The following is a 115,343-nucleotide window of genomic DNA, read 5'->3' as shown; positions in this document are numbered from 1 at the left end:
CGGCGGGCGGGCGAAGGTCCGTCGGCTGCTGGCCGACCCGGCCGTGACCACGGTGGTCGTCGAGCACAAGGACTGCCTCGGGCGGATGAACAGTGAGCTCGTCGAGGCGGCACTGGCCGCGCATGGTCGTCGCCTCGTCATCCTTGACGACGGCGAGGCCGAAGACGATCTGGTCCGCGACATGACCGAGGTCCTGACCTGGTTCTGCGCCCGCTTGTACGGACGCCGCTCCGCAGGGAACCGCGCGCGGAAGGCGCTTGAGGCGGCCGCGAAGTGAGCGAGCGCAAGAAGCCGTTGCGTGCGGTCCGAGCCCGTTCGTGGTCCAGGACCATACGGGCGTCGCGATCCGCGACCGCCTCAAAGACCTCACCTCGCAGGACGACAGGGTCCTGCGTCTCATCGGTGCCCACCTGGGCGGCCTCGCCACCGCCGACCTCGCCCTGTACTCGCGGACCGGCTTCGAGCGCACCAGCCGGACTTGGGCCACCCGCAAGCAGGAGCTGACCGCCAAGTCGTCGTCCCGCTGGGCCGGTGCCGTCACCAAGGGCACCCACGACCAGTACGCCCTGGCCCGACGTGGCCAGTTCGCGTACCGGGACAAGCTCGCCGACGGCATCCGCATGCTCATGCACCGTCTGTCCCTCCCGGTCGGGGAGAAGGGTGCCAAGGGCAGGCCGGGCGGCTACCGGTCCAAGGCGGAGTGGTTCCACAAGTCCCGCCGACTCCACATCCTCAAGGCCCGTCTCACGAAGGTGGAGGAGGACATCGCGACCGGGCGGGTGCACGTCGTGCGCGGCGGGAAGAACCTCGCGAACAACCGGCACAACCTGGCCGCCGCCGGTCTTACCGAGACCCGATGGCGGGAACGCTGGGAGGCCGCCCGCTGGTTCTTGAGCGCGGACGGCGAGTCGGGCAAGCGGTTCGGGAACGAAACGATCCGCGTCACCCCGGACGGCGAGGTCTCTGTCAAGCTGCCCAAGCCGCTGGAGTACCTGGCCAACAGCCCGCATGGCCGGTACGTCCTGACCGGCCGCGTCGCCTTCCGGTACCGGGGCGCGGAGTGGGCCGACCGTGTCGCCGGGAACCGGGCGATCGCGTACGAGATCCACTACGACGTGGCCAAGGGCCGCTGGTATCTGACCGCCTCGTGGAAGCGCCCCGCCGTGCAGGCCATCGCCTTGGAAGCGGCCCGGGCAGGCGGGCTGATCGGCGTGGACACCAACGCCGACCACTTCGCCGCATACCGCCTCGACCGGCACGGCAACCCCGTCGGCGACCCCCACCGGTTCGCCTATGACCTCACCGGCAGCGCGGACCACCGCGACGCGCAGCTGCGGCACGCGCTCAGCCAGTTGCTGCGCTGGGCCACCCGGACCGGCGTCACCGCGATCGCTGTCGAAGACCTCGACTTCTCCGACGGCAAGACCCGCGAGAGGTTCGGCCACCGCAAGCGGTTCCGGCAACTCATCCACGGCATCCCCACCGGCAAGGTCAAGGCCCGGCTGGTGAACATGGCCGCCGAGCACGGCCTCTTTCTGGTCGCCGTCGACCCGGCGTACACCTCCAAGTGGGGCGCCGAGCACTGGAAGACCCCCCTGACCAGCAACAAACGTGCGATGACCCGCCACGACGCAGCGGGCATCGCGATCGGAAGGCGCGCCCTCGGGCACCCGATCCGGCGACGGACGAAACCGCCCCGCACCCACCAGAGCGATGGTGGCGGGCATCGGAACGTCCAGGCCGAACCGGGCACCTTGGAGCGTGAGGGACCCCGCCGGACACGGAACGGAACCAGCCCCCAGAGAGCGGCGACCGGCCGTGCGGTCAAAGCGGGGAACCAGCGTGTCCAACACCGTTCGGGACACGCGGCTGAGCACGGGTTCTGGCAACAGGACCCACTCCCGCTCAGTCCTTAGGAACGGTAGTTCTTCGCCTTGTCGGACAGGTCGACGCGTTTGAGCAGTTCCATCGTGCGGTCCCGGGCATCCGACTTCTTGGTGCCCTTCACTTCGATCGGCGCTTCTACGCGTTCTCGACGGCCGTCATGTGCGGGAACAAGTTGAAGCGCTGGAAGACCATGCCGATGTCCCGGCGCTTCAGAGCGACTTCGCTGTCCTTGAGCTCGTAGAGATTGTCGCCTTCTGGGGGTAGCCGACCAGATCGCCGTCGACGTACAGCCAGCCGACGTTGATCTTCTCCAGGCGGCTGATGCACCTCAGGAAGGTCGACTTGCCAGAGCCGGACGGGCTGATGACACAGAACACCTCACCGGTGTTCACCTCCAGGTCGATGCCCTTGAGGACCTCCAGGGGACTCGTCGGGCACATCGGCCGCCGGGCACGCCGCGACAAGCCCGATGCCGCGATCCCCGTGGAGACGTACTTGTCCGGGGAGCCGAGGCCGCTGTTTTGAGCGAGCCGGGGAGGCGCCTGCGCACTCGTGTATGGCGGCATGTATGGCGGGCCACGCAATCGTCGGTCAAGGCGGCGACCCCCGTCGCCTTGACCTCTGGGAGAATTCCGAGTGGCAGACAAGAAGAGGGTACTGACCGTCGCACTGCTGGCACTGATGATGGTTGTCGGTGCGACCACCCAGGCGCAGGCGGTGACCAAGACCTGGTCGAGCAAGCCGTACGGGGTGACATTCACGAGTTACTCCGGCGACCTGGAAAAGTGTCTCGTGGTCTCTCTGACCGGGAAGACGGAGTATCTCTGGTGGTACAAGAGGTCCGGTTCCAGGGAAAAGTGGGTCGAGAAGGTTCGCCTCAGTGCTCCGAAGATGACGATGGTCATCAAGGGGCAGTGCGGTCGTAACGGGGCACCGAAGAAGCTGTCTGACGCGGACTTGTCGCAGCGTTTCTACGACTCCGGGTGCAAGACCTCCACGGCTGTCACGGTCAGTTTCCCCTTCGCGGTCGGTGTGACGCCCACCCAGGCGTGCGGCCGTCTCAACACTGCCAAGCGCTCCACCAAGTACAGCAGCAATAGTTCGTCCTATGTCCAGTCCAACACCGGCAGGCCGGCTACGTTCAAGAGGACTGTCGGTGTCGCCCCCGTGAGCGGTCGCGACAAAGTCTGCGTGCGGGCCGACGCCGTCTACACCGCTTACGTCGGAAGCCGTTCGGACTCCTTCGCCAAGACCGCGAATGTCTGTGTGAAGGCCTACTGATACCGGTCGAAGTGCATCCCTCGTGTTCAGTAGAGTCTGGATACTGAACACGGGGGATGTTTATGGTGAAATTCTTTATTCTGGGACCACTCCGAATACAGGCGCACACAGGGGAATCCATAGATCTTGTTCGCCGGAAACCGCGCCTTCTGCTGGCGGTCCTCCTGTTGCGTCACGGACGCGCCGTCCCCACCGACGAGCTGATCGACGTTCTTTGGGGAGATGCGCCGCCCGCGTCGGCCCGCGCCAATCTCCACTCGTACGTCTCAACGCTTCGCCGTCTCCTGGAGGGCCGGTCCTCCTCCTCCTCCTCCTTCGTCGCCACCATCCGAGACGGCTATGGTCTTCGAACCGAGCCCGGTGACCTCGACCTGGCCGCCTTCGAGTGCCGTGTCGCCGATGCGCGGAAGGCTGCTCGCTCCGACCGGCCCCACCAGGCGGCGCGGCTCTTTGCGACGGCACTCGACCTGTGGCGGGGAGACGTCCTGGAGTCGCTCGAACTCACGGAACCACTGCGAGCGCGGGTCACCCAGCTGGAGGAAATGCGGCTGGATGTTCAGGAAGAGAAGATGGACGCCCGGTTGTCGGCGGGTGATCACGTCGACGCTGTCGCGGAGTTCAGGGAATTGGTGCGGGCTCAGCCCTTTCGGGAACACCGCTGGGCGCGGCTGATGCTGGCCCTGCACCGCAGCGGCCGCACGAAGGAAGCGCTGGAGGCGTACGGGGAGTTATGCACTCTGCTGGACCAGGAGCTGGGCGTCGGACCAAGCTCTGAGCTCCGGGCCATCCAACGAGTGATTCTCGCCAACGACGCCTGCACGCCGGTACGCTCCCGCCTCTCTTCGGACACGGTCATCGGTGAGTTCCTCCAGAGCGAGGAACGGCCGCACGTCACTCTCATCGGTCGGGACCGTGAGCGGGCCGAACTTGCTGAACTCGCCGAACGTGAGCGGTTGGTGACCGTCACGGGACCTGGTGGATGCGGAAAGTCTGTGCTCGCCCTGGATACTGCGCACGCCATGGCCGGCCGTTTCCTCAAGGGTGTGGTGGTTGCCACCCCCGGCCGCGCGGCGTTGTCGCGGCTTGAGTCTGTGTTGGACTTCACGCGGGCAGGCGGCGTCGGGGACGTTCTCACAGCCGACCCGGGCAGGCGTTCGCTCGTCCTTCTGGACAACACCGACCGGTGCGAGACCAGTGCCACCGCCGTGGTTCGTCGGCTTCTCGCTCACCCTGATGTGACCGTGCTCGCCACGTCACGGTCTCCGCTGCGCATCAGTGGCGAAGTGGTCTGGCCTCTGGACCCGCTGCCGACCCCCGTCGCCGATGAGCAGACGGCAGCCACCCGGCTCTTCCTGGAGAGGGCCGTGCCGTTGATGCCTGGCCACAGAGTGGGGCACGTCGATCATGTACTGGCCGCTCGTATCAGCCGCCGCCTGGACGGACTGCCGCTGGCCCTCGAAATGGCCGCCACCCGGCTCCGCGTTCTGCCGATGAAGGTACTCGCGGATCGTCTCGACAGGAACCTCGACTGTCTTCTGGAGCCGGCTGCACCCGGTGGTGCCGCCAGATTGCTTCCCGTGAGGGAGGTGAATGCGACGCTCACATCCGTCTTCGACTGGTCGTACGCACGCCTTACCGAAGCGGAGCAGCTGTTCCTGCAGCGCCTGGCTGCGCTTCGGGGTCCATTCGGCCTGACGGATGTGGAGAACCCCGCCGGAGACGCGGCCCGGCCGCCGCTGTCACCTGCTTGGGTCCTGCCCTTGCTGGTGTCGCTAGTGGAGCAATCGATGGTGCAGTGCCGCAGCACACCGCGCGGCCAACGGTTCCAGGTGCTTGGCCCCATTCGTGCCTTCGTCGTGAGCAAGGCATCAGCGTGTGCGGAGCCGGGCGAAGCGGTGTGACACCTGACGACGGCACCCCGCCACGCGTGGATGCGTGGCGGGGTGCGTAAGCCGCTGTGAAGCGGAGGCGGGCCGGCCGAAACCGGCGAACCCTCACAACACCTTGGACAGGAACGCCTGTGTCCGCTCGTGCTGCGGGTTCGTCAGGACGTCGCGCGGGTTGCCGGCCTCGACGACCACACCGCCGTCCATGAAGACCAGGCTGTCGCCGACCTCACGGGCGAACCCCATCTCGTGGGTGACGACGATCATGGTCATGCCGTCCTCCGCGAGGTCCCGCATGACGTCGAGGACCTCACCGACGAGCTCCGGGTCGAGAGCCGAGGTCGGCTCGTCGAAGAGCATCAGCTTCGGCTGCATCGCCAGCGCACGGGCGATGGCAACGCGCTGCTGCTGGCCGCCGGAGAGCTGGGCGGGGTAGTGACTCTTGCGGTCACCCAGCCCCACCCGGTCGAGGAGCCGCTCCGCACGCTCTCGGGCGACGGCCTTGGTCTCGCCCTTGACCTGTACGGGCGCCTCCATGACGTTCTCCACCGCCGTCATGTGCGGGAAGAGGTTGAAGCGCTGGAACACCATGCCGATGTCCCGCCGCTGGGCGGCTACCTCGCGCTCCTTCAGCTCGTAGAGCCTGTCGCCCTTCTGGCGGTATCCCACCAGGTCACCGTCGACGTACAGGCGCCCGGCGCTGATCTTCTCCAGGTGGTTGATGCACCGCAGGAAGGTCGACTTGCCGGAACCCGACGGACCGATCAGGCAGAACACCTCGCGGGGGTTCACCTCCAGGTCGATGCCCTTGAGGATGTGCGCGAGCCCGAAGGACTTGTGCACCCCCTCGGACTTGACCATCGGACGGCCGCTCGTGCTCGGGGTGATGTCCTTGCTGAGACTGCTCATCGGGCCACCTCCGGGCGGCGGAAGGAACCGAACAGACGGAGGTTCTTCCTCAGGCGCTGCAACGGCGTCGGCGGCAGGGTACGCGACGATCCTCGGGCGTAACGGCGCTCCAGGTAGTACTGGAAGACGCTGAAGATGCTGGTCAGGATCAGGTACCAGATCGATGCGACGAAGTACAGCTCCACGACTGCCAGCGAGGTGCTGGAGATGTCGGTGGCCGCCTTGATCGTCTCGTTGAACTGGACCGCGTAGGCCAGTGACGAGGTCTTGAGCATGTTGATGAACTCGTTGCCCGTGGGCGGCACGATCACGCGCATCGCCTGCGGGAGGATCACCCGGCGCAGCGTCTTGCCCTGGGTCATGCCGAGCGCGTGCGACGCCTCGGTCTGCCCCAGGTCGACGGACTGGATACCCGCCCGGACGATCTCGGACATGTACGCGGCCTCGTTGAGGCCGAGTCCGAGCAGAGCCGCCAGGAACGGCGTCATCACCTGGTTCATCTCGTCCTTGTAGAACCCCAGGTTGAGGACGGGGAACACAAGCGCGATGTTGTACCAGAGGAGCAGCTGCACCAGCACCGGAGTGCCGCGGAAGAACCAGATGTACAGCCACGACACGGTGCTGGTCACCGGGTTCGAGGACATCCGCATGACCGCGAGGATCACGCCCAGCACAAGTCCCAGCACCATCGCGAGTACGGAGATGTACAGCGTGTGCCAGACGCCGGACAGGATGGTCGAGTCCGTGAGGTAGTCCGGGATGATGTCGTAGTTGATGTTCGCGTTGGAGAACGCGAGAACGATCAGCGCCATCACCGCGATGACCAGGACGCCGGCCACCCAGCGGCCGTAGTGGCGCACCGGGATGGCCTTGATCTGCTCCGGTGGCACGGATGACGCCGGAGTCTTGTCGACAGTGTCAGTCACAGTGACTGCCCTTCAGTGTTGCGCCAGGCAGGGTCAGGAGCCGCCGTTGATCTTGGCCTCGGTCACCGCGCCGTCCTTGACGTTCCACTTCTCCAGGATCTTCGCGTAGTCACCGTTCTCGATGATCGCGTTCATGGCGGCCTGGATCGCGTCACGGAGCTGGGTGCTCTCCTTGCTGACGCCGATGCCGTACGGGCCGGCCTCGATCTGGTCCCCGACGACCTCGAAGTCCTTGCCGCCGCCCGAGGTCTTGGCGTTGTAGGCCGCGACCGGGAAGTCGTTCAGGTCGGCGACGGACGCGCCCTGCTTCAGGCGGAGCAGCGCCTCGGGGTCGGTGTCGAAGGTCTGCAGCGTGATGGCCTTCTTGCCGTCCTTCGTGCACTTCGTGCTCTGGGCCTTGGCGATGCCCTCGGACGTGGTGCCCTTCTGCAGCGCGACGACCTTGCCACACAGGTCGTCCAGGGACTGGACGCCCTTCGGGTTGCCCTTCTGGACGAGGATCGACGTACCCGCGGTGAAGTAGTCGACGAAGTCGATGCCGTTGCCGGCCTTCTTGCCGGTGTCCGAGTCGACGCCGTTCTGCCGGTCCTTCGTGTCGCTCATGGCCGACATGATCGCGTTGAAACGCTTGGACTGCAGACCCACGATGAGCTGGTCGAACTTGCCGTTCTGGAACTCGAACTTTACGCCGAGCTGCTTGCCGAGCGCGTCCGCGATGTCCGGGTCGATACCGACGGCCTTGCCGCTCTGGATGTACTCGACCGGCGGGTAGGCGATGTCGGAGCCCACCTTGACGACGCCTGCCTTCTTGATGTCGGCAGGAAGCTTGCCGGCGAGCGGCGCGGAGGACGAGGACGTGTCCGAGCTGCCGGTGTCGCTGCTCTTGTCCGTCTGGTCACCGCATCCGGTGAGGATCAGGGCGCCGGCGACCGCGATCGCACCGACCGCTGCTATCCGGGACCGGGCGGTGGTACGACGGGTGGTGCGTGCGGTCATGAGGGTTCCTCCGGCGGATCAGGGAGTAGCCGATAGGTCGACGGAAACACACACCTTCGAGTGTCGCGACCTCGTGTAATGACGGCATCTTGCCATTCGGACGGCGAGATTCACGGTGCCCGCCATGTCAAAATCGGATAACGGGTGACACCCGAACCATCACCGGGCGGTCAGGTGCGGCCGGATCATGTGCGGGAATCTTCCCTTCCGGCCGGAAGATCTTCGGTTCCGCGCAAGAAGCGGAAGACCGCTAGGCGGCACTCACGTCCGAACGAGGACATGTCCGGAAGTGTCAATGGATCCGGGGATGAGTCATCTCACCGCCGTGTGATCTTGGCTCTATGGACTCGTCCTCGGCACCGTCCGTCCGGTAAGAAGGTTCTTTACACCCCTCATCCGGGGCTCAGGGCGCGTGTGCGGCGCGCCCGTCGCGCAGCGGCCCGTACGCAACCACGGCGGCAGGGCCTGCGCGGTGCCCGCCCACCCCTCAACCAGGAGTGGTCACCCTCAAACAATAAAGACTTAAGGGGTAAAACAAAGTGGCAGCGGAGATCGTCAATCCTCGCAGCGACAGCAGTACGGATCACGAAGGCGGGGTCGAGCCCCTCGATGCCTTCGACCCGGCTTTCGCGCTGCACCGCGGCGGCAAGATGGCTGTGCAAGCCACTGTGCCCATCCGCAACAAGGACGACCTGTCCCTGGCTTACACGCCCGGCGTCGCGAAGGTGTGCAGCGCGATCGCCGAGCAGCCGGAACTCGTCCACGACTACACGTGGAAGTCGTCCGTGGTCGCTGTGGTGACCGACGGGACGGCAGTGCTCGGGCTCGGTGACATCGGCCCGGAGGCCTCGCTCCCCGTCATGGAGGGCAAGGCCATCCTGTTCAAGCAGTTCGGTGGTGTGGACGCGGTGCCGATCGCGCTCGCCTGCACCGGCGTCGACGAGATCGTCGAGACGGTGGTCCGGCTCGCTCCCTCGTTCGGCGGCGTCAATCTGGAGGACATCTCGGCACCGCGGTGCTTCGAGATCGAGCGCAAGCTCCAGGAACGACTGGACATTCCCGTCTTCCACGACGACCAGCACGGGACCGCGGTCGTCACCCTCGCGGCCCTGCGGAACGCCGCCCGGCTGACCGGGCGCTCGCTCGGCGACCTGCGCGCGGTGATCTCCGGAGCGGGCGCGGCCGGTATCGCCATCGCCAAGTTCCTGCTGGAGGCGGGTCTCGGCGATGTCGCGGTCGCCGACCGCAAGGGCGTCGTGTCCCGTGACCGGGACGACCTGACGGACGTCAAGCGCGAGCTCGCGGAGATCACCAACAAGGCGGGGATCTCCGGTTCGCTGGAGGAGGCGCTCGCGGGCGCCGACGTCTTCATCGGTGTCTCCGGCGGTACGGTGCCGGAGCCGGCGGTCGCCTCCATGGCGAAGGGGGCCTTCGTCTTCGCCATGGCCAACCCGAACCCCGAGGTGCACCCCGACATCGCCCACAAGTACGCGGCCGTCGTCGCGACCGGGCGGTCGGACTTCCCGAACCAGATCAACAACGTGCTGGCCTTCCCGGGAATCTTCGCCGGTGCGCTCCAGGTCCGGGCCTCCCGGATCACCGAGGGCATGAAGATCGCCGCCGCCGACGCGCTGGCCGCGGTGGTCGGGGACGACCTCGCCGCGGACTACGTCATCCCCTCGCCGTTCGACGAGCGGGTGGCTCCGGCGGTGACGGCCGCGGTGGCCGCCGCCGCCCGTGCGGAGGGCGTCGCCCGTCGCTGACGTGGTGTCCTGCTTGGCCCCGCCGGGATGGTTTCCTCCCGGCGGGGCCATCTTTTTTTGTCCGAGGGGAGGCGGAGGCGAGGAGAGGCTGTTGCCCGGTGGGGCTTGCGCCGGGAGTGCTGCGGGACGCGTGTCACACGGGGAGGCGGTTCCCCAGGCCGGGGGCGGAGCCTATCGTCGAGGTCATGTTCGCTGCCTACGCCGCCCGAATCGACCGTGACCAGCCGCTGAACGGCCTGGAGTTGGGGGAGCGCCCGGCCCCCGGACAGAGGCCGGGCTGGACGACCGTGAACGTACGGGCCGCCTCCCTCAATCACCATGATCTGTGGTCGCTGCGCGGCGTCGGCCTCGCCGAGGACAAGCTGCCGATGATCCTCGGCTGCGACGCCGCCGGAATCGACGAGGACGGCAACGAGGTCGTCCTGCACTCCGTCATCGGCCAGAGCGGGCACGGGGTCGGCCCCGACGAGCCCAGGTCCATCCTCACCGAGCGTTACCAGGGCACCTTCGCCGAGCAGGTCTCCGTACCGACGTGGAACGTGCTGCCCAAGCCCAAGGAACTGTCCTTCGCGGAGGCCGCCTGCCTGCCGACGGCCTGGCTGACGGCGTACCGCATGCTGTTCACCAACGCCGGGGTCCGGCCCGGCGATTCCGTGCTCGTCCAGGGTGCCGGCGGGGGCGTGGCCACCGCCGCGATCGTGCTCGGCAAGGCCGCCGGACTGCGGGTCTTCGCCACCAGCCGCGACGAGGCCAAGCGGAAGCGGGCGCTCGAACTCGGCGCCGTCGAGGCGCTGGAGTCCGGGGCGCGGCTGCCACAGCGGGTCGACGCGGTCATCGAGACGGTCGGCGCCGCCACCTGGTCGCACTCGGTCAAGTCGCTGCGTCCCGGCGGAACCGTCGTCATCTCGGGCGCCACCAGCGGTGACCGGCCCTCGCACGCCGAGCTGACGCGGATCTTCTTCCTCGAACTCAAGGTGGTCGGCTCCACCATGGGAACGAAGGACGAGCTGGAGGACCTGCTGGCCTTCTGCGCGGCCACCGGTGTGCGGCCCGTCGTCGACGAGGTGCTGCCGCTCGACCGGGCCCGCGAAGGGTTCGAGCGGCTGGAGTCCGGCGATCTGTTCGGCAAGATCGTGCTGACGGCGAGCTGACAGAGGCTGTTCCAGAGGGTTGTTCCAGAGGGTTGTCGCGGCGGGTCCGGGTTTCCGGGCCCGCCGTTTCGCGTGTCCGGTGGGTGCGGGTGCGGGTGCGGGTGCGGGTGCGTCGGGGCGGTGTCAATTTTGGTTGACAAGGGCGAAGTGTCAACGTAGGTTGACATCATGACCGAAGCAACGGATCTTGCCGAGCGCGCGGGTGATCGCGATCCGCGGATCGGGCTGCGGGCGGTCTCCGCGCTGCGGAGGCTGCTGGAGCAGTTGGAGGCGGTACAGGTGCGCAGTGCGCGCCATCAGGGCTGGTCGTGGCAGGAGATCGCCGCGGAACTCGGCGTGAGCAGGCAGGCAGTGCACAAGAAGCACGGGAGGCAGTGATGTTCGAACGCTTCACGAAGGATGCGCGTGCCGTCGTCGAGGGCGCGGTGTCGCACTCCGGGCGGGTGGGCGCCGAGACGGTCGAGGAGGAGCACATGCTGCTGTCCCTCCTGGACCGGGAGGGCAGCCGGGGTTCCTTCGCGCTGACCTCGCTCGGGGAGTCCGGGTTCCGGGAGTCCCTGGAGCGGGACCTTGCCGAGGCGCGGCGCAGGGGCGGACTCTCGCGCGCCGACGCGGACGCCCTCTCGGGGCTCGGCATCGATCTGTCCGAGATCGTCTCCCGGATCGAGGAGGCCCACGGAGAAGGCGCCCTGGAGGCGGGCGGGCGGGGCGGGAACGGCAGGCGGGCCCGCCGTCGGCCCTTCGGGCAGGGGGCGAAGGACGTGCTGGTGCGGGCTCTGCGGATCGCTGCCGCGCGACGGGACCGGCACATCGGGGACGAGCACCTGCTGCTGGCGATCACCCTGCGGGGCGGGGTCGCCGCCGAGGTGCTGGCCGATCACGGCGTCACCTACGAGTCGGTGACACGAGTGCTGTACGGCGGCGCCGGGGTGGCCGACGAGGGCGGTGTGGCGGAAGCGGGGTGAGCCCCGCGAGCAGACCGGCCTGACCGGTGCGACCGGTCGGTGCCGTGTGCCGGCCGGTCGGCGCGCGCGGAGGCCGGCCGGGGTGCGGGCCGGGTCCCGTGCGGTCGGGTGTGTCTCGTGCGGACCGGGCCCCGTGCGGTCGGGTGTGTCTCGTGCGGTCCGGTGCAATCCGCGGTCCGGTGCGACGTGTGGCCCGGTGTACCCGGGCCGGCGAAGGCCGCTGGGCCGTGCTCGACGCCGGCCGGTGGCAACCGGGGTGACCACCGGGCCGGCGGGGCCGTGTGTGTGGTCCCGCCCGGCCGGTCGCCCCGGTGCCGGTGGGAAGGGCCGGGGGGTCGAGGGTCGCCGGGGAGTTACGGCCGCCTGCCTCGCAGCGTCGAGCCGATGTGGGCCGCCGCTGTCGACAAGTGGCTCCGGATGTCGCTGAGTTGGTCCTCCGTGACACCGTGGTCGCGGGACGCGTCGCGGATGTCGTCACGGAAGCGGTCCAGCAGACGGTCGAGGTCCCGGGCGGGGTTGCCCGTGGAGTCCTCGTGGGCCCAGGCCGGTTCGTACTCGGCGGGGAAGTCCTCCGGCGTGGTCGAGTACTCCGGATCCACGGGCGCTCCGGACGGCGTGCGGCCGAAGCCGAACTCCTTGCCGAAGTCCTTCCCCAGGTCCTTGCCGAAGTTCTTCCCGAAGTCGCCGAACTCCTTGGCCAGTTCGGTCAGCCCCTCGCGCACGCCCGTCGGCCAGTCCCCGCGCGCGAAATGGTCCTGGACCTGGTCCTGGACGTGCTTGGCCATGCGCTGCATCTCCTCCTGGGCCTGCGCGCGGGCCTTCTCCTGGGCCTCCTTGGCCTGGCGGCGGGCGCGCTGCGCCTCGTCGCGGGCGCGACGGCTCTCGTCCTTCGCGCGGCGGGCCTGTTCCTTCCACTCCTGACGGACGCGCCGCATCTCCTCCTTCGCCGCCCGCCACGACTCCCTGTCCTGGAAGTCGTCGGGGCCGCCGGACCCGCCCGCCGGATCGTCCTGCTGCCCCGGCCGGGCGCCGGCCCTGGAGCCGTGGCGTGCCTCCGTGGCCGCCGCCCGCATCTCGCGGCGCAGGTCACCGGCAGCGCCCCGGACGTCCGCGCGGATCTCCGCCGCGAGCTCCGCGACCGACTCGCGGATCTCCAGCTCCAGATCGGCCAGCTCGCCGCTGCGGTCGGCCAGTTCGGCGCGGCCCGCGTCGGTGATCGCGTACACCTTGCGGCCGCCCTCGGAGGTGTGCGTGACGAGTCCCTCGGCCTCCAGCTTCGCCAGCCGGGGGTAGACGGTGCCCGCCGAGGGCGCGTACAGGCCCTGGAAGCGCTCCTCCAGGAGGCGGATCACCTCGTAGCCGTGGCGCGGGGCCTCGTCCAGCAGCTTGAGGAGGTACAGGCGCAGTCGGCCGTGGGCGAAGACGGGGGCCATGTCAGAGCACCTTCTTGTCGGTCGAGGAGTCGGCCGGCCGGCCCTCGGTGGCATCGTCGCCCGGTGCGTCGCCCGGTGTGCCGTCAGCGGTGTCCGTCGCGGAGTGGTCGGCGGCGGCGGTCGCGGAGTGGCCAGCGGTGTCCGTCGCCGTGTCGTCAGTGGTGGCGGTCGGGGAGTCGCCCGCGGTGTCGTCCGCCGAGCCGTCCGTCCCGTTGTCCGTCGTGCCGCCCGCAGTGGCGTACGGGGTGGGGTCCGCGGTCGTTTCCGGGCCGGCGGAAGGCGCCGCGTCCCGGGGTGCGGGGACCTCCTCGTACGGCTCGTCCTCCGTCGGGGGCCTGCGCAGCAGGGCGATCGAGCCCGAGACGGTCATCGCCCTCAGTCTGCCGTTGCCCGCGCCGAGGCGGCCGGTGATCTTCTTGGCGCCCCACTGGCCGTTGACCCGCAGGTCCTCGAACGCGCTGGAGACGCTGCCGCTCGCGGTGTTCGCCTCCACCTCGGCGTCCGCGGGATGGGGGAGCCGGATGGCGATCTCGCCCGAGACGTTCGACAGCCGGACGTCGGTCGGCGTGCCCGTGGCGTCGAGGTCCACGATCATCGAGCCGCTCACCGACTCGGCCCGCACGGAGGTGCCGGAACCCTCGACGACGGTCAGGTCCCCGGAGACCGAGTTGAAGTGGAGGTCGCCGGTGACGGCCTGGGCCTCCAGGTTCCCCGAGACGGTCTCCACGCGCACGGGGCCGGAGACGCGGACGAGCGTGGTGTCGCCGGTGACGCCCTTCACCTGGACCCGTCCGTCCGTCCCCGAGACCACGGCGGCGGCGCCGACCACGCCCACCTCGACGTGCGTGCGCGTCGGGACGGCGAGCGAGACGACGGCCGCGCGGCGCCAGCCCTTGCGGTCGAGCCACTTCAGGAAGCCCTTCCAGGGAAGGTCCTCGTAGGCCACCGTGAGCGTGCCGCCCTCCTGGGTCACCTGGAGCGGGGGGCCGTCGAGTTCCGACACCTCCAGCCGGGCGGAACTCTCGTCGGTTCCCACGACGTTCACTGTTCCGTTGACGATGCGCACGTGCAGCGTCTGCACTGGGCCGTCGAAGGAGAGCTTCTTCGGCTCTGTCACGGACCACTCGGACATGGTGCAGACCTCCTCGAACGGACCGGACCCTCGTACGAGTCCGAGCTCGACACGCCATATCGCGTCTCTCGTATTCACGATATATCGCGGATATCGAAAGTCAAGACACCCGTTCTGGGGATCATTGGTGCATCAAAGTGGGCAATTCGCCCTAAAGTGGGGCTATGTCGACTCCCTCCGGCGCGTCCAGGGACGGCCGTCCGGCCCCCGGCGCCCTGCTGCTGTGCCGGGCCCGTCCGGAGTCGGTCGGTCCCGCCGTCCACCTGCTGCGCGAGCGGATGCTGCTCGCCGGGGCGGGCCCCGAATGGAGCGTGCTGGTCCCCGAGGGCAAGCCCTGGCAGGAGGGCGTGGAACCCGTCGACCGCGTGCTCACCGGCTGGGCCGCGGCGCTCGCCGTCGGCGCGCCCTGGCCCGTCCTCGCGCTGTGGTGGGACACCGACCGCAGCGGGTTCACCCTGGCCTCGGGCTTCCGCCGCACCGTGGGCTACGAATGGCTGGCGAACGGCACCCCGGTCGGCGAGGACGAGGCGATGCGCACCTTCGCCGCCCGTCTGGGGCTCGACCCGGTGCTCGACATGCAGGTGCTGGAGCCGCTGACGCAGCCCGACCCGGTGGCCAATGCCCACACGCGCGTGAGCGGGCTGCTCGCCGTCCTCACGCGCGCGGGGGTGCTCCTCCCGGCCGGGATCGACCCCGGGGAACCCGTGGAACGGCTCCGTGACGCCGTACGGATCCGGCCGGACGCCGAGCAGATCGAGTGGACCGGCTGGCGGGCCGCCGTGGGCGCCGAACTCGACGTCGTGGAGAGCGGCGGTCTCGGGCCCTGGCTGCGCGGCCCGAGGGCCCGCACCCTCGCCGCGGCCCAGCTCGCCGTCGGCCTCCCGCTCACGGCCTGGGGGATCCGGCGCCACAGCGGCGGCTGGATCGTCGCCGGTGCGGTCCTGATGCTCCGCGGTGCCCTCGGCCTGGCGTACGACCACCTGCGCGCCTACGACTGACCGTCCTCGCGCGGGAGCGGTGCCCCGGGCTCGCGCTCCTACTCGTCGTCCTCGTCCTCGTCGTCCAGTCGGGCCAGCCAGGTCGCCAGCCGCTCCACCGGTACCTCGAAGTCCGGGTTGAGGTCGACGAACGTACGCAGCTGCTCGGCGAGCCACTCGAAGGTGACCTCTTCCTCGCCGCGCCGCTTCTCTAGTTCCTCGATGCCGCGGTCGGTGAAGTACATGGATGGTGCTCCGTCGGTGAAAGGGAAGTGGAACGCTGGGAAAAGGATAGGCGGGGTCGGGGGCCGGTGGAGGGCCTCTGTCGTGCGCGGGCCCCGGCCGCTAGCCTGCAAGGTCGGCTCGAACCACGGGGGCGTGGGGGAACGGGGGATGCCATGAGTGACGCGGTGACGCGCATCGCACGGATCGAGATGCCCGACGGAACACCGGTGTGGGCCCGGATCTCGGGGGCCGACGAACTGGAGGATCCCGGCGGCGAGCTGTCGCTGACGGACGTCGGCTTCGCGGAGCGCGTCGAGGCACAGGTCGAGAGCCTGCACGCGGTGATCACCGGCGTCGCGCGCTCACTCGCCGCCCCGCTGCGCGCGGTGCGGCCCGACGAGGTCAGCGTCGAGTTCGGCATCGAGCTGACGGCGAAGGCCGGCAAGGTGGTCGGACTGCTCGCGGACGGCGAGGCCAAGGCGGGCATCACCGTGACGCTCACCTGGAACGGCGCTCCGCCGGACCTGGAGACGGACGGGGCCGCCCCGCACGCGGGCGCGTCTCCCGGCGCCCCGGCGCACGGTGGAGCCACCGACCCCTCCGACAGGGGCGGAGCATGACGGACGGGCACGCCCCGGGCGCACCGGGCGGCCCCGGAAACGCTCACCGTGCGCTGCGTGATCTCGTCATGGCCGCCACCGTGCGCATCCATCGCGCGGGCCCCGGGTATGCCCTCGACGAACCCGGCACGTTCCTCGGGAGCGGCTTCTTCATCGCTCCGAACTGGGTTCTGACCTGCGCGCATGTGGTCCGGAGCGGGGAGGGGAACGAGGTGCGGGTGGTGTACGAGAGGGGGCCGGGCCGCGGTACGTCCGCCGTCACCGGCGAGGTCGCGACGGTCCTCCCCGACCGTGCGGGGCTTCCGGCGCGCGGCACCTGGCCGTCCCCCGACCTCGCCCTGGTACGGCTGCGCGAGCCGGTGGACCACGACTGCGCGTACGTCACCGAACGCCCGGCCGCCTACTACGAGGAGGGCGTCGTCCTGTACTCGGGCTGGTCCGTGGTCGGCGGGGAGCTGCGCCGGCTGAGCGGCACCTGCACGGTCCAGGGCACGCTCGGCGGCTGGTCCGACGACGAGCAGATCCGCCTCGGCGGCGACGTGCTGCCGCCCGGCGTCTCTGGCGGGCCGGTCGTCGACCCCGTACGCGGTGAGGTCGTCGGAGTCCTGAAGTCGCGCACGGACCGGGGGCTCGGCGGCACCTGCACGGGAGTGGAGCAGTTACGGTCCCTGCCGGTGCCGGCCGAGGAGACGGCCGCCGAGCACGACGATCCGTACCACGCCGTCTTCCACGCCCACGACCGCTACCACCGGGACCGGCAGCGCCACCCGGACACCGACCGCAGCACCTGGGCCGACGTCCAGAACCAGCTCGGCGCCCGGCCCGGCCGCGCCCTCAGTCCCGAGGAGCGGACCCAGCTGCTCGGCAGGCTCGCCGATCTGCCGCCGCCGGCCAGCACCCGCGCCCTGCTCGGCCTGCTCGAATCCCTCCTGGGCGACCAGGCGGCGATCCCGCATCCGGCTCCGCGCGGCTGGCGCGACGGACTCGGGGCGCTGTACGAGAGCTCCCGCCAGGACGCCGCCCTCGACCTCGTCCTCGACTACGCCATGCGGGCGATGTCCGCCGAACGCCCCTTCGTCACACCGGGCACCCGGGCCGCCGAACGGGCGCTGTGGGAGTGGGTGCGGCAGACCGCCGAGGGCCGTCCGGGCCCCGCGTACCGGCGCCGCCTCGGTCAACAGTGGATCGAACGGCTCCAGTTGGCGCCCCGTGGCCCCTCGGCGGCGGAGGCAGAGGCGGCGCACGGCACCACGCACGGCGCCGGCCGTGCGCCCCGTCTCTTCGTCCTGCTCGAACTGGAGCAGCTGGGCTGGGAGCCGGGCCGCTGCGACTGGCACGTCTCGGTGGGCCGGCCGACCGGAGAGGTGGTGCGGCTGCGTGACGGCGAACGCACCCCGCTGGAGGAACTGCTGGCTGTCCTCGCACCGGCCCTGACGGAAGCCTTCCGCCAGTGCGACGAACCCGGACGGCCCGCCGACCTCCAGGTGGCGCTGCCCCATCTGCTGCTCGGACTCGACGTCGACACCTGGCAGTTCGGGCCGGACGAAGTGCCGCTCGGCGCCCACCGGCCCGTCGTCGTGCGCTGCGCCGACCGGGAACAGCTTCCCGAGCCCGCCGACGCGGCCGCCCGGGCCGGAAAGGCGCTCCCCGCCGACGAGGAGCGGCACGAGCGGGAGGCCCGCTGGCGGTGGATCCACGAGCACGGCGCACAGGCCGAAGTCCTCGACTGCGAGGACGGGTTGCGGGTACCCGTACCGGTGGCGGAGTCGTTGCGCGGCCTGCCGCACAAGACCGTTCCCGTGCTCTGCCGCTACGGCGACCACCGGTTCGAGGACGACCCGGTCGCGCTCGTGCGGATCGTGCACGGCGGATACGGCGTCGCCCTGTGGCGGCGCTGGCGCGGGCAGTCCGAAGCGGTCTGCGGCGAGTTCCACCGAAGAGCCGGCGACACGGTGGCGGGCGCGGGCGGCGCGGACCGCCTTCCCGAACTGGTGCACGCCCTGCGGGCCGGGCTGCGCGAGGGCCGGCCGGAGACCTACTGGGCCCATGGGATCGCCCTGTTCTACGACGACCCGCGCCGGCCCCTGCCCGGGACCGGGGACCTGCTGGAGGCGCCATGACCGCATCGGTCGACCCGCTGTCGCGCGACGCTCGAACCAGGCCGAAGTGGGCTGCTGCGAGCCCCTCTTGGGGCCTTACGGGGCCCTCCGCGGGTCGATACGGTGAGGCGACGATCGACGGCTGCCGGGGTGGACGAGTGACGACGAGGACTGGGCAATGACCGATTCCAGCGAGTGGCTCATCTACCGAGGCGCAGGCGAACCCCACGACGGCCTGAACCGGCTTCCGGCCCCACCGCCGTGGCGCGACTTCGCGAGCCGGGACGCCGCCGGGAGCGACGGTGACGGCTCCGAGGACCGCAGGCTGGGCGCGTACCGGCACCTGGCCGAACTGCACCGGCCCGGCGCCGAGGAACTCGAAATGATCAACGCGGCGCTCTATCTGCGCCGGCCCCTGCTGGTCACCGGCAGCCCCGGCGCGGGCAAGAGCACGCTCGCGCACTCGGTGGCGTACGAACTCGGCCTCGGCAACGTCCTGCGCTGGCCGATCGTCAGCCGGTCCACGCTGCGGGACGGCCTCTACCACTACGACGCGATCGCCCGGCTCCAGGACGTGCAGCTCGCCGCGCCGCACGGTGGCGACCCGGCCGCGACCGGCGCCCCCGGTTCCGTCGAGGGCATCGGCAGCTACATCCGGCTCGGCCCGCTCGGCACCGCGCTGCTGCCCTCCGAGACCCCGCGCGTGCTGCTCATCGACGAGCTGGACAAGAGTGACATCGACCTGCCCAACGACCTCCTGAACGTCCTGGAGGAGGGCGAGTTCGCGATTCCCGAGCTGGAACGCGTCGCCGACCGGCTGCCCGGCGGCGAGGCCGCGGTGCTCACCTCCGACGGCACCAAGGCGCGGGTGCGCGACGGCCGGGTGCGCTGCCGCGCCTTCCCCTTCGTGGTGCTCACCAGCAACGGCGAGCGCGACTTCCCCGCCCCGCTGATGCGCCGCTGCATCCACCTCGAACTGGGCCGCCCGGACCACAAGCGGCTCGCCACCTTCGTGCGCGCCCACCTGGGCGACGAGGCCGCGCGGGCCGGGGACGATCTGATCACCCACTTCCTGGAGCGCTCACGCAGCGAACTCGTCGCGGCCGACCAGCTGTTGAACGCCATCTACCTCACCGACGCCGCGGCCCCGCCCAGCCGGGACCGGCTCGCGGACCTGCTCATCCAGCGACTCGACCGCCCGAGGTGACGCGCTGATGACCGGCGGCGACCCGATCGCCGAACTCATCGCCCGGATACGGCAGGCCGGGCTGGATCCCGATGCCCGCCAACTGGCCGACGCCCTGTGGCTGGCGCGCTGGTCACGCCCCACGGACCGGACCGGGAACGAGTGGGGGAGCGAGCCGGCGTCCGGTCACAAGGGGACGGCCGAGGACCCCGCCGCCGGGCGCCAGGACACGCGGCGAGAGGAACGGCCACCGCCCGGCGACCGGCCCGCACCGGCCCGGCGGGACACGGAGACGGACCGGCGCGTCGCGCTGTACCCGATGCCGCGCGACGGCGCGCCGCGCGGCTACGGGCAGGGCCGGTCGGCGGTGCTGCCGGTCGGCGTCCCCGCCGCGCCCGCGTTCCCCTCCCCCCTCGAACTCCAGCGCGCATTGCGCCCGTTGCAGGGCTACCGCACCGCGGCACCGCCCCTGCGTGAGGTCCTCGACGAGACCGAGACCGCCGAACGCACCGCCCGGGCCGGCGGATTGGTCCTGCCGGTGTTCCGCGGCGTGACCCGGGCCGACGCCACCCTCCAGCTCGTCATGGACGCCTCCTCGTCCATGCGCGTGTGGGACCGGATGTTCGCCGAACTGGAACAGGTCTTCAGCGGGCTCGGCGCCTTCCGGGACATCCAGGTCAGCCATCTCCACCAGGGCCCGGACGGAGAACCCGCCGTCAGCCGCAGCCCCGAGCCCGGCGCGGCCCCCCTGCACTCCGCCGACCGGCTGAGCGACCCGACAGGCCGCCGTGTCACCCTCCTCGTCAGCGACTGCGCCGGCCCCCTGTGGCACAGCGGCCACGCCCACCGGCTCCTGCACCACCTGTCCCGGCTCGGCCCCGCCGCCGTGCTCCAGCCGCTGCCGCAGCGCATGTGGAACCGCACCCGGCTTCCGGTGTCGTACGGCGAACTGGCCCGCGGCGAAGCCCTCGCGGGCGCCGCCACGCTCAAGGTCCGGCTGCCAGCCGGCACCCCGCCGGAAGCACGCGACGGCGCGCTCCCCGTGCCCGTCCTGCCGCCCGAGCCCGCCGCGCTCGGCGCCTGGGCACGCCTGCTGTCCGGAGCCGGCGCGGGACCCGTGGCCGGCGCCGTCGGCTGGGTGCGCAGGCACCACGAGCCCGCCCGGAGCACCCGGCCCGGACGCCGGATGTCCGGGCTCGAACTGGTCAGCCGGTTCCGCTCGAACGCCTCCAAGGCCGCCGGACGACTGGCCGGCTATCTGGCGGCGGCCCCGCTCAGCCTCCCCGTGATGCAACTCGTCCAGCGCACCATGCTCCCCGACTCCGGGCCCGCCGAACTGGCCGAAGTCCTGCTCAGCGGCCTGGTCTCACGCACCAGGACCGAGGAGTACGGCGCGGACGGCACCCAGTGGTACGAGTTCGCGCCCGGCGCCCAGGAAGCCCTGCTGTCCCCGCTGGGCCTCGACGAGGCCATGCTGGTGCTCAAGCACTGCTCCGAATACATCGAGCACCGCTTCGGCAAGGGAGGCCCCAACTTCCCCGCCCTGGCGCTCGCACAGCTCGGCGAGGGCGGCTCCGGACCGCCGTTCTCGCCCGGCGCCGGATATCCGGGCGAGAACGGCGACAACGGCGGCGCCACCCTCGTACCCCAGCCCTTCGCCGAGGTCGCCGCACGGGTACTGGAGCGATTCATGCCGCTGCCGGAACACTTCGCCACCTACGCGCCGACCCGCGACCCCGACGGCCCGCCCGGCCGGCGGCCCACCCACCCCGCCGTGCCCAGGGCCCGCTCACTGGCCGGCCAGTTCGGCAGCGACGGCATGGTGCAGGACCTCATCGACGCCGTCCAGCTCCTGCGCGGCGCGACCGAACACGAACCGGTCCCCGGCGCCGACCCGGAACTGTGGGCCGAGTACGCCAACTGCGTACTGCTGCTGTGGGAGGTACAGGGCGGCGCGGACCTGCTGCGCGAGGCGGAGGCCGCCGCCGAACGCGCCGTCGCGCACCCCCGCGCCCTGCGCGAGAGGGCCAGCCTGGCCAGGGTGCTGCACGCCGCCGCCACCGACCGCAGGCGGCGCGGCGACCGGCGCGGCGCGCTCGACCTGCTGCAACGCGCCGACCGCGAGTACGCGGTGGCCTGCGCCGCGCCCGAACTGGACGCCACCGAGGCCCTGCGGCTCACCCTGGAGCGGGTCCGGGCGCTGGAGGCGCAGTGGCGCCTCGGCGGCGACAGCGCGCTCCTCCAGGGCGCGGTCGGCATGCTGGAGGCGTTCGCCGACGCCTGGCCCGACCGGCGCAGCCGCCCCACGGGACTCCCGCTCGCCCACGGCCGTGTCCTGCTGCGCCTGTCGGGCGCCACGGCCGACCACGAACAGGCCAGGCTGTACGCGGAACAGGGCGCGCGCTCCCTGCGCGCCGCTCTGGAAACGGGCCCCGAGGACACGCCCGCCGCCGGTGAGTCCTCCCGCGTCCGCATCCTCCTCGATCTCGTCGACGCGCTCCTGAGGTCCGGCGGCGCGCTGGACGACGCCCGCGACCATGTCGAGGAGGCGCTCGCCCTGACCCGCGAACAGGGGCTGCGCTCCGCCCTGCTGGTACGCGCCGGACGCATCCACGTCGCCCGGTACGCCGACACGGGCGACCCGCGCGAACTGCAGGACGCCGCCGCACGGTTCGAGCAGGCCTCCCGCGGAGTGCCCCGGGACGCCCCCGCGCACGCGGACGTCCTCGCCGAATGGGGCGAGGCCCTGCTGCGGCACGCCGTGCCGGACCACGGACGCGCACCGAGCGAATCGCTGTACCGGGCCATCCGCGTGCTGCGGGACTGCCGCACCGAGACACCGGCGGGCAGCACCGAACTCGCACACCGCCTGCTGCTGCTCGGCCGCGCGCTGATGCTGCGCTACCGCGCCCGCGGAGACCGGGTCGACCTGCGGGAGGCCGAGCACCTTTTCGGCCTCGCGGCCCTTGAGGACGGCCCACCGCTCACCACCGCCCGCTGCTGGCTGGAACTCGGACAGGCCCAGATCGAGGCGTACCAGAGCCTCGGCCGCAAGGCGCGGCTCGACGAGGCCGTCGACGCCTTCCGGGCCGCGGCCGAGTCGGCCCGCGAGGCCGAGGAGGAGGCCGAGACGGAGCGCACGCGCCAGGAAGCCGTGGAACTGGCCGCTCGGGCACAGCACTGGCGGGGTATGTCCTACGAAGCGGCGGCGCGCCCGCGTGCCGCCCGCGAGGCCTACCGGGCAGCCCGGACCGAGTGGTCCCGGCTGCCGGACGGTGTCGCGAGCACGGGCGAGCCGACGGCCCGGCAGACGGCACAGCGGCTGGCCGAGCTGGAGTGAGGAGCGCCTGCCGGCGGCCGCCGGGGCGGAGTCAGGGAAGGCGAGGGAGAAGACATGGGCGCACGCGACGAAGTACGGGACGACGCACGGGACCGCGAAGCGACGGGGGACCGGCCGCCGTGGTCACCGCTCCCGTTTCCGACACCGGGTCCGGCACGGCCGACGGACCCTGAAGCCGCCTGGGACGACCTGGCCGGGACACCGGACACGGCAGACCCGGCCGGGACACCGGATCCGGCGGACCTCCCCGTCCCCGACCTGCTGGACCTCGACCTCGCGGAGCTGCGGACGCTCGAACACCCGGTACTGACCGAGGTGCTGGCCGATCTGCGAGCCCGCTCCGGGGAGCCGAGCGAGATCCTGTGGGGGTTCAACAACGCTTTCTGACGCCTGACCTGACCTGGATGGGTCCTGACCCGACCCGATCGGTCCCGGGAACGCTCCGCACCCCACGGCGGGGACCGGAGCCGGCCGAGGGCGCCGCGTCCTCGGGCGCCCGGCCGCAGGAATTCTTCCACCATGGGTCGAACACGTCGTGAGGCCGCCTCGCGCGAGCGAGTTTCCTCGGTCGGGCCGCGGTGTCCGGTCAATCGAAGTCGCCGCCCGAGAAGTCCGACGGGCACCCGCAGTTGGGGCTACTCTGCCGCTCGGTGCGGGCCGCGGCGTACACGAGGGCGGCACGCACCGGGTGGACGCGGCAGCACCATTCCGTCCGCCATGACGTAAGTCGCATATCGGTGGATATCCAGACGCTTCCGGAGTTTTACGCGAACATCGTCCTCGCGGAAGTGGCGGATCAGCCGCACCCACTCGGTGTTCCTGTCCGCGGACGTCGTGGCACGGCGCCACGGCCGGAGGCCGGCGGACACGGTTCGCCCGCCTCCGACCGTGACAACCACGCGGCGTACAACCATCAACAGCCTCTTTGTCCCAGGCAGGAGCTCAGCCCGAATGTTCTGCCAGCCTCCCCACCGGTCCGCGGTCGACAGTGAGTCCTCGTCGGACAGGGTGCGGACCACTTCGGCGGAGAAGGCCCGCGGCCGGTCGCGTGGGGCCCTCACCGGCTCGAGGAGGGACGGCGGACCCCTGAGGGTGGTCCGGTCCGTCGCGGTCGTACTGGCCGTCACCAGCGCGTTGGCGCTTCCGCAGCACCAGACCGGGGACACGGAATCCTATGAGCGGCCCATGTCCGTCGGCGTCGCCGAAGTGATGGCCGATCCCTTGGAGCCGACACCCGCGGACGCGGCCCAGGACACACAGGCGCAGGGCTACGACTACGGGCCCGCGCTGCTTTCCCTGGCCGGGGTGCTGGTGATGGGGATCGTGAGCATCGTCATCGCCGGACGGAGGCGCAAGGGCGACCTGCGCAACCAGGAACTCGACCGCACTGTCGAGACCTTGAGGGTCACAAGCCTCGAGGTGCGAAGGCTGGCGGGCTTGAACGGCATGGCGAGCGTGGCCGAACTCGCCGTCCTGACCGATCTGATCCTGCACGTCGATCAGGCGGCCGAGCAATGGCCGGGCAGCCTGGCGGAACGTCTCCGTCGCGTAGCGGAGTTGATGCGCGCATGCGTGGCGAACCCCGTCGAACCGGTCGCCCTGCCCGACGTTCCCGAGCCGGAGAGGCTGGCCTCTTTCGCCGACCAGGTCAGCAATCAGACCCGCACGCTGGGTGAACTGGTGACGGCCGTCACCGACGCCATCGCGGCAGCCAAGCGCGCGTACTCCTGAGCCGTCGGCGCCCGGTACGCGACCGCTACGACCATCCACAGGGCCGAGCGACACCCGGCGTGCCGCGGACCTCACTTCCGGCCCGCCGTGCGGTTGAACCGGACAAGTTCGGGCGTCCGGTGTTTGTGACCGGTGCGTGGCCGGGAATGTCGCCCGGTACGGGCAGGGGGCCGTGGCGCGGTTCGCGGCGTGGGATCGAGCGGCCGTACTCCATGGGGGTGCCGGGCCGTACACCATGGGGGTGCCGGAGTGTCTGCAGAGGCGACCTCCCCGGCACCGGCACCGATTCCGATCACCGTGACCGCGGCGCCGCACCCCGAACGGCCCTTGCGTGCCGGTCCCGTCGCCGAACCGCCTTTCCCCTTCCGGCAGTTCATCGTCAAGATGCACGGCCGCTGCAACCTCGCCTGCCGCTACTGCTACCTCTACGAAGGCCCCGACCGTACCTGGCGCAGCCGTCCCGCCGCCGCCCCGCCCGGCGTCCTGGAGCGGACCGCGCTGAGGATCGGCGAACACGCCGCCGCCCACGGCGTGACGGCCCTCTCCCTGGTCCTGCACGGCGGCGAACCACTGCTGGCCGGCGTGGACACCCTCGCCCGGTTCACCGGCCTCGTACGCGACCGGACCCCGGACGACTGCACCGTGCACGCCACCGTCCAGACCAACGCCACCCTGCTCACCGAGCGGCGGCTCGCCGTCCTGGCCGGGCACTCCATCCGCGTCGGCATCAGCCTGGACGGCGGCCTGCCCGAGCACAACACGCTGCGCACCGACCACGCCGGCCGCCCGTCCTGGCCCGCCGCCGCGCGGGGCGCCCGCCTGATCGCCGAACGCCATCCGGAGGCGTACGCCGGGATCCTCACCGTCGTGGACCCCACCACGGACCCGGTCGAGATGTACGAGTCCCTGCTCGCGCTGCGGCCACCGGCCCTCGACCTGCTGCTCCCGCACGGCAACTGGTCCGCGCCCCCACCGCACCGGGAGGGGCCGGGAACCCCCTACGGCGACTGGCTGTGCGCCGTCTTCGACCGCTGGTGGCAGGCCGGGCGACGTGAGACACGGGTACGGCTCTTCGAGGAGTGCGTCGCGCTGCTCCTCGGGCTGCCCGCCGTCACCGAGTCCCTCGGCCTCGCGCCCTTCGACGCCGTCGTCGTGGAGACGGACGGCTCCATCGAGCAGGTCGACTCCCTCAAGTCCTGTTACGAGGGGGCGGCCAGGACCGGCCTCGACGTCTTCCGGAACAGTTTCGACCAGGCCCTGCGCCACCCCGGCGTCGCGGCCCGGCAGGCGGGCGCCGCCTCGCTGGCCGCGGCCTGCCGGGCCTGCCCCCTGCTCACCGTGTGCGGCGGCGGACACTACGCGCATCGATACCGGGCCGGACACGGCTTCACCAACCCGTCGGTGTACTGCGCCGACCTCCAGCGCTTCATCCGCCACGTCGCGCGGAGGCTGAGGCTGGCGGGGGCCTCCGCCGTCCGCGCCGCCCCTGCCGGATCTGCTGATTCCCCCGTGCCCGCCGCGTCGGCCGTTTCCCCCGTCCCTGCCGCGCCGGCTGCTTCGCCCGTGCCGCCCGTCTTACCCGCGCCCGTCGTGCCCGCCGCCCTCGAAGGAGACGTCCTGTGATCCTGCCCGCGGTCCCGGAACGGGCCGTGGACGAACTCGGCCGCACCGAAGGCGGCCCCGAGACCCTCGGGCTCCTCGTCCGCGACCAGCACACCCGACGGCTGCTCCTGCTCCGTGCGGTCCTCGACGCGGCCGGGTCGGCCGCTCCGGACGTCTGTCCCCCCGCCGCGCTGACCCGACTGCGCGAGGACTGGTCCCTGCTGGAGGAGGCCGAACGACTGGAGCCGTACGGGCCCGTCCGCCCCTTTCCGGTGTCGGGGGGAGACGCGGCCTCCGGGAACCGGCCACCGCCGTCCCCCGTACGAGCCCTCCTTCTCCACCCGTTCATCGGCCCCTGGGCCAGGGACACCCTGCGCACTCTGGGTGCCGGAACGGGCCCGCTCCCCACCCGGGACGCCCGTGAACAGGTCCGCGCGCTCTCCCACTTCGGGGCACTCGCCGCCGTCGCCGCCGCGCGGGCCGGGGTGTCCTACGCGGTACGGCTGAGGGCCCACGACGGTGTGCTGGCGCTGCCCTCGCTCGGCGCGCTGCGCACGGGCGGCTCCGGTTCCGGGGACACGGAGGTGGCCGTCGTGCACCGGCGCGGTCGGCTGACGTTCCGGGTGCGCGGCGAGGCGGACGTGGTCGTCCGCCTGCAGAGCGGTGCCGGCGCCTGGTCGGAGGCCGCCGTCTGGACGTCGGCGTACACGCTGCCCGGTCTGGTGCCGGGCTCCGCCGCCGTACCGCTGGACGACCTCGACCCGTATCGCACCGCCCGCGGCGGACCCCGCCCGGACACCCTGAGCGGTCCGGTCGCCCTCGACGAAGCCGACCGCAAGCACTGGCTGCACACATGGTCGGGCACCGCCGCGGCCCTCGGGACGGGCGGCGAACGCCGGCTCGCGGAATCGGTGACCCTGTTGCGCTGTCTGGTCCCGCTGACCGTCCCGCCCGGTTCGGTACCGGGCGGCGCCGGCGGAAGCTGCAGCGGCACCCGGCGCGAGGCCTTCGGCGCGGTCCTCAGCAGCGCACCGGCGACGGCGACCGCCTTCGCGGCCACCCTTGTCCACGAGATCCAGCACGCGAAACTCGCCGCGCTCAGCGACATGATGACGCTCCATCACGCCGGCTCGGCGGCACGCCACTTCGCACCCTGGCGCCCCGATCCACGCCCGTACGACGGCCTGTTGCAGGGCGCCTACTCCCACCTCGCGCTGGCGGACTTCTTCCAGCGCAGCGCGCTCGCCGCCACGGTCCCCACCCTCCGGGACGCCGCCTGGGCGCAGCACGCGCGCTATCAGGCACAGGTCGGGGCCGTCCTGCCGGCGCTCGTCGGATCGGGTGATCTCACCGTGCGGGGACGCAAGTTCGTCGACCGCATGGTCGAGGTGTACGAACGGCTCGCCGAGCAGCCGCCGCCCCGCGGACACGCGGCGCGCGCGACGGCGTACGTGCAGGCCGCCCGGGCGCTGTGGAACCGGCGCCACGCACCGGGCGAATGAACCGCGCATCCCGAGGCGGGCGCGCCGCACGCCGGCCGAGTCGTACGAGGCCCGCCGCACGCGCCCCGCGCGCCCGTCGAACGCGCCATGCTCCGCTTCGATTGAGCCATCCTCGCCGAAAGCCGTGGGTTCCCGGACGCGGGGCGGACCGTACGCCAAGATCGTCGCTGAACACCTTTGAGAAGGAACCGTGGAGCAAGCGACTGGCGTGCGTCGGCGCCCTATCGCCGACCCTCGCGGCGGTTCTAAAATCACGTGCGGGGAGGCCGCTGCATGTCTGGAGCTCGTACGCCGGTCGGGCCATCCGAAAGGGGGTCCGCGAAGCAGACCGTCACCATCAGCTTCGCCGGTTTCAACCGGGCCTGGGCGGCCTGGATCGGGGACCGTCTGGAGCGGCGTGGACAACGAGTGGTGTACCAGCGCTGGGACGCCCCGGCCGAGGTGCCCCTCGTCGACCTGCTGCGCGACCTCACACTGGCCCAGGGCCGGATCCTGATCGTCGTCAGTGAGTGGTACTTCCAGCTGGGCCCGCGCACCTACGAGGAGTGGAACGCCGCGCTGCGCGAGGTCGTGGCGCCCGACCCGTCCCGCTTCGCGGCTGTCTCCGTCACCAACAGCACGCTGCCGACGGCCACCACCGTGCTGGGCGCGGTCGACCTGAACAACATGGGCGCCGACGAGGCCGAGCGCCGCGTCCTGGAGCGCCTCGACCTGCCCTCCGAACCTCTCCCCGAGTCCGTCGAGGGCACCCGGCGCGGCCCCCGCTTCCCGGCCGCCATGCCAGAGGTCTGGGGCGGAGTGCCGCGTCGCAACACCCGCTTCACCGGCCGCGAGCCGCTCCTGAACGACGCCTACCACCTGCTCCAGGGCGCCGAGGCGGGCGCGGGCGTGGTGACGCTGCACGGCATGTCCGGCGTCGGCAAGACCCAGCTCGCCGCCGAGTACGTCTACCGATTCGGCTCCGAGTACGACGTGGTGTGGTGGGTCAACGCCGAGAAGCGGGTCACCTACCGGCGCCGACTGGCCGAATTGGCACCGCAGTTGGGCCTTTCGACCGGTGCCGAGTACGGCGAGCGGCTGCGCGCCGTACGCGACTCGCTGCGCCGGGGCGACCCGTACTCCCGCTGGCTGCTGATCCTGGACGGCGCGGACGAGCCCGACCAGATCTACGACCTCGTCCCCACCGGGCCCGGCCACGTCCTGATCACTTCGCGCAACCCCGAGTGGAGCGAGCACAACAGCAAACTGCTGGAGGTGCCCGTCTACGGCCGCGACGAGTCCGTCGCCTTCATCCGCCGCCGCGCACCCCGCCTGACCGAACCCGAGGCCGACCAACTCGCCGAAGCGCTGGAGGACTTGCCCCTCCTGCTGGACCAGACGGCCGGCTGGCTCAACGACTCGGACCTGTCCGTCCAGGAGTACATCGCCCTGCTGGACGGGGGCATCGACCAGGACGTCGTCAAGATCTCCGCCGACTTCCCGGTCGCCTTCCAGACGGCCTGGTCGATACTGCTGAACAAACTCCGCGACACCGTCCCGGAGTCCGTCGACCTGCTCCGCCTGTGCACCTTCTTCGCGCCGGGCTTCATCCCCGTACGCCTGCTGAAGGAGATGCCGCACGACCAACTGCCGGAACAGATCGCGGGTCTGCTCAACGATCCGCTGCTGTGGAACAAGGCCATCAACCAGCTCCGCCAGTACTCCGTCGTCCGGCTGGAGTCCCACGAGGCGGCCGGCGACGAGGCGGCCTCCTCCGGCGAGTCCCTGTATCTGCACCGCATGGTCCACCAGATCGTCCACAAGGACATGCCCGACGAGGACCGCCGCGAGTTCATCGACGTGGTCCGCCGCGCCCTGGCCGCAGCGGACCCGAGGCGCCCGACGGACACCCGGCTGTGGCCCGGCTACGCGGAGATCGTCCCGCACCTGAAGTACGCGGACGTGCTGCAGAGCAAGGACTCGGCGGTACAGACACTGGTCTTCAACTGCCTTCGCTACATGTACATTTCGGGCGAGTACCAGTCGGGCATCACGCTCGGCGCACGCGCCATGGAAGCCTGGCGGACCCTGCTGGGCGAGAACCACCCGCGCGTCTGGGAGCTGACGCACCACTACGCCAACCTGCTGCGCGCCGTAGGCGACTACCAGCACACCGAGGCGATCGAGCGTGCCGCCGTCGAGCACCTGCGCGAGGAACGCGGCCCCCAGGACCTGGAACACCTTCGCGCCGCCACCGGCCTCGCCGCCGACCTGCGCGGCCTCGCCCGCTACGACGAGTCCCTGGAACTGTCCCAGTGGATCTTCACCGCCTACCGCGACCTCCTCGGCGACGCAGACTCCCGCACGCTGGGCGCGCAGAACAACCTGGCGGTGTCGCTGCGGCTGCTCGGGCGTTTCGAAGAGGCTCTGGACATCGACCGGGGAACCATGGAGTCACGCAGGCAGCTCCTGCGCGGCCGGCATCCGTGGACGCTCTCCTCGCAGATTCACTACGCGACCGATCTGCGCTACCTCGGGCGGTACACCGAGGCGGAGTCCATCCAGACGGAGAGCGTGCGCGAGCACCGCATCGTCATGGGGGCCGAACACCCGCAGACCCTGGACGCCGAACACAGCCTGGCCCTGTGCCAGTACCGCAGTGGAGACCGCCGGGCCGCGGGAGCGCTGTTCGCCCGCGTACTGGAGCGCTGTGAACGCGTGCTGGGTGAGACCCATCCGCAGACCCTGCGGTTCGCCGCCAATACGAGCTGTTTCACCCGTGAGCACGGTGACATCGACCAGGCGCGGGAGATCGGTGAGGCTGTCGTCGCCCGGTACGAGGTGATGCTTGCCGAGGGGCACCCCTACATCGCCGGGGTCCGTGCCAACCACGCCCTGGTCCTGCGCAACGTCGGCGAACGGGATCAGGCTCATGTCGCCATCGAGCACGCACTCGCCGACATGACCGCGGCCGTGGGGGAGTCCCATCCCTGGACGCTGGGCTGCGCGATCAACGCCTCCGCGCTGCGCAACCTCATCGGCGACCCCGAGTCGGCCGCCTCGCTCATCCAGGACACGGTCACCCGGGCCACCGAGAGTCTCGGCCGCACCCACCCGCTGACCCTCTCCGCCCGCATCGCGCTGGCGGCCGATCTGCGGGGCCTGCGGGACCGCCAACAGGCGGAGAAGGTCGAACAGGCGGCCCTCGACGACCTGGCCGCCACCTTGGGTGCCCAGCACGTCCACACCATCTCCGCCCGCTCCCGTAACCGCCCTTTCTGGGACTTCGAACCACAGGAGACGTGACCGTCGATGTCGAGCCCCGGCACGCATAACCACCGGTGTGCCGGGGAATGACCCAGTTCTCGCTCAACAGCCATGCACAGCAGGTGAGTTCGACCAGGGGGTCGCGTGGTGATTTTAGTGGGACCTGTCCCGGTGGGCGCGGATGGACCCATCCCTGTCGAGGTCGAGAGCGATCCGGGCTCCGGAGGTCTCGACCTCGTATACGGAGACGAGGACACGAGAGGAGGCGCCGCCCGCCGAGTCGTCGAGGTCGCCCGTGACGCCTACAGCGACGGACTGGACCTCGCGCGCCGGTGTGCCGCGCAAGCCGTCAGGAGATTCGAGGAGCTCGACGCGAGCCTGAGGCCCGACGAGATCGAGATGCAGATCTCCATCAAGGTCGACGCGGGAGTGGCGGCCCTCGTCAAGAGCGGGGCCGAGGCGCAGCTGCAGATCACCTTCCGATGGCAGACTTCCGGAGTTCCGGACACGGCGGGGGGCGCGGCCGGGGTCACCTCGTGAGTGGCGCGGCACCGGAGACGAGCCGATGGCGTGGGTCGATCCTTCCGTACAGCCGTGTCGTGGAACAGGAAGAACTGAAACTGGCCCTGGAGCTCAACCATGTGGCGCCGCGCATCGGGGGCGTGCTCATGGCCGGGCCTCGCGGCACGGCCAAGTCGACCCTCGTACGCGGCTTCGCCCTCATGGCCCATGGGGAGCTGCCGGTCACCCTGCCCATCAACGCGACCGACGACCGGGTCGTCGGAGGCTGGCGGCTCGACGCTCTGATCCGCGGTGAGCCCCTTGAACAGCCCGGGCTCCTCGAAGAGGCACACGACAAGGGAATCCTCTATGTGGACGAGGTGAACCTCCTCGACGACCACGTCGTCAACATCATCCTCGATGTCGTGTCCACCGGAGTGCTGACCGTGCAGCGCGAAGGGCTGGCCACCGAGAAGCCACTCGCCTTCGGGCTCGTCGGCACCATGAACCCCGAAGAAGGCGGACTGCGCCCGCAGTTGCTGGACCGGTTCGGGCTCATGGTGACTGCCACGGAGCTGGACGCGGACGCCCGGCACCGCATGATCCGCACGGTCCTGGCCTTCGAGGAGGCGCGGTCACGGGACGACTCCGAGTGGATCGCGCAGGCCGAGCGGGACAATGCCGCCGTGCGGGACCGACTCGAAGCCGCCCGGTCACGGCTCCCGAACGTCGACGTGCCCGACCGGGTCCTGAGGCAGTGTGCCGAGGCGGCCGGGCGCCTCGACGCCGTCGGACAGCGTGGTGAGATCGTCGCGACCCAGGCCGCTCGCGCGCTGGCCGCTCTGGACGGTTCCGATCGCGTCGCGCCGGACCATCTGCTCCGGGTCCTGCCACTTGCCCTGCGCCATCGCCGCCCCGAGGCGGCGCACGGCGGCACCTTCGACTGGGGGCCTGACGACGATGCAAGGATCAAGGACCTCTTCGACGCGGACTGAGCCCGTCACATGACCACCGAAACCCGTGATCCCGAGACGTCCGACGACGTGTGGCGCCTGGAGCGCGCCTTCCGGTGCGCCGCGCTCGACCCGGCCCTGTCCGGCGTACTGATCTTCGACCTCGAACCCCGCCTCGTGCGCCCGGTCGCCGGGCTCTTCGCCGCGATCCTCGGCGAACCGGGCCCGCCCGCGGCCCGCGTCCCGCTCGGCGCCGCCACCCGCGACGAGGATCTGTGGAGCACCTCACGGCTCGACCGTCACCCGGACGGCATCGCGTTCACCGTCGTGCCCGGTCCGCTCGTCTCCGCTGAGGGCCCGCCACCCCTGGCGGTCGTGCCCGACCTGGCACATCTCAGCATTGCCGGGACTCGGGCCGCGGTGCAGCTCCTCGGTTCCGATGTCGTCTGCGTCGAACAGCCGGGTCTGCGGCTCGTGGACAGGCCGCGGGCCCGCTGGCTCGCCGTGTGCCGCTCCGAGGACGTGGGGCGGGTGACCCCGCACCTCCTGGACCGCTTCGCGCTGCGGCTCGCCGTTCCCGGACTACGTAAGGTTCCTGACGGCAGGCCACTCCAGACATCGCCGGCCCCGGCCCCGTTGGCTGTCAGCGGAGACGCGACCATCACCCGCGTACACGAGATCCTCGGACCCGGCGCGGGCCCGCGCCGAAGCCTCGCCCTGGCGCGGCTCGCGAGAGCGCTCGCCACCCTGGGCGGCCAACGCGAGGTGACGGCGGCGCACTGCGAGGACGCGGCACGGCTCATCGGGCTCCGGGTCGCCGAGGCCCCGCCGTCCGCCGGGCGGCTGGAGAGCGGCGAGTCCCGTGTGCAGCCCCCACCGCTGCCGCGCTCCGGCGATTTCACACGCCGAGGGGCACGAAGCGAGAACCGGACCCGCCCGCCGGACGAGGCACCCATGCTGGCGTCCGGCCCCGCTCAGGGAGTCGGTCCCGGGCCGGGTGCCCCGGCCGGAGTGCCGTACCCGGAGGACGAGGCGACGGCCTTCCGCGAGTTCACGCCCCTGCGTAACCCCTGGCAGCGGCGCTCAGGGCCCGCCACAGCGCGCGGAGCCGTCGTGGGCACCCGACGGGCGCGAGACCTGCGGGACCTCGCGCTGGTACGGACCGTACGGGAAGCCGCCGTGCACCAACGGATACGAGGACACGCGGAATTCACCGTCACCGCTGTCGACCTGCACAGCAACGTCCGGGCTCCCGCACCCGAACATCTGCTCACCCTCCTGCTCGACCATACGTGCCGGGGCGACTGGGACTGGCAGGACGCGCTCACCCCGTTTCTCCAGTGGGCCTACACCACGCGGGCCGCCCTCCAGGTCATCGAGGTCGGCGGCGCCGACGCGCCGAACGAGCTGCGGGCCGAGTCGTTCGCCGCGCGCGGCGTGCTCGACCCACGGGTGCTGGCCGCCCTGTACCGGGCCAAGGGGCGGGCGACGCCCCTCGCCCATGGCATCGAGCAGGCCGGTCGGGTGCTGCGCCAGGCGTTTCGTCTGCAGGGCAGCAGCCTGGCGGAAGCATGGTTGGTCGTGGTGACCGACGGCCGCGGCAACGTGCCGTTGCAGGCCAGCCATACCGGACGTATGTACGGACCGGTGGCGGCGCAAGGTGTCGAAGACAGTCTTGCCGCGGCGGCTCCCCTCGCCGCGCTGGACCGCGGAAGACTGCGTGTGGCGGTCGTCGACGCGGCACGAACTCCTTACGGGGAACTGCCGTTCGCCTTGGCGGAGAAGCTTGGCGCCACCGTCGTCGAGGGACGGGAGGGCCATGGGGGTTGACCCACAGCACGGCGCCCGGTGGCTCTCCGGCACGGGATCCATGGTGCGCCGGGCATCCCTGCCCGGCTTGAAGGAAGCGGCCCGCCGCGCCCCCGCCTCCCTGCGCAACCTCCGGCAGCCCCGCGAGGCCGCGTTAGGTGTCGGCGGTGCCGCCGCCAACCCGTATCGGCGTCTTCAGGAGGGAGAGGCCGTGCTCTACGTCGTCCGCGCCCACGACAGCGCGGGCCGTGACGCCTACCGGGTGGCCGGCTGGTGCGGCGACCTCGCGGTCCGTGGCGCGGCCCAGTCTCCTCGTCTGAGCGCTCCCGGAACGGGCCTGGGCAACGTTCGCCGTGACGGCGAGTACCCGGCGGACGTCCTCCACGCCATCCATCTGTGGTCGCGCAACCAGCCGGAGCTGGGCGACTGGCTGAACCGCATCCGTGCCCGGCACGACACCGCCCTGCGGCTCCTCGTCTGGGACGACACCGGGTACGAACTCCCTTGGGAACTGTTCCTGTTGCCCGAAGACCGTCGACAGGGACTCCAGGAGGCCTGGCTGGGGGCGGAGGTGGTGATGTCCCGATGGACCACGGTGCACGACAGCGGCCACGACCTGCCGCACGAGACAACGGCGGCCCGCGGCCGCGTGCTCGGTTACCTCCACCACGAAATGGCCGACGACGGCCAGGTCTTTCTCCCGTACGCCCATCAGCTCCACGCCAGGATGGGCGCGTTCCTGCAGGCCCTCGACACCCCGGACGAACCCACTGGACTCATCTACATGGGCTGCCACGGCACCTACGGCGAGACCCTCCCGCGTCTCACGCTCGGCAACCGCACCTGGGCCGAGCTGAACGGCCAGGCGATGGGAGCGCTGCGAGCCGACCGCTCGTTGGTGTGCCTCAACGCGTGCCATTCGGGGCGCGCCGTCGTCAACAGCGCCCAAGGGGAACAGGCGTTGCGCGGATTCGCCGAACTCTTCCTGCGCAAGGGCGCCGGCGGCTGCATCGTCACGGCGGGTCAGGTCGGTGACAAAGAAGCACGCGCCCTCATACGCAGACTTGTTGAACAGGTGGCACAGCACCCGCAGCGGCCGGTCACCCACACGCTGCTGTCCTTCAGGGCTCGTGCGGCGGAGGATTTCGGCCCGCCGACCGCGGTTCCACCGATCCGTGACGACGACGGCAGGGTCGACGAGTCGGGCCAGAAGCGGATCCTGAGGCTGCTGTACGCGTTCATGTTCCACTACTACGGCCATCCCCTCACCACACTGCGGCTGACAGCCCGAGAGGCCGGGAAGGGCGGAGCTCCATGAGCGATCCGTCCCGTCCCGACGAGCGCCCGCTGCTCATCGAACCGGTCGTCGCCTGGCCGCACAGCGCCGATACCAACTGCGACTACCTCGTCACGGTCGATCTGCGGGGACCGCTCACGGAGGACGACAGCGACGCCGAATGGCCTTACCCCGACGAGGAGTTCGCTTTCACCGTCGCTCTCGACGGTTCCCCGCACTTCGTCTGCACGGCACTCGACGAGCCGAGTGTCGTCCTTCACCGCTTCGGCGGAACCTACGGACCGGCCAACTTCCGCGTGACCGCAGGCACTGTTCCCGGGCCCACCGCGCTGTGGCTGACAGTGACCAACCAGTGGGGCGTGCCAATCCGAAAGGCCGAACTGCGTTCCGAGATCAAGGAACGCGACGTGGAACGGAACCCGCAGGCCCAACTCGCACAGGTCTTGCCTGCTCGTGTGTCCGGCCCCTTGCCGTCCCGTCACGAGTCGCCGCCGCGCAGCGGGGAGCGGCGACCCGCGGTCACAGTCCCGCTCGAATCCGACCGGCAGAGCGTGACGATCAGTTATGCCGGTTTCAACCGGGACTGGGCGGTGTGGATCGCGGACCGGCTCGAGCGGCGCGGTCACGAGGCCGCGCTGCGTCTCTGGGATCCACCGGACAGCATGTCCACAGCGGATGCACTGCACGACTGTCTGCTGACCTCCGGCCGGGTGCTCCTTGTCCTTCACGACTACTACTTCCAGACAGGGATGCGCAGTCACGACGAATGGGACGCGGCCGTGCGCGAGGTCGTCGTTCCGAACGCCGACCGATTCGCGGCCGTCAGCGTCACCTCGTCGTCCCTGCCTTCAGCGGCGGCGGCCCTGGAACCGGTCGCGCTGTACGGCCTCGGCGCCCAAGAGGCGGAGCGGTGTCTGCTGATCCGCTTGGGCTTCCCGGCGTCGCCCTTGCCGGACGACGAGGGCCACGAAGGTCCCCGCTTCCCCGAAGACGCTCCTGAGGTGTGGGGCGGTGTACCGCTCCGCAACCCGAGTTTCACCGGCCGCGATGCGTTGCTCGACGAACTGGGGAGGCGACTTCGCGCCGCGGATTCCGGTGCGGTGGCGCTGTGCGGCATGTCAGGGGTCGGCAAGACCCAGTTGGCCACCGAGTACATCTACCGCTTCGGATCCGAGTACGACGTGGTGTGGTGGGCGGCCGCTGATCAACTCGGCACACTCCGTGAACGCCTGGCCCAACTCGCCCCGGCACTGGGTCTGGAGACGGGCCGGGAGTACGGCGAACGCATTCGCGCCGTACGCCAGGCACTGACCCGCGGTGAGCCGCACCGGCGCTGGCTGCTCGTCCTGGACAGCGCCGACGAAGCCGACGGCATCGCGGATCTGGTACCGACCGGGACCGGTCACGTCCTGATCACCACCCGCAACTCGGGCTGGGCACTCCATGGAGCTGACCTGCTGGAGGTTCCGCTCTACGAGCGGAGTGAATCCGTCGACCTCATTCGGCGTCGCGCGCCCCGGCTCACCCAGAGCGAGGCTCACCGACTCGCCGAGGCTCTGGAGGACCTGCCTCTACTGATCGATCAGACCGCGAGCTGGCTGAACGACTCGAACCTGCCGGTCCAGGGGTACATCGATCTGCTGGAACGACGCACCGACGGCAACACACTTGCTCCCCCCGGCGACTTTCCGGTCAGTTTCCAGACCGCCTGGGCGATCCTGCTGAACAGGCTTCACGAGACCGCCCCCGAGTCCGTCGGCCTGCTACGCCTGTGCGCGTTCTTCTCACCGGGCTCCATACCCGTGCGCCTCCTTCAGAGCGTGCCCACGGAAGCACGTCCCGAGGGGCTGGCCGGGCTGGACGATCCGGAACGGTGGGACAGGACGATCCGGAAGCTGTCGCAGTACTCCGTAGCCCGGCTGGAGTCCCATGCGACGGTCCTGTGCCTGCACCGAATGGTGCATCGGATAGCCCATCAGGGCATGTCACGGGAGGACGCCGAAGGATACGCCGCCGCGGCCCGGGCCTCGCTCGCTGCGGCAGTCCCGGGCCGGCCGACCGACCCGGATACGTGGCCCGACTACGCCGAGATCGTTCCTCATCTGGAGTACGCCGATGCCCTGGGCGACACCGACCAGGCCTCGCAGAACATGGTCCTCGACTGTTTGCGCTACCTCTACATCTCCGGGGAGTCCGCCGCCGGGCTCCGCCTCGCCGAACAGACCTTCACCACTTGGCAGTCGCGCCTCGGAGACACCCATCCCCGCATCTGGGAGCTGACCCACCACTACGCCAATCTCCTGCGCGCGGTGGGCGACTACAAGCGGACGGAAGCCTTGGAGAGGACAGCCGTGAACCACCTGCGCGGGGAGCGGGGCGAACACGACCTCGACCACCTGCGCGCGGTCAGCGGCCTCGCTGCCGACCTGCGTGGCCTCGCCCGCTACGACGAGGCCCTGGAACTGTCCCAGTGGATCTTCACGGCCTACCGGGACCTCCTGGGTGGCACGGACTCCCGCACGCTGGGCGCGCAGAACAACCTGGCGGTGTCCCTGCGTCTGCTCGGGCACTACGGAGCGGCACTGGACATCGACCGCGATACGCTGGAAGCGCGCAGACTGCTGTTGCCGGCCCGGCACCCTTGGGCGCTCAGCTCAGAGATTTCGTACGCCACCGATCTGAGGCTGCTAGGCCGCTATTCCGAGGCGGAGTCGATCCAGGCCGGGAATGTGCGTGAGTACCGTCTCGTGATGGGGGCCGATGCTCCGCAGACCCTCGAAGCCGAGCACAACCTCGCCCTGTGCCTGTATCGCACCGGGGACCGTGCGACGGCGGGCACTCTTCTCACCCGGGTGCTGGAGCACTGCGAGCGTGCCCTCGGTGAGACGGATCCGCAGACGTTGAGGTTCGCCGCGTCCACCAGCTGTTTCACCCGTGAGCACGGTGACATCGACCAGGCGCGGGAGATCGGTGAGGCTGTCGTCGCCCGGTACGAGGTGATGCTTGCCGAGGGGCACCCCTACATCGCCGGGGTCCGTGCCAACCACGCCCTGGTCCTGCGCAACGTCGGCGAACGGGATCAGGCTCATGTCGCCATCGAGCACGCACTCGCCGACATGACCGCGGCCGTGGGGGAGTCCCATCCCTGGACGCTGGGCTGCGCGATCAACGCCTCCGCGCTGCGCAACCTCATCGGCGACCCCGAGTCGGCCGCCTCGCTCATCCAGGACACGGTCACCCGGGCCACCGAGAGTCTCGGCCGCACCCACCCGCTGACCCTCTCCGCCCGCATCGCGCTGGCGGCCGATCTGCGGGGCCTGCGGGACCGCCAACAGGCGGAGAAGGTCGAGCAAGAGGCGATCTCCGACCTGGACGCGACACTGGGCCCCCGGCACGTCCACACCATCTCCGCCCGTGCACGCAACCGCCCCTACTGGGACTTCGAACCGCTGTCCACGTGAACCGCCCCCGGTCTTCGGCGTCGCCGAGAACACCAAAAGACCCGCCCCCGAGTCCACCAGGACTCGGGGGCGGGCCCCTTCACTCTGTCGTGCCGGAGGCCTACGCCTCGAACACCTCACGCACCAGCTGCTCCTGCTCCGCCTGGTGCCGCTTCGCGGAACCGACGGCGGGGGAGGAGGAGTGCGGACGCGAGATGCGGCGCAGGCGCTCGCCGTGCGGGACGTCCGCGCCGACCGCCAGGTCCAGGTGGTCGATCAGGTTGAGCGCGATGAACGGCCAGGCACCCTGGTTCGCCGGCTCCTCCTGGGCCCACAGGTACTTCTCGGCGTTCGGGTACTTGGCGATCTCCGCCTGGAGCTCGGCACCAGGGAGCGGGTACAGGCGCTCGATACGGATGATCGCCGTGTCCGTGGAGCCGCGCTTCTTCCGCTCGGCCTCCAGGTCGTAGTACAGCTTGCCGGCGCAGAACACGACCTTGCGCACGGCGGACGCCTCGACCGAGTCGTCGCCGATGACCGGGCGGAACTGGCCCGTCGTGAACTCCTCCGCCTTCGACGCGGCGGCCTTCAGGCGCAGCATCGACTTCGGGGTGAAGACCACCAGCGGCTTGTGGTGCGGGTTGTGCACCTGCCACCGCAGGAGGTGGAAGTAGTTCGACGGGGACGTCGGCTGCGCGACCGTCATGTTGTTCTGCGCGCACAGCTGGAGGAAGCGCTCGATCCGGGCCGAGGAGTGGTCCGGGCCCTGGCCCTCGTAGCCGTGCGGGAGCAGCAGGGTGACGCCGGACGTCTGGTTCCACTTCTGCTCGGCGGCCGAGATGTACTCGTCGACGATCGTCTGGGCGCCGTTGACGAAGTCGCCGAACTGCGCCTCCCACATGACCAGCGCGTCCGGACGGGCCAGCGAGTAGCCGTACTCGAAGCCCATGACCGCGTACTCGGAGAGCAGCGAGTCGTAGACGTTCAGGCGGGCCTGGTCCTCCGAGAGGTACTGGAGCGGGGTGTAGTCCTCGCCGTTGACCCGGTCGATCAGCACCGCGTGGCGCTGGCCGAAGGTGCCGCGGCGCGAGTCCTGGCCGGACAGCCGGACCGGCGTGCCCTCCAGGAGCAGCGAACCGATGGCGAGGGTCTCGCCCATGCCCCAGTCGATCGTGCCGTCCTCGATCATCGCCGCACGGCGCTGGAGCTGCGGGAGCAGCCGCGGGTGCACGGTGACGTTGTCCGGGATGTTGACCTGGGACTCGGCGATCCGCTTCACGATCTCCTGGGAGACCGCGGTGGACACGGCGACCGGGAACTCGGCCTGGACGTCCGGGACATGAGCCTCGGGCGCCTGCGCGACGGCCTCGCGGACCTCGGTGAAGACCTTCTCGAGCTGGCCCTGGAAGTCCTGGAGCGCCTGCTCGGCCTCTTCGAGGGTGATGTCGCCGCGACCGATGAGGGACTCGGTGTAGAGCTTGCGCACCGAGCGCTTCTTGTCGATCAGGTCGTACATCAGCGGCTGCGTGAACGCCGGGTTGTCGGACTCGTTGTGTCCGCGGCGGCGGTAGCAGATGAGGTCGATCACGACGTCCTTGTTGAACGCCTGGCGGAACTCGAACGCCAGGCGCGCGACGCGGACGACGGCCTCGGGGTCGTCGCCGTTCACGTGGAAGATCGGCGCCTCGATCATGCGGGCCACGTCGGTGGCGTACATGGAGGAGCGCGACGACTCCGGGGCGGCGGTGAAGCCGACCTGGTTGTTGATGACGATGTGGACCGTGCCGCCCGTGCGGTAGCCGCGCAGCTGCGACATGTTGAGCGTCTCGGCGACCACACCCTGGCCGGCGAAGGCCGCGTCACCGTGCAGGGCGACGGGCAGGACGGTGAAGTCCGTGCCGCCCTTGTTGATGATGTCCTGCTTGGCGCGGACGATGCCCTCGATGATCGGGTCGACCGTCTCCAGGTGGGACGGGTTGGCGGCCAGCGAGACCTTGATCTGCTCGCCGTCCAGACCGGTGAAGGTGCCCCGGGCGCCCAGGTGGTACTTCACGTCGCCGGAGCCGTGCATCGACTTCGGGTCGAGGTTGCCCTCGAACTCGCGGAAGATCTGCGCGTACGACTTGCCGACGATGTTCGCGAGGACGTTCAGCCGGCCGCGGTGGGCCATGCCGATGACGACCTCGTCCAGACGGGACTCCGCGGCGCTGTCGATGACGGCGTCGAGGAGCGGGATGACGGACTCGCCGCCCTCCAGGGAGAAGCGCTTCTGGCCGACGTACTTCGTCTGCAGGAAGGTCTCGAAGGCCTCAGCCGCGTTCAGGCGGCGCAGGATGCGCAGCTGCTCCTCGCGCTCCGGCTTGGTGTGCGGGCGCTCGATGCGGTCCTGGATCCACTTGCGCTGCTTCGGGTCCTGGATGTGCATGAACTCGATACCGGTGGTGCGGCAGTACGAGTCGCGCAGCACACCGAGGATGTCGCGCAGCCTCATCAGGGACTTGCCGGAGAAGCCGCCGACGGCGAACTCGCGCTCCAGGTCCCACAGCGTGAGCCCGTGCTCGGTGATGTCGAGGTCGGGGTGCTTGCGCTGCTTGTACTCCAGCGGGTCGGTGTCGGCCATGACGTGGCCGCGGACCCGGTAGGAGTGGATCAGCTCGAAGACGCGGGCGGCCTTGGTGACGTCGTCGTCGTGGCTGGCGTCGATGTCCTTGAGCCAGCGGACCGGCTCGTAGGGAATCCGCAGCGACTCGAAGATCTCGTCGTAGAAGCCGGTCTCGCCGAGCAGGAAGTTCGCGACGATGCGCAGGAACTCGCCGGAGGCGGCGCCCTGGATGACCCGGTGGTCGTAGGTCGACGTGAGCGTCATGACCTTCGCGATGCCGAGCTTGTTCAGGGTGTCCTGGGAGGTGCCCTGGAACTCCGCCGGGTAGTCCATGGAGCCGACGCCCATGATGACCGACTGTCCGGGCATCAGGCGCGGGACCGAGTGGACGGTGCCGAGGCCGCCGGGGTTGGTCAGCGAGACCGTGACACCGGTGAAGTCGTCCATCGTCAGCTTGCCGTCACGGGCGCGGCGGACGATGTCCTCGTAGGCCTGCCAGAACTCGAAGAAGTTCAGCGTCTCGGCCTTCTTGATGCCCGCGACGACCAGCTGGCGGTCACCGTTGGGCTTCACCAGGTCGATGGCGAGGCCGAAGTTGACGTGCGGAGGCTTGACGAGGGTGGGCTTCCCGTCCTTCTCCACGAAGTGCCAGTTCATCGACGGCATGGCCTTGATGGCCTGCACCATCGCGTACCCGATGAGGTGGGTGAAGGAGATCTTCCCGCCCCGGGCGCGCTTCAGATGGTTGTTGATGACGATGCGGTTGTCGAAGAGCAGCTTCACCGGGACCGCGCGCACGGACGTGGCCGTGGGCAGCTCCAGGGAGGCGTTCATGTTCTTCGCGACGGCACCGGCGGGACCGCGCAGGGTGACGTACTCGGGGCCCTCGGGCGCCTCGGCGGCCGGAGCCGCCTTCGGCTTCGCGGCGGCCGGAGCGGCCTTCACGGGAGCCGGGGCCGCAGCAGCGGGCTTCGGAGCCGCAGGAGCGGCGGCCGGAGCGGGCGCCGGTGCGGCAGGGGCCTGGGGAGGAGCCTGGCGCGCCGCGGGCGGCACGGGAGCGGCCGGTGCGGCCGTGGTGGTGGTCCCTGCGGCCCCCGCGGCCGCAGTACCCGCCGGAGCCGAGGCGGCGGGCGCCCCGGGCTTGTAATCGGCGAAGAAGTCCCACCAGGCTCGGTCTACGGAATTCGGGTCCTGGAGGTACTGCTGATAGATCTCGTCGACGAGCCACTCGTTGGCACCGAAGGCGGCCGCGGGGTTCTTCCCGGCGGCTTGGTCATCGGTCGAGATACTCGAGTTACTGGGGGACTGTGGCGACACGGCGCTAACCGCCCTCTTCCGCTTCACAAGGTGATGGACAGCGGGAATAAAGGCTACGCCTCCCTGGCCGAGAAGGTCAGGCCGGGCCCGTCCAACGTCGCGTAAGTCACATCGGAATCTGTGTTTCGCCCATGGAAATGGCGGGAAACAAGCGAGGTTCCGCAGGGGAAAGGGTACGTCGTCCCGAGGCCGCGGCGCGGTTCACGCGGTCCTGTGCCTGATCACACGTGTACGCCGGCGGCGACAGCGGTGGATCTTGCGGCTCCGGTTCGAACTTTACGTCAACTCGGCAGAGAAGGGAGTCCCGGAAGGATGACCTGGATCCGGCAACCCCGCTGAGATTCGGCCACACCTATGCGTCCGCCGTGCAGATCCACCGCCCAGCGGGCGATCGCGAGCCCCAGTCCCGTACCGCCGTCGCTGCCCGGACCGTGCGGCGCGGGCACCCCGCCGCGGTTGAACCGCTCGAAGACGCGGTGCCATTCCGACTTCGGAATACCGGGCCCCTCGTCCAGGACCTCCAGGGCCAGCGACTCGGGATGGTCGCCCCGCCGGGCCCGTACCGTCACCCGGCCGTGCGGCGGGCTGTGCTTGACCGCGTTGTCGATGAGATTCGCCACGACCTGGTGGATCCGCTCCGGGTCCGCGTGCGCGGTCAGCTCCGGCGGGGACACGTCGAGGTGCAGATGGACGTCCTTACGGGTGTGGCCGCCGCCGGAGCCCGAGGCGAGGTCCGCGCGCGCGGAGGCGACCATGTTGGCCTCCTTCAGCACCCCGGACAGGTACGGCCACACCTCGAAGCGCCGCCTGCGCAGCGGTACGACGCCGTTGTCCAGCCGGGACAGGTCGAGGAGGGTCTCCACCAGCCGCCCGAGGCGCTCCGTCTGCTTCAGCGCGGTGCGCATCGTCTCGGGATCGGCCGCCGAGACGCCGTCCACGACGTTCTCCAGGACCGCGCGCAGACCCGCGATGGGTGTCCGCAGCTCGTGCGAGACATTCGCCACGAGCTCCTTGCGCTGACGGTCCTGGGCCTCCAGCTCGTCGGCCATGAGGTTGATCGTCTGGGCCAGGTCGCCCAGCTCGTCGCGCCGGTCGTCCCGCACCCGGCGGGTGTAGTCCCCGTGCCAGATCGAGCGGGCCACCGCGTTCATCTCGTCCAGCGGCGCGGTGAGCGAGTGCGCGACGAACTGTGTGATCAGCAGGGTGGCGATCATCGAGAACACCGTGATGAAGCGGAGCTCCGTCTTGGTGTGCACCGCGATCATCGACAGACCGGTGGTGATGAGCACGGAGATGACGACCAGCGCGCCCAGCTTGGTCTTGATCGAGAAGGGTCGCACCTCGCCCCAGGAGCCCGAGCTCCTGCGCTCACCGGACGCGCGCTCGCCGAGCCCGCGTCCCCGCTCTCCGAGTCCGCTCATCACATCAGCCCCTCACCCGGGTCCCGGTCACCCGGGTCCCGACCCTCCTGCGGAGTCCCGGCTCAGGGAGTCGGGGTCTCCAGCGCGTAGCCGACGCCGTGCACCGTACGGATCCGCTCGGCACCGATCTTGCGGCGCAGCGCCTTGATGTGGCTGTCGACGGTCCGGGTACCGGAGGCGTCCGCCCAGTCCCACACCTCGGCCAGCAGCTGCTCGCGCGAGAGTACGGCACGGGGGGTGTTCGCGAGACAGACCAGGAGGTCGAACTCGGTCGGAGTGAGGTGTACGTCCTCGCTGCGGACCCGCACCCGGCGCTGCGCGTGGTCGATCTCCAGCTCGCCGAGCCGCAGGATGCCGCTGCGCGGAGTGGAGGCCGCGACGACCGCGCGCTCGACCCTGCGGAGCAGGACGTGCACCCGGGCCGCGAGCTCGCGCATCGAGAACGGCTTGGTCATGTAGTCGTCGGCGCCGACTCCGAGTCCGACCAGCATGTCGGTCTCGTCGTCGCGCGCGGTGAGCATCAGCACCGGCACCGGGCGGGCGGCCTGCACACGCCGGCAGACCTCCAGACCGTCGAAGCCGGGCAGCATGATGTCGAGGATCAGCAGATCGGGCTGCCATGCCTCGGCGGTGTCGACGGCGGCCGGGCCGTCACCCGCGGTTTGCACGAGGAATCCCTCGGCTCGCAGACGGGCCGCGATGGCGTCGACGATCGTGGGGTCGTCCTCGACGACCAAAACCCGGCGCTGAGCGCCCGGGGTCGCCGCCGTGCCGTTCTGGGAGGTGTGTGTCTGCTCCATCGCCCGCCCCTGAAGTGTGCTTTCCGGAATCCGTGGGGTGATCCCATGACTGCGCTTGACGCTTGAATGATCCGCGTCAGGCAAGCAGGGTACGGGCAGTGGGTGCGCCTCGGCTATCCAGGCCTCACCGCGAGATGCACCACGTCGGGAACGCCCCGGGCAACGGGGATCACTTCGGTACGGACCCGGCGGAATCCGGCATTCCGCAAGGTAACTTCAAATTCCGGAGAGGGCTGCGCCGACCACACGGCGAGGACGCCGCCAGGCCTCAACGCCCTTGCGCAGCTTGCCAGTCCGGATGCACCGTACAGTCCCGCGTTGCCTTCGGTGACCGTCCAGCCGGGTCCGTTGTCGATGTCGAGGCACAGGGCGTCGAACGTGTCGGAGATCTCATTGACGTATTCGACGAGGTCCCTCTCGACGATGTCGGCGCGCGGATCGGCGAGCGCCTCGGCGGACAGCGCGGTGAGCGGGCCGCCCCGGTGCCAGTCGATGATGGCCCGTTCGCGCTCGACAACGGTGATGCGTCCCCAGCGGCGGTCGGCCGCGGCGTGCGCCAGCGAGAACCCGACGCCGAGTCCGCCGATCAGCACGCTCGGCTCCGGGCGCCCGTCCAGCGCGTCGTACGCCGCGTCCATGAGCAGCCGCTCGGAACGCCCGTCGGAGGTGTCCATCAGGAAGCATCCGTTGGCGATGATCTGGAGCAGTGCTCCGTGGCGCCGCAGTACGACCTCGCCGTACGGGCTCTGACGGCGGTCGATGACTTCGGGAGTCTCGTACGAGGCGGTCATGGCCGCCATCCTGGCATTTTCACCTGTGCGAGTCGCGGGAATTCGCCGGGGGACGGGGGGATGGCGTGACGGGGTGACGGCGGGCGCCGCGAGGTTGACGCGGCGACGAGCCGGAGGCCTCGGGCGCGGCTCGGACCGGCCCTCGGCGACCGCCGCCCCGGGCCTCCAGCCTCACCGGTTGGGCTTCCAGCCTCACCGGTTGGGCCTCCAGCCTCACCGGCCCGGGCTTTCGCCCTCGCTGGCTGGGCCTCCGCCCTCACCGGCCCGAGCTTCCGCCCTCACCGGCCCGGGCTTCGCCCTCGGCCGGCCGAGCCTCCGCCCTCACCGGCCGGGCTTTCGCGTCCACCGGCCGCTCCCCGAACGGCCGTCCACCGGCCATACCCCGAGCGGCTCACGGGCCCCTTCGTCTTCCCCCCGACGGACAAGAAGCGACCCGTTGAGCCATAAGAGGGACGGCCGGGCGTCTGTTTAACGGCGGGGTGCCCCGTTCTGGGCGTCGGACGCGGACTGCCAGGCCTGCACGCCCGCCAGGGAGGCCTCCTTGGCCTGCCGCCACTTCATGGCCGCCACCTGCGACGGAGGCACATCCATGGCGCGGAGCATGCGTCGGCCCGCGGCGAACACGGCGGCGGCCGCGATGACCATGCCGGTGCACGCCACCAGGGCACCGGCCGCGGTGAGCACGGCACCGGCCGTGACGAGCCGGGTGTCGATCTCGAGCTTGTTCTGGGCGAGGTGATGGTTCATGACTCCAACCATCCGAGGCCGGTGGCCACCTCGCATCCCGAAGACGGCCCGCGAGGCCCCGAAGCGCACGAGACCGGGACGCCCGCACCGGGTTCACAAGCGATCGCTCAGAGCGAACGGCCTCCGGGGAACATTGCGGAGTCCCCGTGCATTGAGTCGACATAGCTCAACTTGACTGCCGAAGGGGAGATCATGGCTTCGACGTCCGCATCACTCACTCTGCCCGTGCTGCCGCTCGACGACGAGGTAGTGCTGCCCGGAATGGTGGTTCCGCTGGATCTGAACGACCCCGATGTGCGGGCCGCGGTGGAGGCCGCTCAGGCCGCCGCCCGTTCAACGCCGGGAAAGCCTCAGGTACTCCTGGTGCCGCGTATCGACGGGACCTACGCGAGCACCGGTGTGCTCGGCACGGTCGAGCAGGTCGGCCGGCTGGCCGACGGTGACCCGGGCGCGCTGATCCGAGGGCGTGGGCGCGTGAGGGTGGGCGCGGGGACCACGGGTCCCGGCGCGGCACTGTGGGTCGAGGGCACCCGGGTCGAGGAGACCGTGCCCGACCCGCTGCCCGGCCGGGTCACCGACCTGGTGAAGGAATACAAGGCCCTGGCCACGAGCTGGCTGCGCAAGCGCGCCGCCTGGCAGGTCGTGGACCGGGTGCAGCAGATCGACGACGTTTCCGCCCTTGCCGACAATTCCGGTTACTCACCTTTCCTTTCCGTGGAACAGAAGGTCGAGCTGCTGGAGACCGCCGACCCGGTGGCCCGGCTCAAGCTCGCCACCGAACAGCTCCGCGAGCACCTCGCCGAGCAGGATGTCGCCGAGTCCATCGCCAAGGACGTCCAGGAGGGCGTCGACAAGCAGCAGCGCGAGTTCCTGCTGCGGCGTCAGCTGGAAGCCGTACGCAAGGAGCTGCGCGACCTCAAGGGAGAGGACGGCGAGGACGAGTCCGACGACTACCGTGCCCGGGTCGAGGCCGCCGACCTTCCCGAGAGCGTCCGCGAGGCCGCCCTCAAGGAGGTCGAGAAGCTGGAGCGGTCCAGTGACCAGTCGCCCGAGGGAAGCTGGATCCGGACCTGGCTCGACACCGTCCTGGAGCTGCCGTGGAACGAACGGACCGAGGACGCGTACGACATCCGGGGCGCCCAGGCCGTGCTCGACGCCGAGCACGCCGGTCTGGACGACGTGAAGGAGCGCATCACCGAGTACCTCGCCGTGCGCAAGCGGCGCTCCGAGCGCGGTCTCGGAGTCGTCGGCGGCCGGCGCGGCGGCGCCGTGCTCGCGCTCGTCGGCCCGCCCGGCGTCGGCAAGACCTCGCTCGGCGAGTCCGTCGCGCACGCCATGGGCCGCAAGTTCGTCCGCGTCGCCCTCGGCGGCGTCCGGGACGAGGCCGAGATCCGCGGACACCGCCGTACGTACGTCGGCGCGCTGCCCGGCCGGATCGTGCGCGCCATCAAGGAGGCCGGGTCGATGAACCCGGTGGTCCTGCTCGACGAGATCGACAAGGTCGGCTCCGACTTCCGGGGCGACCCGGCGGCGGCGCTGCTGGAAGTCCTCGACCCGGCGCAGAACCACACCTTCCGCGACCACTACCTTGAGGTCGAACTCGACCTCTCCGACGTCGTGTTCCTCGCCACGGCCAACGTTCTGGAAGCCATCCCGGAGGCCCTGCTCGACCGTATGGAGCTGGTCCGCCTCGACGGCTACACCGAGGACGAGAAGGTCGTCATCGCCCGGGACCACCTGCTGCCGCGCCAGCTGGAGCGGGCGGGCCTGGAGAAGGACGAGGTCGTCCTCGACGAGAGCGCGCTGCGCAAGCTCGCGGGGGAGTACACCCGGGAAGCGGGCGTGCGGAACCTGGAGCGGGGCATCGCGCGGCTGCTGCGCAAGGTCGCGGCCCAGCACGAACTGGGCCGCCGGAAGCTGCCGTTCACGGTGAAGGACACCGACCTGCGCGAGCTCATCGGGCGTCCGCACCACGTGCCCGAGTCGGGGCAGGACCCGGCCGAGCGCCGTACGGCGGTGCCCGGCGTCGCCACGGGTCTCGCGGTCACCGGCGCGGGCGGTGACGTCCTCTATGTGGAGGCGTCGCTGGCCGACCCGGAGACGGGCGCGGCCGGTCTGACCCTCACCGGCCAGCTCGGGGACGTGATGAAGGAGTCGGCGCAGATCGCGCTCTCCTTCCTGCGCTCGCACGGCGCGGAGCTCGAACTCCCCGTCGGCGACCTGAAGGACCGGGGCGCGCACATCCACTTCCCGGCGGGCGCGGTCCCCAAGGACGGCCCGAGCGCGGGCGTCACGATGACGACCGCCCTGGCGTCGCTGCTGTCGGGCCGGCTGGTCCGCACCGATGTGGCCATGACCGGTGAGGTCTCGCTGACCGGCCGTGTCCTGCCGATCGGCGGGGTGAAGCAGAAGCTGCTCGCCGCGCACCGGGCGGGTGTCACGACCGTGATCATCCCCAAGCGCAACGAGGCCGATCTGGACGACGTCCCGGCCGAGGTCCTGGAGAAGCTCGACGTCCACACCGTCACGGACGTCCGCCAGGTCCTGGAGCTGGCACTGGCGCCGGCGACGAACGGCGCGGTGCCGGAGGTTTCGGTAGCCGCGTGACGGAGGTTGCCGGAAGGGAAGGCCCGGGTCCCGTGAGGGAGGCCCGGGCCTTCGCCGTGCCGCGCGTCGGGCGCCTTCGCCGTACGTCGGCCGTCCTGCTGTCCCGCCGTACGCCAGGTGTGTGTCAGCCGTTGGCCAGTGCCTGCACCCGGTCGAGCGCACCGTTGAACTTGTCGTGGTCCCCGACCGTCGGTCCTGACGACGTGTACTGCCACATCGTGTAGTAGTCCCAGCCCGCCGGGAGCGTCCCCGGATCGGAGGCGTACCGCGCTATCCACAGGGGATGGGCGGACGCGAAGCCGCTGTAGTTGCCGGTGCACTGGGTCCACCAGCTCGCGGCCGTGTAGATCACCGCGTCACGGCCCGTCCTGGCCCTGTACTGGGTGAGGAAGCTGCTGATCCAGCTGACCATCGCGCTCTGCGTCTTGCCGTAGCAGGCGGCCCCGTACGGGTTCCACTCGATGTCGAGGGTGCCGGGCAGCGTCTTGCCGTCGCCCGACCAGCCGCCGCCGTGGTCGACGAAGTAGTTGGCCTGGGTGGCGCCGGTCGTGGTGTCCGGGGTCGCGAAGTGGTACGACCCGCGGATCATGCCGATGTTGTACGCGCCGTTGTACTGCTGGGCGAAGTACGGGTTCGTGTAGTACGTCCCCTCGCTCGCCTTGGTGTAGGCCCACCTGACCCCGCTGTTCCACAGCGTCGACCAGGCGACGTTGCCCTGGTAGCCGGCCACGTCCACACCTTCTGTCTGGGTGGCGTCACCGGTGGACGGCGTGCCGTCCTGACCGTCGTGGTCGATGACCCCCATGCCCATCCGGGCGGAGCCCCGGGCGGGGGTGTCGGCGGCGGAGGAAGGGAGGGTGGAGAGGAGGGAGAAGGCGGCGAGCAGGGTTCCTGCCGCGAGCACTCGCAGGCGGCGGGCCGTTCCGGATCCGTGCACGGACATGTGCGTGCCTCCGAAGGGCGATGGAGCTCCGGAGCCCGGGGGGAGCTCGGGGGAGCTCGGTGGGGGGAAAAGCGCGGGCATGCGTGCCCCGGGGGGATCAGGTCGTCCTTGACCTGGGAGTGGCGTGCGCATGCCAGTAAAGGTGTCTGATAAAGAAGCTACGCACGTAGAAGACGGCGTGGGAAGAGGGGCCGGGGGCTGCCGTTGGTCTACGCCTGCGAAATACTGGCGGAGCTGCGGCAACGGCGAGTTCTGGCAGAAACTTTCAGGATCGGGAAACCGGGTCAGGGGTGCTGACGTGCACGAGGGCGGAAACGACGGCGGAGGTCCGGTCGAATCCGGCGTGTCGGGAAATGGTATGGACCGGCCCGCGGCGCACGGCGGTGTGGAGCGCGAGTTCCTTTCCCTGGAACGCGAGTTGACCGTGTTCCTGCGCCGCGCTCGCGCCAACCAGGGGGAGATGGCCCGCGAGGTCCATCCGGACCTGGAGTCCGCCGCGTACGGGCTCCTCGTCCGTCTGGAGGAGTGCGGCCGCCAGCGCGCCACGGAACTCGCCGCCTACATCGGCGTCGGCAAGGCCACGATGTCCCGGCAGCTGCGCGCCCTGGAGGAGCTGGGCCTGGTCGCGCGCGAACCCGACCCCGCCGACGGCCGCGCCTGGCTCGTCCACCTCACCGATGAGGGCCGCGGACGTGTCTCCAGCGTCCGCGAGGCCCGCAGGGCCCGCTACGTCCGCCAACTCGCCCACTGGGACCAGAACGAGGTCGCGGAACTCGCCCGCCTGCTGAACCAGCTGAACCGCGGCATGGAGAGGTAGCTCCGTCCGGCCGGCGCCCGCGCCTCCGGACAGCTCCCCGCACGGTTTCCCGGACGGCGCGCCGCGCGGCGCCGTTCGCGGTTCCCGCGCAGCTCCCCTCGCGGTTCCGGGAAGAGCACGACGCGCAGCGCCGTTCACGGTTCCCCCGCGGCTCGACGCGCGGCCCCGCTCACAGGTCCACGAAGACCACCGTCGCGTCGTCGTGCGTCTTGCCCCGCCGGGACCCCGGCCGCTCCGACGCGTCCGAGCGTTCCAGGCGCCGTACGCGCTCGACGAGCGAGGCCGAGCCCTCTTCGCGCACGAGGGCGAACAGTTCGGCCCAGTCGCCCGCGTGGAACCTCTCCACCCACCGGGTGGCGCCGTCCGTGAGAGCGGTCAGGGCGCGGACCGAGGACCGGGGGAGGGTGCCCGTCACCGCGCGCGAGGCGACCGAGGGGTCCGCGGCGGCCGTGAAGAAGCCGCCCTCCTTGTTGCGGACGGTGGAGTCGGCGACGGCGTCCGAGGCGAGGGCCGTGCGCGGGAGCCGCGAGAGGCGGTCGTCCAGCAGGGCGGTGACCTCGCCGGAGGGGGATTCCACCAGCAGGGCCGAGTCCGAGAGGATCAGGTACTCGACCCGCGACACGGACCACCGCGCGAGGACCACGGTTGCCTGGGGCGTACGCGGGTGAGAAAGGTCACAGGTGTCGGCGTGTGCGTCGGCGACGCGGCGAATCGCCCGCGCCAGGACCTCCCGCAGGGGTAAATCCCCCTGCGAAACGGACAGTTCGGTCAGCGCGCCGCCGAGCCGCGCGGAGAACCAGGGGACCGAATGCAGACAGCCGTCGCCACCCCGGGGCGGCGTCACCCCGTCGAGCGCGACCAGTGAACCGCCCTGTCCTGAAGCGGGAAGCCCGACCGATGCGAAGTCCTCATTGGGGTGGTCCGGGTCTCCGGGCTCCGACACGAGTTCAGTGCGCATTCCGCCAGTCTGCACGAGCCCTTCACAAGGGCGCCGGAAGGACGCCGGGCAACGCCCGACGTGCGGTTCGGCAGCTCAGGCGCCGGGTTTGGCATGGAATGATCGACTCCGGCAAAACGTGGCGGCGAATACTGCCAAAGCCCGTCCCGGACGTCCAACCGGCCCGCCGCGCGGGCCCGTCGCGAGCACCGGGGAGACTTGCCCGCCAACTCCCCTCCGATGTTCACTCCTTCGGGTGGCGGGTCAGATGATGCGGGACCACTGCCCACCGGCACTGGGAGGGTCGGGAGCCGTACCGGGCGTACGCCGCGATTGACGGGACGTCACCCGGGCCCCAAATGGGTACACGAGTCAGGAATGCGAGCACCGGTGCAGAAGACGCGGCCGAGGCGCACAGGCAAGAAGACGGCCTCCAACTCCACAGAGGGTGGCGCCGTCGGCGACGCCACCGGCTCCACGGGCCGGGGCAGGACCGCCCATGTACGCAACCGGCTGATCGTGGCCGTGGCGGTCGTCGCGGCCGCCATCGCCGGAGCCGGCGCGCCCATGGTCCTGTCGGCCTCACAGCAGCTGAACGATTCCCAGAATCTGGTGACGCTCGCCCAGCGCACCCAGCAGGCGCTGACCCTCGCGCACGCGCTGGCCGACGAGCGCGACGAGGTCACCTCCTACGTCGCCGCCGGCAGGCCCAAGGCCAAGGCGCCCTCCGAGCGGCGCAGCGCCCTGGTCGACCGGCAGGTCGACGAGCTGCGCGCGGACGCGGACGCCCCCGCCGCGCTGCTCGAGGACCTCGACGGCATCGCGACACTCAGGCGATCGGCGCTCACCGGGAAGAGCTCCGCCCTGGAGGCGCACCAGGCGTACTCCGGCGCCATCGCCGAACTCCACGCCCTCGCCGAGGACCTGGCCGACCGGATGCCGCCGCGCGCGGGCGCCGGTTCGCACGCCCTCGCCGAGCTGGACACCGCCGTCCAGCAGTCCGCCGCGGCCCGCGGACTGCTCCTGGCGGCCCTCGGCATCCCGCACACCACCCAGAGCGTCTACAACCCGGTCACGGGTCTGACGAGCACCGTGAACACCTCGTCGGCCGCCGACGTCAAGCAGCGCGACGCGCTGAGCGCCGCCGCCCAGCAGGCGCGCCTCCGCTCCGACGCGGCCATCGCGGACTTCCGCGAGACCGCGCCCAAGCAGGCCGTGACGTCGTACGACTCCACGGTCACCGGCCCCGACGTCGGCTCCGCGGACAAGTACCTGGCCAACCTCACCGCGCAGCCGAAGCTCTCGGACTCCGCGCTCGGCACCGGCGTCAAGAAGCTCGACGCCGCCCTGTCGGCCCGGATCGAGCTGATGCGCGGAGCCGAGGCCTCCCTCAACGACCACCGCACCAAGAACGTCGAAGCGCTGCGGGACGACGACGTCACCGCGCTGGAGCTCCGCGTCACCCTGCTCGGCGTCCTGATGCTGGTCGCCGCCGGCATGACGATGGCCATGGCCCGCAGCCTGACCAGGCCGCTCGCCGTCCTGCGCCTCGGCTCGGCCCGGCTCGCCGCCGACCCGGCCTCCGGGGAACCGGTCAAGTTCACCGGCCGCAACGACGAGTTCGCCCAGGTCGTCCGCTCCGTCAACGCACTGCACGCGCACGCCGTCGGTCTGCACGAGCGGATCACCACCCTCGAAGGCGACCGCAAGCACCTCGTCGGCCAGCGCCAGCAGATGGCCGACGAGCGCGACCGGCTGCGCTCCGAACTCGCCGAGGCGGCGGCCCACCTGGAGCAGGTGCGCGGCACCATCCACAGCACCTTCGTGAACCTCGCGCTGCGCACCCTCGGCCTCGTCGAGCGCCAGCTCGGCGTGATCGAGGGCCTGGAGGAACGCGAGCAGGACCCGGACCGCCTCTCCACCCTCTTCAAGCTCGACCACTTCGCCACCGTCATGCGGCGGCACAGCGAGAACCTCCTCGTTCTCGCGGGCGCCGAGCACGTCCAGCACCACGCGGGCCCGGTCCCGCTCGTCGATGTCGCCCGTGCCTCGGTCAGCGAGATCGAGCGGTACGAACGGGTGCGGATCGCCGCGCTGCCCCCGCACGCGCACATCGCCGGGTTCGCCGCCGACGACCTCAGCCACCTGGTGGCCGAACTCCTTGAGAACGCCACCTCGTTCTCGCCGCCCGACGTGCCCGTCGAGCTCTCCGGCTGGCTGCTGGAGAGCGGTGACGTGATGCTCTCCGTGCAGGACGAGGGCATCGGCATGACCGATGACCGGATGAGGCACCTCAACGCCCGCCTCTCCGAGTTCGACCCGGAGGACACGTACGACCAGGAGAGCGGCGAGGGACTCGGGCTCGGCCTGTACGTCGTGGCCAGGCTCGCCCACCGGCACGGTGTACGGGTGAAGCTGCGCGAGCAGAAGCAGGGCGGGGTGGCCGCCGTGGTCGTCCTCCCGAAGGCGCTGCTCGCCGCCGCACCCGCGTCCACCGTCCCCGCCTCCGTCCGGCTCGCCGGCGGAGCCCCCGCGGTGGCCCTGCCGGGCGCGGACGCCGAGGCCAACTCCAACGTGCTGCGCGGCCGTTCGATCCTGCGCGCCTCGGTCGCGGCCTCGGCCGACGCCGAGGACCCGCTGATCGCGGCGGCCGAGGCGGCCCTTGAGGGCGCCGCCACCGAACCGGAGGCGGTGCCCGAGCGGACGCAGGCCTCCGAGCCCGGGCCGGACGTGCAGGTTCCGGTCATCCCGGCGCCCCGTGAGCCCGAGCCGGAGTTCACCTCCGAGACGACGATGGAGCTGCTCCTCCCGGAGCTCGCCCCGCAGGCCCCCGCGCAGGACGCCACCGAGGAACCGGCCGCCATGGCCGCCACAGCCGTCACGACCGGCACCGCGGGGACGGCCGACGCACCCGGCCCCGGATCCCCCGGGCCGGCCCAGGCCCTGGCCGGGGACACGACGACCGCCCGCGCGGACATGACGACCGCCCGCGCGGACACCACGCCCGCCGGTGTCGCGGAGACCGACTCCCGCACGGACGGGACGGCTCCCGGTGCCACGGAGACCGCCTCCCACCCCGGCGAACCGGCCGCGGAGCGCGCTCCGGCGGCGGACGTCCCCGAGGCAACGGCCACCGAGGCACCCGCGGACCCGTACGCCATCGGCCCCGACGACCACGAGCGTGTTCCCGACGAACACCCCAGGGTCACCGACAAGGGCCTGCCCAAACGCACACCGAAGATCTCCGCCCCCGCGACCGCACCGCGCCCCCGTATGGGCGGCGTGGACGCCGACGCACTGCGCCGCAGGCTCGGCGGGTTCCACCGGGGCGCGATCGAAGGCCGACGCGATGTGGAGGCCGAGATCGCGGACCGGACGGCGGAGACCCCCACGCCCGAAGGACAGACCCCGCCGGCCCCCACACCCGCACACGCGCCCGCAGGACCCGCGTCCACCGATCACCGGACCGGCGCACAGGACGTAGAAGCATCGGGGGGCACAGTCGAGGAGGCAAGCAGTTGACCGCGACCAGTACCTTCGGCCTGAGCAGCGAAGCACGTAACCTGCACTGGCTGCTGACCAATCTCGTCGAGGAGGTGCCCGGCCTCCACTCGGTCGCGGTCGTCTCCTCCGACGGCCTGCTCCTGCTCTCCTCCGACCCCGGCCGCAACGCCGAGGCGAGGACGGCCGACAGCACCAGGCCGACCGGCCCCAAGGGCTCCGCGGCCGACCTGGCCACCATCGTCTCCGGCATCGGCAGCCTCACCCTCGGCGCCGCCAAGCTGATGGACAACGGCGGCGTCAAGCAGACCATGGTCGCGATGGACGAGGGCAGCCTCTTCGTCATGGCGATCAGCGACGGCTCGCTGCTCGGAGTGCACGGCTCCGCGGACTGCGACATGAGCGTCGTGGCGTACCACATGGCGCTCTTCGTCGGCCGGGCCGGACATGTCCTGACCCCCGAGCTGCGCATCGAGCTCCGAAAATCCCTCGAGGCCGACGCTCACGGGAGTGCCTGATGACCGCGTCGAACGGCGTCAAGAAGCTCCCGGTGCGCGGCGGCGACCGCAAGCCCGCCCGCGTACGCCCCTATTCGCTCACCGGCGGACGTACACGCTTCGGTCACGTCCTGCTGGTGGAGACGTTCGTGGCCGCGCTGGAGGCCCCGGAGGCGCGCAAGGAGCTGACCAACGGCTCGCTCACCACCCGGGTCATGCCCGAGATGCGGGCCATCGTCGAACTCTGCCGCCGGATGCGTACGGTGGCCGAGATCGCCGCCCTCCTCAGGATGCCGCTCGGAGTGGTCCGGGTGCTCCTGAGCGACCTGGCGGACCAGGGAAAGATCCGCGTGTACGGAACAGGTCACGGCCCGGGACAGCCGGACCGTGCCCTGCTGGAAAGGGTGCTGAGTGGACTCCGCCGTCTCTGACGCCGAACCTGGCGTCGCCCCCCTCCTCGACGAAGAGGAGAACCTGAAGGCCTGGCAGACGGACCGCACGCGCGCGCCGATCGCCACGAAGATCGTGGTGGCCGGCGGCTTCGGCGCCGGCAAGACCACCCTCGTCACATCCGTCTCGGAGATCACGCCTCTCCAGACGGAGGCGCTGATGACGCAGGCCAGCGAGGAGACCGACGACCTCACGGGTACGCCGGACAAGCTGACCACCACCGTGGCCATGGACTTCGGGCGCATCACGCTCGACGACGACCTGGTGCTCTACCTCTTCGGCACGCCGGGCCAGCAGCGGTTCTGGTTCATGTGGGACGACCTGGTGCGCGGCGCGATCGGTGCGGTGGTCCTCGCCGACACCCGCCGTCTCTCGGACTGCTTCCCGGCGCTCGACTACTTCGAGAGCTGCGGGCTGCCGTACGTCGTCGCCGTCAACCACTTCGACGGCAGCGACGAGTTCGAGCCCGACGACGTGCGCGAAGCACTCACGGTGCCTTCACACATACCTGTCATGATCATGGATGCGCGCCGCCGGATCTCGGTCGTCGAGACCCTGCTCGCGCTCGTCGGTCACGCGCTCGAAGTCAGCCCCGAATAGGGACGCCCGAGTCCTAGGAGAAGCAACCCGCATGCGGAAGATACTCGTCGTGGGAGCCGGCCAGTCCGGACTCCAACTCGCCCTCGGACTCCAGTCGCACGGGTACGAGGTCACCCTGATGTCGAACCGGACGGCGGACGAGATCCGTTCCGGCCGGGTCATGTCGACGCAGTGCATGTTCGACACGGCGCTCCAGTACGAGCGCGATCTTCAGCTGAACTTCTGGGAGTCCCAGGCCCCGAAGATCGAAGGGCTCGGGGTCTCCGTCGCCGTCCCCGGCTCCTTCGAACCGGGCCCCTCGCAGCGTGCCATCGACTGGGTCGGCAAGCTCGACGGCTACGCGCAGTCGGTCGACCAGCGGGTCAAGATGGCGGGCTGGATGGAGACCTTCGCGCAGCGCGGCGGCCAACTGGTCATCCACGGTGCCGCGGTCTCCGACCTCGACTACTTCTCCCGCGCCTACGACCTGGTGCTCGTCTCGGCCGGCAAGGGCGAACTCGTCTCCATGTTCGGCCGTGACGCCTCCCGCTCCCCGTACACCGAGCCGCAGCGCGCCCTCGCGGTGTCCTACGTGCACGGCCTGGGCCCGCGCCCGGAGCACCCGGACTACGACGCGGTCCGCTGCAACCTGGTCCCCGGTGTCGGCGAGCTCTTCATCATGCCGACGCTCACCACCTCGGGACGCGCCGACATCCTCTTCTGGGAGGGCATCCCCGGCGGCCCGCTCGACGTCTTCAACGGCGTCAAGGACCCCGCCGAGCACCTCTCCCTGACCCTGGAACTCATGGAGCGGTTCACGCCCTGGGAGTACGCGCGCGCCACCAACGTCGAACTGACCGACGCGGGCGGCACGTTGTCCGGACGGTACGCCCCCACCGTCCGCAACCCGATCGGCCGGCTGCCCGGCGGCGGACTGGTCCTCGGCGTCGCCGACGTCGTCGTGGCCAACGACCCGATCACCGGCCAGGGTTCCAACTCGGCGTCCAAGTGCGCCGCCGCCTACCTCGCCTCGATCGTCGAGCAGGGCGACAAGCCCTTCGACGAGGAGTGGATGCAGGCGACGTTCGACCGCTACTGGGACACCGCGCAGCACGTCACCAAGTGGACCAACGCGATGCTGGGCGTCCCGCCGGAGCACGTGCTCAACCTGATCGGAGCGGCAGGCCAACTCCCGCCCGTGGCCGACCGGTTCGCCAATGGCTTCAACAACCCGGCCGACTTCGAGAACTTCTTCTTCGACCCCGAGAAGACGTCCGCCTACCTGGCGTCGGTCACCGGGGCCTGACGGCCCTCTGACCCGCGGTCCAGCAGTCGTCGCCTGTCGTTGCCTGCCGTTGCCGGTTCGACTCGGCCGACCCACGGACGACCCACGGACGGTCCAGGGGTAACCCCTGGGCCGTCCGTCGCCGTATATCGCTGCTGTACTACATCGGTGCTGTACTGCAGTGGTTCCGGAGCGGGCGGGCCGTCTTCGCGTGCGGGAACCGAATGCTCGTTCACCGCGTCCGGTCCAACTGGTACTGGAGGATGGTGCATATGACGAAGCCGGCCATATCGTTCGGCAGCGGCCTGCTGGTCGTCGGGATCACCGCGGCTGTGTGGTGGAACTGGTTCAGCGAGCCCTATGCCCTGGCCGACGCACCCAAGGTCGACGTGACGGTGCGCGCGGAGAAGTCCACATACCCCGACGTGCGGGAGACGGCCAAGGACGTCGACACTGTCGTACGGGTCTACGTCCAGCGACTCAAGGACGGAGACGCGAAGGGAATTGCCGATCTCGCAGGGCCCGCTTACGAGCAGCCTGGTCCCACCGCGGCCAAGTACGTGCGCGAGTACGGCGGGGCAGCGGGTGGCCCCGTCGAAGTCACCGTACTGGAGGGAGTCGTCAGCTACTTCAACCCGGTGACAGTGGTGTACAAGGAAACCGGTCAGCGGCAGGAGCTGCTGCTGGTGAAGGACGACGGGCACTGGTGGATAGGCCTCGGCGACGGAGACCCCGCGGCGGGCATGTAGCCGCGTTCCGTTCGATTCCGGCAGGCTGCAGAGCATCCGGCCCGGCGAAACGGGTCCCGCCTCCCACCCGTCCGGGACGGGTACGGCCTTCCTCCTGCCCGGACGAGCAGCACGCCCCCGTCCGGGAGCTTCCGCTACCTCGGTGCGGTCACCGGAGCGGCCGAGGCGTAGCCCTCGTCGGATCCGTCCGTGGCGCCCTCGGGGAGCTCCGACGGCGTGTAGTGCCGCAAGGGCTCCCCGTCCGGGTCCGGGCGTACGGCACCCAGCAGCGGGTTGGCCGCGATGGGGGACACCTTGATCCTCGCCCCCGGCCGCGGGGCCTGCACCACCATCCCCTCGCCGAGATAGAGGGCGACGTGCGTGGCCTCGGGGAAGTAGATCACCAGATCACCGGGACGCAGCTTGTCCAGCGGGACTCTCGGAAGCTCGGCCCACTGCTCCTGGCTGGTGCGCGGAATGGGCCGGCCGGCCCGCTCCCAGGCCCGTGACGTCAGCCCCGAGCAGTCAAAGGTCTTCGGCCCCTCCGCACCCCACTCGTACGGCTTCCCGATCTGCTCGACGGCGTAGCGCAACGCCTCCTCGCCCTCCCGCGTGGGCGGCCGCACGCTGCTGAGGGAGCCCGACGCCATGATCTTCTTCTGGGCCGTGTCCGTTCCCGACTTCTCCACCCGGTCCAGTTCGGCGATCTGTTCCGCGGTCAGGGAGGCGAGCAGTCGCTGCACGTCGTCGAGACGCTCGCGCACCTCGTCCCGCTCCTTCTGCCGGCGTGCGGCGAGGGAGAGCTGTGCGTCCAGCGCCTTGCGGGCCGCGCGCGCGAGCCCGTCGGCCCGCTTCTCACGGCCCGTGACCCGCCGCACGGTCTGGGCCCGCTCCAGCGACAACTGCCCGATCAGGTGCCCCTGGTCGAGGGCGTGCTGCGGATCCCGGGCGAGCAGCAGCCGTACGTACGGGGAGATCTCGTTCCCGCTCTGGTACTGCTGCCGGGCCAGCCGTCCGGCGGCGACCCGGCTGTCCTCCAGCGACAGGCGGGCCCTGGCGAGGCGGGCGTCGAGCCGGGCGACCTCCGCGCGCTGCTTCTTCAGTTTCTCGGCGGTCCCGTTGTACGTCTCGGTGGCGCGTTCGGCGTCCCGGTAGAGCCGCTGAAGATCCGTCAGCAACGAGGTGACGGACCGCTGGGAGCCGGTGCCGGAGGCCGGGCCGGGCTCGGGGGCGGCCACCGCGGGCGTGGAGGGGAGGAGCGCCCCGACCGCCATCGCCCCCGTACAGACCAGACGCAGAAGCCTTCCTGACATGCCGTCACCTCCGTTGCCGGGGTGGCCGGTCCGCCACCCGTTTCGCACCGGCAGGATCGGGCCGCCGCATCCCGGGCGCGCGCCGGGGGAGCGCTTCGGCCCAAGAAGGTCACTCGTCTGCGTTGCCGCCCGGCGTGGCGCCGCCGCTGCCCCCGCCCTTGTGCGTGCCCGGGGACCAGGGCAGCTTGAACCGGCGCTCCGACGCGTCGCCCTCGGGGGCGTACTCGTACTTCCACCCCTGATGCAGACCGAGCCGCTTGCTGGTGGCCGCCTGGACGCGCCGGTAGACCAGAACGGTGGACCTGCCGCCGTCGGGGTCGGGCACCGGGATCCGGTACGTCTTCGGCGGGTGGCCGGTGATCCCGAGCAGGACCGGCAGGACGCGCCCGTCCAGCGGGCCGCCGACAAAGGGGGTGTCTTCGCTCTTCACCGGACCAGTGTCACAGCAGGTGGCCCGCATTCTCGACAACGGGCAGCACCCGCCGGACCAGCGCCCCCGCGATACCGTCGGGGCGCTCCATCGCGAGCGCGGCCCGGACCACCGCGGCGGTCTGCGGATCGCTCCCGGCGCTCGCCGCGAGCGCCGCCGTGAACTGCTCGACGAGCCAGTCCCGCAGCTCGTCCAGCGGCGGTTCCTTGTCCTCGTCGAGCCAGATCAGCGAGGCGGCCTCCACGGCCGTGATCCACATCCGTACGGTCATCCGCAGCCGGGGCCCGGGATCCTTCACCGACAGATGATCGAGAATGTGCTCCGCCGCGGCCCGGCGGACTCCGTCGACTATGGCCGTGGTCCGCGAGGTCTCGATGACGCTGCCGCCCTGGAGCAGAGCGCTGAATCCGGCGTCGTGCTGGTCCACGAACGCGAGGTACCGGTCGAGGGCCCGGGAGAGCCGCTCGGTCAGCGGCCCCTCCGGGGGCTCCGCGAAGCACTGCTCCAGCTCCTCGGCGGCGGACCGCAGGGCAGCCTCGTACAACTGCTGCTTGCCGCCGGGGAAATACCGGTACACGAGCGGCCGCGACACCCCGGCCGCCTCCGCCACATCGTCCAGCGAGACCTCCTCGGGCACCCGCTGGGCGAACAGGGACAGCGCGGCTTCGAGCAACTGACTGCGCCGCTCCTCGACACTGAGCCGACGGTAAGCGGGGGTGGAAGCCTGCGAGGTCATGTCCGGCAGCGTAACCGCCCATCCGCACACCCTCGCGAACAGCGCGGAAGAGCGACACCGAGGCCGGTCCGGGGCCCAAGCCCCAGCCCCTCCCGCAGCCGCCGTACACGCGAGGGCCGCGCCGCGAGCGGACACCGAGGCCCGTCCGGGGGCGCGAGCCCCGTACTACCCGCAGCCGCCTACAACGCGAGGGGACGTGCCGGTACATCACATGCCCGCAGGCCGGACGGATCACGACTCGCGCCCACGTGGAACGCCGGGGGGATCCGTTCGGATGCGGGCGGATGTACCGGCGCGGCCCCGCCCCCCATCGCACGCCCGGCGTCCCGGGCCGAGCTTCACCCCGAAGCCCTAGGCGGGTCCGGAGCCGTATCGGACGCACGGTGTTCCCGGGCCGAGCGTCACCGTGAAGCCCCGGGTGAGCCCGGAGCCGTCCGGGAGTCTCTTCAGGCCAGCAGCCCCGACGACTTCCACAGGCGCCGCCCGGCCCCCCGCAGCACCCCGATGTCGTCCAGGAAGTCCGTCAGCTTCCTGGCCCCGGTCTGCATCACGTCCCGCCGGTGCCCACTGGCCTTCACCTGGGCCAGGGCCTCGCGCTTGTCGAGCCCGACGTTCGTGTAGACCTCGGGATTGACGAAGGCCACCGAGAACACGCGGGCGAACTCGCCCGAGGTGACCCGGGTGAACTCCTGCGACCACCGCGGCGCGGTGAGCATCTGTCGCCGCAACTCCTCCCGGGCGTACCGGACATGGCGCGCCTCCTCCACCACGTGGATGCGTGTGACCCCCCGGACGAGGGTCTGCACCCGCTCGTCCGGGAACGTCAGCCGCTGCATCCAGTCGAGGATCTCCTCACCGAGCAGTGTCGCCGTGAAGGACCCCGGAGTGGTCGAGATGGTCTTGAACAGCCGTCCCAGATTCTGATGCGCCCGGCTCACCGGGTAGTACGGCGTGCCCCCGCGCGTGATCAGCCGCGCGAACATCTTCGAGTGCCGGCACTCGTCCTCGATCTCGGTCAGCGCGTACCGCACATGCGCGCTCGTCGCCGCCTTGTCGTAGATGTGCCGCACCAGCAGCTGCATCAGGATGATCTCGAACCAGATGCCCAGCGAGGCCAGCGCGGCCGCCTCGTGCCGGGACAGCGCGATCCGCTGCTCCTCGCTCATCCGCCGCCACAGCGGGGTGTCGTACAGCGACACCAGCTCGGGCGGCCAGAACCACTTGCCCTCCTCGAAGGGCGCGTCCCAGTCGAGCTCCTTGTCGGGGTCGAAGGAGTGCTTGGCGGAGGAGTCGAGGAGGCGCTCGGCCACCTGCTCCCGGTCCTTGAGCAGACCGAGCGCGTCACGGAGCACATCGGCCTCGGGCACCGTCGTCATGGCTGTTCCCACCTCGTCGTACCGGATCTCTATGGGTTACCGGCGGTCACCACTTATGAGACTGCTTGTCAGCAAGCTCGTCAATCCCCCGTGCCGGACTTGTTGACGACGCGTCTACTCCGTGTGAGCCTGCGAAGTATGCCGACGCATGAGCTGTACGCCGCGGACTCGGGAGATCCCCACTGGCAGATACCGGCCTCGGGGGCGGCCCGCTTCAGCTGGGAGTACGACGACGGTCGTGACCGGCTGCTCGCCCTCTACCAGAAGGGCAAGGACAAGCAGTGGGACGGCCAGAAGCGCATCGACTGGGGCCTGGAGGTCGATCCCCTCGATCCGCTCGGCACCCCCGACGAGGCGATGACCCTGTACGGCACCCCGTACTGGACGAAGATGACCGACCGGGACAAGGGTGAACTGCGCAAGCACTACGCCTCCTGGCAGTTCAGCCAGTTCCTGCACGGCGAACAGGGCGCGATGGTCTGCGCGGCGCGGATCGTCGAATCGGTCCCCGACCTCGACGCCAAGTTCTACTCGGCCACCCAGACCATGGACGAGGCCCGGCACGCCGAGGTCTACGCCCGCTTCCTGCACGAGAAGATCGGGATGCTCTACCCGATCAACGACAACCTCCAGTCCCTCCTCGGCGACACCCTGCGCGACTCGCGCTGGGACATGCCGTACCTGGGCATGCAGGTCCTGATCGAGGGCCTGGCGCTGGCCGCCTTCGGCATGATCAGGGACACCACCGACAAGCCGTTGCCGAAGCAGATCCTGTCGTACGTGATGCAGGACGAGGCCCGCCATGTCGCCTTCGGCCGCATGGCCCTGCGCGACTACTACCGGCAGCTCTCCGACGCCGAGCTCCGCGAACGCGAGGAATTCGTGATCGAGGGCTGCTACCTGATGCGGGACAGGCTGCGCGGGGTCGAGGTCCTGGAGAACTTCGGCATCCCGAAGGCGGAGGCCGAGGAGTTCAGCGAGAACTCCGAATTCCTGCACCTCTTCCGCCAGTTGCTCTTCAGCCGCATCGTCCCGTGCGTCAAGGACATCGGCCTGTGGGGCGAACGCCTCCAGCGCGCCTACGTGGACATGGGCGTCTTCGACATGGGCAACTCCAACCTTGACCTCCTGATGGCCCAGGACGAGGAGATGGCCGAACAACTGGACGCGGAACGGTTCGCGACCGAGGAGAGGGAACGCGTGGCGGAGGTCGGGAACACGATCGACGAAGGGCGCGGGAGCCAGTGATCACGGCCCGGCCGGCGGGAAGGAGGTCCGCAGGCTGAAGGCGTGCGGCGTGGGTCCGTGTTCGCGCAGGTGGAGGAGGCGGGACTCGGCTTCCGCGACCGTGGGACGGTGGCCGGCCGGAACCCACCACAGTGCGGTCACCGCATCCTCCAGCCGTTCGAACCACTCACGGCGCCGTGCCATCAGCTCGCGGTGCCGACCCTGGTACATGAACGCCGTCAGCGCGTTCGTGCCCCGCCAGGTGGACATGTTGATGATCGTCCACGCGTCGCCGAGAACGCGGAAGTCCGTGGCGTCACCGGAGTCGTCCTGCAGTCGCCAGACGAATCCGTCCGCCGCGTCCGCGACGGCGTTCACGGGTTCGAGGGCTTCCACGAAACCTTTCAACTGAGGGGAATCCAAAGGGGCTTTGAGCCGGGCGACGTTGACCTGGGCGAGCTCGAACGAGGCTGTCGACGGAGTCATGGCCGAACGGTAGGTCGGCCGGGAGGAACGGCACAGCCCCCGTCTCACGGAGTGGGCGACCCGAACCGGAACCGGGGCGGGGCAGGCCGGAACCAGGGAGGCAGGCCAGACCGGGGCAGAGGCGGACCAGAATCGGGGCGAGGCAGACCGAACCCGGGGCGCGACGGACCAGACCCGGGCCGTGACGGACCGGAGTCGGGGCGCGCGATGGAGTGATCCGGAGTGGGAGCTCCTTCAAGAGCCCAGCACCGCTTCCATCACGGCCCGGGCGATCGGCCCCGCGAACCCGCCCCCGGTGATGTCCCCCCGGTCCGCGGCGGCGTCCTCGACGACGACCGCGACGGCCACCGCGGGCTCCATGGAGCCGTCGGCGCGGGCCCAGGAGATGAACCAGGCGTACGGGGTACCGGAGTTGCCGATGCCGTGCTGGGCGGTGCCGGTCTTTCCGCCGACGGTGGCGCCGGGAATGGCGGCCACGGTCCCGGTGCCCTTCTCCACGACGTCGGTCATCAGCTCGCGCATCCGCTGCGCGGTCGACGCTCTCATCGCCTGATGAAGGACGCGCGGACCGGTCGTGCTGAGCGTCGCGCCTCTGTGCGTGGTCGTCCGCTCCACCAGGTAGGGCGTTTTGACCGAACCGTCGCCCGCGACGGCCGACGCGATCATCGCCATCTGCAACGGAGTCGCCCGGGTGTCGAACTGGCCGATGGAGGAGAGCCCCAACTGCGCCCTGTCGAGCCGCAGATCGAAGTTGCTGGGCGCCACCGAGAAGGGGATGCGCAGCTTACGGTCGTTGAAGCCGAAGTTCGCCGCCGTCCTCGTCATGTCGTCGAGCCCGATGTCCACGCCCAGCTTCGCGAAGACCGTGTTGCAGGACCAGGTGAAGGCGTACCGCAGGGAGGCGTCCTCACAGCCCTCGATCTCGTTCGTGAGCCTCGTCGTGGTGCCGGGAAGACGGTAGGGGTTCGGTGACCTGGTGGGCGCGTCGACGTCGTCCACGACACCCGAGTCCAGCGCCGCGGCGGCGGTCAGCACCTTGAACGTCGACCCCGGCGGATACGTCTGCCGGATCGCCCGGTTGAGCATCGGCTTGTCGGCCCGGCCGTTCAGTCCGGCCCACGCCCCGGTGACGTCCGGCCCCGTCCCGGACAGCCGCGTGGGATCGTACGACGGCGTGGAGACCAGGGCCAGGATCCGCCCGGTCGACGGTTCGATCGCGGCGACCGCGCCCCGGCGGCCGCCGAGCCCCTCGTAGGCGGCCCGCTGCGCGGCCGGGTTGAGGGTGGTGACGACCCTGCCGCCGGAGCCGCGGGCCCGGGTGAGGCCGCTGAACAGGGGGAACGGGGTGAGCATCGGGTCGGTGCCGGACAGGATGCCGTCCTCGGTGCCCTCCAGCAGCGTGGTCCCGTAGAGCTGCGAGGCGAAGCCGGTGACGGCGGCGTACAACGGCCCGTCCAGGTAGGTCCGTTCGTAGCGGAACTGCTCGCCGGTGTCCTTGGAGCCGGTGACCGTGCGGCCGTCGACGACGATGTCCCCGCGCGGCTGGCCGTAACGGGCGATCGCCGGACGGCGGTTGGCGGGATTGCGGTCGTACGACGGGGCCTCGACGACCTGGACGCGGGCGGCGTTGACCAGAAGGGCCACGAGCAGTACGGCGCACAGTCCGACGGCCCGGCGGATGTACTTGGTCATGGTGCCGGTGTCCCGTCGTACTGACCGCGGGCGCAGTCGCTGATCCGGATCAGCAGGGCCACGATGATCCAGTTGGTGACGACGGAGGAGCCGCCCTGGGCGAGGAACGGCATCGCCATGCCCGTCAGCGGGATCAGACCGGTCACGCCTCCCGCGATGACGAAGACCTGGAGCGCCACGATCGAGGCGAGGCCGATCGCGAGCAGCCGGCCGAAGGGGTCGCGCAGAGCGAGGCCCGCGCGGTAGCCGCGTTCGACGAGGAGGGCGTAGAGGAGGAAGACCGCGGACAGGCCGGTCAGACCGAGTTCCTCGCCCGCGGTGGCCAGAATGAAGTCGGACTTGGCGGCGAAGCCGATGAGGACCGAATGGCCGAGCCCCAGGCCGGTGCCGAGCATGCCGCCGGCGGCGAACGCGAAGAGGGACTGGGCGAGCTGGTTGGGTCCCTGGCCCGCGGCGATCGAGGCGAAGGGGTCCAGCCAGTCCTCGACCCGGCTGTGGACATGCGGTTCGAGGCGGCCGACGGCGAGGGCGCCGACGCAGGCGAGCAGCAGCCCGACCGCGATCCATCCGGTGCGGCCGGTGGCGACGTAGAGCAGGATCACGAACAGGCCGAAGAAGAGCAGCGAGGTTCCGAGGTCCCGCTCCAGGACCAGGACCAGGACGCTGAGCAGCCAGATCGCCACGATCGGGCCGAGTACGCGGCCGGTGGGCAGCTGGAGCCGCCGGAACCGCCAGATCTGGCGGCCGCTGTAGGCGAGCGCGTTGCGGTTGGCGGCGAGGTAGCCGGCGAAGAAGACGGCGAGCAGGACCTTCGCGAACTCGCCCGGCTGGATGGAGAATCCGGCGATCCGGATCCAGATGCGGGCGCCGTTCACCGCCGGGAAGAAGATCGGCAGGACGAGCAGCGCGAGGGCGCCGACCACCGAGACGTAGGTGTAGCGCTGGAGGACACGGTGGTCGCGCAGGCAGAGCACGACGACGATGAAGAACGCGACGCCGAGCGTGGACCAGACGAGCTGGATGGGAGCCGCCTGGTCGGCCGGGGTTTCCAGGTCGAGCCGGTAGATCAGCACCAGGCCCAGGCCGTTGAGGAGGACGGCGATGGGCAACAGCAGCGGATCGGCGTAGGGGGCCCGCAGACGCACGGCGACATGGGCGACGAGCGCCAGCACGCCGAGCCCGGCGCCGTAACCGGCGGCGCCGGGCGGAACGGTGCCGTGCTTGGCGAGGCCGACAGCGCAGTAGCCGTACACGCAGAGCAGGACGGCGACGACGATGAGGGACAGCTCGATGCCACGGCGCCTGGGAAGGCGTTCGGCGGGAGGGGCCGGGTCAGCCGCCACGACCGTTCCGGATGTTCCGGACATTCCGGGCTGGATCATGTCCGGAACGTAGCAAGCGGGCGACCCGATGTCCCGTTACCCGATGGCCCGTCATGCGCTGACGGACCGACGGTCCGGTTCGACGTCGCCCGGGGTGTCAGCACCAGCGGGGGGCCGGGCCGATGTTGTCGATGTAGCGAGCGGCGCCCCAGGCCCAGGTGCCGTCCGTGAGGAGGTACCAGTTCGGGTTGCCGTCGACGGTCTCGCCCGGGGTCTTGCAGAAGATGGAGACGATCTCCCCCTGCCGTGCGACCCGGATCAGCTGGCTGCCGCGTGTCGGGGAGCTGCGCAGGGCCAGCCCGCCACGAGCGGTGACCCGGCCCTGGTACAGCCGCGGGTTGTTCTGGCCGTTCCCATTCCCATTCCCGTTGCCGTTGCCGTTCCCATTTCCGTTGCCGTTCGCCGGTTCGCGGCCGTCACCGCCACCGCCGCCGCCGTTGTTCCAGTTCTGGTTGCCGCCACCGCCGCCGTTGTTCCACGTCTGGTTGCCGCCCCCGCCCCCGCCCCCGCCCCCGCCCCCGTTGTTCCAGCTGTTGCCGCCCCCGCCGCCGTTGTCCCAGTTCTGGTTGCCCCCGCCGTCACCGCCTCCGCCGTCACCGTTGTTCCACGACTGGCCGCCCCCGTCGCCACCGGCGCCCTGCTCGCGGCCGTCGCCGCCTCCGTCGCTCCACTGGTGGCCGCCGGCGCCGTTGCTCCACTGCTGACTGTCACCGCTTCCGGAGCCGCCGTCGCCGTCGGCGAGGGCGGGGGTGGCACCGGCGAGGGCGACGAGGCTGCCGGCGGCGAGGGCCATACCGATTCGGGTGTATTGGGACCGCAGGGACATGGAGGGCTCCTCCAGGAAGGGGGTGAAGCTGACTTATCGCCACATTAGGATCGGGAGCCCGGGAGCGCAGTTCACACTCCGCCATCGGGGAGGCCCGGCTCCCGCCGTCCGTCCTGAGGGAGCGTCAGCGTCGCCAGCGCACCGCCGTCCGGGGCGTTGGCGAACTCCAGACGCGCACCCAGGACCTCCGCCTGGCCGAGCGCGATCGTCAGGCCCAGTCCGTGGCCCTTGGCGCCGCCCTCGGTACGGAAGCGTTGCGGGCCGTGCTCCACGAGGTAGCCGGGATAACCGTCTCCGTGGTCCCGGACGGTGACGACCGGGCCGTCCAGGGTCAGCACCACCGGCCTCCTGCCGTGCTTGTGGGCGTTCGCCACCAGATTCCCGAGCACCCGTTCCAGCCGCCGCCGGTCGGTTTCCACGCGTACGCCCCGCACCACCCGGACCGCGGTGTCGGTCCCCGACGCGCGCACCACCCGTTCGGCCAGCGGCACCAGCGGTTCGGAGTCCAGCTCCAGGCGCTCGCTGCGGGCGTCCAGCCGGGAGATCTCCAGCAGGTCCTCGGTGAGCGTGCGCAGCGTCGCCACCCGGTCGCGCACCAGCTCGGTCGGCCGCCCCGGCGGGAGCAGTTCGGCCGCCGCGTGCAGCCCGGTCAGCGGAGTGCGCAGCTCGTGCGCCACGTCCGCCGTGAACCGCTGCTCGCTCAGCAGTTTGCCCTGCAACGACGAAGCCATCGTGTCGAGCGCGCCGGCGACCGCGGCCACCTCGTCCTGCGGGCGGGACGGATCCTGGGCGCGCGGGTCGTCGACGCGCGCGTCCAGGTCACCCGCGCTGATCCGGCGCGCCACCCGCGCCGTCGCGTGCAGCCGGCGCGTCACCCGGGTCACCGCGAACACCCCCACCAGCAGTGTCACGCCGATCGCCAGGGCCGACGACCACACGATCGCCCGGTCCAGGGCGTCGATGGCGTGCGCGCCCTGGGCGTAGTCGAACCGGACGGCCAGCGCGCGCCCTCCGCCCGCGGGCCCGGCCGCCCACATCGTGGGGTGCGTGTCGTGCTCGCCGACCATCGTGCCCCGCTTCCCGTCCACCGCCAGCTCCCGCAGCCGCGCGGGCAGCCCGGGAGGCTCGACGCCCGCGTCCGGCGGCAGCCGGTCGCCCGCCTCGTAGGCCGCCGTGACGTCGGCGAGCCGGTCGAGCGCGCGCTCGCGGGCCTCGCCGACGGTCTGGTCGGTCACCGAGACATGCACGAGGGCGCCGAGGAGGGCGACGAGACAGCAGCACATCACCGCGATGAACGCGGCCGCCTTCCAGGTGAGGCCGGCGGTCCATCGCGGCAGGCGCAGCGACCGTCTCACGGGGTGCTCGCGGCAGGGGAGGGCGCAGGGTGGACCGAGGGGGAGGTCTGCCGTGTGGAGGGGGACGGTGCAGGGGGCATCGCGGGGGAGGCCTGCCGTGCGGAGGGAGAGGCCTGTTGTGCGGGTGCGGAGGGGGACCGCGCCGGGGTGGGTGATGTCGTCGGTGCCGGCGGTCCGACCCGCAGGATCTCGTCGCGGGCCGCCAGCATCGCGTTCTGGTGCGGGTCCCAGGACCAGACCGTACGGAACTCGTAGCCGGGCAGTGTCGAGGGCGAGCGGATGATCACGTCGCGGCCCGCCAGTTCCACGCTCACCACACTGTCCGCGGTCCCCATGACCTGCACGAGCCGGTGGCCGAGGAACGTGTACACCCGTACCGCCAGTTGGTGGGCGGGGAACCGGATGCCGAGCACCATGTCGGCCTTCCCGTCACCGGTGAGATCGCGGTAGTACGCCCGCAGGACCGGGCACTTGCGGCCGCGCGCGCCCGGCTGCCCGCAGTCCTCGAGCAGCCGCGCGGTCTCGGCGTACGCCGCGTGGGGTCCGGTGTACTCGTCCGGATGGGCCGCGACCTCGGCGCGTACGACCGTGACGGGATCCAGGGCGTGGATGTCGTCGCCGGGAGCCGTGACGCCCTTGACCGTCTCGGTGTCCGCCTCGCCGTAGTCGATCGCGGGCGTCGCGGCGGGCGGCAGCTGAGGCCACAGCCGGGTCGGGCCGACCGCGGTGGGGGTCGCGCCCGCGCTGTGCAGATCCCCGGAGTCGCCGCAGCCCGCCAGGGCCGTCGCCAGTACGGCGGCGACCGCGGCCCCGAGGAGAACGCGACCGGGCCCGCCGGGCCCCCCGGTCCCCCCGGGCCCCCCGGTCCCCCCGGTCCCCCCGGTCCCCCCGGTCCCCCCGGTCCCCCCGGTCCCTCCGGTGTGACCGGTTCCTCGGGGCCGGGGCCGGGGCCGGGGCCGGTGCCCTCGCGCGAGGCGGCTGGGGATCACTGCGCTCCCGTGTCCGGGCCGCCCCGTCCGCGGGCGCTGCCGCGCCGCTACCGCACGAGACCGGCGAAGAAGTAGAGGTCGTCCACGGGGTGACCGCCGAGGACGGGCACGCCCCGGGCGGCCGGGCACGACACCGGACGACCGGCCACCCTGTACCCCTTATTCATCCAGAAATCCTTTTTGTCCGCACCGCATGGATGATCACGACTCCGAGATTCCTCTCCTCACCGCGGCAGGGCCTGCCCCTGGCGGCTACTCCGCGAGTTCTTCGAGAAGACGTGCCGTGGGGAGCCCGGCCCGCAGGTACTCCACGAACAGCTCGTTGTGCAGCGCCCAGGGCGAGCGCCGGGCCCGGATCAGCCGTATCGCGTCGTCGGCGGTGTACCCCGACAGGACGAGCGCGTGCGCGACGACCAGCCCCGAGCGGTTGTACCCGTGATGGCAGCGGACGAGCACCCGGCGCCCGTCCTCCAGCGCGTCGTCGGCGGCCCGCGCGAGCCGCATGACCCCGGTGAGCTGCGTACCGTCCAGCGGCCCGTCCGGTATCGGCCACACGTGATGCTCGACCCCCGGGTCGGGCCCGTGCCCCGGCTGCCGCAGCAGCGTCAGCACCAGGTCGAACTCGTCGTTCACGACGACGGATTGCGGCTGTCCCGAACGTCCCGTGAACTCGTGGCCGCCCATCCACAGGCCGGGCACGATCTCACTCCACGGGCTGTCCGGGGACGGAACATCCGGATACCTTCTGCGAGTTCGCAACGGCGCCTCCCACCCAACTGCCCCAACTCCTGCCAAAGGTAACCGGGTTCTTGCCCCTGGAGCACCCCGCCTGTTCCCATGGTCGTGGGGTGATGGGCATGAACGGACTGCGCGTCGTACCGGCCCGGCGCCACGGACAGGAGCGCCTGTACGTGTGCCTGACCGACGGGAGGAGCGTCGCCTGGTACGACCGTGACACGGCCAGGGTCAATCTGCTCAGCGAGGACCGGCGCGAGGACGTGCTCGGCGTTCTGCGCCCGTTCCTGACCGGCCCGGTGACGGTCGGACCACCGCCCGTGCCGACCTCGGCCGAGCTGGCCCGCCTGACGCTCCACCCGGACGACGACCTCGCGCCCAACCGGCCGGGCGAGGCCCTGCTGATCGACCTCGACCGGGACCCCGGCCCGGCGCACCGGCTGCGCCCCGACCCGCGGCGCCGCGCGCTCGCCGCCGAGCAGACCGTCGGCGCGGCCCTCGACCGGCTGGAGGGAGGGGGCCTGCACGTCCTGCACTCGGTTCCGCTCCCGGGCGGCGACCGCATCCATCACCTGCTGATCGGCCCCGCCGGTCTCTTCTCCCTGTACGCCCTGCACGCCCACAAGCAGCGCGTCCTGATCACCGACCCGATGGTCACCGTAGGCCGTCGCGAATCACGTCCGCTGCTCCGCCGGATCCGGGCCGACGCCGACCGCGCGTCCCATGCCCTGACCGCCGAGGTCCACGCCGTCCTCGCCGTGGTCGGCCCCGCGCGCCTGGACACACCGACTCCTCCCCGTGAGGTCCGTGTCCTGCGGGACACCGACATCGCGGACCTCGGGCGGCTCGGCGGGGTGCTCAAACCGGCGGACGTGGAGGCCCTGCACGCGATGGCCAGGGACCGGCACACATGGCTGCGGGTGTGAAGCGGGGGCGGCGTACGTGGCTGCGGATGTGAACCGGGAACGGGGCTGTCGGACCGGGGTGTCGATCCGTGCTCGGCGACCGGTGCGCGATGCTCGGCGTGCGGCGCCGGGTGCGCGGTGCTCGGCGTGCGGCGCCGGGCTGGGCGGGCGGCGCCCAGCCCTTCGCGCCCGCCGCACTCCGCACCCGGCGCCTCCCACCCCTCTCCTGGCGCCCCACACCCCTCGTCCTTGCGCCCCTCGCCTTGCACCCCCGCGTCTCTCGCCTTGCGTCCCAGCCCTCATGGCAGCCGCCCGGCACGCCCCGGCGTTCATGGCAGCCGCCCGGCGTGCTCCGGGTCGAAAAGCGGGGCCAGGAGATCGCCGAAGTCCTGCATGCGGGGCGGGATGTCCGTTGCCTGGAAGGCGAGTTGAGCCGGCGACCCGCATCCCTCGACCTCGTCCCAGGTCACGGGTGCGGACACCGTCGGCTCCGCCCGGGCCCGTAGCGTGTAGGGAGTGGCGGTCGTCTTGCGGCCGGCGTTCTGACTCCAGTCGACGAACACTTTTCCCGGGCGCAGGTTCCGTGTCATCCGGTGCACGACCCGCCGGGGCAGCGCCTTCTCCGCCTCCACGGCCAGCTCCTTCGCGTACGCGCTGACGTCGGCGGACGGCGTCGGCGCGACGGAGGCCAGCAGATGGAGCCCTTTCGACCCGGACGACTTCGTGTACGCCTCGATCCCGTCGGCGGCCAGCCGCTCGCGCAGCCACAGCGCCACCTCGCAGCACTCCACGACCGTGGCGGGCGCGCCCGGATCGAGGTCGAAGACGATCCGGTCGGCGATCCCGGGCGTGCCGATCGTCCACTGCGGCGTGTGGAACTCCGTCACGAGGTTCGCCGCCCACATGAGCGAGGCCAGATTCTGCACGAGGACCATGCGCGCGGGTCCCTCCGTGCGCGGCACCTCGGCCGTGGTGACCCAGGCGGGTGTACCCGGCGGAACGTTCTTGGTGAAGAAGACCTGCCCGTCGGGACCGTCGGGATAGCGCAGGAAGGAGACCGGCCGGTCCCGCAGATGGGGGAGGAGCACCTCCGCCACCGTGGCGTAGTAGTGCAGCACCTCGCCCTTGGTGAATCCGGTGGCCGGGTGGAGGACCTTGCCGAGATTGGTGAGCGCGAGCCTCCTGCCCTCCACCTCCGTGATCGGCGTCATACGATGACAATCCCACGAAAACGGCACAAACCTTGCTCAAAGTGATCTGAAGGGTGCTGAACGTGCGATCCATCTGGAACGGCGCCATTTCCTTCGGCCTGGTGAGCATCCCCATCAAGGTCATGAACGCCACCGAGAGCCACGCGATCTCCTTCCGCCAGATCCACCTCGACGACGGCGGTCGCATCCGCTACCGCAGGGTCTGCGAACTGGAGGACAGCGAGGTCTCGACCGCGGAGATCGGCAAGGCCTACGAGGACGTGGACGGAACCCTGATCCCGATCACGGACGAGGACCTGGCCTCGCTGCCCATCCCGACCACCCGGACGATCGAGATCGTGGCCTTCGTCCCGGCGGACCGCATCGACCCGCTCCAGATGGACACGGCGTACTACCTGGCCGCGAACGGCGTCCCCGCCGCCAAGCCGTACATCCTGCTGCGCGAGGCCCTCAAACGCAGCCAGAAGGTCGCCGTGGCGAAGTTCGCGCTGCGCGGGCGGGAGCGGCTCGGCATGCTGCGCGTCGTCGACGACGTCATCGCCATGCACGGCCTGCTCTGGCCGGACGAGATCCGTGCCACCGACGAGGTCGCCCCGGACACGGCCATCACGGTCCGCGACAAGGAACTCGACCTGGCCGACGCACTGATGGACACCCTCGGCGAGGTCGACCTCGAAGACCTGCACGACGACTACCGCGAGGCAGTGGAGGAACTCGTCACCGCCAAGGCCGAGGGCCACGAAGCGCCTGCCGCCCCGTCCGGGGAGGAGGCCGGCGGCAAGGTGCTCGACCTGATGGCGGCCCTGGAGAAGAGCGTGCGCGCGGCCGAGGAATCGCGGGGCGGCGAGTCCGGGAAGGCCACCGGGACCGGTGAGGACGCCGAGGTCACCGAGCTGCGGAGCGGCAAGACGCGGGCCCGCGGGTCGGCCCGTACGGCACCCAAGGATGTCGGCGGAAAGAAGTCGACGTCGACGGCGAAGAAGACCGCGGCGAAGAAGACCACGCCGAGAAAGTCGACGACGAAGTCGACGGCGGGAAAGAAGTCCACGACGGGAAACCGGACGACGCAGAACCGGACGACGGAAGGCCGGACGAGCCGGACGACGAAGGCGAAGCCGGCCACCGGGACGGCCGCGAAACAGTCCGCCGACACAGCCGCCTCCTCCCGGACGGCGACCAAGAAGACCGCCACGAAGAAGACGCCCGCGAAGAAGTCGACCACACGCAAACGGGCGTCGGCGTGAGGACGGGCAGGGGCCCCTCACCACGTTCGGAGGGGCCTCGAAGCCGACCCCCTACCACCCCGGCAGATGTACGAGCACGCCGCACACGAGCAGAAGCGAGGCGACCTGGGCGATCGCCCAGGAAAGGCGGTGGCTGAGCGTCCGGTGATTACGGACTTCCAGCAGCCGGGGGAAGATCTCGTTCGGGTGCTCCAAGTCGTACGCGTCGGTCCAGTGCACCGAAACGACCATCAGGCTCAGCACTCCGGACAGGCCACTCGCGACGAGGGCCGCGACCAGAAGGGCCGTCGAACCGGCACCGCCGGGAAGGACGGTCAGAACGACCGTGGCGGCCGCGACGAGAAAACCGTCGTAAGCGAGCAATACCTGCGCCTTGGAGTCGAGCACGCTCAGACACTCGTACAGGTAGTCGTGGGCGTACATGTCCCTCGGCTCGGGCCGGAGCCTTTTGAGCGCCTCCAAGTGGGCCCGGGACTGGGGTCTTTGAAAGATCCCTTGCCCCAGCCAGGACCGCATCCCGCCTCATCTCCCCAGGAACCAGCACCGCATCCCCGACCGGGCATGCCCACCACCCCCGACGCCGCACGCCGTGCGCACGTACCTGCGGCATGGTTACGACGGCGTCGGTGGACCACGCTCCTGCAAGACGAGGACCACGCGCCGAGGCGGAACCCGATGGCACGCATCTGGTCCCCGCGGCGCGAACACGGCCGGTGGCGCCGACGAGATATGGAGGCTGGTGCCGCCGGGCGCAGTCGAGTTGGTTGTGCAGTCCGCTGCTCTACCGCGAACGGATCGTTCAGGGGTGTCCGCGACCTGGCGAAGGCGTTTCGAACACTGTTGTCGTCCGGGCCGGTGCCAGATTGAATGATCCCGAAGACGGCAACAGCCGGGGAAGAGGGAGGCCGTTGCGCATGGGCCTGCGTAGTTGGCGTGAACGAAAAATTCGGGATCTTGAAGAGTCGTTGACGATCCGAGGTGAAGGCTGGGCGCTGAGGACAGCTGGGCCTCCCCATGTCAACGACGGGCAGGCTGTATCAGTGGCCACCACGGTGAACACCGGAGCCACGCGGGCCAGGTTCTCCGTGCAGGTACACGTCGTTGCAGAGGGAAGACGCATCGGAACTCTCTACGCCACCAGCAGTGCTTTGCCGGCGGGGCAGGAAGAGATGCTTCAGTTCGTCGGATCGGTCATCCCTGGATTTAGACGCCATACGGCAGAATTTGAGGTCACACGGATTCCGTGCTGATCGAGGTGATCGAGCAGCCGTCCGTCATCCTGTTGGTGGCTCACTAGGCTTTGTCTGTGGCCCTTTGGAGGGCTTGCGACCTCTTCGTTCCGAAGCAACCGGGGCGGGGCTTCGCCCCTGGTCCGGTCTGCCGCTGTCCTGCGCTGATGGTCCGAAACCGTCAGCGCTCGTCCGCTGGCGTTGTCACGCAGTTACGAGTCGGCGCGTGATAACGGGTGGGCATTCCCTGGCGAGGGGCGTGATTGCGCGGCACGATCTGCCTCACGCCATCTTGGGTGCGCTGTTCGGCGTCCTTTGCCCGACGATCACCGGGCCGTCCGTGCCGGCCTGCGTCTTCGCACGTTGGAGGACGTGTTTGCCTACACCCAGGCTGAGGGTGTCGAGCTCCGGCTGGATGCCGCGGAGATCCAGGTCCACTGAGCCTTCCCGAGCAGGGCTGGGGATCGGCTTTGCTCCATCGGCTCGTCCGTCGCTCGGCAAGCAGTGGACCGACTCGGGGGAGACCCACGACGACCGCGGGCTCAAGAACCGACCGACCGAGGACGTCAGGCGGGTATCTGTCCCGCCTCACCTCGTAGCCACATTCCGCGAGCACTCGGCGACCTTCGGCACGGCAGACGACGGGCGGCTCTTCTTCAGCGAGAAGGGTTCGGCCCTTCCGTCCTCCACCTGCTACCGCGTCTGGCAGGAGGCTCGGCTCTTCGCTCTCCCGCCGGCAACAGCGTGGAGGTCCTGCTGACCCGCTACGCGAAGTGTCTCGACGGGCGGCAGGACGTCGCCAACCGGCGTATCGAGGACCTGCTTCGCGAGTACGAGTGACTGACGGCACGAACCTGCGGTCACCCCTCCGTACCCACCGGCTTCCCAGCCGCCTTCGGCCTGTGCCACCACCGGTGGTGCGCCCGTCGACGTGCCGACCGCACACGCCGGCTGGGGCGTGTCGGTACCTGGCTGCCGGTCGTGCCTTTGCCGCGAATGACAGGTTGCGGGCTCGCGGAAAACTGGTCATGGTCGCTAAGGGTGATCAATTGATCACGTAATGCGACCTGGAGAAGGCATGCTCAGACGTCAACTCAGCCCCGTGGTCTTGGCTGTGCCAATCGCTGCTGTGCTCGGCATGGGAAGCGCGGCAAGCGCGGAACCCCAGGTGTCCATCCCCTGTGATGTCACCGCGCTCAACAATGCGATCGTCGCCGCGAACAACAACACCGGACCGCACACCATCCGGCTGGCGCCCAAATGCGTTTACAACGTCACAACCCCCGCGTCCACAGGGGGGCTCGGCGCAAACGCCCTGCCGCAGATCACGGGCACCGTCACCCTGCTGGGTCACAACACCACCATCCGACGGGACCCCGACGTCGCCGATGGCTTCCGCATCGCGGAGATCGACGGTCCCAATGGGCGCCTGACCGTGGACGGTGTCACGGCGACTGGTGGCGGCTATCTCGATTACGCCGGCACCTACCTGCCCACCGACGGAGGGACGCTCATCCTCCGGCACAGCACGGTGACCAACAGCACGGCAAACCAAGGGGGCGCCATTTTCGTCAACCAGGGCAGCACCCTCGAAGTCCATGACAGCGTTCTGCGGGACAGCGCGGCACAGCGGGGAGGCGCCATCTACAACGGGCCGCGCAGCACCACCCTGCTCGACAACACCAAAGTGGAGCGGAATCAGGCTACGCAACTTGGGGGTGGCATCTTCACCGCCGGGGCCTCTCTGACCATCAAGAAGTCGTACATCGGCGGCAATCGCGCTTTCGAGCAGGGCGGCGGAATCTACAACGACCGCGCCCCGATGGACATCTCCTCGACGACCATCGCCGACAATCGCGCGGGCCAGATGGGCGGCGGTATCGCCAACGACGGCACCAGCACGCTGACGAAAACAGTGGTGCAGCGCAACAGTGCGCTCAACGGCGGCGGCATCTGGCAAGCGCCGTCCCCCAGCGTCCTGAACCTCGTCGACAGCCGGATCGTCGACAACACCCCCAACAACTGCCGGCCTGTCGGCTCGGTCCCCGGCTGCACGTCCTGACCGCGGAGCGGGCACATCGACGGGGTACGGCCGTCAGTGACCGGTGATCCGGGGCAGAGGACGGAGGCGGCGGAGGGGCGGGCCCGCTCTTTACGCCCAACGACCGGGGCCGATGCCTCAAGATCCCGTCCACACTCGTCCACGGACCCCGACATAGAGCCGCCTCGGGCTGTATCTACCTGCACATACGCGAAGACCCCGGCCTCAGCGTTTCGCTGGTGACGGGGTCTTTGGGCACCTTATGAGGGGTGCCCCCGGCAGGATTCGAACCTGCGCACACGGTTCCGGAGGGCATGCGTATGAGATGTGCGAATGCGGCGCTGAGCTGCGCGGACGCCGCAACGGGCCGTGACGCCTCATCTCGCTCACACGCTTCTCACACGACTGCTGGGTGGGAGGGATGACGGAGTCGGGGCAGCACGCTCGAAGATCCGGCGACCCACTTCACAGAGTCACCGTCGGAGGTGATGACGCGTCACTCATCGCGCGGTCGCGGCTGGGGGAACCGAGATTCTTCCGAGAGCCGGGTGTAACCCTGAGACTGTGAGGCATGAGCATCGACTGGAGCTTCATCGCCACCACGGGCGGTGCCGTACTACTGACCTTTTCGGGTTGCCTTCGGGTGGTGACGTTGGGTGATCCCTGCGGTATGCCGGTGTCATGCGGTATGCGGATGGTGGGGGTCTGACCGCTGAGCGGCGGGCTGCGCGTGAGGAGGTCCGGCTGGAGGCCGGGCAGAGGTTCGCACGGGGTGACCGGACTTCGGACATCGCCAAGGGCCTGCGGGTGAGCGAGCGTTCGGTGGAGCAATGGCGCCGCAACTGGCGTGAGGGCGGCGTGGAGGGTCTGAGGTCGAAGGGGCCCGCGAAGCTGCCGAAGCTGTCGGACGAGCGGTTCGCCCTGCTGGAGACGGAGCTGGGCAAAGGGCCGGCCGTGCATGGCTGGGAAGATCAGCGGTGGACCCTGGAACGCGTCCAAACGTTGATCGGCCGCCAGTTCCAGGTCAGTTGCTCGGTCGCGGGAGTGTGGCGGCTGCTGCACCGTCACGGCTGGTCGTGGCAGTGTCCGGCCCGTCGGGCGCTGGAACGCGACGAGCATGCGGTCGAGCTGTGGAAGAAGGACGTGTGGCCGCAGGTGGAAGCACCGCGGCGGCGCTCGGAGCCTTCATCGTCTTCGAGGACGAGGCCGGGTTCGCGATGACGCCGCCACGCGCCCACACCTGGGGCCGGCGCGGACAGACTCCCGTGGTCCGGGTGCGGGGACGCTCCCGGCGACGGATCTCGGTCGCCGCACTGTGCTGCTACCGGCCCGGCGAACGGTCCCGGCTGATCTACCGGCCCCGTTTCCACCCGCTCCTCAAAGGCGCACGCAAGAGTTTTGCCTGGCAGGACTACCGCGACCTCCTGGTCCGCGCGCACCTGCAGCTCGGCGCCCCGATCGTGGTCGTCTGGGACAATCTGAACACCCATCGTGCCGCCGGGATGAGGAAGTACGCGGCCGACCACGACTGGCTCACCGTCATCCAGCTGCCCTCCTACAGCCCGGACCTGAACCCCGTGGAAGGCATCTGGTCCCTGCTGCGGCGCGGGTGGATGGCCAACACCGCATTCACCGACCCCGACCACCTCACCCGAACCCTCCGCCGAGGCCTCGCCCACATCCAGCGCCACCCCGAACTCATCGACGGCTGCCTCACCAAGACCGGACTGACCCTCACCTCAGACGCCCCGAAACCAATCCGAAAAGGTCAGTAACAACTCTGCTGGGCGTTTTTTCTGGCTCGGCTGTGAGCAGCAGGGTCCAGCGAGGGCAGCGGTCGTGGGAGCGGCAGACGGATGCTTGTGCTCAGGTCCTGCGGGAGTCCGCCGCCGTCCTGGTTGCTTTAAGCCAGTTGTCTCGGGAGGCTCGGGGACGGCCAGTGGGCGAGCCGGTTGGCGCGGTTTCGGCTATCAACTGGCGTTCATGGAACGACGCTTTGGCCATGGTGAGTCTCGTGGCCGACCATGAGATCGCCCATGCCGCCCACGCCATCGACGAGCAGATCTGGCGCACTCATATTGCCCTGGTCCGCGAAGTATCCACCGTAGAGCGCTGGTTCGAGTTAGAAGTCATCTCATTTGGAGTGTTCGGTAGGCTTCCGGTGTGGGGATCGTTGAGCGGCTGGTGCCGGATGAGTTGTGGGAGTTGTTCCAGCGGGTGGTGCCGGAGGCGCCGAGTCGGCCTCAGGGAGGCGGTCGGCGTCGGCACGGGGACCGGGAGGTGCTGGCCGCGATCGTGTTCGTGGCCACGTCGGGCTGCACGTGGCAGCAGCTGCCCTCCGCCTCGTTCGGGCCGTCGGGAGCGACAGCCCACCGGCGTTTCGCCGAGTGGTCCAAGGCCCGGGTGTGGGCGAAACTCCATCGCCTGGTCCTGGACGAACTCGGTTCCCGCGGGGAACTGGACTGGTCCCGCTGTGTGATCGACTCGGTGAACATGCGGGCCACGAAAAGGGGGATCTGACAGGTCCGAATCCTGTGGATCGCGGCAAGTACGGGTCGAAGATCCACTTGATCACCGAACGGACCGGGCTGCCCCTGTCGGTCGGCATCTCGGGTGCGAACATGCACGACAGTCAGGGCCTGGAGCCGCTCGTGCGGGGCATCCCGCCGATCCGCTCGCGACGCGGTCCGCGCCGCCGCAGGCCCGGCAAGCTGCACGGCGACAAGGGGTACGACTACCGCCACCTGCGGCAATGGCTCCGCAGCCGGGGCATCACCCATCGCCTGGCCCGGCGCGGCATCGAGTCCTCCACCCACCTGGGCCGCCACCGCTGGGTCGCAGAACGGTCCGTCGCCTGGCTCGCCGGCTGCCGCAGACTCCACCGCCGCTACGAGCGCAAAGCCGAACACTTCCTCGCCTTCGCCGCCATCGCCTGCACCCTCATCTGCTACCGCCGACTCACCAAATGAGATGACTTCTAACGCGAAGATCAGCAAGAACCTGGAGGAAGAGGGAGACGTCTGAGACTCGACAGACCCAGGGCTTGTCAGCCGTCCTAGCTGGATAGTCGGATGGATCGTTGCCGAGCCAGCTCTGCGGGGCAGACGTTCCGGCACGTGAACGCTTGTTCGTGTTCTCGGCGGTGTGGCGGCTTCTGCCCATGTGGGGTGCCATGGGGGAGTGACTGGGAACCTAGGCATCGGACGGCTCCGCCGGATCGCACGTCGGCGTGCTGCGGGGCAACGCCGACGGCAGAGGAACCGCCGGTTTGGGGCGGGAGGTACCACAGGCGGTAACCACATGCAGTGGGTCGGATTGGTGGCGGTCAGCTTGCCGGGGCTGGCTGCGCTGGCCGCGCTGCTGTTCACCTGGATGCAGGTGGATCAGACCCGCAAGGAACTACAGATCGGGGAGCAAGGGCAGATCACCAACCGGTTCAACGCCGCGGTCAGAAATCTGGGATCAGAATCCAGGGACGTGCGCCTGGGAGGAATCTATGGCCTCGAGCGCATCATGCAGGACTCCGCCCGCGACCATCCCACGGTCGTCTCGGTCCTGTCCGCGTACGTACGCCAGAACGCCCCCCTTCCGGCGAGTGGCACCAAGAAAACACAGACCACGGCGACAGAACACTCGCCGCGTGCCGATGTCCAGGCCGTGATGAACGTGCTGGCCAACCGCCGCCCCGGTCGTGACAGGGGGGCGCTGGTCGACCTGAGCCGCACCGATCTGCGCGGCCTGAAGCCCACGGGTGGGTCGTTCCGCTCTTACTACACCCATGAACTCGACATCAACTTCCGTGAAGCGAATTTTGAAGAATCCGATCTCAGCGGCGCTGACCTGCAGAATGCGGACCTCCGTGAGGCGTGGATGGCCGGCACGAACCTCTCTACTGCGAACTTGATCGAGGCGAACCTTCGCCAGGCGGATCTGAGTGGCGCGAACCTGATCAACGCGGATTTTTGCCTTGAGCTGACCGTCGGCGAGACTGGATCCAAATTCGTCTGCGCAGACCTGACCGGCGCGAGCTTGGATGGAGCGAAACTGGCCGGGGCATTCCTGCCCCACGCGAAACTGACCGGCGCAACCCTGTCCAACGCGGACTTGACCGGCGCGAACCTCACTGACGCGGACTTGACCGACGCAGATCTGACTTACGCAAACCTCACGAACGCGGACCTCACGCGGGCGAAGCTGGATGGGGTGCGTGGGCTGCCGTCATCACTGCACTGAGTCCATGGCAGGGCATGGCGCCCTGCTTGGACCGACACCACGTTAGGCGTTACTGGCTTATTCGGGGCCGTACCCCAACGTTTGAAGCTCTCTAGACCGGACCCGCCTCACAACTGCCGTAACCTCGGCCCTTGAAGATCTCTAGCCAATGTGCCAGGTGCAGAAGGCGGCTCTCCTAGGAGTCGCCCTCATTCGGCTCCCGCATAGCCAGCTTGGTGATATTGATCAACTTCCCCCACTGTTCCTGAAACGCCCGACGCCTGCTCTGGAAGGCCTCGCTATGCGCATTGATAGGGAGCCCTCCGTTCGTGGCAGCCTCCCACCGGATCCAGGCGTCATATAGAGGGACCGCCACGGCGTAAACCGCCTGACAGCTTGCTCGCGCTTCGTCTGGGCCCCAAACACCGAGCAGGAAGGCATTGCGCAGCATCGCGCTGTGCGTCTCCAAATACTGCTCGTGCAACGCGCTTCCTGGTATTTCCCCGAGAGTGAGCTTGACCGACGCGACGCTCAGGGTGCTGTCCACTGTCGCAACCTGATCGAGTACGTCCAATAGAACCTGCCTGCGCTGTTCCCGCGCCCAGTGCCCCCAATCGGCTGATCGTTGGGCGGCCACTTGCGCTCTTGCTGTCTTGATGCCCTGCCTCGCGCCGAAGCGGGCAGCTAGCCACGCCGCGATTGCCGACACGAGGGTGCCTATCAACGCGGCTATGCCAGCGAGCAGTGTCGCCTTGCCCTCGTCCATCGCAGCATCATCCCTGCAAGATCAGATGTGCTGCAGCAGATTGCGGCTGTCTGATGTGCCGAAGGCGTGTCGCGTGTATCGCAGATGGTGCGCGAGCAGTGAGAAACAACGAGAAAGAGCGGGAGTCAGTGAGACTGACTCCCGCTCTCTCGTCTAGGCATCCGCCCAGCTCAGCGGGTGTTTCTTGCTGGCTGTGTGGCGAGTGCCCCCGGCAGGATTCGAACCTGCGCACACGGCTCCGGAGGCCTCTTCTGCCTAGTGCTCGTATGCAGCTCAAAGCTCTTTGACGACAGGGGATGGGCTCACCCGTCCACGGATAGTCCACGGCCCTCTGGGTGCCACTAGAGGCTTACAACCGACCGTTCAAGGAATCGGCAATATGCTGATACATCCATCTGTGCTGTGTTCTGTCCCAGTCGCCGTCACCCGCAGATACCTGACCGCGGCGGGTGGCCTGGTGGCGTGCAGCCATGAATTCTCGCGAGCGCTGGGCCTTGCCGGAGCGGCCCACTGCCTCGGAGCTTGATGTCAGAGGCGTTGTCTAGGCTCGTCGTGACTGAACGAGACCTAGTAGGGCTTGGTCAGGTTCGTATGGGTGTGGGTATGTCTTGGTGGCAGGTGGGGCAGGCGCCGGTCCAGGTGGCGAGGAGTGTCTGCAGTTCGCGGACGATCCGGTAGAGGCTCAGGACTGCACCACGTCTTTTGGGTCTCGTGCCAGTCGTTGCAGGGTGCAGAAGGCGTGGGCGGCGGAGACGAGGGTGACGTGATGATGCCAGCCGCCCCAGGTGCGGCCCTCGAAGTGGGCCAGCCCCAGGGCCTGTTTCATCTCGCGGTAGTCGTGTTCGATGCGCCAGCGGAGCTTGGCCAGCCGCACCAGCGTGGCCAGGGGCATCCCGGAGGGCAGGCTGGACAGCCAGAACTGCACCGGTTCGGGTTCGGTGGCGGGCCACTCGGCCAGCAGCCAGCGTTCGGGCAGCTCAGGACCGTCGTTGGCCTGCCGGACCCCGCGTCCGGCCGGGCGGATGCGCAGGGCCACGAACCGCGAGTACATACGCTTGAAGCCGCTGATCCCCTTGCCCGGCCGGGAGCCTTCCCGCCAGGACACCGGCCGTGTCGCCGCCCGCCCGGCCGCGATGACCAGGTCCTTCACGGTCTGCGCGGGCTCGGGATACTGCAGTTTCGGTGGCCGGCCGCTGCCCGCGTAGACAGGCTGGACGGGCCGGGCGGCGGCCGGATGAGCGGTGTGACGGGAGGAAATGCCCACCGCATAGGGCAGGTTGCGTTCCTCCAGGCCGTGACGGAACGCGGCGGCGTCACCGTAGCCGGCGTCCGCGACGACCAGGGGAATATCGATGCCCCAGGACCGCGTCTCGTCGATCATGTCCAGGGCCAGCTGCCACTTCTCCACATGCCCCACCTGGTCGGGGATGCCACAACGAGTGCGGCGGGCGACCTTGTCCGCATCCGCCTCCGGGGAGGCGGGATCCCAGGACGCGGGCAGGAACAGCCGCCAGTTCACCGCGGCCGAGGCATGTTCACGGGCCAGGTGCAGCGACACCCCGACCTGGCATTTGGTGACCTTGCCCGCGGTGCCGGTGTACTGCCGCGACACACACGCCGAGGCATCCCCGTCCTTCAAAAAGCCGGTGTCGTCGACGATCAGCGCTTCCGCCCCGATCTCCTCGTGCATCCTCCAGGCCAGCCGGGCCCGCACATGCGCCGGATCCCACGGACTGGAAGTGATGAAATGCGCCAGCGCCTGCCGGTTGCCGTCCTCACCCAGACGGGCCGCCATCGGCTCCACCGATTTACGCCGCCCCTCCAGCAGCAGTCCCCGTACATACGCCTGCCCCCACCGCCGCTGATCCGCGCGGAAGAACCCGTCGAACAACCCCGCCGCGAACGCCTCCAGGTCCTCCCGGACCTCAGCCATCTCCCCAGGTGTCACACCACGTCAACGACGCTCACACACCAGCAGACACTCCACTCACGGGTGAAGATGACCAAGCCCTACTAGGGGTGGGCCATGAGGATCAAGGACCTGACCAGTGCAGCCGCTGCAGATAAGGCACTAGCCGAGTGCGACAGCCTGGGAAGGCAAGCGTTCCTGGCGCGGCACAAGTGAGATATTCGCATGAAGAGGCTGCTCAAGTAATGCTGAGCGTGGGGTTGACGCCCCAGGAGCCGTACCCAGGGTCTAAGAAACCCTGGCACTGCATCTGTACAGCGTGCGGAAGCTCAATTACTCCCACCTTCAGCAATGTGCGTGCCGGAGGTGGGTGCAAGTTCTGTGCTGGAAGAGTCTTGGAACCTGCCAAGGCTGAGCAAGAAATGCGTAAAGCAGGACTGGATCCGCAGGTTCCATATCCAGGCGTAAGTAAGCCATGGCAGTGCGTTTGTACTGTCTGCGGGAAGATAGTCACACCGATACTGACTAATGTGCGCGCCGGAGGCGGGTGTAAGTTTTGTGCTGGCAGAGTCTTGGAACCTGCCAAAGCCGAGGAAGAAATGCGCGCCGGTGGGTTCATCCCATTGGACCCCTACCCTGGGGCGGGAAAGCCGTGGAGATGTAGGTGTGTGAAATGTGGAAAAGAGCCTAGTCCCACGCTGAGCACGGTTCGGGCTGGGAAGCGATGCAAGTTCTGCATGGGTCGCGTGATTGATCCTTCCGAAGCCGAGAGAGTGATGCGGGCGGCCGGACTTGAGCCGGAAGAACCCTACCCTGGTCTTGTAACCAAGCCTTGGCCGTGCGTATGCGTGAATTGTGGTAACCGCGTAACTCCGATGTATTCAAACATTCGCTCTGGCGGCGGGTGTCGCTTCTGCGCGGGACAGGTGGTGATACCGGCTGAAGCGGAACGAGTTATGCGTGAAGCTGGCCTTATTCCGCAAGAGCCATATCCGGGCTCGGCTCGCCCATGGCGAAGTATCTGCGCAACATCCGGTCACGTGGTGACACCGATGTATGCCACCGTCAAGAACGGTAGGGGATGTAGGGTTTGTGGACGGGAGAGGATGAGAAAGAAGAAAACTCTCTCGGAAAATGATGCCAGACTGGTGATGATCTCAAGGGGGCTGATACCGCAGGTTCCCTATCCAGGTTCTGGTAGGCCTTGGAAATGTCTCTGCGAGTCATGCGGGAACACGGTCACTCCCATGCTTGGCACTGTCCGAAAAGGCCATGGCTGCAAATTCTGTGCTGGAATGATAGTCGTTGCAGACGAGGCGATTCAGGTGATGCGAAGTGCGGGCCTGGAACCGAAAGATCCGTATCCGGGAGCGGGTAAACCTTGGCTATGTGTATGTACAAAGTGCCAACGCCGCGTGAATCCACGGCTCAGCGACGTTCGTGTGGGGCGAGCGGGGTGTAAGTATTGCGCGGGCCGCACTGTGGATCCAGTGGATGCTGATACAAAGATGCGGGAAACCGGGTTTATCCCACAGGGCCCCTATCCCGGTTCAGAGAAGCCTTGGCACTGCATCTGTGTAACCTGTGGACGGGAAGTAACACCCGTTTGGAGTAAAGTTCGAAAAGGGACTGGGTGTCGATACTGTGCGGTCTCTGGATTCGACTATGCGGCTCCTGCCCACGTCTATATTCTCATGCATCCTTTGGGAGCGGTGAAGATAGGTATCGCGGGTTCGTCGGCACGGAATAGGAGATACTCAGATCACGCCCGCCAAGGCTGGGTCCTCTTCAAGCGCGAGGAATTCCAGTCTGGAGCGGATGCCTGGAAAGTGGAGCAGGCCGTCTTGAGGCAACTGCGCGGTGAGGGGTATATGCCTTTCATGTCTGCAGGCGAGATGCCTCAAGGTGGCGAGACAGAGACCTTCGATGCAGATCTAATCTCCGCGTACTCCATCTGGAAGATGGTGCTATGTCAAGCCGGCAAGGTTAGGCACTCGGGGAGAATATCGCCAAACCGAACCATCTCAGGAATCGAATAATAGATTTCTGTCGATGTGGTGAAGATAGCGGTGAAGTGGGTATTTCGGGTGATCAGGGGTGTCGGCTGAGGTCAATTTGCAACGTGTGGCAAGTGGGGCATGAGTATGGGCATGCACCGCATAATGCTTCTCAATGTGTCGGCAGAACTGCTGTATCGCATGGTGAGAGGCTCGTTCTTAGAGTAGGCGCGAGCCTCTGTACTGGGTGGGCCCTGACCCTCTCGATGCGAACTATGGGCGTGAGGGACGCTGAGGTCTGCCGAGCACGTCAGTTGGTCGTCTGGGGCTGGTGGTGGTCGGTTGCGGTCGCGGTGGTTGCTGTACTTCGCTGCGGTACAGCACCGGTTCGGCGGTGGGGCACGGTCGTCAGAAGGCGTCTCGCCACCAACGATGAGGTGGGTACCCCGCCAGGCGTGTGAATCCGGTAGCACCGCCGCGCGGACACCGCCCGGGGCCAGGCCGGCCACTCGACGATGGGAGGCATGGCGAAACCGATTCCCTATGGGTCATGAGCACGGCCCTTGCTCCCGCCCCGGAGCCGCCCCACTGGGTGCACTGCGGGCAGGGCGCCGACCCGGTGACCAACCCGGTCGGATGTCGTGGCGTCCGCGTCCCTGGCGCGACCAGGTGTCTGGCTCACCTCTCGGCGCGCAAGCGGCACCGCTACCTCGCCCGCCTCGGCCCGGGAGCTGACCTTGATCACCGCGGAACCACCTTTACCAGTGCCCTTCTCGAGTCGGTTCTCCTGCGTCTCCGCGACCCTGATAGCCACGTTCCCAGGATCGGCCGCGCCAGTTTTAGTGAGGCAACGTTCGACGGTGACGCCAGGTTCGACAGGACGATGTTCGGCGGCGACGTCTCGTTTCAGGGAGCTACGTTTAATGCTGATGCCAGCTTCTATAAGGTGACATTCAGCGACATTGCTTGGTTCGACGGGGTGCGGGTCCGAGGCTATGCCGGATTCAACCGAGCGACATTCAGCACCACCGTCAGTTTGGGTAGCGCGACCTTCAACAGAGACGTCGATTTCAGCTTTGCAACGTTCAAGGGCACCATCCCGTCGTATGGAATCGCAGTCACCGGCTGGGCATGGTTCCTTGGGGCGACCTTCGCGGTGCAGTCTGACCTGGGGCCTCTGCGGGCGAAGCGCGTTGTTTTGAGCAATGCCATTTTCATGGCACCCGTGACGATTGAGCTCTTGGCCTCCAAGGTCAGCTGTATTCGGACCCAGTGGATGTCGACCGCGACTGTGCGCCTTCGCCACGCTGACGTTGATCTCACTGACGCGGTGCTCTCCTGGCCCGTCGCTATCGCTGCCCATCCCACGTCCTTTACTTACCCCAGCGGCAAACCAGTGGACGAGGGTCCGCTGGCCGGTGCTAACACTGGAGTGCGGGTGACCTCGGTTCGAGGAGCCGACGCTGCACACCTGGTCCTAACGAACATCGACCTCAGCACTTGCCGCTTCTCAGGCGCCTTCCACCTAGATCAGCTCCGCCTCGAAGGCCGCTGCACCTTCGCCTTGGTTCCGGCCGGTCCCCGCCTCTGGCGCTATCAACTACGCTCCCGGTGGACCCGCCGTCGTACCCTGGCCGAAGAACACCGCTGGCGTGCTGCCTTGGCAATCGGCAACCCGGGTCCACCCCGTGGCTGGAACCCCGGCTCGCCCTTCGACCATGTCCTCTCTCCTGCGGACGTAGCCGCAACGTACCGGGAATTGCGCAAAGCCCTTGAGGACAGTAAGAACGAGCCTGGCGCGGCGGATTTCTACTACGGAGAAATGGAGATGCGCCGCCATGATCGGGTCGGAACCCCGCGTGCCGAGCGTGCCCTGCTGTGGGCGTACTGGTTGCTGTCCGGCTACGGCCTGCGAGCCCTCCGCGCCGTGAGCTGGCTGGTTGCAACGATGGTGCTGACTGTGGTGCTGCTGATGATGTTTGGGCTACCCGCGGCACCGGGCCCGACGCAGCACAGCACCTTGACCGTCAAGCCGATCGGACTTAGCACGGCGCCCGTAGACCCCTCGGGGGTCGCCCCCAAAAATTGGCTCACTCTGCCACGGCTTGATCGTGCGACTCGAACGGCCATGGACTCGGCAGTCTTCCGCTCCCCGGGCGAGGGACTGACGACCATCGGGACCTACGTTGAGATGGCCTCCCGGTTCGCTGAACCGATCCTGCTCATCCTTGCCCTGATGGCAGTACGCAACAGAGTGAAGCGTTAGCTAGTGAGCTGCGGGCAATGCACGAGCGTTTCCGGGCTGCCGGTCTCGTACGACGCCGAGCTGTACAAGGAGCGCGGCAGCGTGGAGCGCTGCATTAGCAAGATCAAAGATCGGAGAGAGCTGGCCACACGCTTCGACAAGGAGCCCGAGAGCTACATGGCGGGGACTTCACTTGCCGCGGTGCCGTCATCTGGTTGCGCAGCCTCAGTCCCGTCGCATGATCACGACTCAGAACAGACCTGGATCCTGGGGCTAGCGGGCGGCAGGCAGGCAGTCTGTGGGCCATGCGTGGGCCAGATCACTTCATTGGCGTCAGGTGTGCTGCATATGTGGAGGTGAGCGCGGTTCTACCCTGCCGCGGACGTCGGTCTTGAAAACCGTCGTGGCGCGAGTCACCGTGGGTTCAAATCCCACACCCACCGCAGGTGAATGGCTCCTGACCAGGCAAAACGGTCAGGAGCCATTCTCGTGGGCACTGTCCGCTGGCAACCGTGACTCCCCGCTGGTCCCCGACCGAACGGGCACGGGAGGGGCACGGCGTCGGGGCTCCTGCTCGGGGGTGATCGATCGTGCCGCATGATGGCCGGCATGTCACTGACCTTTGGCCCGGACCGGCAGACTCGCGAGTTCCAGTGTGACTGCTGCCAAGCCCCGATCGAACGGGCGTGGAACTTCATCCACGCTGACGGTGCCGCGTACGCCGTGTACTTCGCGAACTGCTACCACCACAAGGACAAGGATCACGATGCGTGGATAGACGTGATCTTCGGGACCTGGGGCGCTGGAGCTGAACAGTGGGGTGATCACGTTTCGTTCGCCTGCCGCGTCGGTCCCGTGGCTGGGCAGAACACGCCAGCTTCGACCCTGGTGACTGCCGGGCTCGCGCACCCCGACGGTCCTCTGTTCGGCACCAAGCTCGATCGTGAGGCTGCTCTCCAGCACCCGAGGTTGTCAGAGTTCTGGAAGGTGTCCGACTTCATCTTGGAACACGACCCGCTAGTACGCGGTCACGTCTACGGGCACTGATTCACGAAGGCCAGCGGGCCCATGGTCGGCATGACGGTCTGCGGTCGACGACGCCGAGAGGTTGGCTCCGAGACTTTGGGCGGGAGCTGCCATGGGGCGAGTGATCATGGCCCCTTAAGCTTCCGGCGAGTCGGGCAGTCTGTGGACCTGCCCGTAAAGCACGACGTTGGGGCCATGATCTTCGAGGCTCGCCCCATGGTGGCTGCCTAAAGTCTCGGAGTCGACCGGCCCATCAGTGGGTTTACCGTTCTCTACTCGGGCCCGCACTCGCTGCGGCCCAGGGCTTGGCCCCGGCGCCGAAGGCGCAGAGGGGCCAAAGCCCAAGGGCCAGCCCGCGCTCGCGCGGGCACTTGAACCAGTAGAGAAAGTTGTTACTCAGGCTTCGGCTGCGATGTGCCATAGGGGAGCCGCGTACTGCTCCGGACGGCTGCTGAGCAGCAGAGCTCTGAGGTCCTGGCGCTGCTTGCCGTTGAGGCCGAGGGCTTCGGTGATCCTGCGGAACGTCGTGTGCGTGATGCCGCGCTCGCGGGCCTTGGCTTCGAACTGATCCAGTTGGCGCAGTGTCGCTTCCGGGCCGAGCTTCTGTTCCGGCTGACTGCCGAGCCAACTGGCCTTGTTGCGCTCGTAGTCGATCTCTGAGTATCCGCAGACCTCGCGGCTGTATTGCTCCGCCTCGGTGAGAGTCTCCGTTGCGAGGATGGCGCGCGCGAGCTCGTTGCGGGTGAGAGCCTCGTCCAGGTCCGCTTCGTGGACCGTGGGGCCCTCATCGGTGAGAGGGACTGGGAGGCCAGCGTCTCTGACTTCGCAGAGGCCTCGGACTCCGTGGGCTGTTGCCGCCAACATGGCCGTTGCCTCGGACGGGTGCCACTCAAGAACTGAGCTGATCGGTTCGACGTGCTCGGGTGTGAGCGTCAGAGCTGCTGGGCCCATACGGTCGGCCAGAAGCTCGGCCGGGAGTTCTCCGTCCAAACCGGGACCGGCGACCAAGAGCCTTACAGTCGAGTTGACTTGGCAGCATGCAGCCAGCGTGAGGGCGTCGCCGAGCGGGCTGCGGAGGGTGGGTTCGTCGCCCTTGGCGAGGATGTCGCCGCCCACGTCCAGGAGGTCGATGGACTCCGGGGCTAGGTGCTCGATGAGTTCTTCGAGTTGGCGCGTGATGCCCTCGGCGCCGTGCGTGGGGTCGATCAGGGCGAAGGTGTGGGGGAGTTCGGCTGCCAGGCGCGGGAGTGTCGAGCCCGCGGGGGCGATGGCCTTCGCATCTGCCGGAACCGTCCAGACGCTTCGCGTGAGGGGGCGTAGACCCGTGAAGTTCGCCGGCCCTCGGGGTCCCGGCACCGGGTCGATCAAGAGGCGGTCCCACGCGTACGTGAGGATCACCGCCGGACGGTCGTCACCCCCGTAGAGGGCTGCGTCGAGCATTGCGGCGGCGACTGCGTCGCCCCCTCCTCCTGCTGCCACGATCAAGCGGGTCACCCTCGCAGCGTACGGGTTCCCCTGCTGGCCACTCACCCTATAGTGGCTACTGGTCATAGCCACTTAGGGAGGGGCTCGGATGCCGCAGATCGAAGAGACCCAGCCCAAGTACCTCCAGATCGCCCACCACATCCGCGATCAGATCTTGCGAGGCGACTTGAGGCCTGGCGACGAGGTTCCGTCGGAACGTCAACTGGCCGCAGACTGGAACGTTTCCCGCCCCACGGCTGCTCGGTCGCTGGAGGCTCTGAGTCACCAAGGCCTGGTGGAGAAGCGCCAGGGTTCGGGTACTTACGTGCGGGGCCTTGCCGTGAATCGGCGTGCCAGGGAGCTCTATGGTCGTGCCAAGCAGACCGGCAAGATCTACACGCCGGGTGAGTACGCGGTCATCACGTCTGCAGGCTGGCTGGAAGCCCCCGACTACGTGGCCGAGGCGCTGAGTCTGGCGGCTGGAACCCGAGCTGTTCATCGTCGACGGGTCACCAAGAACGAGTCGGGCCCCATCACCATCTCCACCTCGTGGTTCGCTGCCGATGTCGGCGAGCAGGCGCCCAAGCTCTGTGATCCTGACCGGATCCAGGAGGGGACGCTCATGTACGTCGAGAGCGTCACGGGTCGGCAGGGGAGCTATGCCGAAGACCGGATGTGTGCCCGGCTGGCGACCGAGGACGAGGCCGCTGACCTTGAACTTGAGCCCGGGGCGGCTGTCCTGATCGTCCATCACGTGGTGTACGACCTGCAGGATCGACCCCTTGAGTTCGCCGAGGCCACGTACCCGCCTGGGCGTTGGGCGTTCGAGCAGGGCTACCCGATCAGCTAGAAAATCGGCCTTCTCTCTGAGAACCGCTTGTGGCTCCGAGTGGCTAATGCCACTATCCAGTAAGTGGCTAAGGCCACTTGACCGGAAGGGGCACGGACGTGAGCCAGGAGTGCGGGGAGTTACGGCACGTCTCGCGGGAAGCGGTCTGCCGTGGATGCCGGGGGCGAGGGTGGAAGCACGTCGGCTCCCGCTCCGCCCTGGCGCTCTCCGCCACCGATGCTCGCGTCCGTGCTACGTCCAAGCGGCGCTGTCTCGACTGTGACGGCACTGGTAGGGAGTAGTGGCGCTCATGGCGGATGCGCGTGAAGAGTCCGAAGCCGCGGTTGCCGGACCAACGCCGATCGGGGGTATGACCCTCTATCCCGTGCCCGAGTCCGTGGCCCGGGCCCGGCGATGGTTCCGGAAGTTCACCGCCCCGTACAACCTGGCCTGCCCGATCGATGACTGCGTACTGATGCTCTCCGAGCTGGTGACAAACGCGATCCTTTACGGGGAGGCCGAAGAACCGTGGCGGGTCCGGGTCGAGTGGTCGCGCCTGGGGGAGTCCCTGCGGGTCGACGTCCACAACCCGGGCTTCCCGGCGGACGTCCGGCTCCGTAACCCCAGAGCCAGCGATGCGCACGGCCGCGGGCTCTGCCTGGTGAACGCGCTGGCGGACTCCTGGGCCGCCGGCCCCAGCCGCTTCGGCGGAACCGTCGTGTGGTTCCAGATCGACGAAGCGTGGAAGCCGTGAGTCGACCCCGACCTGTGGCGCCTGCGTGTCCGCGGCTGTTCAGTACCCACTCACGTGAGTAGGCTGGTTGACAGGTTGACTTGGCGGATTCTCACTAGGCGGGGCTATGGCGTACGAGGTGGCTGCACCCAAGTATGTGCGGCTGGCGCAGACGCTCCAGGGGCGTATCGAGGACGGTACGTATCCTCCGGGGAGCCGGGTCCCGAGTGAAAATCAGCTGGTCCAAGCCTTCGGAATGTCCCGGCCCACTGTCGTCCGCGCGCTGGAGCTACTGAAGCGGGATGGCTGGCTGGAATCCCGGCAAGGGTTCGGCACCATCGTCCGCGGGCGACCGGAAGTCGTCGAGCAGAAGGATCGGCGGGGACGCGACGCGCTGGAGCGTGACGAATCCTCGGTTCAAGGTCGTCTGGTCCAGGTCGAGCAGGTTCCTGTGCCGCCGAGGGTTGCTTCCCTCCTCGGCGTACCCAAGAAGGCAACGGTCCTGGTTCGGCGGCTCTTGGTGGTGCAGGACGGTGAGCCGGTCGAGCTCTCTTCGTCCTACTTCCCGGTCGACATGGTCGAAGGGACTGAACTCTCTGCCTCGTCTCGACTGCGAGAGGGGCAGCGCGCACACCTGGAAGCACGCAGGAAGGTGCGCTTTGATCACGTAACCGAACGTGTCTCGGCTCGACTGCCAAGCCAGGAAGAAGCTGATCTCTTGGGGATGCCCCAAGGCGAGCCGGTGCTGAGCGTCTTGGTCATCGCGTGTGATGTTGCCGGGCAAGCCTTGCAGGTCACCGATGTTCTCCTGCCGGCGGATCGGCAGGAACTCGAAGACACTTATCGGCTCGGCTGAGTCGAACTCGGCCCACTCTCTCGAATTACTCGCCTGAGGGGCATAGTCCGACGAGGCCTCGCACCCAGCCACAGGGACCTGATCGTGTCAGAACGACTGCCTGAAAGCAGCGACGTCCGTGCCCACTGTGCCTCCGTCTTCGACCTCGACGCCAGGCTGCCGGAGATGGTCTTCCGGACGAACCGGGGCGACACGTTGTTCTGTGAGTTCGATGCCCTGCTCACCCCGGACTTGTGGCCTGCGCTGTGTGCGATGGCTCAGTGGCATGGAGATCGACACGTCGAACTGCTCGTCCTCGAAGCCGGTGACGGCACGGCCCTCATGCCTGCACTGTCACTTTCGGTGGAGGCCAGTGGGGACGACTACTGGGATGCGGTCGGTTTCGCGCCAGATGGCGATGCCCTTGACTCGATCACCATCATGGCGAACGTCGTTGCCGTAACGGGCCCCTCGGGTATGTGGGGGTGCTGGGGCGAGCGCGACCCGGAGGTGGCGGTCTTTCAAGGCTTCCCGAACGCATCTGCCCGCGACGCCTGGCGTGCGGCGTTCGGCCCGTTCTTGGGGGTCGACGAGGCGTTGGAGTCGTACCTCTCCCTGGCGTTCCGAGGGGCTGTCCCGGACTGGTACGCAGCAGCCATGACCACCCACTATCGCGATGAGGCTGACGGATTTGAGTCCTCAGTGTGAGCCGCTTCATCGATGGCGGAGCGGCTGGATGCTGAGCGCCACAGGGCTTGGCTCGGATCCTGAAAATGCCTGAGATGGCGCTGAACAGGTGACGTCTCAGAAACCTCAACTGGGGCGACAGTGAAGCCACTTGACAAGTCAACCTGGCTTCCCTAACTTCGAACTTGCTAAGTCAACCTGTCAGGTCATCTGGCGGATGTCTACGAAGGGGAAGTTCTGTGCGTGCAATCCGAGTTGAGACCTCGTCCGCGACGATCCTGCTGACTGAGGCCCCTGAGCCGAAGGTCAAGGACCGGCAGACGGGCGAGATCGCCAAGGACGCGGCCAGTGGGGAAGCGCTGATGAAGGTCGGCGTCGTCTACATCGACGAGGGGGAGTCGTCGCTCATCGCGGTGACCGTCCCGGAGAGCGGGATCACGGACGGCCTGGCCGTCGGCGCCCCGGTCTCCCTGCCCGGCCTCGTCGCCCGTCCCTGGGAGAGCGTCTTTAGCGGGCAGGCCCGCCACGGCATCGCCTACCGTGCGGCCGCTGTCGTCCCGGGGGCTTTCCCTGTCGGACAGGAGAACTGATCTCGTGTCCGAGCTGATGACCATGGTCGAGCTGGGCGGACCCCTCGCCTTATTAGGCGGGGCGATCTACGCCCGGAAGGCGCATCCGGCGATCTACTGGGCCACGGTCGGGCTGCCCTCATCGGTGGCCCGACTGGTCGGCTCGTACAGCTCGACCATGGACGCGTGCGGGCTGACGGTTCAGCCGTCTCGTCTGCGGGCCCTGGCGGTGCGGGCCACCACCCGCCGCGAGGTTCGGCCGGTTCCTCCGCGCCGAGGGCTGATTCGTCCCACCTCCACGGGGCTGCGGGTCCGGCTTCGGCTCGCTCCCGGCCAGGAGCCGGCGGACGTGGCTGCCTCGTGTGAGCGGCTGCAGCACGCCTGGGGCGTTCACGCGGTCCACGTTCGCGAGATCAAGCCGGGCGTGGTCGAGCTGCGGTTGATCGGCTTCGACGTGCTGCGCAAGGTGAAGATGCCTCGCAGCGCGGGGCACGACCTCCTCGCCGTGCCGGTGGCTCTGCGGGAGGACGCGACTGTGTTCGTCCGCGACTACCGGGCCGTTCCTCATGAACTCGTCCTCGGTGCCACCCTGTCGGGGAAGTCGATGTTCCTCCGCAATCTGCTGACGGGGCTGGCCGCTCAACCGGTTGCCCTGGTCGGCATCGACTGCAAGCGAGGGGTCGAGCTGGCGCCCTTCGCTCCGCGACTGTCGGCGTTGGCCACCGACTCCGATGAAGCCGCCGAGCTGCTACCCGTCCTCGTCCAGGAAATGGAGGACCGCTACGACCTGATCAAGGCACGCCAAGGTATCGCGCCCGGCACGCCCGACGAGGAGATCACCTCTGACGTGTGGGGCCTGCCGGACGACGAACGGCCGCCGCCCATCGTGCTGTTCGTCGACGAGGTGGCCGAACTCTTCCTCGTGGCAAGCCGCAAGGACGAGGAGCGGCGCGACGAGATGGTGACCCAGCTGATCCGACTCGCCCAACTCGGACGGGCCGCGGGCATCTACCTGGAGATCTGCGGCCAGCGTTTCGGTGCGGAGCTGGGCAAGGGCGCGACCATGCTCCGCGCTCAACTCACCGGACGCGTCTGCCACCGCGTCAACGACGAGGCCTCGGCCAAGATGGCCCTTGGCGACATCGCCCCCGAAGCGGTGGGCGTCGCTGCCACCATTCCCGCTGAACGTCCGGGCCTGGCCGTGTCCGGCGATACGTCCGGCGGCTGGGGACGCATGCGCACTCCGCACCTGTCCCTCGGCGACGCTGCGGCGATCTGCCGCGAGACTGCCGAGCTCGCCCCCGATGTACCGGCCCTGAAGCCGTTCCGGCCGCACGTCTCGGCTTCGCCCGCGGTCGCCCCGAGCGCCGTGACGAAGCCGCACCCGGCTACCGGCTGACCCACCAACCCACCGGTCGGCGCGACCGTCTCACGCCAAGTCCCTACCCCCGCCATCCCCGAACCGAACGAGAGGACGTGATCAGCGTGGCCGAGCGCTCCGCACCGCGTGCCCTTCCGGTCCGCGTGGACGCCGTACTCGTTCAAGCGGTCATTGCTGCCGCGTTGTCCTTCGCCCACCTTCACGATCTGGCCGTCGCAGCGGGACAGGACGGCTGGAAGGCGTGGGCCTACCCGATCAGCGTCGATCTGCTGTTGGTGGCGGCCTGGAGGCGGCTGCGGACGGGGGAGTCCAAGGCGGCCGGGTGGTGCTGGTTCCTGGTCGCGCTCACCGCCAGCCTCGGCGCCAACGTCGCGACGGCCGGGCTCCTCGACCTCGACCACGTTCCTGCCTCGCTCCGCGTCGTCGTGGCCGGTTGGCCGGCGGTCGCCTTCCTCGGCGGCACGCTGCTCGCGCACGGACCCGTCGATCCGGCCCCGGACCCGCGTGAAGAGCACGACGAGACGACGAACGAAGCGGCGCAGCAGGGATCACTCCCTGCGTCCGCGCCTGCGTCCCGGCCCGCTGTACCTGCTTCGCGTCCCGCGCTTGCCGTTCCACCGACAGATCGGCTCCCGACCGCGCTCGTCGACCATGCCCGAAAGGTGGCTGCCGAGCACCACACCCGGACGGGCGCGCCCATCGACACCGACACCCTGCGAGCCCGCCTCGGCGTCCCAGCCCAGCTCGCCGAAGCCATTGCCGCTCAACTCACCTGAACCCAGGAGAACTTCCGCCCATGCGTCCGTCCACGCTCCGTGCGCTCAACCGCGCCGCCGAGCTGACCCGCCAGAACCGACTCACCGAAGCAATGCTCATCGCCGAACCCGTGATCCTCATCGCCGACGACATCGAGGGCGAGGAGATCCGGCGGTGGCTGCTCGACCACGTCGCCGACTTCACCGGCGAGAACCGTCAGAACTCGAAGGAGCTGCCCTGATGCCCGCCAACCCCCGCTTCCGCCGGGTCGTCCGCATCGGCCCCGTCCAGGTCGCCACCTACTACGACGGCCGCGGCCGGGAGAAGCACACCGCCGCCTGCACGGCTCCGCGCTGCGGCTTCTCGACCGACTACGACAGCCGCGCCGCCGCCGAGCTGGCGGCCCGCACCCACCGCTGCTCGGCCCGCTGAGGAGATCACCGTGACCGTCAGCCTGCCTCTCGTCTTCGTCCTCGGCGTCATCGCCTGGGCCGCGATCAAGTTCCTCGGCGTCCGCATGTGGGTGGCCGTCGTGATCGCCCTGTTCGGCTTCCTGCTCTCTCAGACCTTCCTCGCCCCGGCCATCGAGTCCGGCACCCGCTCCGGGGTCGACGTCGTCGACGGCACCCATCACTGAAAGGAGAAACACCATGCTGCTCCGCCCGAAGATGCCCGATGCGGCTCCGCTACCGATCGCCCACAGGCCGGCCACCCCTGCCGAGCACCACCGCACTCCGGTGACCTGCTCCTGCGCTCACGCCCCGATGGAGTCCACCAGCCGCCCGATCGCGCCGTTCGTCAGCCGTGGGGCGGGTGCCATTGCGGCGGTCCTCGTCGTCGGCATCGTGCTGACCGCACTCCTGGCCACGGTCGCCATCACGGCAGTCTCCGTCTCCATCGCGGCCCTGGTGCTGCGCTCCCTGCTCAACAGCGCCCACAAGCGCTGACCAGCCTGCCGGGGCGGCCTCGATACCGCCAAGCATCCCGCCGCCCCGGCAGGCGCGGACCTCCCGACCGAAACCGAAAGGACAGCTCCCATTACTACCGGACGCGTTCCGCCTCCAGTCAAAGAACTGGGCGCGCTCGTCTCCCTGGGTGGCATACCCACCCTCGTCAAACAACTCCGCGGCATCGGTGGTTGTACACAGCCTGTGCGTCTGGACGGCCACCGCGTCGAGCACGCGGTCGACACACGTACCGGCGAGATCGGCCGCGTTCTCCACCGCCTCGACTCGGCCTCACTCCCGGCAGGCAACCTCCTCGTACGCTGCAACAACCGCCGCGCGACCCGCTGCCCGGCCTGCGCGGAGACCTACCGCCGGGACACCTTCCACCTGATCACCGCCGGACTGCGAGGCGGCAAAGGCACTCCCGCCACTGTCACCCGCCACCCGAAGGTGTTCGCCACCTTCACCGCTCCCGGTTTCGGCCCCGTCCACAACCGACCCACAGACCGACGCGGCACCGTCCGAGCCTGCCGCTGTGGACTCCTCCATGAGACCGACGCCGAACTGCTCGGCACGCCCCTGGACCCAGCGACGTACGACTACGAAGCTGCCGTCCTCTGGAACGCGCACGCCGGGATGCTCTGGCGACGCTTCTCCATCTACCTCCGCCGAGAGATAGCCAAGCGGGCCGGCCTCACCCAGAGGGACTTCGCGGACTTCGCCCGGGTCTCCTTCGCCAAGGTCGCCGAGTACCAGAAGCGCGGTGCCGTCCACTTCCACGCAGTCATCCGCATCGACGGTCCCGAGGGTGGCGACACCCCACCTCCGGTCTGGGCTACTGCCGAGCTGCTCACTGACGCGATCGGCGCCGCTGCTGCCCGATCTCGTGTCGATGGCCCCGTCATCGACGGGCGCTCGCACGCGTTCGCCTTCGGCAGGCAAATCGACGTACGCGCGATTCGCTCCGCCGATTTCGACGGTGGGCAGGAGCTGACCGAGCGGGCGGTGGCTTCGTACATCGCGAAATACGCCACCAAGGGCGCGGAGACAGCCACGGGAGCTCTCGACCACCCACTCAAGTTCCTCGCCGAACTGGCCCAGCTCGACATCAGGGACCACGCCCGCCAGCTCATCCGGACGGCCTGGACTCTCGGCGCTCGCAAGGAGTTAGAGGATCTCCGGCTTCGGGCTTGGGCTCACATGCTGGGCTTCCGCGGCCACTTCTCCACCAAGTCCCGCCGCTACTCGACCACCCTCGGCGCCCTCCGTGACGCTCGCGCCGAGTGACGCCGTGCCCAAGCCTCCGCGACCAGCGAGGACGAGCCGGATACGACTCTCGTTCTTTCGCATTGGGTCTTCGCCGGAACCGGTCTGTCCGCCGCAGAAGCCTGGCTTTCTGCCTCGCTCGAACCCGCTCTCGGTACGGAAGGAGAACCGACGTGAACTCGCGGCGCGACGAACTGATGACCGTGCGCCAGGTCTTGGACGAGTTGGGTGGGGTCTCTCGCCGGACGTTCTACCGCTGGCGTGAGCTGGGGCATGGGCCGGCCGCATTCAAGCTGCCCAACGGGGAGCTCCGGGTGTGGCGGAGTGACTTCTCCACGTGGCTGCGAGATCTGGAGGCCGCAGCGTGAAGTCTCTCGACGTGAAGGTCTGGGCCGTTCGGAAGCGTGATACGAAGACGCCCTCGTACGGCGTTCGGTGGTCCGTGGCGGGCAACGTCTTCTCCGACTCGTTCCGAACGAAGGCACTCGCCGATCACTACCGCTCGAAGCTGATGCGGGCGATGCGCGACGGCGAGGAATTCGACCAGGCGTCCGGGCTTCCGGACTCGATGGAACCGAAGAAGTCGGCTGTGTCCTGGTACGACTTCGCCCTCCGGTACCTCGCCATGAAATGGCCGTACGCCGCTCCCAATACGCGCGACGGCATCAACGAATCGCTTACCAGCGTGACTGTGGAGCTCCTCGACGAGCGGGCTGGACGGCCGTCCGACCAAGCCATCCGTAAGGCGCTGCGCAACTGGGCTTTCGTCCTGCCGGGGCCCGACGACCGAGACGTCCCGGACGATGTGCGCAACGTCCTCCACTGGGTGTCGAAGGCGTCGCGACCGCTCGCCGATCTCGCCGAACCGGCTACGGCGCGTGCGGTGCTGGACTCACTGAAGCTCAAGCTCGACGGCACGGCCGCGGCAGCCGAAACCGTGCGGCGGAAGCGGCGGACCCTCGTCAACGCTGCCAACTATGCCGTCGACCTGGGGGAACTGCGCGAAAACCCGATCACGGCCGTCCGCTGGCAGAAACCGAAGGTCTCCAACCAGGTCGACCCTCGCGTTGTCGCGAACCCCGAGCAGGCTCGGAATCTCCTGGCGGCCGTCTCCTACGTGGGCGGCTACCGGCGGGCCCGCGGTCGGCGCCTCGTGGGTCTCTTTGCTGCGATGTACTTCGGCGGTCTCCGGCCGGCTGAAGCGGTCGGCCTTGTCGAGACGGACCTGAAACTTCCCGAACAGGGCTGGGGATCGGCGCTGCTCCACCGGACCCGTCCGTCGGTCGGCAAGCAGTGGACCGACTCGGGGGAGACCCACGACGACCGCGGTCTGAAGAACCGACCCGTTGAGGACGTCAGGCGGGTGCCTATCCCGCCCCACCTCGTCGCCGCACTCCGGGAACACCTGGCGACCTTCGGCACCGCGGACGACGGGCGACTCTTCTTCAGCGAAAAGGGCTCGGTAGTCCCGTCCTCGACCTACTACCGCGTGTGGCAGGAGGCCCGTCTCCTCGCGCTCCCGTCGGCTGTGGCCTCCTCGCCGCTCGCGAGTCGGCCGTACGACCTGCGGCACTCGGCGCTGTCCACATGGCTCAACGCGGGCGTCGATCCCACCGAGGTGGCCGAGCGAGCCGGCAACAGCGTCGAGGTCCTGCTGACCCGCTACGCGAAGTGCCTCGACGGACGGCAAGACGTCGCCAACCGGCGTATCGAGGATCTGCTTCGCGAGTACGAGTGACGGCATCCGACCCCGTCCGAGGCCCCTGGCGTAATGCCCAGGGGTCTCGTCGTTTCCCTGGCCCGTCAAGCGGGCGGGGTGCCCCTGGCCTGTTCGGATGCGAGCAGGCGTTCAAGACTCCTCCGCTCGCCATCGAGCGCGGCGAGCATCTGCGTGCGAGTGCGTTCGAAGTCGGGCTGGACCTCGACGCCGAGGTCATGGCGCAGAATGACCCGCAGCAGATACACCCAGTCGGACATTGGGCCGCTGAACCAAGCTTTGGCGCGGTTGTACGACCCGTCTGGGTCAGGACTGCTCGGCAACTGCTTGACGACGGAATATCCGACTCCGAGCGCCCTGTTGAGGGTCGAGACAACCTCGTGAACATCCTTCGGCAGCGCCATCTGCGCCGAAGAGTATTGCTCCAACCAAGCGTCCTTGGCGGTGTCGAGGACTGCTGGATCGATGCTTTCACCGCGCTCGGCTGCACGGACGGAGTCTCGGGCAGCGACCCGATAAGCGCGAGCCGTGGTGTTCAGACGGGCATAGAGATCCCGTCTGGCTTCCTGCGCTCGGTCGTGGCGGTCCTCCTCCCGTTCACGATCGGCGCGCTGGTTCTGCTCCCGGGTGACGCGCTGGCTGAGTACTGCCCCACCCAGAGTTCCGCCCAGCGTTCCTCCGACGCCGATGAGCGCGACGGCAAGCGTGGTCACATCCACGAGATCCCCCAACTCGTCCATTCATCCGCCCGCGGGCAGCGGCTGAAGACGGCACGACGGTCCCCAGCAACGCTCAGGCTCCCCACCCGCGGCACAGTCCAAGACCGGGACGACGATAACGAGGAGTGGGCCCGCTTGGCTCCAATGAGTCTCATCACCTGCGGGAATGCCCCAAGATCCCGTCCACGCCTCGTCCACAGACCCCGACATACGGCGGCTCTGGGCGGCATCTGGCTGCACATACGCGAAGACCCCGGCCTCAGCGTTTCCGCTGGTGACGGGGTCTTTGGGCACCTCATAAGGGGTGCCCCCGGCAGGATTCGAACCTGCGCACACGGCTCCGGAGCACAATCAGAGATTGGCTTGTGAACAGTCTCTGAGCAGCAGGTTCCTTGATCGAAGGATGTGTGCAGCGCCCTCCTGTATCGCAGATAGTGCGTGGCAGGCGGGAAGGCGGTCCGGAGGCCTTTTATTTTCGGAGGTATTGTCAAGTTATGACCCAAGTGTCATGAAGTGGCCGACTCGTGGCCTCTGGCCCTATCAACCTGGGGGCGCGTGTCGGCGTAGTGCGCGCAGAACGGGTCGAAGGCAGGAGCGCAGCGCGCAGCGGAGCCGGCTCTGCCAAGGCTCCTGGCGCTTGTGCCGGGAGCCTTGGCTTTGCGGCCAGTGCCAACGCGCCCGGCGGCACGGTGTACGCCCATGTGGCTGCCCGTGACGGTGAGAGACCCACGGTCATGTTGTGGACCCCACTGGTGCGACTGTCGTATGCCGGACCGAACGTGGCTGATACTCAAACAAGCGCATCCCGGCCCGTTTCCGGGGGTGCGCCAGTTACATGGAGAAGTTCGGCCCCGATGCGTCGGACGGGTTCCTGCGGACGGCGTGTGAGGCAGCCGTCGATGGTCCGTGTGAACCGCAGAGGCTAGAAGCCGCTGGCCGTGTAGCAGCTGGCGGTTCCGGTGGCGTAAGTGGTGGCCGCGCTGCTGTCGGGGTCCTCGTTGACGTGCAGGGCGAAAGCGGATCCGGTCAGCTTGGTGGACAGGGTCGTGATGCTGTTGTAGGGCACCTTCACGCTAGCCGAAGTGCTGGTCTGAACGACCTTCACGGTCCGCTTCCCAGTGGCGTTCCCGTAGTCGCGAAGGCGCCCTATCTGCAGGCTGATGGAGCGGCAGGTGTTTTTTTGGCTGGTCGCGAAGACGTCTTTTTCGGTCCAAAAGGGCATGGTCTTGTACTGCATAAGGCGGTTGCCGATGGTGATCGAGCCGGAGGTGTAGTGCTGTCCCGGATTGAAGAATTTGGTGATGCTGACGTTGCTGTAGGCGTAGAGGTAGTGGCCAGCTTCGGCAAGTTTCGCGTTGTTGCTGTTCAGGATGTAGATGCGGTACCCCCATCGGCCCTGGGTCGGAGCGGTGGTCGTCACTGAGCCCTTGCCGTTGGCAGCCTTGAGGGTGTTGATGGTCTTGTAGGTGTGGCTGCTGCCAGCCTCACGTCGAAGCTCGACGTGGCTGCCCTTGGGCAGGTTGGCGATCGAGTAGTTGAGCGTCACCTTTGAACTGGCGTTGACGCGAGGGCCATTGCTGAACGCCCAGGAGGCGCTGGGGGCGGGCGCTGCGTCTGCGGCCGGGGCCGCGAACAGGGGAAGCATCGTGGCGGCGATCAGTGCCGCACCTATGCGGAGGCGCATGGTTCTCCTTGTGAGGGTGATGTGGAGATCACGTGAATGGATCTTGAACGTGAGTGAACCAGAAACTTCCTTACCTGCAAAGACGCTGCGGCCGAACTGCGCCGGTAGGCCCGTTTTTTTGACGCTGCCCCTGCGCTGCTGACTGTGGCTGGCGGAGTGAAGCACGGCCGGGGCCCCGGCTCCTGCGTCCATTGAGAGATCGGTTTCGTCGGCGGGCTGTAACACCCAGGTGGGGTGTTGCAGCCGTCTCTGACCGGACAGCCCGGACATCGACACTTTGAGCTGTCCGGGCTGTTTGTGCAGGCGAGGGGCTCAACCGGACAGCCGGACAGGCCGGACACCTCATGCGCGGTCCCGGCTCCGGAGGGCACTCAGGGGCAAATGGCGTGCGGCAACTGCGCGGCCTGCATGCGTCGTTCGACCCTCAACTTTGAGCCCGCTGACTCGAACAGCGCTCTACCTGCCCTTGTTTCCCGCGTTCACTCTGTCAAGTGCGACGAGCCCGGCAACTCGCCCTGGGCCTGGAGACGCGTTTGTGTGGCGGCCGGCGCTTTCCCTGTCAACCTGAGCGGCTTCAGACGAGGCCAGGCCACGCCGGTTGTGAGGGAAGATGCACGGCTCTGGGCGAAGGTCGTCGAGAAGCGGGACGGGCCGCAGCCTGACTTCGGGGACTTCGGTGTGACGTACCCCCGAATGCCGCCCAAGAGCCGTGGGACCCCGGACCCCAACGTGCGCTACACCACAGAGGAGAACTGGCAGGTCTTCGTGTATCCGCGGGTTCGGCAAGGCAACGATGACTTCCTCACGCTCAGCCAGGACCTTGTCAATTCGCCTCACTGGCCTGTCACGGAACTGCCACGTCCTGGGGCGACGTCTGCCTTCAGGAGTGCGCCCAACGCCTGCGTCAGAAGGCGGGAGGAGGCACTGAGCGTTTTCAGAGTGGCCATCGATGGAGTGACGGAGCCGGCGTGCGCAACGCACGAGGCATCCGTGCCGTTGAGGGAGGTGTTCGACGTCTCAACTCATCAGCACAGGTGCCTCGTTGGTTTCCTATCCTGCCGCACTTGACCTACCTCATGCGCTGGTCGAGTGAGGCACCATGCTCATCGTCACCCGTGAGGGTGACCGCCGCTGCAAGCTCCCGCCGCACCAACGCGCGCTCGTCGCTCTGGTGTACCTGCGTAAGCGCGACACCCTGGCCCAGATAGCCGCCGGCTTCGACATCTCGGTCGGCACCGCCCACGCCTACACCGCGGCGGTGGGGGAAGGTTGCGCCCCCTTGGCAGTGGCCCGGGCAGGCGGTGCCGGTGGCCTGTGTGGATCACGGTCGTAGCCGCCTGCACTGCCCCGACGGTCATCTGATAGAAAATTCAAGGTCTTCACGCGGCCTTCACGAAATCCGCGGTTCGATCTTGATGTTCTCGAAGGAAAGGCTGTCCATGCGGAGATGGTTGAGAGCGGTGGCCGCCATACCGGTCGCTGCGCTGACAGGGATGGCCGTACCGGCATCCGCCGACGCCGTCACGCCGGTACGGACCTCATCGTCGACGGTGGTCCACGGCGTACTTCAGCGGGTGGCCGTCGACACTCCGCACGGCAGCAGCGAGCAGGACTCGGTTCTCGCCGACGGGGCGACGTTCTCCGTCCCGGCGTCGATGGTGCAGGACATTCCCGGCGGTTCGCGGGTGACCGTCACCGTCCGCGGATCGGTCCTGGGTTCTGGTGGCACCTCCGCGGCCGTGCGGGCCATGACGGCCGGAAGCGCGTCCGTCGCCTCGGTCACCGCTCAGCCGCTGGACAGCGAGTCGACGGACTACCTGGGCAGCCACAGTGTCCTCGTCGTCCCGGTCTACTGGACTGCGGCCGCGCCCTCGTCCCCGACGACCACCGACCTCAAGGCTTCCGTCGCCGACGTCGACAGCTACTACAACACCGTCACGGCGGGGAAGATACGCCTGCCCGCCGCCGGCACCACCGTGATGCCGTGGCAGCGCATCACGCTGACCCCGGCCCAGATCAGCAGCTGCGACTCCAACGCGATCCAGCACGCCGTCGATTCCCTCCCGCAGGTCGCCGCCTTCCCGAACGACCGGCTCCACCACGTCGTCGCCTACTTCCCCCCGATCTCCGCTTGCAGCTGGTCCGGACTCGGCACCATCGGGATGTCCTTCAGAGCCGTCGGCGGGTTCGTCTGGCTCAACGGCAACCGGGACCAGGACGTTCTCGCCCACGAATTCGGGCACAACCTGGGCTTGATGCACTCCGGTGCCCTGCACTGCAACAGCGGCCCCGGCATGACCGGCGTCCCGGTCACCCTGTCCGCCAACTGTGTCCAATGGACCTATCTCGACCCCTACGACATCATGGGCAACTCGCCGCTGGGCCAGGTCGGATTCATGTCCGCGGCGCACCTCCAGGAGCTCGGCGCGCTGCCCGCCGACGGCTACGCCGCGATCGGCTCCTCCGGCACCGTCACCCTCTCCCCGGTCGAGGCAGGAACCGGCCTGCGCGGCGTGTCGATCCCGATGGGCGACAAGACGTACTACCTGGAGTACCGCACCGCCACCGGCCTGGACTCGTGGATCGACGGCGACGGATGCGACTACTGCGGACTCGGCGGCCCCGGCGGCGGCCTGATTGTGCGGGAGTCGGACACCTCCTGGACCTCCCCCACCGAGCAGGACATCCTCGACTTCCATCCCGTCACCGACTACGGACCGAACGTACTGTGGGACCACCCGGGACTGCTGCCGGGCACGTCGTGGACGGCCCCGGACGGATCCATCGGCTTCTCCGTCGACGCTGACACGTCCCGGGGGCTGAAGGTTGCGATCACGCGCCGCCCGGACAAGACCCCGCCGACGGTGTCGCTGTTCGACGACATCACTGGGCAGGGCGGCGACCCGGGCACGCTCTGGGTGGGCTGGGAGGACATCACCGACACGGACAGCGGTGTCGCCTCCGCGAGCGTGCTCCTCGACGGAAAGCCCGCCTACCGCCTCAACGCTTACGAGCTCTCCACAGGCGGCAGCACCATGCTGGAGAACGTCCCCGACGGCAAGCACACCGTCGCGCTCACGGCGACAGACCTCGCAGGAAACACCGCCACCACCCGGGCGCTGGCCCTCACCCTCGACAACAGCGCGCCCGTGTTCTCCGGGACGCCCACCCTGCACATGGGCACCGGCACCGCCACCACCGGGCACATCCCGCTCACGCTCACCTGGAGCGTCACGGACACCGGTACCGGCATCTGCCAGCAGGGCGTCGTCGTGAACTACTACCCGTACACCGCGGCCTACCGCGAGGCCACCGCACGCTCCACCGCCGTAACCGGGTACACCGGCCAGCCGAACCAGTTCAATGTCTGGTCCTCGGACTGCAAGCAGAACACGGCTGACCGAGACTCGAACACCGTGACGCCGCGCGTCGACACGCAAAGCAGCCGCACCACCGCCTATAAGAGCACCTGGACGACCACGCGCGGCTCGCGCCATCTCGGCGGCAGCGAGCAGACGACCACGCGTGCGAACGCCAAGTTCACCTACACCTTCACCGGCCGTGGCATCGGCTACGTCGCGACGAAGGGCGCCAAACGCGGCAAGGTCGCCGTCTACGTCGACGGGAAGAAGGTCACCGTCGTCGACCTGTACGCGAAGAGCACCAGCTACGCGCAGCAGGTGTGGGCCAAGACCTGGACGTCGTCCGGGAAGCACACCGTCACCCTCGTCGCCCTCGGCACGACCGGCCGTCCGACGGTCGGCGTCGACGCCATGACCCGCTACTGACCCGAGTCGCCCGCGCGGCGGTCGGAGCACAACCGTTCCAGCGGTGCCGGGTTCGAACGGCACCCTGGTTCGGGTGGGTCGGCCGGTGCGCGGGCCTGGGCGTGATCCTCGGCGCCGAGTTGCTGGCCGCGACCGGCGGCGACATGAGTCTCTTCGGCACTCCTGACCGCCTCGCCGGCTTCGGCGGCGTTGCTCCTGTTCGCGTGACAGGGTGGCGTGCCAGCACTACGGACACCTCTTCGTGGAGCGCGAAGAAGCAGCTGCCGCACTCCGCCAGCGCTATGAGGCCGCCGACTGCCGGGTGGACTGTATGACCGACGCTTTCAACTGACTGCCTCCTCAGCGAGTGCTTGAGGCCAGGGGCGCCAAAGCCGTCACCCGATCGTGCGGCAGACGCCAAACGACTAAACCGCCTGCCACGGTTCCAGGGCTGAAGCTTCACGACCGAAAGTCAGGAGCAACCGGGCTACTTCTTTTTGCCCTGGGTCTTGCCGGAGATCTTGGTGACCTGCGTTTTCGCTGTTCAGGAGCGGTGGGCTCGGGTGCCTGGTCGTCGTCGTTGGTCGTCCTTGGCCGCTGTCGAGCAACCTCGGACGGCCCAGAGACGGCCCAGCTTTGGCGCGCGCGACTGACGGCTGGCACCCTCGATGCGCGTTGTCTGAACCTCAGCCGAAACAGTCAGCCACGACGGTGGGTGCGTTGACCGACCACGCACGCGTATGCCTCGCTGCACCCCCGCCAGCATCAGCCACGCTGCCTTGCCGTCGCCCAGAGCAAGCCGCGACGGCCGGCCCGTGACGACAACGCTGAGCCCTCAGCTTGGGAAGCTGATGCCGTTCCCGGCTGGTTCGGGCGCTGACCTGTGTGAGAGCCGACGGTGTGGCCACGTCGGACTCTGTGGCTTTTACCGTTGTTCCCCGTTGTTCCCCGCCCCATCTGGTGCGGCTGTGGTGCGCGCTGCCTCATGAAAAACGTCGTACTCGCGTCGTGCGTCCGGTGCGAGCTGGGCCCGCTCCGACTCGGACAGCGGACGACCTGTCGCGACTGCGATCTGGCCCAGCGACTCACCGGCACTCGCCAGCACGATGTAGGGCGTACTCGCTTCACTCGCCACTGTGAGCAGGGCGGCGCGTGCGTCGGGATCACACGTGGCGTAGAGGTCCATGGCGGCATCGTCTCGAATACCGATGTCTGCGCTGGGGTTGAGCAGAACCTCGATGAGCTCCGGCACGTGTCTGGCGTCCATAGGGGCATCCTCAGCTCCGATGGGCAACGGTGCCAACACTCTTTCCAACTGTGTTGGCGTGGCGGTGGGCTGGGTGCGGGGGCGTTCACCTGCGTTCATCGGCGGCTGGGCTTCGGTCGGCGCTCAGGCCTTGGTCCCGTCTGAACGACCATGAACGTTGCTGAATGAGACGGAAACTGAGACGGCGGCACACGGTTCAGCCACTGCCCTTGCAACTGGCCGCTGACGGCATGTCGTGGCACAACTGATCCTGGTGAGACTGGACCTCACCCCCGCCCAAGAAGATCATGAAGATCAAGATGGCCATCACGGCTTGGGTGGCAACCGTCACGACGGCGTCGACCCATGCGGCTGTCACGGCCGCCGCGATGGCGAGGACTCCGACTCCGCCGGCGGCGACCAGGTAGCCCCACGAGGGATCAGTCGTGACGGTCTCCTCCGGGTCGAGATCGAAACCGGACAGGAACCAGAGTCCAAAGATCACCGCCAGGGCGATCAGCTCCAGGAGCACGAGACCGCACCCGGCTGCGATGTCGGCACCTCGGTCCACACGGCGCCGCTGCCTGGAGTCGGTGGTGGCATCGAAGGCCGGAGGGGCAACGGGTAAGTCCATACTCGACACCTTGCCCACGCGGGAAAGGCGGCACATGAGTACGGGTACTCAGTTCCGCACCAGATGGATCCCATGATCCACCAGGCACCTTCCCATCGATCCTGCGGCAGCTCCTCTGGAGCGGTTGCCGTCGACCACTGCCGTCGACACAACAACCAGAGGCCCCGTGGATTCCTCCACGGAGCCTGTCACCAGCTGTGCACTCGGCAGGATTCGAACCTGCAACCTTCTGATCCGTAGCTCTAGCCAGTTCGGTCAACGACGGTCATTCCGGTCGCTCTGATGCCTCTGAGGGACGTCGATGGGCGGGGGCAGTCGCTGGAGTTGCGGTACCGCGCTGCTGTAGCGCTTGCCTCGCTGCCAGATTCCGGGTGTGAGCCTCACGTCGCAGCCGCCGTTCGAAGTCGGCGATCTGACGGGCGACGGGAACACCGGTGGAAGTTCGGATCAACCGCTCCTGACGCGCGCCCTACAGGGTGGTGTGTCATCTGTAGGTGGGAAGTTGGGTAGCGTCGTGCACCAGGCCGAGGAAGCGAGAATCGCCTGCAATCGCCAGCAGTTCCTTCCCTGTGATGGGGGAGGGACCCGAGCCCACGCCCGGGTAAACGGTGAAGACGACCTTGCTGTTCGCGTAGACGAAGGCGACCTCGGTGGACATGACATCGGGCGATCTGACGAACATGCGAAGCGACGTGGCCTTGATAGCGCCCGGCAGAGTGACGTTCTCACAGCTTCCGCCCTTGGTGAAGGTCCCGGAACAAGGCCTTGGGCCGGGGCCACCGTCGTAGGGCCGCACGGAGAGGGCGACGTGGAACACCTTGCCGCCTTCTGTCTCGCCTTGGTACTGCGCCTCGTCAAAGTAGACCGGACGGATCAGGCCAACAGTGTCCGGCAGAAGCTGGTCGAGTAGAACTGCCGCCTTCTGCTGGAACTCTGCCCGTCGAGTCCGCTCGACCGCCGTCAGACCCTCCAGGTGCTGCTCCTCCCGAGCCGTCGAATACAGGTGGACCGGTGTGCGGTAGGGGTTCGGCTGGACCGGTCCGGGCGACTCGTGCGGCGAGGTCGCGGCGGGACGGACTGTCGAGCGGGCGCCGTCCCCACCGGAGAGCGTCAAGGAGGCGACCACTACCGCCCCGGCTGCGCAGGCGCTCCCGGCGGCGATCGCGAGACGGGCACGCGCCCTGCGGCGCCGGCCCTGGGTCACTGCGGCGGACACCAGGCCGTGCAACGAGGGCAGCTCCGCCACCGCACTTTCCATCGCATCGCGGACCAGTAGGGTGCTGTGGTGGTCTTCTTCGGTGATGTTGTCCTTCATGGCGGTTGCTCAACTCCCCGTGGCGTAGATGTGGGCTTCGTCCAGTTGGGTGCGCAGCTTTGCCAGAGAGCGTGAGCACTGGCTTTTGACCGTGGATTCGCTGCACTTCAAGAGCTCGGCGACGGACTCGACGCTCTGGTCCTCCCAGTACCGCAAGACGACCATGGCCCGTGCTCTGGGGGGCAACCCGGCCAGTGCCGACATCAGCGTCACCCGCAGGTCGGTGTGGTCGGGCGCCGGCCGGGGGTCGGGGCGGGAATGAGCCAGCAGGTCGCGCAGCCGCCGACGGCGCTCGGCGAGGTAGGTGCGGGTCAGTACGGTCCTGGCATAGGCCTCGATGTGGTCGGCTGCGCTCGCTCGCCCCCAGTGTTGGAAAAGCTTGGCGAGCGTGGTCTGTGTAAGGTCGCGGGCCGTGTCCGGGTCCCCGCACAGCAGGTATGCGGTCCGGTACAGCGATCTCTGGCGCGACTGTGCGAAGGCCTCGAAGCTCTCGGGCGCCTGGGATCTCTGTGGCGCTTCGAAACCTCGACCGTTCTGCGGCATCTGCTCTCCCTTCCGGTCTGTGTCAGGGGCTGTGTTCTGTCACCCCTCTGTAGAGCGCTGCCGCGCAGTAAAGGTTGAAACCGAGTTTTCGCGCTGTCTTGCACGCACTCTCGCTCCGTAAGCTGGGGGCGGTGCTACAGCGACCACCCCGCACCGGCCAGCGCCTCGGGGAGCCTGTGCCTAAAGGGTGTTGCAGACCCGCCGCAGCCTGGCAGACGTCTCCACTCGCAAGAGATCAAATCCTGACAATCCACCCATGCAGGAGAAATCCCCGGAGCGTTGCTGTCCGTATGCCAGTCCACCGTGATCGCTCCTTGCTCCCGCGCCTCCCCATGTGATCGGGCAATGAGCGGAGCACGGCTCAGCGAGAAGGCGCTCTGCCACCAACGATGCGGTGGGTCTATGTATGACCCGGTGTCGGGGCGTTCCAAAATCTTTAGATCGAGTGCGTGCACGATACTGCGGAGCTTCCGGGAACTCTTCTTGGGGAGGACACAGATCGCCAGTTCCAGCAGATCCCGCTCATCCGCGGGCTCTGGGCAACAGTCGGCGACTCCGCACCGGTCGCTGAACGGTGAAGGTGGCTGGTTGCTCGGTGCCCGCGCGACAGCAACTCACCAAGAGAGGGTCTGCTCGACCAGGCCGGGTTGGAGTCGCGTCCGTTCCACCGAATGATCTGCGCTTGAGCCGGACCGGAGAGCCGGCCAATCTCCGAGAAGCGGATATGTGCGGCAAAGCACCTGCTGTCGGGTCCGGAGGCCAGAGGGGCGCCTACACGGCATGGCCCTTCCGGCTGTGCGTCATGAGCCGCAGTCGGACATACGGCCGGGTTGCTCCGAAGGTCAGCGGAACCTCAATGGTCGAGCCGAGCCGACGGGGCGCCGCCCCTCGGCTGAGGTCGGCGGCCCATGGTAGAGCGCGACTTTGAGGTCTGGCCTCATCCTTATCAGGTCGATCACAGGGGGCCGTCGACGTCGGTTGACCGTCCGGTCTCCTTGGCTGATCGTCCGTTGCCATTCGGCGTTGGTCGGCGCTGTCCGCACCTGTTGGTGTCAGCCGTTGGTGTCAGCCGACCGACTCCCTCTTGACAGATCCGCTGTCAGCTCTTCTGGGCCTTGCCGGGGATCTTGGTGGCCTGCGCTTTCGCTGGTCGTGGCAGCTCTCTGGTGCGCCCGTCGTGATTGATCGTTGTTGGCCACTGCCGAGCGGCCTCGGATGGCCCAGGGACGGCCCGGCTGAAGCCTCACGTCGTTCCTTATGGTGAGGTGCCTGCCTTTTTGGGGTGACACGGCCATAGAGTTAATGGGCTGGTTGTCCACGGAGGGGGAGCTTGGTGAGCGCCGAGCAGTGGTCAAGGATCGTTTACATCGCTCTTGGAGCGGTGTCGGCTGCACTGTGGGCATGGTTGGTGATTGCCCTGTGGTTTTAGCCGGAGCTGCTTCGGCGCGAGTGATCACGGTTCCTTACACCGGCCCGCCCCGGTCCGTTGTCTCCTGGATAAGGTTCCGGATCTCCCGGTCTTCGGTGGCAGCCCGGTGTACCGCGCCACTCACAACCAGCCGCCGTTTCTGACCCTCCGCCCCGTCCCCACGGGGCACGCCGTCGTCAAGGCCTTCTGGTGCTGAGCCGCAGTCTTCTCCTTGGCTCGCAGCTACCTCAGCCCACCACTTACCCCAGCTCCCATCCCGTCCGCCGTCGACCCACACACCGTGGAGCGGACGTGGTTCCTGGCGTCCAGGTGGAGCGCGCCACTGTACGAACGACCTGGACGCCAGGGGCCGCGTCTGCTCGGCTCTGCCTGGGTCGGCGGTGGACGGGATGGGAGCACCCCACGCACGCCCCTACGGGACCGCAGTCGGCGACGGTGCCCCCTCCATCCCGGTGCCGGCCGATCCCCCGCCGGAGGCAGCATCTTTGACCGCGGGCCGCTCTATGCGGTGATCGACTCATGGCACCCGGCCCTATCCACATGTGGGCGCGCGTCGGCGCAGCGCGGGCGGAGCGGGCCGGAGGCAGGAGCGGCGCCCGCAGCGGAGCCGGGAAGCGCGCCCGGCGGAGCGGAGCGCAGCCGGGGCTTGATCAGGTAGGGAAAATTCCACGCCACCCCTCGTGAGGCAGATCGGATCGGAAGTCGCCTCCGGCTCCTATGCCCATCGAGAGGTCTGCTTCACCGACGGGCTGAAACACCCGGGGTGTTACAGCCCGTCGGTGGCCGGACAGCCCGGACAGCGCCCCGATGAGCTGTCCGGACCGTTCGTGCAGGTGAGAGCGTTAGCCGGACAGCCGGACAGCCCGGACACCTTCAAGCGCAGGTCCTTCAGTGTCCGTTACCGAGAGATCTGAATTGATGAGGTGCCTTTGAGCTGGCCTTTGTCAGTTCTGCTGGAACGACCTGGGGAGTCGCTGGCCCAGTGGATCTGAACGCTGGTGAGCCTGCTTGTGCCCGAGCTTGGCGCGTTCCACTTGTTCTGCCTGACGGCATGGCTGTGGCCTGGTGTTTTTCAGTTCTGGTGGGACTCATCCCGTAGGGCGTCGTAGTCGTCCGGCGCTGTCACCAACATCAGTGATCTTCCCAGGGAGTCGGTCCAGCGGAGGAGAGCGTTGTTGGAGAAGGGAGTGATCGCGTCATCCAGTGCGATCACCAGGAGGGCGGCGTGATGTACGTCAGCTGATCATGTGCTGCGGAACCGTAAGGTGTTCGTTGGTGATCAGGCAGGTCAGGACTGCCGCATCGCCTTCGCCGCAGGCCTCGGCGACCGTGTCGATGAGCTGGTCGTAGTCGGGGCCCGTTTTGCCGTCGTAGGCCTCGGTCATCCGGCCCCACTCGTCCCAGGGCAGCATCTCCCATTTGCAGAGGGCCGCAAGGTCGCGGACAGCGTTGCCGCTGATCTCGGCAGGCCCCCAGGCGTGATCGGTGCCGATCACCCCGAACAGGTGTGGGTCGATCAGCCCCTTGCGGTACTGGATCCAGGCTTCGCCGCCGGTCAGGAACTCACCCGGTGCGAGGTCTTCCGGGCGCTCGACGTAGCCGTGGCTGAGATGTTCCGTATCGACGCGCACCCAGCGCCGTTCGCCGGCGTTCCAGTACTCGGTGATCCAGTGGTCTAGGCCGCGACCCTCCAGGAAGCAGGTGCCGAAGCCGCACCTGGCCCTGGCGGGGATGCCCCGCGCCCGCAGGATCGCGCAGGCGATAGTGGTGAAGTGGCGGCACGTGCCCACCACCCTTGTCTCGGGTGGCCGGGCGTGGTGCAGGGGAGCGGGGTCCAGCGCAGTCAGCGTGGCGACCAGCTCGTTCACCGGCCGGATGTCCTTCTCCGTGAGCCGCTCCTCGGGAACGCCGAGCGCGGCGGCGTCGGTCGGCTGGATGACCAGGCTCTGTACGGCGGCACAGATACCGACCGGGTCGTCCGGCAGGCCCTTCAAGAGCCCTAACTGGTCGGCGGCAAGGCGCGTGAGCGGACCGGGTAGTGAGTAGTCGAGCGCGTCATCGGTCATGACCGGGGATCGTAGAGGGCCGGTCTGACACACGGACAGCGTTGTTCAGTTCCACCGGGACTGCTCACCTCGCCGAGCAGATCCAGCGGGAAATGTCAGAAGGACTGGGAACGGACATTCAGGCCCGGACAATCCGTCCGGGTCCGCTCCTGCTCGGTGCCTCACGCTCGCCGTGGGGCTGTTGGAGGCCGAGATCGCCTACCAACTCCCCGCCGCGTCGGTACCGTGAAAGACGCCCCTACTCAGCAGCGGGAGGCAACACCCCATGCGTGGTCTTGGAGATCACCTCAGCATCGGCGAGCGCATTGCGTTCTACCGCAAGCGCCGCGGCTATACGCAGGAGGTGCTGGCCGGCCTGGTGGGTCGTAGCACTGACTGGCTCGCGAAGATTGAGACCGGGCGCCGGAAGCCGCCGCGTATCGACATGCTTGCGGAGTTGTCCCGCATCCTGCGAGTCCAGCTCGGGGATCTGCTTGGGCAGACCGTCCTCATGGAGGATGAGCGGCAACAGGATGACGTCCCCGCTGTGCGTGACGCCCTCATGA

The 115,343-nt window shown here is 69.0% G+C and carries 92 protein-coding genes and 6 pseudogenes (2 of these 98 running past the window's edge); 61 read left to right on the top strand and 37 right to left on the bottom strand.

The annotated features are described in order from the left end of the window. Window positions 1–277, top strand: partial view of an IS607 family transposase gene (locus tag OG780_RS14690; RefSeq protein WP_328448341.1) — the end only. The gene continues 296 nt to the left of window position 1, outside the view; the window shows 277 of its 573 coding nt (coding positions 297–573); the start codon falls outside the window, past its left edge; the stop codon is at window positions 275–277. A gap of 40 nt (window positions 278–317) precedes the next feature. Further along, window positions 318–1,916 carry a transposase gene (locus OG780_RS14685; protein ID WP_328448339.1) on the top strand — a complete coding sequence of 533 codons (1,599 nt, stop codon included), beginning with the start codon at window positions 318–320 and terminating at the stop codon, window positions 1,914–1,916. On the opposite strand, the pseudogene OG780_RS14680 reads toward OG780_RS14685, so the two are convergent. Then, window positions 1,916–2,327, bottom strand: a pseudogene (locus tag OG780_RS14680) (ATP-binding cassette domain-containing protein); the annotation flags it as partial. The gene OG780_RS14685 and the pseudogene OG780_RS14680 overlap by 1 nt on opposite strands. A gap of 196 nt (window positions 2,328–2,523) precedes the next feature. Between OG780_RS14680 and OG780_RS14675 the strand changes: the two are divergent. Together OG780_RS14675 and OG780_RS14670 are read left to right on the top strand one after the other, a co-directional pair. Continuing rightward, window positions 2,524–3,168: a hypothetical protein gene (locus OG780_RS14675; RefSeq protein ID WP_328448337.1), complete on the top strand. Its 645-nt coding sequence runs from the start codon at window positions 2,524–2,526 to the stop codon at window positions 3,166–3,168. A gap of 62 nt (window positions 3,169–3,230) precedes the next feature. After that, window positions 3,231–5,069, top strand: coding sequence for an AfsR/SARP family transcriptional regulator (locus OG780_RS14670; protein WP_328448335.1), 1,839 nt, complete (start codon window positions 3,231–3,233; stop codon window positions 5,067–5,069). Window positions 5,070–5,162: 93 nt separating this feature from the next. Here OG780_RS14670 and OG780_RS14665 read toward each other — a convergent pair whose 3' ends face one another. From OG780_RS14665 to OG780_RS14655, 3 genes are read right to left on the bottom strand one after another with little or no spacing between them, the layout of a single operon-like run. Further along, window positions 5,163–5,963, bottom strand: coding sequence for an amino acid ABC transporter ATP-binding protein (locus OG780_RS14665; protein ID WP_328448333.1), 801 nt, complete (start codon window positions 5,961–5,963; stop codon window positions 5,163–5,165). Beyond that, window positions 5,960–6,889, bottom strand: a complete 930-nt coding sequence (locus OG780_RS14660; protein ID WP_328448331.1) for an amino acid ABC transporter permease — start codon at window positions 6,887–6,889, stop codon at window positions 5,960–5,962. The genes OG780_RS14665 and OG780_RS14660 overlap by 4 nt, the downstream gene beginning before the upstream one ends. A 33-nt stretch (window positions 6,890–6,922) precedes the next feature. Continuing rightward, window positions 6,923–7,885: an ABC transporter substrate-binding protein gene (locus OG780_RS14655; RefSeq protein WP_328448329.1), complete on the bottom strand. Its 963-nt coding sequence runs from the start codon at window positions 7,883–7,885 to the stop codon at window positions 6,923–6,925. A 539-nt stretch (window positions 7,886–8,424) separates the two neighbouring features. On the opposite strand from OG780_RS14655, the gene OG780_RS14650 reads away from it, so the two are divergent. From OG780_RS14650 to OG780_RS14635, 4 genes are all read left to right on the top strand, one after another. Then, window positions 8,425–9,648 carry an NAD(P)-dependent malic enzyme gene (locus OG780_RS14650; RefSeq protein ID WP_328448327.1) on the top strand — a complete coding sequence of 408 codons (1,224 nt, stop codon included), beginning with the start codon at window positions 8,425–8,427 and terminating at the stop codon, window positions 9,646–9,648. Window positions 9,649–9,833: 185 nt separating this feature from the next. Next, the gene (locus tag OG780_RS14645; RefSeq protein WP_328448325.1) at window positions 9,834–10,799 is read left to right on the top strand and encodes a zinc-binding dehydrogenase; all 966 of its coding nucleotides are present in this window, start codon (window positions 9,834–9,836) and stop codon (window positions 10,797–10,799) included. Between the two features lie 168 nt (window positions 10,800–10,967). Beyond that, the gene (locus OG780_RS14640; protein WP_328448323.1) at window positions 10,968–11,177 is read left to right on the top strand and encodes a helix-turn-helix domain-containing protein; all 210 of its coding nucleotides are present in this window, start codon (window positions 10,968–10,970) and stop codon (window positions 11,175–11,177) included. Next, window positions 11,177–11,764, top strand: coding sequence for a Clp protease N-terminal domain-containing protein (locus tag OG780_RS14635; protein ID WP_328448321.1), 588 nt, complete (start codon window positions 11,177–11,179; stop codon window positions 11,762–11,764). Before OG780_RS14640 ends, OG780_RS14635 begins: the two co-directional genes overlap by 1 nt. Before the next feature lie 353 nt (window positions 11,765–12,117). Here OG780_RS14635 and OG780_RS14630 read toward each other — a convergent pair whose 3' ends face one another. Further along, entirely contained in the window at window positions 12,118–13,197 is a 1,080-nt protein-coding gene (locus OG780_RS14630) for a PadR family transcriptional regulator (protein ID WP_328448320.1), read from the bottom strand. Window position 13,198: 1 nt separating this feature from the next. Beyond that, window positions 13,199–14,329, bottom strand: a complete 1,131-nt coding sequence (locus tag OG780_RS14625) for a DUF4097 family beta strand repeat-containing protein (protein WP_328448318.1) — start codon at window positions 14,327–14,329, stop codon at window positions 13,199–13,201. 164 nt (window positions 14,330–14,493) lie between these two features. On the opposite strand from OG780_RS14625, the gene OG780_RS14620 reads away from it, so the two are divergent. Beyond that, complete coding sequence (locus OG780_RS14620) at window positions 14,494–15,327, top strand: hypothetical protein (RefSeq protein ID WP_328448316.1); 834 nt, start codon at window positions 14,494–14,496, stop codon at window positions 15,325–15,327. 38 nt (window positions 15,328–15,365) lie between these two features. On the opposite strand, the gene OG780_RS14615 is transcribed toward OG780_RS14620, so the two are convergent. Continuing rightward, a complete protein-coding gene (locus OG780_RS14615; protein WP_007266501.1) occupies window positions 15,366–15,551 on the bottom strand; it encodes a DUF6104 family protein in 186 nt (61 codons plus the stop codon). Between the two features lie 153 nt (window positions 15,552–15,704). Here OG780_RS14615 and OG780_RS14610 point away from each other — a divergent pair, with 153 nt between their 5' ends. From OG780_RS14610 to fxsT (OG780_RS14545), 14 genes are all read left to right on the top strand, one after another. Next, window positions 15,705–16,151, top strand: a complete 447-nt coding sequence (locus tag OG780_RS14610; RefSeq protein ID WP_328448313.1) for a CU044_2847 family protein — start codon at window positions 15,705–15,707, stop codon at window positions 16,149–16,151. Beyond that, entirely contained in the window at window positions 16,148–18,271 is a 2,124-nt protein-coding gene (locus tag OG780_RS14605; protein ID WP_328448311.1) for a VMAP-C domain-containing protein, read from the top strand. The genes OG780_RS14610 and OG780_RS14605 overlap by 4 nt, the downstream gene beginning before the upstream one ends. A gap of 157 nt (window positions 18,272–18,428) precedes the next feature. Continuing rightward, window positions 18,429–19,457, top strand: a complete 1,029-nt coding sequence (locus OG780_RS14600) for an AAA family ATPase (RefSeq protein WP_328448309.1) — start codon at window positions 18,429–18,431, stop codon at window positions 19,455–19,457. 7 nt (window positions 19,458–19,464) lie between these two features. Then, a complete protein-coding gene (locus tag OG780_RS14595; RefSeq protein WP_328448307.1) occupies window positions 19,465–22,776 on the top strand; it encodes an SAV_2336 N-terminal domain-related protein in 3,312 nt (1,103 codons plus the stop codon). A 54-nt stretch (window positions 22,777–22,830) separates the two neighbouring features. Continuing rightward, complete coding sequence (gene fxsA / locus OG780_RS44650; protein WP_443062162.1) at window positions 22,831–23,163, top strand: FxSxx-COOH cyclophane-containing RiPP peptide; 333 nt, start codon at window positions 22,831–22,833, stop codon at window positions 23,161–23,163. 798 nt (window positions 23,164–23,961) lie between these two features. Continuing rightward, complete coding sequence (locus OG780_RS14585; RefSeq protein ID WP_328448305.1) at window positions 23,962–24,507, top strand: hypothetical protein; 546 nt, start codon at window positions 23,962–23,964, stop codon at window positions 24,505–24,507. Window positions 24,508–24,891: 384 nt separating this feature from the next. Next, window positions 24,892–26,130 (top strand): FxsB family cyclophane-forming radical SAM/SPASM peptide maturase, encoded by a 1,239-nt coding sequence (locus OG780_RS14580; RefSeq protein WP_328458127.1) that lies wholly within the window; start codon window positions 24,892–24,894, stop codon window positions 26,128–26,130. Then, the gene (locus OG780_RS14575; RefSeq protein ID WP_328458125.1) at window positions 26,130–27,611 is read left to right on the top strand and encodes an aKG-HExxH-type peptide beta-hydroxylase; all 1,482 of its coding nucleotides are present in this window, start codon (window positions 26,130–26,132) and stop codon (window positions 27,609–27,611) included. The genes OG780_RS14580 and OG780_RS14575 overlap by 1 nt, the downstream gene beginning before the upstream one ends. Before the next feature lie 273 nt (window positions 27,612–27,884). Beyond that, window positions 27,885–30,896: an FxSxx-COOH system tetratricopeptide repeat protein gene (gene fxsT / locus OG780_RS14570; protein ID WP_328448303.1), complete on the top strand. Its 3,012-nt coding sequence runs from the start codon at window positions 27,885–27,887 to the stop codon at window positions 30,894–30,896. Between the two features lie 132 nt (window positions 30,897–31,028). Next, window positions 31,029–31,397, top strand: coding sequence for a CU044_2847 family protein (locus tag OG780_RS14565; RefSeq protein ID WP_328448301.1), 369 nt, complete (start codon window positions 31,029–31,031; stop codon window positions 31,395–31,397). Between the two features lie 59 nt (window positions 31,398–31,456). Continuing rightward, window positions 31,457–32,353 carry an AAA family ATPase gene (locus OG780_RS14560; protein ID WP_328448299.1) on the top strand — a complete coding sequence of 299 codons (897 nt, stop codon included), beginning with the start codon at window positions 31,457–31,459 and terminating at the stop codon, window positions 32,351–32,353. 9 nt (window positions 32,354–32,362) lie between these two features. After that, on the top strand, window positions 32,363–34,141 hold the full coding sequence (locus tag OG780_RS14555) for a magnesium chelatase (protein ID WP_328448298.1): 1,779 nt from the start codon (window positions 32,363–32,365) through the stop codon (window positions 34,139–34,141). Next, window positions 34,131–35,438: a CHAT domain-containing protein gene (locus OG780_RS14550; protein ID WP_328448296.1), complete on the top strand. Its 1,308-nt coding sequence runs from the start codon at window positions 34,131–34,133 to the stop codon at window positions 35,436–35,438. Before OG780_RS14555 ends, OG780_RS14550 begins: the two co-directional genes overlap by 11 nt. Further along, the gene (gene fxsT, locus OG780_RS14545; RefSeq protein ID WP_328448294.1) at window positions 35,435–38,878 is read left to right on the top strand and encodes an FxSxx-COOH system tetratricopeptide repeat protein; all 3,444 of its coding nucleotides are present in this window, start codon (window positions 35,435–35,437) and stop codon (window positions 38,876–38,878) included. The genes OG780_RS14550 and fxsT (OG780_RS14545) overlap by 4 nt, the downstream gene beginning before the upstream one ends. 100 nt (window positions 38,879–38,978) lie before the next feature. Here fxsT (OG780_RS14545) and OG780_RS14540 read toward each other — a convergent pair whose 3' ends face one another. From OG780_RS14540 to OG780_RS14520, 5 genes are all read right to left on the bottom strand, one after another. After that, window positions 38,979–42,776, bottom strand: coding sequence for a multifunctional oxoglutarate decarboxylase/oxoglutarate dehydrogenase thiamine pyrophosphate-binding subunit/dihydrolipoyllysine-residue succinyltransferase subunit (locus OG780_RS14540; RefSeq protein WP_328448292.1), 3,798 nt, complete (start codon window positions 42,774–42,776; stop codon window positions 38,979–38,981). Window positions 42,777–43,057: 281 nt separating this feature from the next. Beyond that, window positions 43,058–44,197 (bottom strand): HAMP domain-containing sensor histidine kinase, encoded by a 1,140-nt coding sequence (locus OG780_RS14535; protein WP_328448290.1) that lies wholly within the window; start codon window positions 44,195–44,197, stop codon window positions 43,058–43,060. 62 nt (window positions 44,198–44,259) lie between these two features. Continuing rightward, window positions 44,260–44,997: a response regulator transcription factor gene (locus OG780_RS14530; protein ID WP_037620929.1), complete on the bottom strand. Its 738-nt coding sequence runs from the start codon at window positions 44,995–44,997 to the stop codon at window positions 44,260–44,262. Between the two features lie 113 nt (window positions 44,998–45,110). Next, a complete protein-coding gene (locus OG780_RS14525) occupies window positions 45,111–45,788 on the bottom strand; it encodes a spermidine synthase (protein ID WP_328458123.1) in 678 nt (225 codons plus the stop codon). Window positions 45,789–46,256: 468 nt separating this feature from the next. Further along, window positions 46,257–46,535 (bottom strand): hypothetical protein, encoded by a 279-nt coding sequence (locus tag OG780_RS14520; protein WP_326785549.1) that lies wholly within the window; start codon window positions 46,533–46,535, stop codon window positions 46,257–46,259. A 192-nt stretch (window positions 46,536–46,727) separates the two neighbouring features. Between OG780_RS14520 and lon the strand changes: the two genes are divergently transcribed. Next, a complete protein-coding gene (gene lon, locus OG780_RS14515) occupies window positions 46,728–49,142 on the top strand; it encodes an endopeptidase La (RefSeq protein ID WP_328448285.1) in 2,415 nt (804 codons plus the stop codon). A gap of 124 nt (window positions 49,143–49,266) precedes the next feature. On the opposite strand, the gene OG780_RS14510 is transcribed toward lon, so the two are convergent. After that, a complete protein-coding gene (locus tag OG780_RS14510; RefSeq protein WP_328448283.1) occupies window positions 49,267–50,085 on the bottom strand; it encodes a lysozyme in 819 nt (272 codons plus the stop codon). A 298-nt stretch (window positions 50,086–50,383) separates the two neighbouring features. On the opposite strand from OG780_RS14510, the gene OG780_RS14505 reads away from it, so the two are divergent. Beyond that, window positions 50,384–50,902, top strand: a complete 519-nt coding sequence (locus OG780_RS14505; protein ID WP_328448281.1) for a MarR family winged helix-turn-helix transcriptional regulator — start codon at window positions 50,384–50,386, stop codon at window positions 50,900–50,902. 169 nt (window positions 50,903–51,071) lie between these two features. Here OG780_RS14505 and OG780_RS14500 read toward each other — a convergent pair whose 3' ends face one another. Next, a complete protein-coding gene (locus OG780_RS14500; RefSeq protein ID WP_328448279.1) occupies window positions 51,072–51,860 on the bottom strand; it encodes a protein phosphatase 2C domain-containing protein in 789 nt (262 codons plus the stop codon). A gap of 357 nt (window positions 51,861–52,217) precedes the next feature. On the opposite strand from OG780_RS14500, the gene OG780_RS14495 reads away from it, so the two are divergent. From OG780_RS14495 to OG780_RS14470, 6 genes are all read left to right on the top strand, one after another. Continuing rightward, complete coding sequence (locus tag OG780_RS14495; RefSeq protein WP_328448277.1) at window positions 52,218–55,361, top strand: sensor histidine kinase; 3,144 nt, start codon at window positions 52,218–52,220, stop codon at window positions 55,359–55,361. Beyond that, window positions 55,358–55,858 carry a roadblock/LC7 domain-containing protein gene (locus OG780_RS14490; RefSeq protein ID WP_328448275.1) on the top strand — a complete coding sequence of 167 codons (501 nt, stop codon included), beginning with the start codon at window positions 55,358–55,360 and terminating at the stop codon, window positions 55,856–55,858. Before OG780_RS14495 ends, OG780_RS14490 begins: the two co-directional genes overlap by 4 nt. Then, complete coding sequence (locus OG780_RS14485; RefSeq protein ID WP_328448273.1) at window positions 55,858–56,268, top strand: DUF742 domain-containing protein; 411 nt, start codon at window positions 55,858–55,860, stop codon at window positions 56,266–56,268. The genes OG780_RS14490 and OG780_RS14485 overlap by 1 nt, the downstream gene beginning before the upstream one ends. After that, window positions 56,249–56,887: a GTP-binding protein gene (locus OG780_RS14480; RefSeq protein ID WP_328448271.1), complete on the top strand. Its 639-nt coding sequence runs from the start codon at window positions 56,249–56,251 to the stop codon at window positions 56,885–56,887. The genes OG780_RS14485 and OG780_RS14480 overlap by 20 nt, the downstream gene beginning before the upstream one ends. A 31-nt stretch (window positions 56,888–56,918) precedes the next feature. Further along, window positions 56,919–58,172, top strand: a complete 1,254-nt coding sequence (locus tag OG780_RS14475; RefSeq protein ID WP_328448269.1) for a styrene monooxygenase/indole monooxygenase family protein — start codon at window positions 56,919–56,921, stop codon at window positions 58,170–58,172. A 251-nt stretch (window positions 58,173–58,423) separates the two neighbouring features. Then, window positions 58,424–58,900: a hypothetical protein gene (locus OG780_RS14470; protein WP_328448267.1), complete on the top strand. Its 477-nt coding sequence runs from the start codon at window positions 58,424–58,426 to the stop codon at window positions 58,898–58,900. A 134-nt stretch (window positions 58,901–59,034) separates the two neighbouring features. On the opposite strand, the gene OG780_RS14465 is transcribed toward OG780_RS14470, so the two are convergent. The 4 genes from OG780_RS14465 to OG780_RS14450 all read right to left on the bottom strand — a co-directional run bounded on the left by OG780_RS14465 (window position 59,035) and on the right by OG780_RS14450 (window position 62,734). Beyond that, the gene (locus OG780_RS14465; protein WP_328448265.1) at window positions 59,035–60,192 is read right to left on the bottom strand and encodes a C40 family peptidase; all 1,158 of its coding nucleotides are present in this window, start codon (window positions 60,190–60,192) and stop codon (window positions 59,035–59,037) included. Window positions 60,193–60,301: 109 nt separating this feature from the next. Further along, complete coding sequence (locus OG780_RS14460) at window positions 60,302–60,622, bottom strand: hypothetical protein (protein WP_443062161.1); 321 nt, start codon at window positions 60,620–60,622, stop codon at window positions 60,302–60,304. Between the two features lie 10 nt (window positions 60,623–60,632). Next, complete coding sequence (locus OG780_RS14455) at window positions 60,633–61,358, bottom strand: TetR/AcrR family transcriptional regulator (protein ID WP_328448261.1); 726 nt, start codon at window positions 61,356–61,358, stop codon at window positions 60,633–60,635. A gap of 446 nt (window positions 61,359–61,804) precedes the next feature. Then, window positions 61,805–62,734 carry an AurF N-oxygenase family protein gene (locus tag OG780_RS14450; RefSeq protein ID WP_328448259.1) on the bottom strand — a complete coding sequence of 310 codons (930 nt, stop codon included), beginning with the start codon at window positions 62,732–62,734 and terminating at the stop codon, window positions 61,805–61,807. 138 nt (window positions 62,735–62,872) lie between these two features. On the opposite strand from OG780_RS14450, the gene OG780_RS14445 reads away from it, so the two are divergent. Beyond that, window positions 62,873–63,982: a ferritin-like domain-containing protein gene (locus OG780_RS14445; protein ID WP_328448257.1), complete on the top strand. Its 1,110-nt coding sequence runs from the start codon at window positions 62,873–62,875 to the stop codon at window positions 63,980–63,982. On the opposite strand, the gene OG780_RS14440 is transcribed toward OG780_RS14445, so the two are convergent. The 7 genes from OG780_RS14440 to OG780_RS14410 form a co-directional block, all read right to left on the bottom strand. Next, window positions 63,983–64,447, bottom strand: coding sequence for a DUF3291 domain-containing protein (locus OG780_RS14440; RefSeq protein ID WP_328448255.1), 465 nt, complete (start codon window positions 64,445–64,447; stop codon window positions 63,983–63,985). 234 nt (window positions 64,448–64,681) lie between these two features. Then, window positions 64,682–66,139, bottom strand: a complete 1,458-nt coding sequence (locus OG780_RS14435) for a penicillin-binding transpeptidase domain-containing protein (RefSeq protein WP_328448253.1) — start codon at window positions 66,137–66,139, stop codon at window positions 64,682–64,684. Further along, complete coding sequence (locus tag OG780_RS14430) at window positions 66,136–67,521, bottom strand: FtsW/RodA/SpoVE family cell cycle protein (protein WP_443062160.1); 1,386 nt, start codon at window positions 67,519–67,521, stop codon at window positions 66,136–66,138. Before OG780_RS14430 ends, OG780_RS14435 begins: the two co-directional genes overlap by 4 nt. Window positions 67,522–67,618: 97 nt before the next feature. Then, window positions 67,619–68,347 (bottom strand): SH3 domain-containing protein, encoded by a 729-nt coding sequence (locus OG780_RS14425; protein ID WP_328448251.1) that lies wholly within the window; start codon window positions 68,345–68,347, stop codon window positions 67,619–67,621. A gap of 71 nt (window positions 68,348–68,418) precedes the next feature. After that, the gene (locus OG780_RS14420) at window positions 68,419–69,630 is read right to left on the bottom strand and encodes an ATP-binding protein (protein ID WP_328458119.1); all 1,212 of its coding nucleotides are present in this window, start codon (window positions 69,628–69,630) and stop codon (window positions 68,419–68,421) included. 68 nt (window positions 69,631–69,698) lie between these two features. Further along, window positions 69,699–70,691, bottom strand: a complete 993-nt coding sequence (locus tag OG780_RS14415; protein ID WP_328448249.1) for a hypothetical protein — start codon at window positions 70,689–70,691, stop codon at window positions 69,699–69,701. 252 nt (window positions 70,692–70,943) lie between these two features. After that, complete coding sequence (locus OG780_RS14410) at window positions 70,944–71,450, bottom strand: protein-tyrosine phosphatase family protein (protein ID WP_328448247.1); 507 nt, start codon at window positions 71,448–71,450, stop codon at window positions 70,944–70,946. A 98-nt stretch (window positions 71,451–71,548) separates the two neighbouring features. Here OG780_RS14410 and OG780_RS14405 point away from each other — a divergent pair, with 98 nt between their 5' ends. Next, window positions 71,549–72,352 carry a nuclease-related domain-containing protein gene (locus OG780_RS14405; RefSeq protein ID WP_328448245.1) on the top strand — a complete coding sequence of 268 codons (804 nt, stop codon included), beginning with the start codon at window positions 71,549–71,551 and terminating at the stop codon, window positions 72,350–72,352. A 308-nt stretch (window positions 72,353–72,660) separates the two neighbouring features. Here OG780_RS14405 and ligD read toward each other — a convergent pair whose 3' ends face one another. Further along, the gene (gene ligD, locus OG780_RS14400; protein ID WP_328448244.1) at window positions 72,661–73,542 is read right to left on the bottom strand and encodes a non-homologous end-joining DNA ligase; all 882 of its coding nucleotides are present in this window, start codon (window positions 73,540–73,542) and stop codon (window positions 72,661–72,663) included. 62 nt (window positions 73,543–73,604) lie between these two features. On the opposite strand from ligD, the gene ku reads away from it, so the two are divergent. Beyond that, a complete protein-coding gene (ku, locus tag OG780_RS14395) occupies window positions 73,605–74,786 on the top strand; it encodes a non-homologous end joining protein Ku (RefSeq protein ID WP_443062159.1) in 1,182 nt (393 codons plus the stop codon). A 51-nt stretch (window positions 74,787–74,837) separates the two neighbouring features. Here the strand turns inward: ku and OG780_RS14390 are convergent, their stop codons facing one another. Further along, window positions 74,838–75,209, bottom strand: coding sequence for a hypothetical protein (locus OG780_RS14390; protein WP_328448242.1), 372 nt, complete (start codon window positions 75,207–75,209; stop codon window positions 74,838–74,840). A 1,074-nt stretch (window positions 75,210–76,283) separates the two neighbouring features. Here OG780_RS14390 and OG780_RS14385 point away from each other — a divergent pair. The 6 genes and pseudogenes from OG780_RS14385 to OG780_RS14355 all read left to right on the top strand — a co-directional run. Then, window positions 76,284–76,450, top strand: a pseudogene (locus OG780_RS14385) (transposase family protein); the annotation flags it as partial. Window positions 76,451–76,452: 2 nt separating this feature from the next. Continuing rightward, window positions 76,453–76,855 (top strand): annotated as a pseudogene (locus OG780_RS14380) (tyrosine-type recombinase/integrase); the annotation flags it as partial. A 238-nt stretch (window positions 76,856–77,093) separates the two neighbouring features. After that, the gene (locus OG780_RS14375) at window positions 77,094–78,077 is read left to right on the top strand and encodes a hypothetical protein (protein ID WP_328448241.1); all 984 of its coding nucleotides are present in this window, start codon (window positions 77,094–77,096) and stop codon (window positions 78,075–78,077) included. A gap of 660 nt (window positions 78,078–78,737) precedes the next feature. Next, window positions 78,738–79,831, top strand: a protein-coding gene (locus tag OG780_RS44645; RefSeq protein WP_443062158.1) for an IS630 family transposase whose coding sequence is annotated in 2 segments (ribosomal slippage) — window positions 78,738–79,194 and window positions 79,194–79,831 — 1,095 coding nt in all. Because the reading frame shifts where the segments join, the coding sequence is not laid out codon by codon here. 394 nt (window positions 79,832–80,225) lie between these two features. Further along, window positions 80,226–81,025 (top strand): IS5 family transposase gene (locus OG780_RS14360; protein ID WP_328458115.1). Its coding sequence is split into 2 segments (ribosomal slippage): window positions 80,226–80,561 and window positions 80,564–81,025, totalling 798 coding nucleotides; the frame shifts between segments, so codons are not numbered across the junction. Window positions 81,026–81,356: 331 nt separating this feature from the next. Further along, window positions 81,357–82,289, top strand: a complete 933-nt coding sequence (locus tag OG780_RS14355; protein ID WP_328448237.1) for a pentapeptide repeat-containing protein — start codon at window positions 81,357–81,359, stop codon at window positions 82,287–82,289. 175 nt (window positions 82,290–82,464) lie between these two features. Here the strand turns inward: OG780_RS14355 and OG780_RS14350 are convergent, their stop codons facing one another. Beyond that, window positions 82,465–83,034, bottom strand: a complete 570-nt coding sequence (locus tag OG780_RS14350; RefSeq protein WP_328448235.1) for a hypothetical protein — start codon at window positions 83,032–83,034, stop codon at window positions 82,465–82,467. Between the two features lie 682 nt (window positions 83,035–83,716). Continuing rightward, the gene (locus OG780_RS14345; protein ID WP_328448233.1) at window positions 83,717–84,967 is read right to left on the bottom strand and encodes an IS701 family transposase; all 1,251 of its coding nucleotides are present in this window, start codon (window positions 84,965–84,967) and stop codon (window positions 83,717–83,719) included. Between the two features lie 2,592 nt (window positions 84,968–87,559). On the opposite strand from OG780_RS14345, the gene OG780_RS14340 reads away from it, so the two are divergent. Together OG780_RS14340 and OG780_RS14335 are read left to right on the top strand one after the other, a co-directional pair. Then, entirely contained in the window at window positions 87,560–89,206 is a 1,647-nt protein-coding gene (locus OG780_RS14340; protein ID WP_328448231.1) for a pentapeptide repeat-containing protein, read from the top strand. A gap of 588 nt (window positions 89,207–89,794) precedes the next feature. Beyond that, window positions 89,795–90,232, top strand: a complete 438-nt coding sequence (locus OG780_RS14335; RefSeq protein WP_328448229.1) for a hypothetical protein — start codon at window positions 89,795–89,797, stop codon at window positions 90,230–90,232. Window positions 90,233–90,607: 375 nt separating this feature from the next. Here OG780_RS14335 and OG780_RS14330 read toward each other — a convergent pair whose 3' ends face one another. Further along, complete coding sequence (locus OG780_RS14330) at window positions 90,608–91,651, bottom strand: DUF1152 domain-containing protein (protein ID WP_443062318.1); 1,044 nt, start codon at window positions 91,649–91,651, stop codon at window positions 90,608–90,610. Between the two features lie 133 nt (window positions 91,652–91,784). Between OG780_RS14330 and OG780_RS14325 the strand changes: the two genes are divergently transcribed. The 14 genes and pseudogenes from OG780_RS14325 to OG780_RS14260 all read left to right on the top strand — a co-directional run bounded on the left by OG780_RS14325 (window position 91,785) and on the right by OG780_RS14260 (window position 101,416). Next, window positions 91,785–92,525, top strand: coding sequence for a GntR family transcriptional regulator (locus tag OG780_RS14325; protein WP_328448225.1), 741 nt, complete (start codon window positions 91,785–91,787; stop codon window positions 92,523–92,525). Between the two features lie 349 nt (window positions 92,526–92,874). Next, on the top strand, window positions 92,875–93,258 hold the full coding sequence (locus OG780_RS14320) for an ATP-binding protein (RefSeq protein ID WP_328448223.1): 384 nt from the start codon (window positions 92,875–92,877) through the stop codon (window positions 93,256–93,258). Between the two features lie 106 nt (window positions 93,259–93,364). Continuing rightward, the gene (locus tag OG780_RS14315; protein WP_328448221.1) at window positions 93,365–94,093 is read left to right on the top strand and encodes a GntR family transcriptional regulator; all 729 of its coding nucleotides are present in this window, start codon (window positions 93,365–93,367) and stop codon (window positions 94,091–94,093) included. 84 nt (window positions 94,094–94,177) lie between these two features. Beyond that, complete coding sequence (locus tag OG780_RS14310; protein WP_328448219.1) at window positions 94,178–94,780, top strand: hypothetical protein; 603 nt, start codon at window positions 94,178–94,180, stop codon at window positions 94,778–94,780. Window positions 94,781–94,998: 218 nt separating this feature from the next. Further along, entirely contained in the window at window positions 94,999–95,349 is a 351-nt protein-coding gene (locus tag OG780_RS14305; protein ID WP_328448217.1) for an SCO3933 family regulatory protein, read from the top strand. A gap of 16 nt (window positions 95,350–95,365) precedes the next feature. Next, complete coding sequence (locus OG780_RS14300) at window positions 95,366–96,727, top strand: FtsK/SpoIIIE domain-containing protein (RefSeq protein WP_443062317.1); 1,362 nt, start codon at window positions 95,366–95,368, stop codon at window positions 96,725–96,727. Between the two features lie 77 nt (window positions 96,728–96,804). Further along, window positions 96,805–97,485, top strand: a complete 681-nt coding sequence (locus OG780_RS14295; protein ID WP_328448213.1) for a DUF2637 domain-containing protein — start codon at window positions 96,805–96,807, stop codon at window positions 97,483–97,485. Window positions 97,486–97,505: 20 nt separating this feature from the next. Then, window positions 97,506–97,706 (top strand): hypothetical protein, encoded by a 201-nt coding sequence (locus OG780_RS14290; protein WP_328448211.1) that lies wholly within the window; start codon window positions 97,506–97,508, stop codon window positions 97,704–97,706. Next, window positions 97,706–97,897 carry a mobile element transfer protein gene (locus tag OG780_RS14285; protein WP_328448209.1) on the top strand — a complete coding sequence of 64 codons (192 nt, stop codon included), beginning with the start codon at window positions 97,706–97,708 and terminating at the stop codon, window positions 97,895–97,897. Before OG780_RS14290 ends, OG780_RS14285 begins: the two co-directional genes overlap by 1 nt. Window positions 97,898–97,907: 10 nt before the next feature. Next, window positions 97,908–98,102, top strand: a complete 195-nt coding sequence (locus OG780_RS14280; RefSeq protein ID WP_328448207.1) for a hypothetical protein — start codon at window positions 97,908–97,910, stop codon at window positions 98,100–98,102. Window positions 98,103–98,118: 16 nt separating this feature from the next. Further along, complete coding sequence (locus tag OG780_RS14275) at window positions 98,119–98,412, top strand: SpdD protein (RefSeq protein ID WP_328458113.1); 294 nt, start codon at window positions 98,119–98,121, stop codon at window positions 98,410–98,412. Between the two features lie 153 nt (window positions 98,413–98,565). Continuing rightward, window positions 98,566–99,855, top strand: a pseudogene (locus tag OG780_RS14270) (replication initiator). 20 nt (window positions 99,856–99,875) lie between these two features. Beyond that, window positions 99,876–100,046, top strand: coding sequence for a helix-turn-helix transcriptional regulator (locus OG780_RS14265; protein ID WP_328458111.1), 171 nt, complete (start codon window positions 99,876–99,878; stop codon window positions 100,044–100,046). Next, window positions 100,043–101,416, top strand: a complete 1,374-nt coding sequence (locus OG780_RS14260) for a tyrosine-type recombinase/integrase (RefSeq protein ID WP_328448205.1) — start codon at window positions 100,043–100,045, stop codon at window positions 101,414–101,416. The genes OG780_RS14265 and OG780_RS14260 overlap by 4 nt, the downstream gene beginning before the upstream one ends. A 65-nt stretch (window positions 101,417–101,481) precedes the next feature. Here OG780_RS14260 and OG780_RS14255 read toward each other — a convergent pair whose 3' ends face one another. Then, window positions 101,482–102,135 carry a hypothetical protein gene (locus OG780_RS14255; protein ID WP_328448203.1) on the bottom strand — a complete coding sequence of 218 codons (654 nt, stop codon included), beginning with the start codon at window positions 102,133–102,135 and terminating at the stop codon, window positions 101,482–101,484. 901 nt (window positions 102,136–103,036) lie between these two features. After that, window positions 103,037–104,068 (bottom strand): hypothetical protein, encoded by a 1,032-nt coding sequence (locus tag OG780_RS14250; protein ID WP_328448201.1) that lies wholly within the window; start codon window positions 104,066–104,068, stop codon window positions 103,037–103,039. Between the two features lie 111 nt (window positions 104,069–104,179). On the opposite strand from OG780_RS14250, the gene OG780_RS14245 reads away from it, so the two are divergent. The 4 genes and pseudogenes from OG780_RS14245 to OG780_RS14230 all read left to right on the top strand — a co-directional run. Continuing rightward, a complete protein-coding gene (locus OG780_RS14245; protein ID WP_328448199.1) occupies window positions 104,180–104,866 on the top strand; it encodes a beta family protein in 687 nt (228 codons plus the stop codon). Window positions 104,867–104,897: 31 nt separating this feature from the next. Beyond that, a pseudogene (locus OG780_RS14240) lies at window positions 104,898–105,059 on the top strand (helix-turn-helix domain-containing protein); the annotation flags it as partial. A gap of 232 nt (window positions 105,060–105,291) precedes the next feature. Further along, entirely contained in the window at window positions 105,292–107,586 is a 2,295-nt protein-coding gene (locus tag OG780_RS14235) for a hypothetical protein (RefSeq protein ID WP_328448197.1), read from the top strand. Between the two features lie 92 nt (window positions 107,587–107,678). Next, window positions 107,679–107,786, top strand: a pseudogene (locus OG780_RS14230) (transposase); the annotation flags it as partial. 704 nt (window positions 107,787–108,490) lie between these two features. Here the strand turns inward: OG780_RS14230 and OG780_RS14225 are convergent. The 5 genes from OG780_RS14225 to OG780_RS14205 form a co-directional block, all read right to left on the bottom strand. Next, entirely contained in the window at window positions 108,491–108,832 is a 342-nt protein-coding gene (locus tag OG780_RS14225; protein ID WP_328448195.1) for a hypothetical protein, read from the bottom strand. A 196-nt stretch (window positions 108,833–109,028) separates the two neighbouring features. After that, a complete protein-coding gene (locus OG780_RS14220) occupies window positions 109,029–109,445 on the bottom strand; it encodes a DUF6234 family protein (protein WP_328448194.1) in 417 nt (138 codons plus the stop codon). Between the two features lie 484 nt (window positions 109,446–109,929). Then, on the bottom strand, window positions 109,930–110,760 hold the full coding sequence (locus OG780_RS14215) for a hypothetical protein (RefSeq protein ID WP_328448193.1): 831 nt from the start codon (window positions 110,758–110,760) through the stop codon (window positions 109,930–109,932). A gap of 9 nt (window positions 110,761–110,769) precedes the next feature. Continuing rightward, window positions 110,770–111,303, bottom strand: coding sequence for a SigE family RNA polymerase sigma factor (locus OG780_RS14210; RefSeq protein WP_328448191.1), 534 nt, complete (start codon window positions 111,301–111,303; stop codon window positions 110,770–110,772). Window positions 111,304–113,967: 2,664 nt separating this feature from the next. Then, complete coding sequence (locus tag OG780_RS14205; RefSeq protein ID WP_328448189.1) at window positions 113,968–114,798, bottom strand: transglutaminase-like domain-containing protein; 831 nt, start codon at window positions 114,796–114,798, stop codon at window positions 113,968–113,970. Window positions 114,799–115,063: 265 nt separating this feature from the next. On the opposite strand from OG780_RS14205, the gene OG780_RS14200 reads away from it, so the two are divergent. Next, a protein-coding gene (locus OG780_RS14200; RefSeq protein WP_328448187.1) for a helix-turn-helix domain-containing protein crosses the window boundary here: on the top strand, window positions 115,064–115,343 show its beginning. 956 nt of this gene lie beyond the right edge of the window; the window shows 280 of its 1,236 coding nt (coding positions 1–280); its start codon is at window positions 115,064–115,066; the stop codon falls past the right edge of the window.

This window comes from Streptomyces sp. NBC_00386 (assembly GCF_036063235.1).
Taxonomy (GTDB): domain Bacteria; phylum Actinomycetota; class Actinomycetes; order Streptomycetales; family Streptomycetaceae; genus Streptomyces.
The sequence above is the reverse complement of the archived record's forward strand: the minus strand, read 5'-3'. Positions and strand labels throughout refer to the sequence as shown.

Excerpts from the sequence above, each read along its gene's own strand:
- OG780_RS14670 (WP_328448335.1), top strand. The coding sequence starts at position 3,231 with ATGGTGAAATTCTTTATTCTGGGACCACTCCGAATACAGGCGCACACA.
- OG780_RS14665 (WP_328448333.1), bottom strand. The coding sequence starts at position 5,963 with ATGAGCAGTCTCAGCAAGGACATCACCCCGAGCACGAGCGGCCGTCCG.
- OG780_RS14655 (WP_328448329.1), bottom strand. The coding sequence starts at position 7,885 with ATGACCGCACGCACCACCCGTCGTACCACCGCCCGGTCCCGGATAGCA.
- OG780_RS14645 (WP_328448325.1), top strand. The coding sequence starts at position 9,834 with ATGTTCGCTGCCTACGCCGCCCGAATCGACCGTGACCAGCCGCTGAAC.
- OG780_RS14640 (WP_328448323.1), top strand. The coding sequence starts at position 10,968 with ATGACCGAAGCAACGGATCTTGCCGAGCGCGCGGGTGATCGCGATCCG.
- OG780_RS14635 (WP_328448321.1), top strand. The coding sequence starts at position 11,177 with ATGTTCGAACGCTTCACGAAGGATGCGCGTGCCGTCGTCGAGGGCGCG.
- OG780_RS14630 (WP_328448320.1), bottom strand. The coding sequence starts at position 13,197 with ATGGCCCCCGTCTTCGCCCACGGCCGACTGCGCCTGTACCTCCTCAAG.
- OG780_RS14625 (WP_328448318.1), bottom strand. The coding sequence starts at position 14,329 with ATGTCCGAGTGGTCCGTGACAGAGCCGAAGAAGCTCTCCTTCGACGGC.
- OG780_RS14620 (WP_328448316.1), top strand. The coding sequence starts at position 14,494 with ATGTCGACTCCCTCCGGCGCGTCCAGGGACGGCCGTCCGGCCCCCGGC.
- OG780_RS14615 (WP_007266501.1), bottom strand. The coding sequence starts at position 15,551 with ATGTACTTCACCGACCGCGGCATCGAGGAACTAGAGAAGCGGCGCGGC.
- OG780_RS14610 (WP_328448313.1), top strand. The coding sequence starts at position 15,705 with ATGAGTGACGCGGTGACGCGCATCGCACGGATCGAGATGCCCGACGGA.
- OG780_RS14605 (WP_328448311.1), top strand. The coding sequence starts at position 16,148 with ATGACGGACGGGCACGCCCCGGGCGCACCGGGCGGCCCCGGAAACGCT.
- OG780_RS14600 (WP_328448309.1), top strand. The coding sequence starts at position 18,429 with ATGACCGATTCCAGCGAGTGGCTCATCTACCGAGGCGCAGGCGAACCC.
- OG780_RS14595 (WP_328448307.1), top strand. The coding sequence starts at position 19,465 with ATGACCGGCGGCGACCCGATCGCCGAACTCATCGCCCGGATACGGCAG.
- fxsA (WP_443062162.1), top strand. The coding sequence starts at position 22,831 with ATGGGCGCACGCGACGAAGTACGGGACGACGCACGGGACCGCGAAGCG.
- OG780_RS14585 (WP_328448305.1), top strand. The coding sequence starts at position 23,962 with ATGTCCGTCGGCGTCGCCGAAGTGATGGCCGATCCCTTGGAGCCGACA.
- OG780_RS14580 (WP_328458127.1), top strand. The coding sequence starts at position 24,892 with ATGCACGGCCGCTGCAACCTCGCCTGCCGCTACTGCTACCTCTACGAA.
- fxsT (WP_328448303.1), top strand. The coding sequence starts at position 27,885 with ATGTCTGGAGCTCGTACGCCGGTCGGGCCATCCGAAAGGGGGTCCGCG.
- OG780_RS14555 (WP_328448298.1), top strand. The coding sequence starts at position 32,363 with ATGACCACCGAAACCCGTGATCCCGAGACGTCCGACGACGTGTGGCGC.
- OG780_RS14550 (WP_328448296.1), top strand. The coding sequence starts at position 34,131 with ATGGGGGTTGACCCACAGCACGGCGCCCGGTGGCTCTCCGGCACGGGA.
- fxsT (WP_328448294.1), top strand. The coding sequence starts at position 35,435 with ATGAGCGATCCGTCCCGTCCCGACGAGCGCCCGCTGCTCATCGAACCG.
- OG780_RS14535 (WP_328448290.1), bottom strand. The coding sequence starts at position 44,197 with ATGAGCGGACTCGGAGAGCGGGGACGCGGGCTCGGCGAGCGCGCGTCC.
- OG780_RS14530 (WP_037620929.1), bottom strand. The coding sequence starts at position 44,997 with ATGGAGCAGACACACACCTCCCAGAACGGCACGGCGGCGACCCCGGGC.
- OG780_RS14525 (WP_328458123.1), bottom strand. The coding sequence starts at position 45,788 with ATGACCGCCTCGTACGAGACTCCCGAAGTCATCGACCGCCGTCAGAGC.
- OG780_RS14520 (WP_326785549.1), bottom strand. The coding sequence starts at position 46,535 with ATGAACCATCACCTCGCCCAGAACAAGCTCGAGATCGACACCCGGCTC.
- lon (WP_328448285.1), top strand. The coding sequence starts at position 46,728 with ATGGCTTCGACGTCCGCATCACTCACTCTGCCCGTGCTGCCGCTCGAC.
- OG780_RS14510 (WP_328448283.1), bottom strand. The coding sequence starts at position 50,085 with ATGTCCGTGCACGGATCCGGAACGGCCCGCCGCCTGCGAGTGCTCGCG.
- OG780_RS14500 (WP_328448279.1), bottom strand. The coding sequence starts at position 51,860 with ATGCGCACTGAACTCGTGTCGGAGCCCGGAGACCCGGACCACCCCAAT.
- OG780_RS14495 (WP_328448277.1), top strand. The coding sequence starts at position 52,218 with ATGCGAGCACCGGTGCAGAAGACGCGGCCGAGGCGCACAGGCAAGAAG.
- OG780_RS14485 (WP_328448273.1), top strand. The coding sequence starts at position 55,858 with ATGACCGCGTCGAACGGCGTCAAGAAGCTCCCGGTGCGCGGCGGCGAC.
- OG780_RS14475 (WP_328448269.1), top strand. The coding sequence starts at position 56,919 with ATGCGGAAGATACTCGTCGTGGGAGCCGGCCAGTCCGGACTCCAACTC.
- OG780_RS14470 (WP_328448267.1), top strand. The coding sequence starts at position 58,424 with ATGACGAAGCCGGCCATATCGTTCGGCAGCGGCCTGCTGGTCGTCGGG.
- OG780_RS14465 (WP_328448265.1), bottom strand. The coding sequence starts at position 60,192 with ATGTCAGGAAGGCTTCTGCGTCTGGTCTGTACGGGGGCGATGGCGGTC.
- OG780_RS14455 (WP_328448261.1), bottom strand. The coding sequence starts at position 61,358 with ATGACCTCGCAGGCTTCCACCCCCGCTTACCGTCGGCTCAGTGTCGAG.
- OG780_RS14450 (WP_328448259.1), bottom strand. The coding sequence starts at position 62,734 with ATGACGACGGTGCCCGAGGCCGATGTGCTCCGTGACGCGCTCGGTCTG.
- OG780_RS14445 (WP_328448257.1), top strand. The coding sequence starts at position 62,873 with ATGCCGACGCATGAGCTGTACGCCGCGGACTCGGGAGATCCCCACTGG.
- OG780_RS14440 (WP_328448255.1), bottom strand. The coding sequence starts at position 64,447 with ATGACTCCGTCGACAGCCTCGTTCGAGCTCGCCCAGGTCAACGTCGCC.
- OG780_RS14435 (WP_328448253.1), bottom strand. The coding sequence starts at position 66,139 with ATGACCAAGTACATCCGCCGGGCCGTCGGACTGTGCGCCGTACTGCTC.
- OG780_RS14430 (WP_443062160.1), bottom strand. The coding sequence starts at position 67,521 with ATGATCCAGCCCGGAATGTCCGGAACATCCGGAACGGTCGTGGCGGCT.
- OG780_RS14425 (WP_328448251.1), bottom strand. The coding sequence starts at position 68,347 with ATGTCCCTGCGGTCCCAATACACCCGAATCGGTATGGCCCTCGCCGCC.
- OG780_RS14420 (WP_328458119.1), bottom strand. The coding sequence starts at position 69,630 with ATGTGCTGCTGTCTCGTCGCCCTCCTCGGCGCCCTCGTGCATGTCTCG.
- OG780_RS14405 (WP_328448245.1), top strand. The coding sequence starts at position 71,549 with ATGAACGGACTGCGCGTCGTACCGGCCCGGCGCCACGGACAGGAGCGC.
- ligD (WP_328448244.1), bottom strand. The coding sequence starts at position 73,542 with ATGACGCCGATCACGGAGGTGGAGGGCAGGAGGCTCGCGCTCACCAAT.
- OG780_RS14390 (WP_328448242.1), bottom strand. The coding sequence starts at position 75,209 with ATGTACGCCCACGACTACCTGTACGAGTGTCTGAGCGTGCTCGACTCC.
- OG780_RS14375 (WP_328448241.1), top strand. The coding sequence starts at position 77,094 with ATGCTCAGACGTCAACTCAGCCCCGTGGTCTTGGCTGTGCCAATCGCT.
- OG780_RS14355 (WP_328448237.1), top strand. The coding sequence starts at position 81,357 with ATGCAGTGGGTCGGATTGGTGGCGGTCAGCTTGCCGGGGCTGGCTGCG.
- OG780_RS14350 (WP_328448235.1), bottom strand. The coding sequence starts at position 83,034 with ATGGACGAGGGCAAGGCGACACTGCTCGCTGGCATAGCCGCGTTGATA.
- OG780_RS14345 (WP_328448233.1), bottom strand. The coding sequence starts at position 84,967 with ATGGCTGAGGTCCGGGAGGACCTGGAGGCGTTCGCGGCGGGGTTGTTC.
- OG780_RS14335 (WP_328448229.1), top strand. The coding sequence starts at position 89,795 with ATGTCACTGACCTTTGGCCCGGACCGGCAGACTCGCGAGTTCCAGTGT.
- OG780_RS14330 (WP_443062318.1), bottom strand. The coding sequence starts at position 91,651 with ATGCTCGACGCAGCCCTCTACGGGGGTGACGACCGTCCGGCGGTGATC.
- OG780_RS14325 (WP_328448225.1), top strand. The coding sequence starts at position 91,785 with ATGCCGCAGATCGAAGAGACCCAGCCCAAGTACCTCCAGATCGCCCAC.
- OG780_RS14320 (WP_328448223.1), top strand. The coding sequence starts at position 92,875 with ATGACCCTCTATCCCGTGCCCGAGTCCGTGGCCCGGGCCCGGCGATGG.
- OG780_RS14315 (WP_328448221.1), top strand. The coding sequence starts at position 93,365 with ATGGCGTACGAGGTGGCTGCACCCAAGTATGTGCGGCTGGCGCAGACG.
- OG780_RS14300 (WP_443062317.1), top strand. The coding sequence starts at position 95,366 with ATGACCATGGTCGAGCTGGGCGGACCCCTCGCCTTATTAGGCGGGGCG.
- OG780_RS14290 (WP_328448211.1), top strand. The coding sequence starts at position 97,506 with ATGCGTCCGTCCACGCTCCGTGCGCTCAACCGCGCCGCCGAGCTGACC.
- OG780_RS14285 (WP_328448209.1), top strand. The coding sequence starts at position 97,706 with ATGCCCGCCAACCCCCGCTTCCGCCGGGTCGTCCGCATCGGCCCCGTC.
- OG780_RS14265 (WP_328458111.1), top strand. The coding sequence starts at position 99,876 with ATGACCGTGCGCCAGGTCTTGGACGAGTTGGGTGGGGTCTCTCGCCGG.
- OG780_RS14255 (WP_328448203.1), bottom strand. The coding sequence starts at position 102,135 with ATGGACGAGTTGGGGGATCTCGTGGATGTGACCACGCTTGCCGTCGCG.
- OG780_RS14250 (WP_328448201.1), bottom strand. The coding sequence starts at position 104,068 with ATGTCCGGGCTGTCCGGTCAGAGACGGCTGCAACACCCCACCTGGGTG.
- OG780_RS14245 (WP_328448199.1), top strand. The coding sequence starts at position 104,180 with ATGGCGTGCGGCAACTGCGCGGCCTGCATGCGTCGTTCGACCCTCAAC.
- OG780_RS14235 (WP_328448197.1), top strand. The coding sequence starts at position 105,292 with ATGGCCGTACCGGCATCCGCCGACGCCGTCACGCCGGTACGGACCTCA.
- OG780_RS14225 (WP_328448195.1), bottom strand. The coding sequence starts at position 108,832 with ATGGACGCCAGACACGTGCCGGAGCTCATCGAGGTTCTGCTCAACCCC.
- OG780_RS14220 (WP_328448194.1), bottom strand. The coding sequence starts at position 109,445 with ATGGACTTACCCGTTGCCCCTCCGGCCTTCGATGCCACCACCGACTCC.
- OG780_RS14215 (WP_328448193.1), bottom strand. The coding sequence starts at position 110,760 with ATGAAGGACAACATCACCGAAGAAGACCACCACAGCACCCTACTGGTC.
- OG780_RS14210 (WP_328448191.1), bottom strand. The coding sequence starts at position 111,303 with ATGCCGCAGAACGGTCGAGGTTTCGAAGCGCCACAGAGATCCCAGGCG.
- OG780_RS14205 (WP_328448189.1), bottom strand. The coding sequence starts at position 114,798 with ATGACCGATGACGCGCTCGACTACTCACTACCCGGTCCGCTCACGCGC.